This is a genomic window from Bacillus sp. AK128 (assembly GCF_053903075.1).
On the sequence record NZ_CP096379.1, the window covers coordinates 3,514,903 to 3,630,245 of the forward strand.

Genomic DNA, 115,343 nt, shown 5'->3' on the forward strand with positions numbered 1-115,343 from the left:
TGAAGCGACTGTCGAAAAGTCAGGATCAGGTAGTTCTTGTTCTTCGACAATGCTAATCTGCTGGTATCCCATTGCTTCTAGACCACTTCTTACTGGTTTATTCGCTGTACCATGCAGAGGGGTAAAAACGATTTTAACGTCATTTCCTACCTCACTAGCTAGTTCGGGATTAACTGAAATGGTTAAAAGCTTTTCCGTATAGGCTTTATCGATTTCTTCACCAACTATTTTAATTAGCCCTAGTTCCTTTAAGCTCTTTTCATCCTGTACTTCTATTACCAATTCATTTTCAATCTTATTAACTTCTGCAATGACAAGGTCTGCAGCCTCAGGCGGAAGTTGTCCACCATCGTCTCCATATACCTTATAGCCATTATATTCTGGAGGATTGTGGCTTGCCGTAATAACTATTCCTGAAACAGCCTGTAAATGCCTAACTGCAAAACTTAGCTCCGGAGTTGGTCTCAGCTCTTCAAAGACATAGGCTTGGATTCCTTGGCTAGCAAGTGTTTTCGCAGCCTCCATCGCAAATTCAGGAGATTTGTGACGGGAATCATACGCAATCACAACACCCTTTTGTTTTGCTTCTGCTCCAGAGGCCAAAATAAATCGAGCTAAACCCAAAGAAGCTTTTCTTACTGTATATGTATTCATACGGTTGGTGCCAACACCGATTTCTCCGCGCATTCCACCTGTTCCAAACTCTAAGCTTTTATAAAAACGATCTTCTAATTCTTTTTCCTTACCATTTAACCCTTCCAGTTCCTGCTTCAGTTCCTGTTCGAGTTGGTCTGCTTGTACCCATCTTTCATACTGTTCAAGCCAATTCATTCAGCTTTCCTCCTAAGTATGTCATTCTTCTATATTGTTTTAGGATTGAACTATAATTACCTTTATCTTAATTAGAATAACAAAGCTTTACAATGTTTTACAATTATATTTTTATGAAAAACTATAGAATTAGTTGATCGTCTACAACAGGAAAAGCATTGCACCATTTTTGTGTGCAATGCTTTTCCTAAGACATATTATTTTTTATAACGAATTTCATATAAATCACGGCGACGATCGCGTAGCTGTCTCACCGTTCCACTTTTACGTTGTCTTCTTAAGATTTCAAGATCTACATCGGCTACGACAACGGTCTCTAGATTTGGATTACATTCAGCGGCAACACCATCTCTTGCAAATTCAAAATCAGAAGGGGTAAAGATGCCAGATTGGGCATACTGAACATCCATATTTTCAACCTGTGGGAGATTCCCTACCGTACCGGCAATTACTGTGTAAATTTGATTTTCAATGGCACGCGCTTGTGCACAAAGTCGTACGCGTAAATATCCTTGGCGATCCTCCGTACAGAAAGGAGTGAAAATAATATTAGCTCCTCGATCGGTTGCAATACGAGCTAACTCAGGGAATTCAATATCGTAGCAAACCTGAATGGCAATTTTTCCACAATCTGTATCAAAGACCTTCACTTCATCTCCAGCACTTACACCCCACCAGCGCTTTTCATTTGGAGTAATGTGGATCTTATATTGCTTTTCAATCGTTCCATCTCTTCTAAATAAATAAGCTATATTATAAATTTTTTCATCTTCATCTACGAAATGGGAACCGCCAATAATGTTTACATTATATTTAACGGCAAGATTCGCAAACAACTCTAAATACTGCTCTGTAAATTCGGTTAGCTTTCGAATAGCCTGACTTGGTGTTTTTTCATGAACAAATGAGAGTAGCTGAGTCGTAAAAATTTCAGGGAAAACAGCGAAGTCTGACCCAAAATCTGCAGCTACATCTGTGTAGTATTCCACTTGCTTAGCAAACTCTTCAAACGAATCAATTTTCTTCATCGCATATTGAATGGCACAAATTCGGACCGGGAATGAAGTTTGGAAGTGACGCTTTGTTATACCTCGATAATCGATATTATTCCATTCCATGAGTGTTGCATATTTATAAGAGGCCTGATCATCCTCTAAATAGTTCGGGTTTATTCTCATTAAGGTGAATCCGTTCATCAACTGAAACGAAAGAACTGGATCATATACCTTATGCATAGATACTTCTTTAACATATTGGCGTGGTGACATTTCCTCTGCATATTTATGATAATTAGGAATTCGTCCCCCGATAATAATACTTTTTAAGTTAAGTTCTCTTGCAAGATCCTTCCTAGCATCATATAATCGCTGCCCAACCTTCATTCTTCTATATTCAGGATGAACCATTACTTCAATTCCGTATAGGTTGTAACCATCTGGATTATGATTCGTTATGTATCCTTCATCTGTTATATCATCCCATGTATGCTTGTCATCATATTCGTCAAAGTTAATAATTAAGCTCGAGCATGAACCGATGATGTTACCGTCATATTCCGCACACAATTGCCCCTCAGGAAAATGCTCTAAATGTGATTCAAGATGCTCCTTTTCCCAAGGAACCATCCCCGGAAAGCAAACCTGTTGCATTTCCATAATAGAATCAAAGTCTTTTTCTTCTATTCTTCTTATAATCATTTTTTTCTCAAATTTAGTTAAATCGATCTTAGACATTTCTTTTTCATCCCCTTATAATCTATCAGCTTACTTTACCCGCTTTTTTCACTCGTTAAACTAGTTTTTCTCTAGTTTTTTGGATTTATAACCCAATTGTCTCCATATGTATAAAAAAATTAAAGCTATTTTCATTAGATGAGTATGTCTAAGCTGCTCGTTACATGATTATTTAGTTAAACACGTTCACTTTTGATAGATTGAAAATGCTTTTTAAGTTTGTTATGCCATTCAGCAGGTGCTTTACCGCTTAAATTTAAGTTTATCAACGAATTCTCCAATTTAACTTCCAATTTAGTGCACTTATCAACGAACCCTCCAAGTTTATCAACGAAATCACACTTTTTATCAACGAAATTCCTTTTTCTCCCAAACTCAAGATAAGTTCACTAGTCACGATCAAACTAGCCAACAAAAAAACACCCGTGAACAATGTTCAACAGGTGCTCCTATTCCTACAATTCAGGCTGTGAAGGAATTGAAATATTGGTAAGTGCTGCTTCTGCTTCCTCATCAAACATTTCATTTGTGGCAATGTCTCCTAAGGCAATGACACCAATTAACTGGTTGTGCTCCACAACAGGTAATCGACGAATTTGTTTTTGAGCCATTAAGCTTGCCGCTTCTTCCACATTCATGTCTGGCGTCCCGCACACTACATCTGTTGACATAACCTCTGACACAACAGTAGAGCTCGTGAGTCCTTGGGCTGTAGAACGTAACGTAATATCACGATCCGTAATAATCCCCAATACTTTCCGATTATCTACGACTGGAATCGACCCTACGTTATATTCACTCATCAGCCTTGCTGCCTCTTGGACTGTTTGATTGGGAGAGACCGTTGCTACATTTTCAGTCATGATGTCTCTAAGTAAGTTCATTTCTACATCGCTCCTTTCGCATCTATAGTGTAATCCTTTTTTAAAAGGTCAATACTTGATAAGTTAAATGGAAGAATTCCTTAAAAGGAATAAGTTGGAACCCTTTTCCTCATATTAACGTTATTAGGTTTGAAGGGAGTATGTATTATGCTAATAGGATGGGACCAATGGATTTTACCAAGATTACTTACTTTTATATTTGGTATTTTCTATATCATGCTATGGCTTCAGATCACTGTATGGCATGCAAGAGGAAAATTCCATAAATGGCAGATGTGGATTCCAGTTATTGCACTCCCAATCTTAGGTTTGTCAGCCATACTACTGTCAATTTGGCCAACCCATGCACTAGGATGGCTTCAAACGATTCTTGCCTTGATTGGAATCGTTGCTGGATTATACGGGGGATATTTACATATCTCCGCTATTAAACATCGCACAGGCGGCTTTAGAATGGAAAACCTGATGACAGGACCTCCGTTTATTCTTCCGTTCTCCATTGCTGCGCTTGGAATCATTAACTTATTATTAATTTGGTTTTGATGGGAGGGGTCATAATGTCGCACCCAAAAGAAACGTATTACCCAGAATATAATGTGTTATCAGAATGGGATGAATGGGATCCAACTACTCAGTCTGTTCTTAAAAAAAGACTTTCGCATAGTGAAACCACTTTTTTTAATGAGGATGAAAAGGATGTTCTCCTTGCACTCATCCCCATTTTATTTCCTTCCCACCTAGGGGATATCTCCATGAATATACTTCCTCTCTTTGATGACCGCTGCCAAACCATGAATGGATTTGCAAAAGGCAGCTCGATGAAAAAGTTACATGTTATTAAGGCAGGGCTTGAGGGGCTTTTTAAACAAACGTTTGATCAACATAAACAGCCTTTCTCCGCACTAGCTGAAAATATACAAAAGCAGATGATTAAAGATTTAGAACTGAATATAGGCTACAAAAATATTTGGCAGGATGTATCACCACATCTATTTTTTACAACAGTCATGAAAGAGCTATTACCGATCATATACTCTGATCCGTCTACATGGTCTAAGATTGGCTATGGAGGCCCTGCGTACCCTCGAGGTTATTATGCTTTTGGACCCAAGCAATTCGATAAATGGGAGGCTCAAATGCATGAGTGATATTGATGTATGTATAGTTGGCATGGGTGCATCTGGAAGTGTAGTAGCGGCTGAGCTTTCAAAAGCTGGGTTAAAGGTGGTTGCCCTAGATGCTGGGCCATTACGTGAACCAAAACGTGATTTTGCAAGTGATGAACTAGAAGCAGAAAAGTTATTTTGGAATGACCCTAGAATTAGCATAGGGAATGATCCCTTGAACCTATCAAGAAGTAACTCTGGTAAAGGGGTCGGAGGTAGCGCTGTTCATTATACCGCCCAAATGCTTAGATTCCATCACTCTGATTTTAGAACGTATTCTGAAGAGGGGGTTGGCGAGGATTGGCCTATTCAATATGAAGATATTGAACCTTATTATGACCGAATGCAGAAAACCCTTCAATTATCAGGACCCAATAAATTTCCATGGGAGCCGTATGGAGGTCCATTCCCTCTCCCTCAGCATCATGATCTTAGTAATAATTCCTTAAAATTCAGAGAAGGTTGTGAAAGCCTCGGCCTTAATCACTCTGTATCACCTTTAGCCATTTTATCGGTACCACATCATGACCGAGAGCCTTGTATCAACCGTGGTTTCTGCGAAGAAGGATGTATGCCTGATTCAAAAACCACTCCTTTGAATACCTTTGTACCAGAAGCTGTTAGACATGGGACGACAGTCATAAGTAATGCAATGGTTACACAGCTAGTCATGAATAAGGACGGCTCAATCAGTGGTGTGATTTATGTGAAAGACGGCAGGGAGCATGAGCTCAAAGCCCGGTTGGTCATTCTTGCCTCATACACAATTGAAACGCCTCGCCTTCTTCTTAACTCTGCTAATACAATGTTTCCTGATGGGGTTGCCAACTCTAGCGGAGTGGTCGGCAAGTACATTATGGTTAATACCAATGACCAAATGATCATTAAATATAATGATGAAATCAGAATGTATCGCGGGAATCCTGTCCAGGCGATTACCCTTGACCCTTATGAACAAGGAAAGAAAGAAGGCTTTGCAAGAGGCTTTATCATGAATTCATATGGGCATCGTCCAGTCCGTTTAGCGAGCCTTTTCTTTGATAATGATTCAAGTCGTTATGGAGAAAAACTTCGTGAGATCATGTTAGATTATAATCATTATGGTTCCTTTGCCATGCTAGGCGAGGTGCTACCACAGGAGCAGAATCAGGTTACTTTAAGTAATGAGAAGGATGAATATGGCCTTCCAGTTCCTAAGGTTAACTTTTCCTTCCATCAAAATGACTTAAAGATCCGGAAAGCGGCAAAGGATTTACTTTCGAATGTAGGGATTGCCTCTGGTGGTGAGCCACTTTATCATCTGAAGATGACGGCTCATTTGATGGGTGGCTGCAGAATGGGGACTAACCCTGCCTCATCCGTTGTTAATAGTTTTGGGCAAACACATGATGTGAAGAATTTGTTTATTGTGGGGACACCAACCTATGTAACAGCTCCATCGGCAAACCCAACATTAACTACCTATTCTCTTGCCCTTCGTTCATCAGAGTATATACTAGAGCAAATGAAAAAACAGGCGATTTAAACACAATATGACTAATTCTCATATTGTGTTTTTTATTTTTAATTTAGCTGTGTTAAAGTAGAGTGTTGACTTTTAGCAGAGTTGATTGAAGTGGAAGGACGCGAGACTCCTGTGGGAGAAGCGTGGTGAAGGAGACCCCGCAGGCGGTAACGCCGAGGAGGCTCCCGAACCCGCCCACGGAAAGCGAGTGTCCTGGAACGGAAATCAACAACAGACTTTAATTTAGGAACTATAAAATTAGGACATCCTGTTTCGTTCTAATTAATGTCCCCTCCTCATAAACCTAACATCGTACCCAAACAAAGGAGGAGATTGTCATTACAAATGAACGAAACGAGAATAGGCAGAATAAAAACCTGTTAAAAAACACATCCAATCATGCAAACGACCTGGTTCATAAGACGGTTGATACTGCCAATAACATCGTGAAGAGCGTTTCTGGTGAAGGTGGCCTTGTTGGGAAGGTAACTGATTCAACAGCCGATATTGTCAAAAATGTTTCTAATACAGGGAATCAGGTAATCGGCAAAACCGTTGATACAACGACCAAGACCTTTAAAGATACAACCGGGAAAATTTTTAAAAGAAAATAGTACTTACATGTTGAGCTACGTCCCTCGCGCGTAGCTTTTTTATTTTTCACGAAATCGATACATAATTAGTACATAGCTAGCTTGTTTTATAGACCTTGTTTGCATTACAATTTTAATAGAAAAAATTAAAGTTGGTGGAAGATGAAGTCTAAAAGGAAACAAACACAGATCGAAAACCTGTTTTTTGCTTCATGGGCAATCTCGGTGATTGCTACAATGGGCAGTTTGTTTTTTTCTGAGGTGTTAAAATATATCCCTTGTGAGCTCTGCTGGTATCAACGGATATTTATGTACCCACTCGTGTTACTGATGGGAACTGCGTTAGTTAAGAAAGAGTACAAGTCTTTATCTATTTATGTTCTTCCATTTTCAATTATTGGTGGAGCAATTTCTCTTTATCACTACTCAATCCAGAAAATTGATTTAATGGCTGATGCCTCTATTTCATGTGGAGTAGTTCCCTGCACAGGTGAATATATAAACTGGCTTGGATTTATCACCATCCCATTTCTAGCATTAACCGCTTTTACTGCGATTACTATTTTACAGATTATGATCTTAAAAATAAGAAAGGAGCAATCATAACATGAAGAAAGTCATTATATTTCTAGCAGTGATCATTGCCTTGTTCGGGGCTTTAGCGTTTGTTACTAATTACTCTAACCAACAAGCATCAGAGGGAAATCCATATGGAAAGGAAAAGCTAAAGTCTGCAACCATTGCTCAATTGGATGATCCTAACTATGAAAATCAAATTCTACCGGACGAGCTAAAGGAAAGATTGGATAATAAAGAAAGCTTAACCGTTTATTTCTACAGCCCAGAATGTGCTTTTTGTAAGGAGACCTCTCCAGTAATTGTTCCGATGGCAGAAGAATTAGGGATGGAGCTCCCATTGTTTAACTTATTAGAATTTGAAGAAGGCTTCCCAACCTACCAAATAACGAGTACTCCAACCGTCGTTAGATATGAAGACGGTGTGGAAGTAAACCGTGTAGAAGGAAAAGTCAGTGATGAGCAATTCCAGGCTTGGTTCGAACAGTATGCAGAATAGTTTATAGATTAAAACACTTACCTGGAGCCTATAAAAAAGGAACTCACTACCTTGTTATTCAAGGGTGAGTTCCTTTTATTTTTTATCCAAACTCTACACACTTATTTTCCGTGTAGCTTCATTTGTCGTCCATTGCTTTAAATGGTTTTCAGATTCTTGCTGTTCCTTCTTTTTCTTCTGTTTGTCTAAAACTTCCTTTAATCCTACCCCGAACAAGTTTAGACCCATTATCAAAATAGCAATAAAGAGGGATGGGAAAAACGTAATCCATGGTGCTGTCTGAAGATCCCTGATCGCATCAGAAAGTAAGGATGCCCAGGTGTATGTTAGGTTTTCAACAGTTAAGCCAAAATTTGGATCCCAACTAAGTTCCTGGGCCAGAAATACATCTACAATTCCAAGTCCACCGAGTAGAACCATAATCCGAGCCATGTCACTTATAAAAATATACATGATTTTTTGGTAGATATTCGGAATATAATGTCTAATGATAATATTGTACCAGTTTGTTCCAGTTGCAACAGCTGCTAACATGAACTCTGTTCTATTAATTTTTGTGAATTCTTGTCTCATGATTTCACCAATCCGACCAATGTCTAAAAGAGCAATAAAGATTACTAGGACCATATATCGCCCAGCAGACTCTTGTATGGGAGGTATACTCCCGATTAACATGACTAAGATAATCGTTGGTAAAAAGGAGAGCATACTATTTGAGAAACCAAGTAGATTCCTTGCTCCTTTATGCACAGAGGCAAAATAGCCAAGCGGTATGCTAATGAAGAATCGAATAGCGGCAATCACCAATAGCTGTAGGAGCGTTTCTCTAGCTCCGTGTATAATAATACTGAATAAATCCCGGCCTTCCCGATTTGTCCCAAACCAATAATCTTCCCCTGGTGGCATAGGGGCTTTAAGTAATTTACCGTTTTCATCGTACCCAATCCGAAAACCTTTCAATTCGTTATCCACAAAAGGCATACTCGGTCCAATAATCGCCATCATTACAATTCCACCCAAAAGGAGCACCCCTAGATTAAAAGCAGGATATTCCTTAATAAAGGTAAAGATCGTTTTAATGATTTTTATAAATGAGAATGTTTTAACCAAATTAATGCTTCGCTTAATAAATATGTAAAGTATTAGTTTGATAAGTTTATATATCCCCTTTATAACCTTAAAAGGTAGTTTAATTAGTGTATATATTCCCATCAATAACTTTTGTGGGAATACCTTTAGAGAATTAAAAAGTTTATTTGGAAATGACTTGATGAAATGACGGACTCTCTTTAAACGATTAGCTCTGATTGTCACATCGGACAATTCTTGCTCAAGGCTAGATGGCGTAATAAATAGCTTTATAATGTCTGTAATCCATGAAGTGATTAATACTAGTAAAAGGAAAGGCATAAGAAGTCCTAAGACTACAGTTGCGTCGTTTGCTTTAAGCGACATAATCAACTGCTGACCGGCACCACCATAGAAAGTTAGTCTTTCAATAATAGGCAAACTGCTGATAATAAATAACATTAGGGTTTGCGTGTAACCTAGAATCGTTGGCCATGCATTCCATAGCAAATGCTTTAGTGTAATGATTGTTTGACCTGTACCTTTGGACATGGCAGTTCTTACATAATCCCTATCTTTTTCAATCATCAAAGAATGAAAAGTAATATTTGAGATGTAAAAGATAGGGGTAATACAGATAATCAAAGTAGGAAAAAAGAGATTAAACCATGTTTCATCTCCAAATAAATCTAACTCAATCAAATCTGCCCGTATTAGTAATATTAATCCATACTGAATGGCAATAAGAAGAAAAAAATCTGGAACCGTACCAAAAAAGAGATGGTTGATCTTGTGTAGTCTATTCTGTACTTTTTTCTCTCTGACCAGAAAATGAAGGATTCCTAACAGGATTCCAAACACAATACTGATGATAAAAGCAGGAATGATGATTTTTAAGCTTTTTCCATAACGATCAGCAACAATTTCGTTAACAGGAACTGCAGTCCACTGTATCGACATCCCGAACGATTGATTACCAATTAAATTCTTGTAATAGTCAAAAATTGCTTGAGACATAATACTTAAATTAAATTTATTCACAAAGAACTCATAAATAGTGGATATGTATACTAAATAAATGATTACGATAGAAGCAAGAAAAAGGAGAACAGAACTTCTTAACATTTTTTTCATCAGCATAACCATAAGTTTTTTTACCCCTCTATTAAAATATAAACTTAATATAATGGTAATAAATGTAAAAATCAACCTTTAAATAGTAAGCAACTCCCAGATTAATTCTAGTTTCATAGGATATTATTTTTACAATATAATTAGTTAGAGGAGATTTATATCTAGTAATGATCCATTTACCGCTTCATATATCGTTTTAGAAAAATAATTTTAAGTAGAAAAGAAATTAATCATTTAACAAAAAACACAAATAAGCAGTCACTTTTTTAGTGAACTGCTAAGCAGTACAACCAGCTTGTACCTAAGTATTCGTAAAATATTAAAACTACTTATTTAAAAAGAAATAAACGAGTCCATCTTGAAGCTCTTCTTCTTGAATAAAATGTAGCTTCTTCATTAAATGAATGGATCGCTCATTATTAGGGTCCACCGTTGCGTCCATTTTAGTTAATTCCATTTGTGAAAACCCAAATAGAATCACTGTTTTCATGGCTTCATGCATAAACCCCTGGCCCCAGTAAGCCCTTGCTAAATCAAAGCCAACTTCAGCAACCAATTCGTCATTCCCTTTCCTTAAGTAGTGAAAGCCTACCGTACCTATGAACTCCTCCGTACTTTTCGTAAAGATTCCCCATCTACAACCCGAGTCCTCCATATGGAAACGAATGATTTCTTCTGCTTCCTTAAGATCTTTACATGGCTCTATATCCATGAATCTTGTAACCTGCTCATCTGAAAAATGGTTATGTACTTCTTCTAAATGGGTTAGATTAAGAATTTGAAGGTTCATTCGTTCGGTTTCAAGGGATGGATACTTCTGTTTATGACTGACACTGTTCACTTGATTTCCTCCTTATCACTATTTTAAAAAAAACTATTTTTGCATACTTTGTTGCTATTTTAACTAAAAATGAATTTTTATTGGGTCCGTTGATTTCCGCTACAGGCACTCGCTTTCCGCGGGGCGGGCGGTGAGCCTCCTCGGCTTTGCCTGCGGGGTCTCACCTGCGACAAAGCGAATTCCTTTGTCGATGTCCCGCTGCTCCCGCAGGAGTCGAGTACCTTCCACTCCAATCAACTCTATGTTTTAACAAAGATAACCCCCAAAAAAATCTTTACGAAAAGAGCCTCCTAAACTACCCTAGTTTTAGTTCGACGTCATTTCTTCTTTATCCTTTTCTTCAATAATATAAAAAAGACGAATTCAGAAATGAATTCATCTTCTTGTTTTACATGATGTAATGACTTGTTGGTTTTGAGTATAAACTAATGCATTCTTCCTTCGCCTTTAGGAATTGCTCAATCTTGAGAGGAAATTTATAACCATAGTCCTCAAGAATACCAGTATTTTTTTCAAAAATTTCACGATGATGATTCTCTAATTCTTCATGTCTAATTGTTTCAATCACTGCAATCAATGATTGCATACCAGAAATTAATTGAAAGGCCTCTTTAAGAGTACCGTTATATAGATCAGTGTTCTCTGGTAATAGAACATGAAGACTCTTCAACTCATTAATAAACTGATCAGAGAAATAATGAGGGAAAACCTCGCAGTACATGTAATTAACTAGCTCTTTAATATAGTTCTCTTGTTCAGGAGTTGAAGCTGTTACAATTTTCATGATTAGCCCACCTTTTTAATGCCGATTCTAATGTATAGCTATACGTTACCATATTCTATTCTTAAATTGCTAAGGTAAGTCTTTCCGGCTTAACCATTTCCTATATAGCTCGGTAAATACTTGCATGAAAAGAAGGCATAATATCGACTAGATTAAACTTTTCACCCATAATATAGTAGCAATTACATAAACTAATACATGCTTCCTCTGGAAAAAAACGAGGAAAAACATTTATAAACACGGATGAAAAAGTTGTGTTAATTTTCTCCATTCTTCATAATGAAAAGGAATGTAGAGAGGGGTATTATTTTGGAATTATTACTGTTTATTTTACTAGGTGCATGTGTAGGGGTCTTATCAGGTTACTTTGGAATTGGTGGAGGATTTGTGCTCACCCCTATTTTATTATTAATGGGACTCTCTCCTATTATAGCGATCGCAACAAGTTTACTGTACACCATTGGTACATCTTTCTCAGGAATTATTGCTCATTTTAGAATGAAAAATATTGAATTTAAGATTGGTTTACTTGTCGCTATTTCAGGATTATTAGCTACTCAATTAGCACATCCATTTGTGATGCTACTGGAGGAGCTTCGTATTGAAGAAATAACCATTCCCATCTTTTATATCCTATTAGCTGGCTATTTTGCTTATACCTTACTATCTTATAAAAAGAAGGATCACAACCCGCAAACAAAAAAGAAAAACACTTGGCTAATTCCTATCCTGATAGGCTTAGCAGGAGGGTTTATATCGACCACCTTGGGAGTGGGTGGTGGATTTATTATTGTTCCATTACTACTTTCATTTGTAGGCTTGGCGCCGAGAAAAGCTGTAGGAACTAGTCTTTTTGCCGTACTTTTTATTGTTATAACTGGATTTATTACATATTCAACCAATACAACGATTGATTACTCATTTGCCTTTACACTTATTATTGGAGCCCTTATTGGTGGTCAAATTGGTGCTTATTTGACCAGATTATTTAAGGATGCTGAGATTAAAAGGTATTTGGGTATCCTTTATGTGTTTACGGTTATTAATATGATTCTTAAAATCATGGGCTTTTCTACTGTTGGTTTAACAATTTCGTTAGGCTACATCGGATTTTTACTAATTATGTTTACCTTGAGATTTATTCAGTTTTTAAAACAAAGAAAAATAGATAGTCAAAGAGGTGAAGCTTCTTGATTCAAGCTGAAAAGAAAGGGGAATGGTTAGTCCTAACTTCTCCCTCCTCTTGGGAAGGACAAGCAGTTGAAGAAGTAGTTAAAGGACAGATTGGCGTACCTAAAAAGCTTCTTCATGAGCTTCGAATGAATAAAGGCATTTTAATGAATGGACAATCGAGTTCTTGGCAGCAAACCATAAAAATGAGGGATCGACTTTATATTCAATGCTTTAAAGAAGAGGAATATGGCGTTTTACCACAGGACTTACAAATCAATGTTGTGTATGAGGATGATCACTTACTTATAGTAAATAAGCCGCCACATATGGATACACATCCAAACGAGAAAGACCAGCTAGATACATTAGCAAACGGGGTCGCTTATCATTGGCAGCTCCTTGGATTACAGACAAAGGTACGTCATGTGCACCGCTTAGATCGCGATACGAGTGGCGTAATCTTATTTGCCAAGCACTCTCTTGCCAGTGCATTACTGGATCAAGCTTTAGAAAAGAGAGAAATTACTAGAACCTATGTGGCCATTGTTGAGGGTGTCCTAAAAAAGAAAAAAGGAACAATCAATGAATCCATCGGAAAAGATCGTCATCATCCAACAAGAAGAAGAGTCTCACCAACAGGTCAGCAAGCTGTTACTCACTATGAAGTACAATCAACCAATAAAAAGTTAGACACCTCAATGGTGAAACTCCAGCTAGATACTGGGAGAACTCATCAAATTCGAGTTCATATGAGTCATATTGGTCACCCCTTAGTAGGAGACCAGTTCTATGGGGGACAAACTTCGCTACTTCAATATCAAGCTTTACATGCTATTTCACTTAGCCTAACTCATCCATTTACAAAGGAAGTATTGACTGTTGAAGCTCCTTTACCCTCTCATTTTGAGAGCTTAGTTAACATTACATGAGAATACAATCATTATAAAAGAACGATTAAAAAACCAGGTGAAGCTAATCATAAACCGTTCCGTTTTGGGGTGCATATCATGTAATTGATAATCAAAATGGCGTGTAAACTGACAACAGTTTTGACACGCCATTTTTTAATTTATGAATTTTTTGAGCCATGAAGACACAAAGCTCTTCTTCAACTAAGGATCATATAATTGATGAAGGAATATAAACTAATTTTATGCAATCGTCCTTTTTTATTTGCCTACTTAACTGTATTCTTGTACTCTGCAGCAATTATTTTTTTGTTAGTTGTTTTCCATCAAAATAAACTCCCTTTAAATTAATAAACTATTTGTTCTTCATTTAAATACTTTCTCCAATAAATAAATATTATTATTTCTTAAAACCACTTGCTTGAAACGGTCCCTCTACTGTGACAATTCCTATATACCGTGCAATCTCTTGTGGAGTTTCCTTTAACTCATTTTGTAGCCATTGTTGTATGACACCTAAGTGGGCTGAAACTATATAAGAGAGCAAATACTCTCTAGGCACTTTCATGCGATCTTCATTTACTTCTACTTCTTTTAAAAATACCTTCCCGATGTTTGTTTTAATATATTCCTTTAGCTTAATCTGAAAGGCCACATTTCCATTCGGTCCAAGGACTGCTTTCATAAAAGCCGCATTGTCCTTAATGTACTCCAGTAATTTTACTGAAAACGCAAGCGGTTTCTGATTTTCACTAAATTTCCTTAAATCATCCACTTTAATATCCTTTGCAATGTCTTCAATTTCATGGAAAATTTCGTTTTCACATTTTTCTAGCAAATCAAACTTATCCTGATAGTGCAAATAAAAAGTGCCACGATTTATATCTGCACTTGTTGTAATATCTCTGACTGTAATTGATTCAAACCCCTTTTCCTCTATTAATACTGCTAGTGCCTCCCGAATCAATCTTTTCGTGCGAGCAATTCGACGGTCAACCTTTTGTTCTGACATTTTACACACCCACTTTTGAATTTTTTTAGAGATTATGAACAGAAGACCTTTAAAGTGTTGATTTCACAACAATAACGTAATTACTGATTATTGAATTCATTAATATACAAATTATAATAGATACTGTGGTCATTAATCAACACAGTGTTCATTATAAGGAGGAAGAGATTGTTATGAAATTCTTTAAACAAAAATTAGTAGTATTGTCACCTTTACTTGTCCTTACAGTTGCTCTTATTTTTTCACTTACATTGGTTCCATCTATTAACCCTACTCCGAAGAATATGCCGATTGCCATCGTCAACGAAGATGAAGGCGTTGAAATTCCGAAGCAAGGGAAAATGAATATGGGGAATGCACTTGTTGAAAAAGTTCAATCTATGTCCAGAGAAAACTCTAATGAAGAAACGATTATTAATTGGATATCTATATCAGATAGAGACACGGTTATGGAAGGATTGAACAATAAAGAGTATTATGCAGCACTCATCATCCCTAACGATTTTAGCCAAGACCAAGCTTCACTTCAATCACCAAAACCTTCTTCACCTAACATTGAAATATTAATTAATGAGGGGATGAATGCTACAGCCGCAAGAATGGCTGGACAAATGCTTACCGGAATTACTGAAAACATCAGTCAAAATGTGTCAATGCAATTACTTGCTGGATTTGAAAAGAAAGGAGAGAATATACCAGCTAATCAGGTTGCTCTATTAATAGATCCACTTACTGTGACTGAAACAAATGTTAACGCAGTTGGAAAACATAGTGCAAACGGGAATGCACCTGTTTCATTCATTCAACCACTTTGGATGAGTAGCATCGTTGGGGCAGCTATTGTCTTCTTTTCAATGAGGAAAATGAAAATGGTAAACAGAAGAGAAAGTCTCTTATCAAAACTCACTCAGACTGTTGCTGGATCTCTTTTATCCTTTATTGTTGGATTGGGGTTAACCGGTATTTTGGACAGTTGGTTAGGCTTCCATATTCCAAACTTTTTAGACACAGCATTATTTGTGAGCTTATCCTATTTAACTTTCTTTTTGCTAATATCCGCCGTAACTAATTGGTTTGGTTTTAAAGGTATTGGAGTATTCGCTTTACTCTTTTTCTTTGGGATACCACTTTTATCAATGCCTCCTGAATTTATGTCTGCCTTTTACCGAGACTGGATTCACTCTTGGCTGCCAATGCGATTTAGTGTAGAAGGTCTCCGCAACTTATTGTATTTTGGAAAATCTTTAAGTTTTGATGGGCCAACCCTAGCTCTATTTAATATTTCATGGATCAGTTTTTTAATCATATTTGTTTCGGCTTTTAAACCAATACCACAAAATGAGCAAGGCAACATTAAAGAGAACATCCAAGAGGGGTGATTGGAAATGACAGAATTACTGGAGAAAAAGGTAAGAAATCTAGATGATCTCATAGAATTCATGGAAACGAAGCCTCGAAATTTTGGAGAACTAGTTCATTCAGCAGCTGATTCAAAGCCACGTCGTTCTTTTGCACCATTAATTCCTAAGAATGAGACATCGGTTAAAAACTTTACGTTTTCACAAAAATTAAAAATTGCGCCTAGAATGGCTAGATTAATGAAGGGAATGTGGAATGGTAAACGTTACTATAGTAAAAGAGTTGAATCGAAACAAACAGAAGCTCCAATGGAAGTTTTTGATGAAATAAAACAATTGGCTCAAAGATTAGGAGCAATTGATGTAAAGTTCGTAAAGGATTTACCTTTGAAGCAAGTATTTAAAGGTAAATCAATACCTCATCAAAACGCAATCGTGTTCACTGTTGAGATGGACAATGAAAAAATCCAAACTGCCCCGAGCTTTGAATGCTTTGCTGAAGTAGCAAAGGGATACGGTGATTTGGCTGTCATTTCAAATGAAGTGTGTGGGTTTATTCGAGAAAAAGGGTACTCTGCCTATCCAAGCACGGCAATGGGAGGACAAATGGATTACGTTGCAATTGGTGAATTAGCAGGTTTAGGAGCAATCGGATATCATGGACTTCTAATTACACCTGATGCCGGAGCTAGAGTTCGAATAAGTACCATTTATACAGATATTGATACGTTTTCTGTCGAGACAGAAAATCCACACCTATGGGTACGAGATTTTTGCTCATACTGTAGAAAATGTGTTCGAAGCTGTCCAGTTCAAGCAATTAACACTGAACCACAAATGAATGAAAATGGAGATATAACGTGTATCGATTATAAAACATGCATTAAATATTTCTCTGCAAATTTTGGTTGTGCAAACTGTATTAAAGTATGCCCTTTCAGTACAGCAGGTTATCATAAAATACACAAGGGGTACTTAAAGAAAAAGGGAGTAAATGAGAGAACTGACAATTAAGTAACTCTAATTTAGAATGAATAGATGAAAAGAGGCACTCGGTAAGCTCGAAAGGGTTTTGGACTGCCTCTTTCTATCATACTTAACGAGTGCCATTCCTTTAATCCAAATAACTGCTCCGTTAATAAATCCCACAAAAATAGCACTTCTCCTTCTTGAAGAAATGCCCCCGTTAACCATCCAAAGTGCCTTTCCTTTTATCTGAAGTAAATTATATCTTTCCAATCATACGCTTTATCTGCAACTCCAATTCTTTGAGCTGGCGTGAGTTTCTGATCCATTTTATAGGCTTTATAAGGTGAACAGAAATTGTAATATGTCCTAAAAATAGTAATCCGTATTGGGCATATTCAGGATTAAAATTAGAGTAGATATAACTTTTTCCATCTCCTCTTGCAGATACTAGCGGTCTTTCTAATATGGTAATACCTCTTCGAATTTGATTAATAAAAGTATCTTTTGCTTTGTTGTTTACCTTTTGAATGAGTCTAGCAAGCTCTCCTGGTTCCATTGAACTTACATCTGTTGTAACATCTACTGTGGCCCAACCGGTATCCTTAAAAGGAAGTGGATGTGTAATTGGGGTTTGAGCCCATTTACGAAATGTTTTCTCTTCTTTATTCACTATTTCAAAAAAGGGGTGGCTTTTTAGTTCATCTTCAAGCTTAAGTCGAGCTATTTGGAATATGCTTTTTTCATCCATACCTAATGACTTTGCCCGTTCCTTTAGTTCAGTCCGCGCATCTCTATAATCCTGTATATTTTCTGGTAGTGAATTACTTTTGTCTTCCAATTTATAAATGAAATGATGTAAATCGCTAAGTCTCACTTCTTTGAAAAGACACTCATTAACGCAGATATTATTGAGGAATCATCATAATCTGTTACAAATCGCCATTCTTTTACTTGTTTTGCTATCAGAATCTAATTTATATCTTTGGGGTTTACCCTTAGCGTCATGTTTCATTTGGGGTAACCCGACGCTTGAACAAAATGGATTTATACAGCAGTTCATTTGAATTACAAACTCTTTTCCTTTTAAAAAGACCTTAACCTGGTCGAAACAATGTATGTCTAAATTTCGTTGCAAAACGGTTAGGCTGTAATTTTTCATAAAACTCCTTGCGTTCGAGTAATTCAGCCTGAGACACCGGTATTTCAATTTCAACCAGATTGTCCGTTCTATCGACCAACCTCTTTAATTTAGCCACTTATCTTTTCCTCGTTAATCATTAATTGTTCAATCATTCTCTTATTTCTGCGTTTTCGAAGGATCCAATCAAGAAATTTCTCATCTTCTAAAATATTTTTCAAAAAACGGTCAACAATCTCGCTTTCATTTAAGTGGGTATATTCTGCATAGTATTTAACAATCGCTCTAGTGTGGTCTGTTACTTTCCAATCAACTTTCTTACCTAGATCCTCTTTTGGTTCAATGAACTTCATAAAATTGACCACCCAAATGACAATAGAGTTGACAGTCAAATTGACAATGATTTTTTCTTGTACAACAAGTATTTTCACAAGTAAACACTATTAAACATTTGGGTGTCAATTGAAGGGGATAAATTCAGAAAAGCTCGTCAGAATAACAAAAATGGCGTGGTCATTTCACACGCCATTTTCTATGTCATTTCGTTCATATGCACCTCAAATCTGAACGGTTTAAGCTAATCAGTCACCTGGTTTATTATTTCTTCTAGATAACTAGACGGTGTCGCAACTCCAACAATCTCTTTTGTATCAATATCTGGATTTTGCAGGGTGGCAAATATTACACCAATTACCTCGCCGTTCTTATTAATCACCGGACTCCCACTGTTTCCTTTATAAATAGGAGCCTCAATCATCATGACAGGAAGGTCCCATCCTGATAATTTTGTTTCCCCTATGATTTCTCCCTCATTCGCTATTTGAGTAAAGCTGAGTGGATTTCCAATAAAGGTTACATGGTCACTAACCTGCCAGTTCTTTGTGAAGTTAAAAGGTAAAACAGGTAGGTCATTTGCTTCAATATCAACAATCGCAATATCAAGCTCAGGATATGTAGCAATCACTTTGCCTGCATATGAATCACCTGCTTTAAAGTGAACATTCACATTCGATGTATGGTCAACCACATGTTCATTCGTTATAATAAGACCGTTTGCTTCAACATTAAAGCCGGTCCCCTTAACCCCAGCCCATTCAATCGTTACAACTGACTGCTTCATCTCTTTAATATTTTCTTGCTGTGACAACCTAGCAGATACAGCAAGGAATTCAACAGCTGGTAGGTTAATAATTTTAGGCCATATCGCAAGACCATTGACCAATAATACCAAGACAAGAATCCCACCAATTACTCTAGAGTATACTTTTTTGCGATTTTTCTTTTTCTTTTTTAACTCTTCATATTTCTCATCATATTCTTCGTTGAAGAAGGCGTCGTAGTCAAAGTCTTCCCTCTCATGCTCAAAAGGACCTTCGTTTTTTTCTTCTAAATCCTTATCCATTCTTCTCCTCCAAATTTGTAAGTTACTACTATTATTTACAATTCCCATCAATCTGTACAGTACTGAGCTTATCATTTAGTTTGCACCAAAAAAGTCGACAAAATATGACATCTTTCTGTTAAAATAAAACTGGGTAAAACAAAAAAGGGGATTATAGTGATGTCCGTTACACTTAGAACATATTTCGTTATTATTTTTTCATTATTTACTATAGTTTTAACTGCTTTTCTTAGTTTTACAATAAGTAAAGAATCTGGACAGGAAGTTAAAAAGCAAATTGGCGAAAACTTAGCAAGAGACTCCTTTCAAATGGCTGATAAATTAGATCAGTTTATGTGGTCCCGTTACGGGGAAATTACCGTCCTTACTAAGCTAGACGTTTTACGAGATGCTAACAATATACAGTCAATCACTGATTTATTAAATGAGTTAAAAACAAGCTTTCCTTCCTTCTCTTGGATCGGCTTTACCGACCATCAAGGAACAGTACTAGCATCAACCGATGATATATTAAAAGGAATGGATATATCTGAAAGACCTGTTTATTACGAAGCTCTTGAAGATACCTTTATCGGTGATGTTCATGAAGCGGTATTACTCGCTAAACTTCTTCCGAATCCAACTGGTGAACCTATTAAATTTGTTGACATAAGTGCTCCTGTACAAAACAAAGAAGGAGAACTTGTTGGCGTCCTAGCATCCCACTTAAGCTGGGAATGGGCTGAGGAGATAACCGAAACTGTGATTCAACCTCTTCAGAAAAAAGAAAAGGAACTAGAAGTCTTTATTGTCAGTAAAAATGATGACACGATCCTTTTGGGACCAAGAGATATGATTGGGCAGCCATTACACATTAATGCTGTGAACCAAGCACAAACCAATAAAAATAGTTGGTCTATAGAGCAGTGGCCTGATGGGAAACATTATGTGACAGGTTACGCGCTGGCTGATGGATTTCTTAATTATCCTGGACTAGATTGGGCTGTGATTACTCGCCAACCAGAGGCAGTTGCCTTTTACTCCGTTCAAGAACTAAAAGAAAACATCATAACATTGGGATTATTTTCTACAGTCCTTTTTGCTGTAATGGGCTGGTACTTAGCTGGAATTATATCTAATCCACTAAAGCAGATTGCAGTGACAGCAGACAGATTGAAAAATGGTGAAAAATTAGAAATTCCTATAAAAAAGGGAATCCGAGATATTGAAATCCTTTCTACCTCACTTCGCCATTTAATCGAAACTTTGGTTAAAACAGAGACCGATTTAGGAAAAATGGAAATGATTGCTCACCAGGATAAGTTGACAGGTCTTCCTAACCGATTAGCACTTGATGTGTATATAGAAGAGGCAATCCGAACTTTGCAAAACCCTAATCAACATCTATTATTTTTATATGTTGACCTTGACGGGTTCAAATCAGTAAATGATACTTTAGGCCATTATCACGGAGATTTATTATTAAAGGCCGTTGCCAACCGAATAAAGGGCTGTTTACGTAGTAATGAATTTGTATGTCGTTTGTCTGGTGATGAATTCCTCATTGTGGTAAAGTCGAATTCTGCTAATGGTCATTCAGAAGGTAAAGCGGTTGGAAATCGTATAATTGAAGTAATAAATAAGCCTTTTGAAGTGGAAACAGAAGTAATTAACATTAGCTGTAGTATCGGAATTTCATTATGGGATAATGAAAATGAAGACCCGTACACGGCAATCCGACATGCCGATAAAGCTCTCTATTTATCAAAAGACCATGGGAAAAATCAATTAACTTTTTATAAGTAAGTAACGAGCCTTATATTCCTAACTAGGGAAAAGCTCATCAGCATAATGTACTAGCGTGAATCGATATTGATTCACGCCTTTTTTATACCCGCAAAAAGCTAGTGTACTCTAACGAAAACAACTTACTATATTAAAAAGCATTTAAAAAATCTGACACTAGGTAAAACTAATGTTATGATGGATAGCGACTATGATTCGGAGTGGTGAAAATGACAAAAGTAATTTTGGAACGAAAAAGAAAAAAACGTATAGAGCAAGGACATCCTTGGGTTTATCAGAGTGAGGTTAATCGAATTGAGGGTGAATATGAACCTGGTGACATCGTGGATGTATACAACCATCAAATGCATTTTCTAGGAAAAGGGTATATTAATCCAAGATCGCAAATGATTGTTAGAATTCTTACATACAAAGAAGAAGAAATAAATGAAGCCTTTTTCATTAATAAAATTCAAAAGGCTTGGGAACTTAGAAAATTATTAATTCCAAATGTTGATTCATGTAGAGCTATTTATGGTGAAGCAGATTTTCTACCAGGTCTAGTTGTCGATAAGTATGAGGACACACTAGTTGTTCAAATTATGGCTCTAGGTATGGAAGTCAGAAAAGAATGGATCCTTAAAGGATTATTAGAGACATTCAAGCCTAAAGCAATTTACCTAAGGAATGATGTGTATGTTCGTGAGCTTGAAGGTCTTGAACAAGAAAAGGGATTTTGGTATGGTGATGGACCAACAGAGGTAGTCATTGAAGAAAACAATGTAAAGTACTTAGTCGATATAAAAGATGGTCAAAAAACTGGATTTTTCTTTGACCAACGTGAAAATAGATCGGCCATCAAGCCTTTTATTACATCTGATACCACCTTGTTAGACTGCTTTACACATACCGGTTCCTTTATGCTAAATGGTTGTTCTTACGGAGCGAAGCATGTTACAGCTGTTGATATTTCAGAACATGCCATTGAAACAGCAAAGAAAAATGCAGAATTAAACGGTTATAAAAACGTTGATTATGTGGTGGCTAATGCATTTGACTACCTAAGAGAAGCAGTTAATGAAGGAAAGCAATGGGATGTAGTGATTGTTGATCCACCTGCTTTTGCAAAATCTGCTCATGCAGTAAGAAAAGCATTAGGAGGATATAAGGATATTAATTTAAACGGGTTAAAGCTAGTTAAAGAAGGTGGATATTTCATTACTGCAAGCTGCTCTTTCCATGTCCGTTCTGATCAGTTTAAAGAGATGCTTCAGGATGCGGCTGCAGATGCAAGGAAAGTACTCCGAGAACTTCATTGGAGCGGTGCAGGCTATGACCATCCGAAGCTTTTAGCTGCAGAGGAAGGTAGCTATCTTAAATTTGGAATTTATGAGGTACATTCAAGATAAAAAAAGCGACAAGTTCACTTGAACTTGTCGCTTTACTATTATATTAAGCAGCCTGCTTTTCAGGTGTTTTTCGTTTTGACTTTACATAAGCGCCTAAGCCAATTACTGCAGCAACCACTAGTGCTTCAAAACCATACTTAATTACAGAATTTTCAAAGTAAGGCTTCATGAATGGTTCCCCTACAATCATCTTAGAGGCAGTCCATGCTAATACTGCAGCCCCAATCGTGATTATAATTGGGTAACGCTCTACAAATTTAAGGATAATTGTACTTCCCCAAACAACAATCGGAATTGAAATCAGTAATCCTAGAATAACTAATAGGAAGCTACCGTGAGCTGCACCAGCTACTGCTAACACATTGTCAAGACCCATTAGTGCGTCTGCAATGATGATTGTACGAATAGCAGCCCAAAAATTAGATCCTGCTTCAACGTTATGATCTTTTTCATCCGTAAGTAATTTATAAGCTACCCAAAGGAGTAGTACCCCACCAATTACTAATAATCCTGGGATTTTTAACAACCATACAACTAATACTGTTGCAAGTGCTCTAATTCCTATTGCCCCTACTGTTCCCCAAATGATAACCTTCTTTTGCATATGCTTTGGAAGGTTTCTAGCTGCAAGTCCGATTACAATCGCATTATCACCTGCTAATACTAAATCGATCATAATAATCGCCAGTAATGCAGAGAAAAATTCAGCTGAAAATAACTCCATTTTTTATTTCCCCCTTGTATATATCTCTTTTTAAATAGTAGCCAACTCTGCGCACTCTCTTTTTATCTCAGTAAGAAAGCTTACATACATGAAGAAAAGCCTCCACCATAACAGGTAAAGGCTCCTAAAAAAGGGAAGACCTTTACCATTCGCATGATAAAGGTCTTGCCAACAACGCTCCGTTGTCCAATAAAGCCGGTGATCTTGCGAAAATCACGGCATGACGACTTTATTGTTAAGCTACTCCCCTTTTGTTCCGAGGCTAATTAAATTATTACTTAATTATATTTCCATTTTTTACTTTTGTCTATAGTTTTTCAAAAATTGAGCAAAATTATCTAATTATTCTGATTTATTATATGTGATAAAATAATAATTATAATGTTATGCTAAGGATGATTTTGATGCCAGATTGGTCATATCACACGGTTTTTAAACCACTTTTAAACTCAATACACCCTGCTACCAGCAGAGAATTGATCCACCGCTCGATGAATATGATATCAGCTCTTCCATTTGGAGAAAAGTTCATTGAATTCCTTGGTCATATGAAGACACCCTCTACTAGTAAAAAGGAATTGTTCAATACCTCTTTTCCATCTTCAGTCGGGCTTAGCGGCAGGATTGACCCTCAGCTGACTGGAATTAATGCATTTCAACACCTTGGGTTTGGATTTATTGAGATTGGTCCGATTACAATAGAAGGAAACAAAGAGGGTCAAATAACGAAGAACGACAACCAGATTAATCAATCTAGCTCCATTTCAATAGGATTAGAAGAAGCTAAGAAGAAACTAAGTTTGATAAAAAAGAAAAGACTTCCGTTTCTCTGTAGACTAGATGGTTCATTCCATGATATACAGACGCTTATTAACACCTTTTTCACCCAAGCAGACGGTTTCATCATCAATTATCGTCCAGAATTAACCGATGTTACTTTATCGGAACTCCAAAAAAAACTTGGTGGAAAAGGAGTAATAGTCTCATTCAAACACGATGAATTAAGTGACTTGCTCAATCATGATCATTCTATATTATCCTCTATAGATGGGATTATGTTAGAGGACCCTCAACTTAAGCAAGGAGAGGAACTCAAATCAGCCCACCTAAAGCTTATTCATCACATGAACATGCTTGGCATACAGGTACCTATTCTCACCGTTGGTGGAGTTAAGGAGCCAAAAGATGCATTAGATTTATTGGACGAAGGAGCCTCGCTTATTCTTTTAGGCTTTGAGTATATTTTCACGGGCCCCGGCTTACCTAAACGGATTAACGAAGCGTTGCAACATCGAGATTCCAATCAGCAATTAGAAATTAAAGGTTGGATTTGGTACTGGCTGTTTGGGTTATGCATCCTATTAGCTGGTTTTCTTACTCTTTTGTTCAGTATGACTAAAGTGGTTTTACCCTATGATGAACTATTTCTACAAATGGTAAGAGGAGAAATTGTCGAATACAATCCACTCATTCTTAATTTTATGGCACATGACCGAATGACCCTTGCTGGGACGATGATCTCTGGTGGGTTTCTATATATGCAGCTTGCTAAACACGGAATAAGACGAGGACTTCATTGGACAAAAAAGGCTGTCAACATTGGAGGAATCATAGGCTTTTTAGGAATCTTATTATTCATTGGTTATGGTTATTTTGACTGGCTACATGCTTTGTTTTGGGTCATCCTATTGCCCTTATTTATACTAGGTCATTATAAAACCAAAGAAGCAACTCTCACACCAAGTGGAATCAATCTTAGGAACCATATCAGCTGGAAAGTCAGTTTGATTGGCCAGCTTTCTTTTGTTATATTGGGCTTCTCATTAACCATTGGTGGCATCGTTATTTCCATAATTGGAACTACATCAGTCTTCGTCTCGACGGACCTCACTTATCTATGTATGTCTGTTGAGCAATTAAATGAATTTAACAGCAGGCTTATTCCTGTGATTGCTCATGACCGGGCTGGCTTTGGAAGTGCACTATTAAGCGTAGGATTGTTGGTCTTGATGCTATCACTTTGGGGAATCCGTGAGGGAGAGCGTTGGGTATTGTGGACATTAACAGTCGGTGCTGTCCCTGCATTTTTAGCAGGTATTTTGACACATTTCTTTATTGGATACTTAGACTTTATTCATTTATTTCCTGCCTATTTGGCCTTAGCCTTTTACTTTATAGGTATTGTCTTTTTAGCCCCTTATTTACTAAAAACAAAAAAGTAACCCACGGCTGGGTTACTTTTTTCCTAATTGTCGTGATTTATTTGTAGCATTTTCCATTGCTGTTAAAACAGCTCCACGGAATTGCTGTTTTTCTAGGGTAGCAACCGCTTCAATCGTAACTCCGCCAGGCGTACAAACCTCATCCTTTAATTCACCAGGATGCTTATCTGTTTCTAGTACCATCTTGGCAGAACCTAGAACTGCCTGAGCAGCTAGCTTATAAGCCATTTTTCTTGGAATCCCGTTCATCACTCCGCCATCGGCTAGTGCTTCGATAAACATATATACATAGGCTGGAGAACATCCGCTTATAGCAGGAATCGCATCCATTAAGGATTCATCCACAATTTCGGATTTACCAAAGCTATTGAACAAGCTTGTTACTTGCTCCTTTTCTTCATCCGTTATTAAATGATTCACACATAGCACACTCATGCCCTCACCTACTAAGGATGGTGTGTTCGGCATTGATCGTACTACTTTCACTTCATGATCAAACTGACTTTCTATAAAATCAATATCGATTCCTGCAGCAATCGTGATAATGATCGTTTCTTTATTTACATTATTCTTCACTTCTTGTAGAACATCCTTATATAAATGAGGCTTTACTCCAATAAAAAGGAAATCACACGAACTCGCTACTTCTTGGTTTGAAAGAGTTACATTGATATTATACTTTTGTTCTACTAGCAGTAATGTTTCATCTGAACGAGCACTTCCAATGATTTGATTGGGTTTCACTAACGATGATTGCAGCATTCCTGTGATCATGGCCTGCCCCATCTTTCCACAGCCAATAAATCCGATCCGTTTATCCATTCTTATCAACCTCTTTCATTTGGAAACGATACTACTTAGAAGCATTAGTGCAGTTTTAACATCCATAGGTGGCAATATGTACCGTTTTAACTAATTACTCCATTCTAACAAAAACCTTTGAATAAATCGATAAACAATTGTATAACTATGTAAACTTTTTAAAAGCAATTTCACCACGACAAATTGTCATGACGACTTCTAGCTTCTCATTTAATATAACAAGGTCTGCATCCTTCCCCTTGGTAATACTTCCCTTTCGATGCTCCAGCTTTAATCGTTTAGCCGCATTAGTAGAAGTCATCTTTACTAAATCATCTATAGAGGCATTTGTGAATTCATGCATGTTTTGAAGAGCCTTTTCCATCGTTAATATACTTCCAGCAAGAGTTCCATCTAAAAGAGTAGCTCTATCTTTCCCTACTTTAATTTCTTGCCCTACAAAATCATAGGTTCCTGGCTCTAAATTTTTTGCCCGGATTGAATCAGTGATAACTAAAATGTTGTCACTTCCCTTTATCTGATAAACTAGCTCTAGCATTTTAGGATGAACATGAATTCCATCCGGAATGACCTCTACTATTAATTCCTTGTGCAAAAGAGCTCCAGCAGCAATCCCGGGTTCACGATGATGAACGCCAGACATCGCGTTAAAAAGGTGAGTGACCTGAGAGGCACCTGCTAACAAAGCCTCATGAAGCACCTCGTAACTTCCATTGGAATGTCCAATCGAGGCGATGATTTCTTGTTCAGCTAGATATTTTGTTAATGCCAAACCATTTTCTAGTTCTGGTGCTAGAGTGACAACTTTTATGAATTCTTCACTAATCTGATTCCACTTTTTGAATAGGCTAACATCTGGCTCTATCACATGTTCTAGCGGTTGTGCACCCACTTTTTCCTTTGATATAAATGGACCCTCTAAATGGATTCCGAGCATTTCTGCTTTACCACTCTGCTTAACTGAGCGGAGATAATGTGGAACATTTTGTAATACCTTCTGGATTTTCGCCTCACTATCAGTCGCCGTCGTAGCCAAAAAGCTTGTTGTTCCTTCACATGGAAGGCTTGTAGCGATTACGTCATAAGCCTCTATGGTTCCATCCATAACATCAGCTCCATTAAGTCCATGAATATGAAGGTCTATCATTCCCGGAATGATATAGTATCCAGAAGGAAATGTGATTAACTCATATTCATCCTTATCTTGATGGGTCAGTTCTGACATGGAGCCAAAATCTATAATCGTTCCTTTATTCACTTTTACAAATCCATTATTCAGCACCAACTCTTCAGTGACCACCTGACAATTCGAAACAATGAACGGACCTCTCATCTTTTTCACTTCCTTACATGACTACTATCTTTTCTACATTTTATCGTACTCACCAAACAAGTGCAGTCTAAACATTGGTTCAATTGGTCTTTACTACTAAGATTAAAGTAATTTATTGCTTTATTTGTAATGTTTTAATGATTGTTCAATTCAAAAGAGAACCTTCAAAACGGAAGGTTCTCTTTTTATTGAGTGATATTTTTACCGTAAAAAATCTCTTCCATTTCAGTTTTTAACAGCTTTGAAATTTGCTTCTGTTCTTCTTCAGATAGGGAGTCCTTACGATGTCCAAATAAATAATTATCTAAATCAAATTGTCTAAGTCTACATTTGGTATGGAAGATGTTTTCCTGATATACATTCACATCAATCATATGATATAAGCTCTGCACTTCTTCAGGGATGTAGTTTTGGATCGAATTGATTTCATGATCGATAAACAACTTATGACCTTGTACATCCCTCGTAAAGCCTCGAACACGGTAATCAATCACCATTACATCGGTCTCAAAAGAGTGAATTAAATAGTTTAAGGCTTTAAGAGGAGAAATCTCTCCACAAGTCGATACATCAATATCTGCTCGGAAGGTACTTATACCGTCAGCAGGGTGATATTCAGGGTAGGTATGAACCGTTATATGACTTTTATCTAAGTTTGCGACAACCGCATTCCCTAATGGACCCGGTGATTCTTCAAACGCTTCCTTAGGTGCCTCATCAACTGGACCTTCAGACACGAGAATTGTCACACTTGATCCCTGTGGAACATAGTCCTGCTTGGCAACATTTAAGATATGCGCCCCAATCATGTCGGTTACTGTTGATAATATATGTGTTAATCGCTCAGCATTGTATTGCTCATCTATATAGTTTATATAAGCTTCTCTTTCTTCCTTCGTCTTCGTATAGCAAATATCATACATATTAAAGCTTAGTGACTTCGTTAAATTATTAAAACCATGTAATTCAATTCTCTGCTCTGGAGTTAATGACATTTTTAGATCCCCTTTACATCATTCATTATTATATATTGTTAAGTTGGAGGTCTATTCTATTCACTAAACTAAAGAGAAGGATAAAATTACCTGTTGTGTAGTCACCTTCCTAATTTAAGGGTTACCAATCTTCACGAAAATTACCAGCCATAATCCAATAGAAAAAAATCAAAACTATAACGAATAAAAATTCCAGCCTTAGGAGGCTTCAAAGATGATTAATAAAAAAATACTGACCATACTTACCTCACTGCTTTTAGTGTTACTAGTTGCTTGTAATAATAATATGAATCAAGGCGCTGCAGGCAACACTGGACAACAAAACGATACTCTTTTAAAATCACGACACACAGCTGATGAATACGTAACAAATGTAAACCACGGATATACAAATACAACAGCAGATAGAAATTACGCTAATTATCAAGACGATACTACGAACAACACCGAAAGATTCAACAATCGAAATACAGCAAATACAAGAAACAATAACGGAAACAACATGGATACCAATATGGACACCAATGATGGAAGAGCTAACACTAGAAATGTTACAAATGGTGAAGGATTTGGACAAAATGATAACAATGATGATTTTCAATTTGGCCGTAATGTCAATGACCAACCGTTTATTGAGCACGAATTAGAAAATCCAGGTGCTAACATTTCGGCTGATGTAACGGATATTTCTAGCAATAAATATCCACACACAAAAGCAATCCTGATTCAGGAAGCAAAATACAAACATGTTAAGGTTGACGATATTAAGGCTAAAGCACAAGGCCTAATAGACCAAGCCCAAACAAGACTTAGAGGTAAAGCAAATCAACAAGCCCAACAAGGAATGAACCAAAACGCAGCAAACCAAGGAAACAAGCAAAACTTAACTGCCGCTCAACAAGGACAGCAACAAAATGCTGCCACACAGAATCAAATGAAACAAAATAACGCTACTGCTCAAAATCAACAGGGAACATCCCAAGCTCAACAAACGCAAGAGCAACAACAGGCAACACAACAGCAAGCGGCTGCGCCACAAGAAAAACCTGCTGAACAGCCAGCTCAAGAAACAGCTGAGCAGAAAACTGCACCAAATACAGCTATAAGTGAGTTTGAATCAAAAGTGATAGAGCTAACCAATGCAGAAAGACGTAAGAACGGTTTAAAGGATTTAGCAGCAGATACATCATTAAGTAATGTGGCAAGAGAGAAATCAACTGATATGCAAAAAAACAATTATTTCTCACATACAAGTCCAACTTATGGATCACCATTTGATATGATGAGGGATTTTGGAGTAACTTATAACACAGCTGGGGAAAACATTGCCCAAGGTCAACGGTCACCTGAAGAAGTCGTACAGGCTTGGATGAATAGTGAAGGACACCGTAAAAATATCTTAAGCGATAAGTTTACCCATATTGGAGTAGGCTATCAGCAAAACGGACATCACTGGACCCAAATGTTTGTTGGAAGATAGGCTGAATCGGCTATATGCTGATCTCTAGAAAAATGGCCGGAACTTGATTCCTCCGGCCATTTTCCCTTTTATGATTGGGTCGCAAATTCAATCATTTTATCCTTAATTCGTTCAAGATTCACATTCTTTCTTACATGACTAGCAAGTCGGTCAAATTCAGTCTCCCTCAGTTTATTAAATGAAGCACGTCCATATATTTCAGAAAGTCCCTTTTCTTTTCTAATCTTATTAAGCAATATTTCTCTAAAGGAGTCATTATGGAAAATACCGTGGAAATAGGTACCAATTATTTTTTCATTCTCACTTTTGCAACCATCTGTACCTTCTTCCATTTGAATTAATGGTGACAAAGTTAGGTCTGACTCTGTTTTTCCCATATGGATTTCATAGCCTGTTACCTCAATACTTTTACCTTCAAAAGACAATCTTCCTTTTGAAAGAACCGTTCTTTTTTCTTTAATCATGGTCGTATTAATAGGTAATAAGCCCAAACCAGTAATCGTTTGTGGATTAGTTTCAACACCAATCGGATCTGCTATCGTTTTCCCTAACATTTGATAGCCACCACAAATACCCGTTAGCATGGATCCTTTTTCCTTCACTAGCTCTAAAAGTTCGCCTTGAATGCCTGTATCCTTTAAATACTTCAAATCTTCAATCGTATTCTTACTTCCAGGAAGAATAATAAGGTCTGGATCATTTAATTCACTAGCAGTTGTTACAAACCGCACATGGCAATCTGGTTCAATGAAGAATGGATCAATATCAGTGAAATTTGAGATCATGGGATAACGAACAACAGCAATATCAATATCCTTTGTTAAATCTCTCTTTGTTTGGTATTGATTTAAAACAACTGAATCCTCTGCATCTATTCTTAAATTAGGCAGAAACGGAATGACTCCAAGTACGGGTTTCCCTGTATATTCTTCAAACCAAGTAAGTCCTGGCTCAAGTAGAGTTAAGTCTCCCCGAAATTTATTTATAATGACACCTATTATACGGTCACGTTCACTTTGGTCTAGTAGCTGTAAAGTCCCAACAAGGCTGGCAAAAACCCCACCTTTATCAATATCCCCTACCAAAATAACGGGTGCATTTGCTAATTTAGCGACTCTCATATTAACGAGCTCACGGTCATTTAGATTAATTTCAGCCGGACTCCCTGCTCCCTCAATTACGACTCGTTCAAAATTAGACAGTAGATTTGTTAATGATTCTTTTATAATCCCAAGCCCCGTGTCAAAATAATCCTGGCGATATTCCCCTGCCTTCATGTTTCGCAATGGTTTACCGTGGACAACAATTTGAGACTCGTACTCTTTAGTCGGCTTGATTAAGATTGGATTCATATCCGTTGTGGCAGCAATCCCTGCTGCCTCCGCTTGAACACCTTGCGCTCGGCCAATTTCTTTACCATCAACTGTAATATACGAATTAAGTGACATATTTTGTGATTTAAAAGGTGCTGTTACATATCCATCCTCTTTAAAAATTCGGCAAAAGGCTGTCGCAAGCACACTTTTACCTGCGTCAGAATGAGTACCTTGAATCATGATTGGCAGCCCTTTATTCATCTTGTCTTCTCTCCTCGCACAGTTTGATCCAATTCCTAACCATCTCTGGGCAGGATGCAAAATGAAAATGTGTGTAACCTGCAATTAAATGATTTCTCATATAACCCTCTTTCCCTGCCTTAAAATACCCCTTCGTCTGATAGGCAAAAGTTGATTGATCATCCATGTCATTCGCTTCATAGCTAGAATAATGGTACTCATGACCTTTTGCGGTGACTCCATCTGGCAATAAGTAGTTACCTGGCTCCCCCTTTACCTCTCGATAGCCAATTGACGTAAGAGTAGGATTCATGACAACTTTACCTGGAATAATTCCAGCCATCTCATACTCCTGCTTACTAGTTGTGACCATACTTTCTGCTAAATACATAAAACCACCACATTCAGCCAGTGTAGGTAATCCATTTAATATGGCTTGTTTAATAGATTCTCGGACTTCTCTATTCTGTGATAATTCATCAGCGAATTCCTCAGGAAACCCACCTCCTATGTAGAGCCCGTCGACATGCTCTGGTAAAGTCTCTCCTTTTAAAGGCGAGAAATAGACTAATGAAGCTCCATATGCTTCGAGTAGCTCTAGATTCTCTTGATAATAGAAATTAAAGGCTGCGTCTTTTGCTACAGCTATTCTTACTTGCATCTGTTTTTTCCTAGGTGTGAAAATTGAGTGGTGATGGGTGATTGCCAACGTTTTACTTGGTGGCGCGAGTCTTAGGAGCAAATCTAAATCAATCGTTTTTTCTACAGTTTCGGCTAGTTGATTAAAATAGGAATCTAGCTCTCCTCGTTCAATGGATGGAACTAAGCCGAGGTGACGTTCAGGCATTTCGATATATGTATCTTTAGATAAGTAGCCAATAACCGGAATCCCACATTCTTTTTCAATGGCTGCTTTTACTAGCTGAAAATGACCAAAACCGCCAACCTTATTTGCAATCACTCCGGCAATTCTTGAATCATTTTCAAAGCATTGAAACCCTTTTACGACTGCCGCAGCACTCCTTGCCATACTATAGCAATCTACAATCAGGATTACAGGTGTATCTGTTATACTGCTAATTTCAGCAGTACTACCCGCATTACTGGTTGGACTTTCTCCATCAAAAAAGCCCATCACCCCTTCAATAATTGATATATCAGCTCCAGCCTGTCCACGAATGAAGATATCTTTTAACACTTCTTCATCTAACATCCAACTATCTAGATTACGAGAGGGACGATTCGTAACAGCGGAGTGATAGGCAGGGTCGATATAATCCGGACCACACTTAAAACCCTGAACAATCAGCCCTCGCTTATGCAAGGCAGCCATGATTCCAATCGTTATGGTGGTCTTTCCAACACCGCTGGCAGTTCCAGCAATGATTATTCTTTTAGACGACATGTTTTTTCACCTCTACTTGTACATTCATATCTTTATTATAAAGGTTAAAGAGTAGTTGTTGGTATTTTTGAGTGTTTTGGATCTGCAATAGTCATAAACTGAGGTGAATCCTCTAGTCTCGCAACTATGATTGGGTGTAACACCGGTTATACCACCTGCTCTTGTTGTGATATCGGCTAAGTTGACACATATATCGGCGACTTGGTGGTTATATCAGCGACTTCCGCCTTATATCAGCGACTTTTGCGATTATATCGGCGACTTCACCCTTTATATCAGCGACTTCCGCCATATCAGCGACTTGGCGGTTATATCGGCGACTTTACCCTTTATCAGCGAGTTCCGCCTTATATCAGTGACTTGGCGATTATATCAGCGACTTCCGCCATATCAGCAACTTTGGCGATTATATCGGCGACTTCACCCTTTATATCAGCGACTTTCGCTATATATCAGCGACTTTCGCTATATATCAGCGACTTGGGTGATTATATCGGCAATTTCACCACTATATCGGCGACTTTAATAACTCTTTCCAAAACAAAAAAACTAGCAAAGGTTTTTTCAACCTCCACTAGTCTTATTGATTACCTATGCTCTTTTAAACGGCCACCAGTTTGCTTTACCGAATGTTTTCACCATTACTGGTACGAATAAAGGTAACACGACTAAAGCGTATAGGAATAATCCGACTAAAACAATCGATGCAATTTGAAGTAGAGATAGCATACCAGATGGCATCATCGCAGCAAATGTTCCACCTAGTATGACGGCTGCTGAAATAATAACTGTTCCCATCTTCTTCATAGATAAATGCATAGCCTCTTCAACGGATAAGTCCTTATACTCATTGAATCGATCCATTAAGAAAATACTATAGTCCACCCCTAGAGCAACTAAGATGACAAAGCCAAAGAATGGAACCGACCAGCTAAGCCCCGTATACCCTAGTAGATTAACAAATATCGCTTCATTAATAGCCATCGATGTATAATAGGTTAAAATTAAAGAACCTATTAAATAGAGTGGCATGATTAATGATCTAAATAAGAATACAAGTATAATAGAAATCCCAATTAACATATAAAGTACAGTTTTCGAGTAATCAGCACTCGACATACTTGATAAGTCAGCATTTGTACTCGTAATTCCACCAACTGCCACGACAGCATTTTCTAATTTCGTATCCTTTGTCACACGTGCAACTGCTTCCTCTAACTGATTGACTTGAGCGATTGCCTCATTTGAATAAGGGTTTTCTTCAAAAATCACATCGATGGTCATTACCTTACGATCACTTGACATATATGCATTTAATGCCTCTTCAAAGTCTTCACTTTCTAAAACGTCATCTGGGATATAAAAACCTACTCGCTCATCTGACTCAGAAAGGTCTGCTAGATAATCCTGTGCAGAATTTAACCCTTCATATACTTCATTTAATCCGTCCGCACTTTGAGTAAGTCCCCCAGTTAATTGGCCAAGCTGAGAGCCTATATCACTAAATCCTGTTAACAACTGCTCTTGACCAGCATTAATACTTGTAAGACCATTTGTAACACCTGGGAGCTCAGAAATAATGGTGCCTTGGCCGTTTGCCATAGCTTGTAATCCAGTCTGTTGTTCTTCAATACCTTTTATAAGCTGTTCCATTCCAGCAATTAGCGCTGTATGCCCTTCAATGATTGTAGAGAACGAGTCATTGGCTGTTACCACACCACTATGGATTAGACCAAGACCGGCATTTAGTTCTTCCATCGAACCAGCTAAACCAGCAATTTGGCCTTGAATATTTTGAACAGTACCTTTGATGGTCTTATAATCGTCATTTTCATTAATACCAGAGTAGGTTGGATTATTTTCTAGGTTTTCAAAGCTTTCCGTTAAGGAAGCAAGTGCTCCTGATAAACCCTGTAGTCCTTGACCAATTCCTGTATAACCTGTTTCTAATCCAGATAAATTTGTAGCAGCTTGCTGATAACCCGCTAACAGCTCTTTACTTCCAGCAACTAGCTTTTCAGCATTTGCCTTTATATCTTGTAATCCATTTTTAATTTGCTCAGAGCCTGCTGCTCCTTGTGATAAACCACCCTCAATTTCCTTCAAGCCTGCTTGAAGCTGGATAACTCCTGATTTAAGCTCATTCGTTCCGGAAATTAAACTGCTAATTCCTTCTGTAGCTTCCTCTAGTTGTGGTTCTGATTTGGATAATTGACTACCTGCCTCTTGTAAACCATCACTAATTTGTTTAATCCCATCATTACCTTCTCCAATTCCTTCTTGGAGAGTCTCTGCTTGTGATGCAACAAATAATTCCTGAATCGGTTCACCGGTTGGACGTGTAATCGAACGAACTGTTCCAACTAAATCTACTCGTTCAAGTTCTTGACTTATTTCTTCTGCAATGGCGATATATTCGGAAGAGTTCATTGCTTCATCATTCTTAATCACGATTTGCGTTGGCATGGATTCACCTGGTCCAAATCCATCTGCAATATAATTAAATGCTTTTATTGATTTCACATCATCGCCAATTTCCTCAAGGGAATTAAACGAAATATCTCCATCATACGTCACTAAAAATGGAACAGAAATTCCTGCAACAATTAATAATGAAATGACCGGTCTTCTCAGAGAGAAACGACCTACGACACCCCAAAGTGCATTATCTTTATGTTCAAGACTACCTTTAGCTGGCCAAAATAACTTTTTCCCTAGAACAGCCATGAAGAAAGGTACGACTGTGAATAAAGCTACTAATAGAAGCGCTACTCCAACTGCTACTGCTGAAGCTGATTGATAAAGCTTAAAGGTTGAAAAACCAATTGCTGCAAATCCAATCATTACGGCAAGTCCGCTAAAGAACACGGTTCTCCCTGCATGACGATAGGTCTCAATAATTGCATCTGTAATGCTTTCATTATGTGCCATTTCCTCTTTAAAACGACTAAGAAGCAGGATACAATAATCAGTTCCAATTCCAAATAAAACAGCCACTAGGAAGATTTGAGTGAAATTGGATATCGGGAAATTCATCGTGTCTACTAATATAGCAACAATAGATTGTGAGGCTAAGTACGTAAGCCCTACAGTAACTAGTGGAATAATTGGCGCAATGACAGAGCGGAAAACAAGTAATAAAACGACTAGAATAAAGACAAGCGTAATACCTTCTGTCTTCTTCAAGCCTTCCTGTGAGCTTGTCATTAGATCCTGATCAATCATCCAGCTACTTGTGTAGTAATGCTCAACACTTGTATCTTCAATTGCTTTATATAACGAATCTGTTACTTCTGTTGCTTCTTTTCCTTCTAAATCAATCGTGATAGAAGTAAGAATCGTTTTACCATCCTCAGAAACTAATTGTTCAGCTAAGCTCTCTTCTTTAAAATGGGAAAGAATAGTTGTAATTCCAAGCTCTTTACTTTGATCTTCTAAAGTTTGAATCGCTCCCTCTACCTCTGATAGCTCTTCACCTGTCATTTTGTTTTCACTATGAAATACAAGTGCGACTTGAGAGGTATCACCAGCATCTTCTTCACTCTGGATATTTCCCATAATTTCATTAGCTAATGTTGATGAATAGCCTTCTGGAACAGAAATCTGCCCCTTCTCACGGACAAGATCCGCCATATTTGGGGCAATCATGAACAGTCCAACAATTAAAGCAATCCAAATTCCCAAAACTAACCATTTACCTTTTATAATCGACTTCACTTTAATTCCTCCTGCTTTGAGTCTTTTAGTTCAATTAGAATTTGATTTAATTTTTCATATGTCTGTAAAAAACTATCTATCTCCTGTTTATCAAACTTCGTTATGATTTCTTCTACAATGCCATATATTTGTTGCTGTGTTTTTTTATATACCTCAATGCCTTTCGGAGTAAGGGATAAGTATATGACCCGACGATCACCTTCGTCTCGTTTTCGATCAATCAGCTCTCGTTCCACTAAGCGATTAATGGTTCCAGTAATTGCACTTTTCTTTACATCAAATTCATCAGCTAGCTCTGTTGAGGTGCATACCCCCACTCGATGTATGTATTTTAATGTATAGTGTTGCTCAGTTGTCAGATCATCACCGATTTCCTTCCTGATCAGATTCTCTGCCTTTTTTGTTACTGAGAAGGAATATTCGATATATTTATTAATCAATTCTTCAATACCGTTTTTTTCCAAAAAACTCACCTTCGTCCAAATTAGTTCACATCATTAACTATTAACACTGCTAACTATAATATGTGAATACTAAAACCGTCAATTATTTTACTTAGATATATCTTTTCAAACGTTATGATTGTGACAAAATTTTGAATGGGTAGTTTAGATAGCGAGATGCAAACAACCTATAACAACGAAAAATGGGCCAGTGTTTTTAAACTGACCCATTTTATTACTTATACCATTTTACTCTCACTATGCGCTCTGTCACTCTTTTGAAGCAGGTACATATAAAGAATATGAGTACCACCATTATCTAAAACGGAAGAGTGATTAATAAGTTTGCTAATTGTATGTGTATCTGTCATGCTACTTACTCCTTAATCTCTTGGCTGAAAAGAGCTATTATAAATAAAAACTACTAAAATTTTATAACAATTTTAGCAGTTTTTTTACTTGATTTGTTATATTTTTCGAGGAAAAGTTAAACCCGTACTATGTTAAAATCGTATAAATTTGAATCCCTCGTTTACATCTTCTTAAGTTTAATAGATGAAATATAGTGATTCGTGCTCTTTTTCAAGATAATGTCAGCACGGTTTTTGGTAGGCTTTATATTAAGCTCCAGATTCTTTTTATTAATTCGATTCCATATGTCGGTTGCTGTATCCTCGGCTTCTTGTTCCGTTAGATTGGCATATTTATTAAAATAGGATACCGGATTTTTAAATGCTGTTTTTCGCAGAAGTTTAAATCGCTCAACATACCATCTTGAGATATCATCCTCTTCCGCATCTACATAGATCGATAAATCAAAGAAATCAGATACGTAAACACTAGGGAAGTTCTCATCTTCGTTCCTTGGTGTCTGGAGTACATTAATCCCCTCGACAATAACAATATCAGGCTGATTAATTTCGATATAATGATTCGGAATAATATTATAGTATAAATGCGAATAGATCGGAGCTCTCACATGTGCTTCACCGGACTTGATTCTAGATAGGAAATTAATCAGTTCTTTAATATTATAACTCTCTGGGAATCCTTTTCTTCCTAAAAGTCCGCGTTCCTCTAGTACGGCGTTTGGATGAAGGAATCCATCAGTAGTTACTAAATCAACCTTAGGATGGTTTGGCCAGCGTGATAATAGCGCTTGTATAATACGAGCCGTTGTACTTTTTCCAACAGCGACACTCCCTGCAATCCCAATAATATAAGGAACCTTTCTTGTTTGTTCTCCAAAGAAGGTATCTGTTACGGTATGAAGCTGCTGTGAAGCGATTATATATAAATTTAATAGACGTGTCAGGGGTAAATATACCTCTGTTACCTCATCAATCGATAGTTGTTCATTTAACCCTCGTAATTCTTCTATTTCTTTTTCAGTTAAGGTTAAAGGCGTATTAAAGCGTAGATTTGCCCACTTTTCTCGATCAAATAATATATAGGGTGAATAGGTAGCGTTTGTCATGTTTATATCCTCAATCCTAAATTACGACATCAATAAGTATAGGTTATATTTTAACAAGGGTTACTAAATAAATCATCCTTTTTATGTAAGCGGTTAATATATTCCTTAATAAAGTCATAGAAAAGAGACCCTCCTTATTAGGGTCTCTTAGCTATTTCTATTATTTTAATGGGATTGTAATTTGGGAGCCAATCTGTAAATAAAGGGGATCTACATTTGGATTTGCTGTCATAATTTCTTCTGCTGAAACTCCATCATAGACACTAGCAATTTCATAGAAGGTATTTCCTGGTTGAACGGTGTGATAAACTACTTCTGCTTCATTATTTGATTGATTTTGGTGATGAACAACTATTACTTCAGAACCAACGGTTAAAGCATTTGGATCAACATCTGGATTTAAATCAAGCAATTCATCTACTGTTACACCGTCATAGACACTAGCAATCTCATAGAAAGTGTTTCCTGGTTGAACAACATGCGTAACAACACTTGTATCGTTTGTTGCTTCCTCATTCGTACTTACCATGACTTCCGTTCCTACCGGGATTGCCCGTGGATCTAAGTCACTATTCATTTCCTTCAATTCACCTACTGTCACATCATGTTCCTGGGCAATGCCCCATAACGTATCACCTGACTGAACCGTAACCGTTGCGGCACTTGCTGCTATTCCGAATCCTCCTAGTATCAGCCCTAATACAAAAGTGGGTACTAAAAATTTCGAAATTTTTCTCATTTTCTAATCTCCTCCTTGTTTTAGTAGCGTACAGTTATTATTTACCCGGACTCAGAAGCACTAAACATAATTTGATAGATTTCGACAAAAACCTTTCTACTAGGTTAATAAAACTATTATAAAAAAATGGTCAACCCAAGTAACAAGGGTTGACCATTTTTGTTTTTTCTTTATGGTTAAGCCGTTTTCTTTATATTCCATCTTGCTAGAATACGGTCCACAAAAAGTTTACATTTTTCTATATCCTCACGCTGAGGCCTTTGTTCAATCTTCAATGTAACGGCTAGATTAGTATGGAACGAGAGCATATCTCGCAACTCATCAACAGCTCCACAAAAATTCGGATAAAAACTATCACCTGTACCAAACACACCTGTAATCACATGTTCTACGTCCTGAGCTTCAAACGCTTGATATAAAGGAATCATCTCTCTAGGTAGATTGCCATTTCCCCAAGTATAGCTTCCGATTAGAACAGCATCATACTTCTCTAAATCGGTTAAAGGAAAATGATGGACATTATAAAGCTCTCCACCTATATAGGAGTGAATGATGGAGGCAACCTCCTCAGTGTTTCCTGTACCAGAAGTATAGATAATAGCCAATCTCAATGTTTACTCACCTACAATTCATCGAACCCGTTGGACTGGGTTACCTTTGTATACGTTCGTGATTTTTGTTCAAAGAAATCAGACTTGGTTTCATTAATCATTTCATCACTAAATACATGAATCCATGGCATTGGGTTGTCCCGGTCTTCATATAGGTTAGATAAGCCTAATTGGCGAAGACGCTTATTCGCAAGGTATTCAATATAGCCTTCAAATTCCGCTACATCAATCCCTTCAATATCAGCTAAAATATACTCAGCCCATTCCTTTTCAAGCTGAACCGCTTGATCAATCGTGTTATATAAATATTGAATATTTTCATCTGTATTTAAGGCTGGATTCTCTGTAAGTAAGATTCGCAAAAACATCGATGTAAAATAAGCGTGTTGCATTTCATCTCGCTGAATATAACTGATCATTGTACTTGTTTTCAGCATCTTTTGCTGGCGAGCAAGATTATAGAAAAAGGCAAAGCCTGCATAAAAGTAGATTCCTTCAAGATTAATAGAATTCACACAAAGCTCAAATAAGTGCTGAATAGTAGGCTCTTTTCTAAATTTCTCGTAAGACTCTAAAATGACATTGTTCCGCTTCATTACCATCGGGTCTTCTTTAGCCTGATTAAAGCGTTCATTTTGCTCACGTAGTGGTACGAGCGAGCTTAAAATATAGGAGTATGATTCATTATGAACAGCCTCTTGCTGAGAAATAACAGCAAATATGGCTTTACAGCTCGGGTCCGTTACATAATCCATGACCTGACTCATCGTCGGAGTCTGCAGGCTGTCTAAGGAAGCTAGCTGTGTATTAATACGTAAAAATACATCCTGCTCCTTGGCTGATAGTAGATCCCATTGCTTAATATCATCCTGCATATTAATCTCCTGTGCTTTCCAGAAGTTTGATAATAGTGTCTGATAAATCGTATACATTTGCGGATAAGCAATATCGTTCCAGTTTAAGAGTCCTGAAGATTCCCCATTTATTAATCCAGTTGCTTTATTTGGAAACTCTGGGTTCATTAGTTTAATTTTTCTCAAAGGTGTATCAGCTTTCATAATGACCTCTCCTTATCTAAACTTAGCTGTGGCAAGCTTCACATTCTTCAATTTCAGCCTGAGATGTACTGCGAACATAGTAGGTGGTTTTTAACCCTTGCTTCCATGATTCTAAGTGAAGTGTTAATAACTCCTTGGCTTTAATATCATGTCGGACATATAGGTTAAAACTAATGCCCTGATCGACATGGCGCTGTCTTGCTGCATTTTGTCTAATGCTCCATAGTTGGTCCAGTTCATGACGGGCACGACGATAGTAATTGTAAGTATTGTGATCTAAGTCTGGTGCGGTTACCTTAAATTTAAAGTTCTTCTTTTCTTCAGCATATTCAACTGAGTATAGTGGATCAATACCGTCCGTCGAACCTCCAATTTTGGCTGTTGAAGAGTTCGGTGCAATTGCCATCAGCCACCCATTCCTCATACCATTCTCGTTGATCTGAGTTTGTAACTCATTCCATCTTGGAGATTGATAGTTCCTTCTTGCAAAGTATTGACCTGTTTGCCATTCAGATCCATCAAACTTGCTATAAGCACCCTTTTCCTTCGCTAATTCCATAGAAGCCTGAATGGTATTAAATGCAATTTCTTCATATAGCTTATCTGCATACTCAACAGCTTGTTCCGATTCCCAGTGGATTCCTTCTAAGGCGAGAAGGTGATGCCACCCAAAAGTTCCTAGTCCTACTGCTCTAAATTTCTTATTTGTTTTCTCTGCCTGTCCAACTGAAATGGTATTAAGGTCAATCACATTGTCTAGCATACGTACCTGAATTTTGATTACGCGGTCTAGCACCTGTTGACGAACAGCTTTTGGCAAATTTATAGATGATAGATTACAAACGACAAAGTCACCTGGCTTACGGATAATGACAAGGTTTCCATCCGCATCCTCGTACTCATTAACAATCGTCGTTGCAGACATGTTTTGAGCAATTTCTGTACATAGGTTACTACAGAATATCGACGTTCGACCTGTTCCATTTAAATGTTTGTTAGGGTTTTGTCTATTTACCTCATCACGATAGAACATATATGGTGTTCCCGTCTCAAGTTGAGATACCATGATTCGCGCCATAATCTCCATGGCACGATACGTCTTCCTTGGAAGTAGAGGATGGTTCACTGCCTCTTCATATTTTTCTGTAAAGTATTTACGATCGGTTTCATCATAGAAATCCTCTAAACCTAGTAAATTTCCAAACTCATCCTTCCAGCCCATGATTTGCTTTACTTGATGTGGACAGAATGCATGCCATTCACCGACACTTCTACCACTCTCATCTACTTCACCAAGCTTTTCCATAAATAAATCGGGAATGGATACACCGGTAAAAATGTCATGAGCTTTTCTTCTTTCATCACCATTATTCGTCTTTAAGTCTAAAAAGCCATTCATAATATCCTTATGGAATACATCGAGGTAAATGGCAATGGCACCCTGACGCTGACCTAGCTGATCTACACTCACAGCTGTGTCATTAAGAAGCTTAATCCATGGAACTACTCCAGAGGAATTCCCTTTAAATTTCTTAATATCAGATCCTAACGCACGTACCTTGCCATAATAAATTCCAATTCCACCACCGTCCTTACTAAGACGGGCAATATCCCAGTTATTTAAATAGATTCCATCTAAGGAATCATCAACGGTATCAATAAAGCAAGAGGATAATTGTCCAAAGCTCTTCCCTGCATTTGATAGAGTTGGGGTTGCTACGGTCATGTATAGATTACTTAATGCCCAATAGGCTTCTTTAACCAGCTCTAGACGGTTTTCTTTGTTTTCCTTACTCATTAAAGTCATAGCGATGATCATAAATCTCTCCTGAGGAAGCTCATAGACATTGCGATCATGATCCCTAGCTAAATAACGGTCCGCTAATAGAAACAATCCAATATAGTTGAACAGATAGTCTTGATCAGGATTAATTTGTTTTTCTAAGTAGTTCATTTCTTCTTGTGTATATTCATTTAATAGTTTAGTAGAATAGATTCCCTTTTCTACTAATTCAGCGATTAAATGATATAAATTACCGTATTTAGAAGATTCCTCATACCCTCTATTGTGAGCGGCCTTCCGATACAATTCCTTTAAAAAAAGGTTTGCTGCTAGATATGTCCAGTTTGGTTCATCCATTTTAATATTATTTAATGCATAAAATAATGCAGTTTGATTAGCTTCGTCTACTGTATATTGGCTTTGTAAAATTCGATTTTTTAGATCAGTACTATCTAATTGGTACTGATTTGATGCATACTCGATTGCGTCTAGTACTACTGTTAATTCTGGTTTTATAGCTGTTGTCATCCTATTTCCTCCCTGTATGTACGAAAATAAAGGCTATGTTTATGTTAAACTTCAAGTCGATTTTCGTTACAGGACACTCGCTTTCCGCACTTGCACAGGATGTGCTGGCTTCTGGGTTGCTCACAGGACGTGAGCGACCTTAGCAGAAGATCCTTTGAGCCTCCTCGGCGATTCTCGCCTGTGGGGTCTCTCTCAACACGCTTCTCCCGCGCTTGCACAGGATGTGCTGACCTCTACGTTTGCCACAGGACGTGGCAGCCCTTAGTAGAGGATCCTTATATATTCGCGTCCTTCCACTACAATCAACTCTGCTAAAAATCAACACTCTACTTTAACAGAGCTAAAATAAAAAAAACCGCTCAATTGAATGAACGGATGAAACGATTCCACCAGAAGAAAATAGACTTCAACTGTGTCACCATCTCATCTTCTCCATCCCCGAAAAAGTGAAATTTATAAGCAAGACAGGTCTCCTGACTCATGCTTCCTCCTCCAATGAAGCCTTCCCATGATCCTGAAATCACAGTGGTATCTTCATTTCGTCAGCACTTACAGTTGCGGGGGCAGCTCTGGCATTTAACCAAATTCCCTTTTTAAGCCTAATGGCATCTACACTTACGACAAACACAATATTTAGTTGTTAGAACAAAACACAGAACAACATATGGTATCTTCTAATTGAACTTACTTCAGTTTAAATGAATCTTTGTCATAATTCAAGACAAAATATTACAAGTTTTTCAAATTATTTTTTAATGTAAAATTTCTTTTTTTTGACAGATATACCCTTAAGTAGTATTTTTAAAATGATTCCTATCTAGTATCATAGTACTTGAAGGTTCAATCTGTAATACTATGAAAACGTTTGACTCGGAGGCATCTGTCATGAGTGTTAACACGAACATCCCTTATACCAATCCGGATATTTTTACATCTAAAGATGAACTAGAGTTAATCTGGAACAATACCAACGATGCTATTTTTCTCATTGCTCCGAATGGCTCTGTTTTAAAAGCCAACCCTGCATTCGAACGGGTTCTTGGATACACAGCTGAAGAGCTAGTAAATGATCCAACGCCTCCTATCATTCCTGATTACCTAATCAAAGATCAAAAACCATTTTTAGATCAGATGCATAAGGGAGAAAAAATTCTCTATTACGAAGCACAGCGAGTCACAAAGAACGGTAAATTAATTGATATTGTTTCATCTTATTGTCCAGTTCTAGATGAACAAGGTGACCTTTTGTTAATTGTCGCTATGTATAAAGATGTAACCAAACAAGTCGAAGCCCAGCGTCTCTTAGTTGAAAATGAAAATAAATATAGATTTATAGCTGAAAATACGTCCGACCTAATTCAAGTGTTAGACAAGCAAGGGATTATTACCTATATATCACCTTCTATCCAGACAATCCTGGGTTACACAGCTTCAGAATATAGAAACAACAATATCGTTAAATGGATTTATGAAGGCGATGTGCCTCACTTCTTGGAAATGCTCAACCAGTTAAAAACAACTGAAGAACCGTTTAAGACAGAGGTGAGATACCTCCACGCAAATGGATCAATTGTCTGGATGGAAGTAAAAGCTTCTTATGTGTTTGATAACGATGAGCCTAAAACAATGATTGTATCCAGAGACATTAGTGATCGGAAGAAATATGAGGAAGAATTAAAGTATCTAGCCTTTCATGATACACTCACAGGCCTACCAAACCGCTATCAATTTACTGAGCTTTTAAAAGAAGAGATGGCTATTGCTAAAGCTACGCTTCAAACGATGTTGGTCATGTATATTGATATCGATCATTTTAAGCAAGTTAACGATTATTACGGCCATGCTGCAGGTGATACAGTTTTGGTAGAATTCTCAAAAAGACTTCAAGATTCATTTCGTACCTCTGATCAGGTTTGCCGTATTAGTGGTGATGAATTTGTTTCAATTCTTTCAGCTCCGGCTACTTCTGAAACGGCAAGTAGCATAGCTAAAGTCATTCACGAGAAACTTAAAAATCCAATTCTAATCAGTGGCAAGGAAGTCTTTATTACCACTTCCATCGGGATTGCCTCCTTTCATGGAGAGAATCTAAGCCCTGAAGACCTCATTAAGAGAGCTGATTCTGCTCTTTATCAATCAAAGGATAACGGCAAGAATACTTACACGTTCTGGAAAGCTTAACGAGAATACAAAAAGGCATATAAAAAAAGTAAAGGACATAGAGGTGCTTCTCCTCAATGTCCTTTACTTTTTCTTAGGATTAAAATTTCAGACCCTTAGCAATCCACGAAACCCTCTTGCCCCATAGTAAGAATCTGCTCCATTGTGGTACATGAAGACCGTTTCGTAGCGACAATCACAAAAGATGGCCCCGCCAAGTTTTCTGATGGTATCAGGTGTCTTTACCCAGCTCGACGTTTTCCTATCGAAACTTCCGAGCTTCTGCAACTCCCGGTATTCTTCTTCGGTTAAAATCTTAATGCCCATGAAATCAGCCATATCTATAGCACTAGTCTCCGGTTTATGTTTTTTCCTTGTCTCGAGTGCTTCACGGTCATAACATACACTTCTACGACCTTTAGGACTCTCCGCTGAACAATCATAAAATATGTATTCACCCGTCTGTTGATCATAACCAACAACATCCGGTTCACCACCCGTTTCTTCCATTGCATGAAGGGACCATAGTTTTTCATTATTCGCTTCAAGCTTTGCTTTAACTTCAGCCCATTCTATACCAACATGACGGTTCATGTTTTTCTCAAAACGAGCTTGTAGAGTACTGAGTAACACTTTACGGTGTTCTAGTCCTAACTCCTTATTACTTGTTGTCATAATCGTTCCCCTTTACCTCTTATCCATTAGTCTACCCGCAATTATACCCAAGAGAATGTTTGTTATAAATAGCTCACTGAGTTCACCTGCAAAAATAAATGTAAGTACTCCAGCCACTGCTCCAAATAAAAGACTAGTCATCTGAATCCTCCCAATAAATAAAATATCAATCTTATCATAACTTTAACATAAATTCCCATTTTATAAAGTTAGTATATACAATTAGGTAGAATCCTCATAAACTGTAATTATTATCAACATCACATACACTACAGAAATAAATAGTTTTATATTACAGTTAAAAATCGTTTATATAGTGAAAAGTGTGGTTCAATAGTTTAAAATGTAATTCTTTAAAACAGTGTTGATTTTAGCAGAGTTGATTGAAGTGGAAGGACACGAGACTCCTGCTAGGAAAAAGGAAAGAGCTTTTTCTCGGGAGAAGCGTGGTGAGGGAGACCCCGCAGGAGTGAGCGCCGAGGAGGCTCCCGAACCCACCCGCGGAAAGCGAGTGTCCTGGAACGGAAATCAACAACAAACTTTAATAGGACTATTAAGTAAAATATAAACAAGTTAGTAGGTGTAAAGCAGTTGACGAAATCAATTATAATTGGACTTGATATCGGAACAACAAGCGTAAAAGCAGTTGCGTTTAACATATTAGGACGAGTCATAGATGAAAAGGAAGTTGAATATCCTTTACATACTCCAAGCCCCGGATATGCCGAGCAGGACCCTCTTGAAATTGAACAGGCATCCTTTAATGTAATCCGGACATTATTTGAATCTGGGAAGTTTCAGGCTACTGAGGTACTGGCATTTGGTTTATCGGCAGCCATGCACTCGTTAATATGTATGGACAAAGAGGGACAACCCCTTTCTGCCTCTATTACATGGGCTGATGGCCGGGCTTCACTCCAGGCAGACCAATTAAAGGAAACTAATAGTTTCATCTATCAGTTTACAGGAACCCCAATTCACCCTATGTCACCACTCGTAAAATTAAGGTGGATGAAAGACAATAAGTTCCCTCCCTATCTGGCTGCTGATTACTATGTATCAATTAAGGAATTCCTTTTATACCGATGGTTCGGTACTATGGTTGTTGATTATGCAATCGCATCAGCTACAGGTTTACTAGATTTAGAAACCTTGACATGGCATCAGGATGCACTAGAACTTGCCGGAATTTCCGAGAGCAAATTGTTTAAGCCCGTATCTCCTGAAACCGTACTAACTGGAATCGATAAACAAACAGCTGGACTTATGGGTATACCAGTAGATATTCCGTTCGTCATTGGAGCAAGCGATGGTCCGCTTGCCAACTTAGGAGTTGGAGCCATTAATCCTGGTGAAGTTGCCATTACCATTGGTACAAGCGGTGCCATAAGACAACTTATTTCGAGTCCTAAGACAGACCCGTCACAGCAAACGTTTTGTTATGCCTTAACGGAGAAGCTCTCACTAATCGGTGGGCCGACTAACAACGGTGGAATTGTACTCAGATGGATAAAAGAAACACTTTCTAGTACCGAAAGCTATGAAGAACTTACAGCTTTAGCTGCAAAAGTAGAGCCAGGTGCAGACGGATTATTATTTTTACCTTATTTAAATGGAGAAAGAGCTCCCATGTGGAATGCCAAGATGAGAGGTAACTTATTTGGATTATCGATCCACCATAAAAAGGAACATATCATTCGGGCTGGGCTCGAAGGGGTTATCTATAGTGTCTACCATGTGGGAAAGGCCTTGGAACGGATTGCAGGTAAACCTACTAACCTTCTTGCTAGTGGTGGTTTTGCAAGATCTCCGTTGTGGCTTCAACTTACAGCTGATGTCTTTAATCAGGAAGTACAAGTTCCCATAAGTCATCAAAGCTCTGCATGGGGGGCTGCATGGATGGCTCTATATGGGATTGGTGAAGTAGATAGTCTGGCAGAAATTAAATCATTCATACCTATGCAAAAGCATTTTACACCTAATCCTCATAACCACAAAATATATAAAGAAATGTTTAATCAATATGAAGAGTTATCCAAAACAATTAATAAATTTTATCTATAAACTCTTCTTAAATAGTTAACAAGAAAGGGGGGCCTCCTACATAAATTGATGGTAGGAGCCCGTATTTGTTATAGTCTCTTATATATTTCTTTATCTTAAAGTGATTTTAGTAACCAATCACAAAAATGCTCAGAGTATTGTGTTCTCTAAGCATTTTATACTCTAAACTGAGTCATTCCTCATTATTGATATAGATATTACTAAGGTGGTACTAGATTCATTACTAGGTTTTTTACGCCAAAGAGTAACCTTACATTACAAACGACAGATTTCTTTCGGACATCCTTCACAATGACAAATACTTTTCAAGTAATCTAAATCATAAATAACGAGATAACCATTATCGACATCGATGATTTCTTCCTTTCGTAATTGAGATATCATTCGATTCACTGTTTCTCTTGTTGCGCCAATTAAACATCCGATATCAGTATTGGTGAACTTCTCGGTAATCTTAATAGTTTTACCTTCCATTTCCCCGAAGGTATTAGACATTCTGATTAGAGTAGACGCCAATGCCCCATTTTTCCCGAAGAATAAAATGTCACGAAGCTTTACATGAATTAGGCGCTGCATAAAGCCCATCCATCTTGTAAACTCGACTGGAAAGCTACCATCTCTCCATAGCAATACCTCTAAATCACTTTGTTGAATGACTCCGATTTCACAATCATTGACAGCCACTGCACTAAATGAACACGTACTCTTAATAAAGGTATCAAACTCCCCGAACATATCGCCTTGCCCAAAATAGTAGAACGATAAATCCTTACCATCGTCTGTCATCTTAGTTAACTTAACAATTCCCTTTTTCACATAGTACAATTTGTCAGAAGGATCGCCTTCCCAAAATAGATTAGAACCAGTTGAAACTTTATAATCATACATAATATCTTCTATTTTATTAAAATTTTCTACAGAAAAAATTTGTGTATTTTGAACATGGTCACCATGTGTCATATTTACATTCATCATTTATCATCACCTGTTTTCTTAGGTTTTTCTTCTTATCCTCATTATAAAATCAATCATCTTTCTTTTTAATCAGGGAATCCCCCCAAAAGGATAGGAATAAAACCTTATTTATTTTGAAAATCAACAGGGTGTGATGAATGTAACAGCAAGCTCTCTTTTTTCGGGATATAGTTTGAGAAAGGATAGCAATCCGATTTAATCAAAAAGGAAGTTGAAGGAAGTGGTCGTATGTTAACGGGAGTGATCTTAGCTGGCGGAAAGAAGGATACGATAAAGGGAACATTAAAATCCTTTTTACCCTTAAAAGGAGAAAGAATCATTGATTACCAGATTAACGAAATGAAGAAAATTTGTTCTGAAATCATGATTGTGACAGCTACCCCTATGCCATATCTTGCTGCAGTTCCTTCTGATATTAGAATTTTAACCGACTTTTATAAAGGAAAAGGTGTATTGGGTGGGATGTATTCAGCCCTATCCTTATCCAAAAATCCATACTTTTGGATTGTTGGATGTGGTATGCCTTATATCTCAAGTAAGGCTGCTATGTTTATGTTATCAAAGCTTGAAAAAACAAATGGTGTATCTGTTATGGTCAATAGCGAAGTAGGACCCGAGCCTTTACATGGAATTTATAGTCAAACACTCCTACCAAAGCTACAGGGATTTGACTGGAGCCATGATAGAGTAACTGATTTCTTATATCCTGATGTATATCTTGAACTAGCAAAAGGTGAATTTCATCAAAGGAATATTACTTCGCCTTTCCTGTTTTCGATTAAAGATGAGCAAGAGCTAGAGGCTTTATGTACTGGGAATCGAGGGTATCTTACTAGTTAGAGCTTGGCTAACACAAAGCATGGTAGCTAGGCGTTAGCTATGTTTTTTTTGAAGGGGTCATCAAAAGCAACAAAGTTTTAGAAAAAAGCCTTAGGTATAGAGGAATTATAAAAGGTTAGTCAACTTCTTTAAGAAATTAGCTAACCTTCCTTTTTACAGTCAATCTATTATGGTTTCTTCACATTAGGTGTTTTATTCGTTGCTATGATCAATAGGGATATGTAAGATGATCGAAGTACCTTTCCCTTTGTCAGAGTGAATATGTAACTGTGCTCCGATTGATTTTGCGCGTTCCTCCATACTAAATAAGCCAATACCTTTTCGATTGTTGGTATTGAAGCCATTACCCGAATCCTTAATACTAACCTCTAACCCATTTTCGTTTTCCATGATTTCTACATAGGCATTAGAAACACCTGCATATTTTCTGATGTTAGTTAAAGACTCCTGAATAATTCGATAGATGGTCGTCTCTATTTCATGACTTAACCTTCTTTTTAATGTACATTCAAATTGTACACTAATTCCAAAGTGGCTGGAAAAACGATTAATAAATGACCTACTTGCTGGAACCAACCCTAAATCGTCAAGTACGGAAGGTCTAAGCTCCCATGAAATATTTCTTATTTCTTCAATTAGTTGAGTTGTTTCATCATGCATTTGATCTAATAGTGGGTGCTCCAATTCATTCTTTAAGCGGCTGATTCCAATTAATAAGCTATATAAGTTCTGTCCAACCCCATCATGAAGTTCTCTAGATAGACGTTTCCTCTCCTCTTCCTGTAAACCGATCATTTTTGTCATCATATTCTTTAACTCTTCTTCCACCCTTTTTCTTTCCGTAACTTCATATCTGATTGACAAGAATTGATAAGGCTTTCCTGCTTCAGTTAAAAAAGGAACAATTGTCGTATCTACCCAGTAAAACAAGCCTTCTTTCGTTTTATTTTTAATTTCACCTTTCCACACATGACCACTTAAAATGGTCTCCCATAAGCTTCGAAAGAATTCCTTTGAGTGATAGCCTGAGTTGATTAACCGATGCGTTTTTCCAATTAATTCAGATCGCTGAAACTTAGAGACTTCACAGAACTTATCGTTTACATAGGTTATAACACCTTTTTCATCGGTGATCGCAACAATTGCCGACACATCTAGTGCAAATTTCAAATCGGATAATTCATCTATTGAGCCAGAAACACCCTTCTGTTCAGAAGAGCGATGATTATACAAATCAAGCCTTTTATCCATCCCAATCCCTCCTCAAGCTTTGGATGAGTTTACCGCTAGCTCTAAACTTCTAATTGAATCTTTTATTTTATCTTGTTGTAATGCTAATCCTTCCTGATGGGTTCGAAATCCGAATAAAAGGACTCCCCAGATTTCATGGTGAACAGTAATCGGGTAGGCTATGGCATACTCAAGCTTTTCTGCCAGAATAATGGGATACTCCATTGCATCTTCTTCACTAGAATGTGTGTAGGTAATCGGACTCCCTGTTTGAAAGACTCTACCTGCCATTCCTTTTCCAAATCGAATCGTCATCCTTTTCCATTTACTACTCTGATTGCCGAATACATATCTCCAACGAATCTCTTTTTGGTCCTTGCCATAGCAGGCTAATCCCATAAAATCACTATTTATAGTTTGATGAATCTCTTGGCATACATACATAATTTCTTCAATCTGACCTAAAGGAGCCATCATCATCACTCAATTCTATTCTTTATAGACCATAGCTTAAAAGGCCTTTTTTTACTGCATATTCAACCAATTCTGGTCTGGTTTTAAGCTTTAGCTTTTCCATCAAATTGGCTTTATGAGTTTCAACGGTCTTTACACTTATAATGAGCTGTTCTGCAATTTCTTTATTGGAAAACCCTTTGGCAATAAGCGTTAATACCTCTTTTTCTCGATCGGATAATAATGAATAGGTATCACTATTTCCGCCGTTTCTTAGGTTCTCAACATATTCCTCCATCAGCTTTTTGGTTGCATTCGGATATAAATAAGCTGATCCCTCATATACAACTTGGATTGCTTTTAATAATTCATCATGTGGAGCACTCTTTAATATACATCCGGACGCCCCGGTTTTAATGGCTCTAAATAAATACTCCTCATCATCATGCATCGTTAAGATTAAGATATTGATTTTTGGAAGAAGCTGTTTGATCTCTGCAGTTGCTAACAGCCCATCCTTCCCATGTGGCATGCTTAAGTCCATTAGAATAACATCGGGATTTAATTCCTGAGCCTTTTGAATAGCCTCGTTTCCTTCCGTCGCTTCTCCAACAACCTCCATATCAGTCACTGAGTTTAGCAGCATTTTTAATCCTGTCCTTACTACTGCATGGTCATCCACTAATAGAATCTTGATCACGCCTATTCACCTCAATTGGATATGGAACATCAATCGTTAAGACGATTTCCATTGGATTGATTACTCTTTGTTTCACTTCACCTTGTATTAGCTGTGCTTTTGCTTTTACCTTTACAGTCTCAACTTCTAAGTTCACTATTTCCTCATTTAATCCTTTAATATGGAAGGAAATAATTAGATTCTTGAGATCCCAGTCGAAAATAATCGTTATTTCTTCTGTTTCTGGATACTGACCTAGAATTTTTAGGATTTCCTGACAGTTTCTAAATAACAGCTTTTCTGTAAAATCAGTTAATCTGACTTCCTGTCCAACTGAATGAACAAGCACCTCGATCCCAAACGTTTTGATAAAGATGTTTACATACGCCTTTAAAGCTGAATAAACACCATACACATCCATAGAAGGAGGATGTAAATCAGTAGCCAGCCATCGTAGGTCATCGATCGACCTTTCAATCATTCGGGCCATCTGCTTCAATTGCTTTCCCACTTCTTCATCTTTACTTTTTGCTTCTATAAATTGTAACCCAGTATAAACACTATATAAAGTCTGGGCAATTCCTTCATGTAGTTCATTTGAAATTCGCTTACTATCGCTTTCAAAAGAGTTAATGACCTCTGATAAAGTTTGAACGTTTATGTTTGTCATGAGTTCTCTCTCCACATTTTAATTTCAATCATACTTCTTACTTTATAATATTTTTTGGAAATTAGTTATCAGGGAATACACCCATTTTACGAGGGAGAATCCCTTATCTCTATTTTCTAAGAAGAGTAACTTGGTAAGCTGTGATATTTATCACAGTTCGTCCTACATGTCTCAGTTATTCTTTATATATACATTTTATAGCGACAGTGTACGTCCTCATCCTCCTGTCCTATAAAAACGAAGAGGGGTATTTTAAATGAAGAGAACGTTAACGTGGCAGTTAGGTCGGATTATTATTGGTGTGATCTTTGCATCTCTTTTAATCACATCAATCGCTACTTACCATACAGCTTATGACAAGATTTACGAAGCTGCCGGAGTCGAAGCATATGGATGTGCTTACATAACAACCGGCCTCCTTAATCCCACTGAGATTGATAAAATGCTAGATGGCAACCTCGAAATTAGTGAAAAAATTGGTAGTTCCTTAAACTGGACGACTGCCCATAAAGATATTTTTGAAGCTCAGTATATCATTAATACGGAAGGAAAAATCTTAGCATTAGATGATAACCTAAAGGCCTCAGGTTTTAAGATTGGAGACTCTTTTAAGATTGATGAGAAAGCTATTTCTATGTTGATTGAAATGAAGCACCCTACCTACTCTAAAATATATGAATTCGGTGGGATCAATCGTTTATCTGGTTATGCACCTATTTATAAAGATCAAGATTCTTCAAAAGAGGTTATAGCCATCAGCGTAATTGATTTTAATGCAGATATCGTTCAAGAACGCACGTGGGATGTTGTAAGTGGTGGACTACTCCTTGGACTGATTCCTATGATCATTGCATCCATCTTCACGATTTTCTTATTAAGAAAGAAAACAAAACCTATTTCAAATCTAATCCAACACGCAAAGGAAGTGGCCTCAGGTAATTTAGCCGTTCCAAGACTTCAAGTAACAAGCAAGGATGAAGTGGGGGATTTGGCCGAGACCTTAAATACGATGACCGATAATCTGGTCGAGATTGTCACGGTTTTAAAAACAAGTACGGACCAACTAACTAGAAATGCAGAAACGTCATCCCTTTCTTTACAAGAGATGAATACAGCGATTCAACAAGTTTCACATAGTATGAGTGAAGTGGCTATTGATACCGCACGTGGAACAGAAGAGGCAGTTGATGCAGTTGGAACTCTACGTCAACTTGCGAACTCGATTATTGCAACGAATAAATTAGCGGATACAAATGTATCTGCTTCCACAATCACCCTAGATACAGCAAGAGACGGTAAAACAAAAGTGATTGAAATTACAACTAAGATGGAAGGTATTAAATCTGCAACATTAGAGACTGAACAATCCATCAACCTCTTAAATACGTATACTTCAGAGATTAAGAAAATAACAGAAACGATTTACGGAATTGCTAGTCAAACCAATCTTCTTGCCCTAAATGCCTCAATTGAAGCAGCACGAGCTGGTGAACATGGAAAAGGCTTTGCTGTGGTTGCTGATGAGGTTCGGAAACTCGCAGAACAATCAAATCGTGAGGTGGCAACGGTTGAAAAGCTAGTCTCACAGATTACAGTTGGCATTGAAGAAGCCGTCTTATCCATCAATGAAAGCAGAGCCACTGTCCAAGAAGGAGAGCTTGCAGTAACTGAAACTGGAGTTGCTCTAGAAAATATTTTAAAAGAAGTTTCTAACACCGTTAAAGATATTAATAAAATAGCAGAAGTTACAACAAAGGAAGCAGCCTACTCAGAACAAACAGTTTCTCGTATTGAAAGCCTTGTTCTTTCTATAGAGAACATCGCTGCAAATTCCGAAGAGGTAGCCGCATCTGCCGAAGAAACCACAGCTTCCCTAGAGGAAATCTCAAGTAGATCAGAAGAGACCGTTATATTATCTAATACCTTAAAAGAAATTGTGCAGAAATTTAAAATCTAACTGTTAAATAGCATGCTAGGGATTTACTCCCTAGCATGTTTTTTTGGGGGGTATTGTTTTTTCAAGATACAAGGATTCGAAAACATTCTATAAAGAAAGACACAACTAATTTTACAAGACTCAAAATGGACACAACTTCAAATAAAAATAGTAGGTTGTGACCGATGTCACAGAGAGCACATCGATCCTCCTTTACAATCAAGTTAATTAGTAACAAAGGAGGTCATTGACTGTGAGTAAACCACGTCCGAGCAACAACCAGCCTAATTTAAAAGGTACCCTGATTAGCGTATTTACGATTGGTATCTTTATTTTTATCTCATGGTTTTCAGCCTATATTTTTCACTTAACACGATAAAGAAAGAAGAAGGTGACCGTTCTTATGCATTTTCATAAATATGAAAAAATTTGGTTAACATTTGGGATTTGTTCCCTCATTATATTTTTAACTGTTGTTGGTGTTGGTGCTTTTGGACATAATCATCAACCATCAGGTGGAATGGACGCTATTGATCCTGAGAAGGTCGATCAAACTCCTCCTTTTGACCAGCCAGGAGTGAAGAAATTAGCAGATGGTACCTATGAGGCAGCTATTGTTGCAATGGCATTTACGTATGAGCCTAAAGAAATAACAGTTCCAGCTGGTAGTAAAGTAGTCTTTAAAGTAACTAGTAAAGATGTGGTTCACAGTTTTTCGATTGTGGGTACGAACGTTAATATGATGGTCGTTCCGGGTCGAATCACTACAAAAGAGTATACATTTGATGAACCAGGCAATTACTTAATCCTCTGTAACGAGTACTGTGGAACAGCCCATCATTTAATGTCGACATCGATTGAGGTGGTAGAAGAATGAACTCATTAATTAGTTTATCTGAACGAAAATTAGCTCTAACTCATATTCTTGTAGCTTACTTTGCATTTCTTATCGGTACTCTTTGTGGATTATTACAAGTATTTATTCGTAATGATGCCCTTCAACTTCCACCGTGGCTTGATTATTATCAAGTGTTAACCGCGCACGGTGTCTTACTTGCTCTTGTCTTTACCACCTATTTTATATTTGGATTTTTCCAAACTGGGATGAGTAAGACATTAGGGGCATTTGGACCGAAGACAAAGCTGTTTTCATGGATTGGCTTCTATGTCATGACAGCTGGTACAATCCTTGCGATCGCGTTAATCGTAGCAGGTGAAGCATCCGTACTTTATACCTTTTATGCTCCCCTAAATGCAAATGGTTGGTATTATGTCGGATTGGCATTATTCGTTGTGGGAACTTGGATTAGTAGCTTTGCACTTGTTGGTCATTATATGGCCTGGAAAAAGAATCATAAAGGTCAGCTTAGTCCATTATTTGCTTTCATGACCATTTCTACTATTATATTGTGGATTATTGCCTGCTTAGGAGTAGTCGCAACGGTATTATTCCAATTTATTCCTCTAGCGTTTGGTTGGGTAGACACTATTAACGTGGAACTAAGTCGTTCATTATTCTGGTACTTCGGCCATCCACTTGTATATTTCTGGCTGTTACCAGCTTATATTGCTTGGTATGTCATTGTTCCGAAAATTATTGGAGGAAGAGTGTTCAGTGATTCACTTGCGAGATTATCGTTTATCCTGTTTATTTTATTCTCGATTCCAGTTGGATTTCACCATCAGCTAGTGGAGCCAGGAATTTCATCATTCTGGAAATTCCTACAAACCTCATTAACGTTCATGGTTATTATTCCGTCGTTAATGACAGCCTTCTCCATGTTTGCAACATTTGAGATTACCGGAAGACAAAAAGGCGGAAAAGGATTATTCGGTTGGTTTACCAAACTTCCTTGGAATGATATCCGCTTTACATCTATTTTTATTGCCATGGCATTTTTCATCCCTGGTGGGGCTGGCGGAATTATAAATGCTAGCTTCCAGCTAAATGAAGTCGTTCATAATACGCTCTGGGTAGTGGGTCACTTTCACATTACAGTTGGTACACCAGTAGCAATGACATTCTTTGGTTTAACCTTCTGGCTTGTACCTTACTTAACAGGACGGAAGCTAACCAAATCAATGGAAAAGCTTGCTTTTATTCAAATCATATCCTGGGCGATTGGGATGTTCTTCATGTCCACCTCTCAACACATTTTGGGATTACTAGGTGCACCAAGACGTACTGCCCTTTCTACTTATCAGGATCACCCATCAACTCTTGATTGGTTTAATGGAATTTTATCATCCCATGTCACGATGGCTGTAGGAGGAACGATTTTATTCCTATCTGCCATGCTGCTTATCTTCTTTGTCCTTCAAGCGTTATTTATTTTACCTAAGGCAAAGAGTGACGAGGATGCAACAGAATTTCCAATTGCTGAAAGTGACGTTGAAAATACACCAAAGTTTTTAGAAAATTGGGGAATCTGGATTGTGGTGGCACTCGTATTGATTGCAATTGCCTACTATATCCCACTCTCTGAGATGATTCAGCATGCACCACCTGGTTCAAAAGGATTTCAAACTTGGTAGGAGATGATCAGAATGTTCACAGCGGTTTTTGCCATGATTATCGTTTGTACAATTGGAATTGTCATTGCTGTCGATCTTGATGGTTCAAATGAAGAAATATAACAACTTTTGGTTACACTAAAACAAGAGTCCTATAATAGGCTCTTGTTTTTTTATTTTATCTACAATGTAAATTTATTGTAAAGATTAAGTGAATTTTATTTACAATCACTACATATTTTATTTACAATCAAAAAGGTGCTCAAAATTTGTCGAAATCAGGAGTGGAACTTTTGGATATTAATACTCAGACCATGCTTTTTCAGTTTTTTGGTGGACTTGGAATTTTCCTATTTGGAATCAAGTACATGGGGGACGGACTTCAAAATGCTGCAGGTGACCGCTTACGTGAGATTTTAGAAAAGTCGACTTCCAATCCTTTTATGGGAGTACTATCTGGAATCCTTGTCACAATCCTTATTCAATCTAGCTCGGGAACTACAGCCTTAACTGTTGGACTTGTAAATGCCGGATTTATGACCTTCCGTCAAGCAATTGGGGTTATAATGGGAGCAAATATTGGAACTACTGTAACAGCTTTTATCATCGGGATTAAAGTTGGGGAATATGCCCTTCCTATTATGGCGGTTGGAGCAATACTATTGTTCTTCTTAAAAGGGAAAAAACTACAATCTTTGGGACAAGTACTCTTCGGATTTGGAGCTCTTTTCTTAGGTTTAGGTTTAATGAGTGACGGAATGAAGCCTCTACGATCACTTGAAGTATTCAGGGAATTAACGGTTACTATGAGTGATAACCCTCTTTTAGGTGTTGTTATTGGAACAGCATTTACCGTTTTAGTTCAAAGCTCTAGTGCCACTATTGGTATACTTCAGGAGTTATTTGGTGAAGGAGCGATGACCCTTCAAGCTGCATTACCAGTTTTGTTTGGAGATAATATTGGAACGACAATAACGGCTGTTTTAGCATCAATTGGTACCTCTGTAGCGGCTAGAAGAGCTGCAACGGTCCATGTCATGTTTAATATTATTGGTACTGTCATCTTTTTAATTATTTTGAAATTGTATACGGGCTTTATAGCTTACCTCCAAGGGGCCTTAGACCTTAATCCGGAAATGACCATTGCATTTGCACACGGTATCTTTAATGTTTCGAATACCGTTATTCAATTCCCGTTTATTGCAGCAATTGCCTGGATCGTAACCAAGTTGGTTCGCGGAGATGACACGACGATTGATTATAAGCCAAAAAACCTAGACCCAATGTTTATTGATAAATCACCTTCCATTGCTTTAGGACAAGCCGAAAAGGAAATTATCCGTATGGCTGAACTAGCAGGAAAGGGTTTAGAAGAAGCTTTTCAATTTCTTAACACGAACCAAAAGAAGCATGCTGACCTAGCCCTTCAAATTGAAGAGGCGCTAAACAGTTTAGACCGTAAGATTACCAGCTATTTAGTTGATATTTCTGCAAAGCCATTAACAACTGAAGAAACAGGTGATCATGCGAAACTTCTAGACTATGTTAGAGATTTAGAACGTGTTGGTGACCATGTTGAAAACATCGTCGAGTTAATTGATTATCGTATTTCTAACCGAGTTTCATTATCGGATAACGCGATTGCAGAGCTTAATGAAATGGCTACTCTTACCTTATCCACATTAAATGATGCAATCAAGGCAATCGAAACGCTAGATATCGAGCTTGCTAAGAGTGTGTTAACAAATGAAGATAAAATTGACAAGATGGAACGCGTATTACGTAAAGGGCATATCCTAAGACTTAATGAAGGTCGTTGTTCAGGGGATGCTGGAATCATATTCGTTGATATCGTTAGTAACTTAGAAAGAATTGGTGACCACGCAGTTAACCTTGCTGAAGGTGTAATTGGGGTTAGACATCAAAATTAATAAGTACCTGTTTCGTTTAATATATACGAAAGGTCAACCCTATTCCGGGTTGACCTTTTATTATCTATAAGGACGAATCCACTCGGCATACCCTTTTACAGAGTCTAATGTAAATCCATGCTTAGTGAGAAAATGTTCCACTCTTTCCTCTGATTCCGGCTCATTAATGCTGACCACTACTTTTTTTACTCTTAAGTTATGAGCGATTTCCTGTAAATAGTTGATACAAATGGAACCATAGCCTTGATTAATAGCATCTCCCTTAATCCCATCAATTCGAAGATTGTTATCCGCTTCATTGTAGGTCGCAAATGCTGCAAAATCGTATTCCTCATACCATTTTGTCTGACAATCCTTAATATACACATTTCTGGAAGTTTGATCTGCATCTGTATATATAATAATGGGCTCCCCTAACTTATCCTTTTCAAGCGAGAAGATGCGATAGTTTAATTCAATTAATTTATTTACATTATATTGTAGCGTATCTATTTTTTTTTCTAACTGGTCGTTTTGGCTTTCTATATCATCAGCTCTTCGTTTTAAGGACATTTCATATTGCTTTCTTTTTGTAAATAACATGATGAAAAACACCCCCATGAAAGTCATACAGTTTAAATACCCTTTTATTTATATAGAGGAATCGTTCAGAATATGATTGATAATTATTAATTTTTTTGTGAAAGTGTACTTAAAGAATTGCACGAATGACTGTTTCACCAGGCATAATGAGAAAAAACTGTTTGTGCCATTGACACAAACAGTCCTTTTTTACACGATTCCCAATTCACTCTCGGGTTGCTTATAGATCTCTTCCATTCTCTTGCCTTTAGATCTAGCTAGAATCTCCATTCTTACGGAGAGCTGCTTCATCGTAAAGTTCATCGTATCCTCAAAATCGACCTGGAACGGCGAATCTTCTGTCATACCTTCATGATTTAACTTAATCGCAAGTGGTGTTAAATCCTCCATTTTATTAGCAACTACCTCAAAGATATGTGGTTGTTCACTAATTAGTCGCTGTAATAAGAAGGTACCGTAAGCAATATGACGTCCCTCATCCTTCTTCAGAAGGCCTATTCCCTTTAATAAGCCCGGCATAGCCCCTGTCCTTTCTAAGGATTGATAAAAGGAATAATATCCAGTCTCAGCCAATACACCCTCGACAAACATATTATAAACCGTAGATGCCTCCGCTAAAGCTTCTGCAGAATGATCAGTCTCAAGTCTCTCCATCGCTGTTGGTAGGATTTCATTAAAAATTGTGTTATAGGTTTCAGAATGATAACAGGATAGGTCCTCATTTTCTCCAATCGCATTTAATACACGCCGGAAGAACTCGGTATGCTTTGCTTCCTCAAATAAAAAAGTAGTCAGATACATTTCTTCTTCTAGACGCCCTTCTTTAGCAATTACCATCATTAAAGGTAGTAAATCTCTCGTAACAGCTTCTTCTCCCGCTTGAAATTGCGAAATGAGCCTTAAAATTGCTTCCCTCTGTTCACTAGTAAATGAAGCCCAATCCTTTACATCCTGAGTCAAGTCAATATCTGCTGGGTCCCATACACCAAATCGCTTTGCTTTTTGAAACAATCGAAATGGTAAAGTATCCTCTAATAGTCCTCTACTACTTGTCGTTAAGATTGTTCTTTTCTCCATCATGTAACCTCCTAAACGGATATAGACCCTTTTTTAAAAAACACCAGGATGTATAAACTAGGTATGTAAGGGTTTACATTTAATTATAGGGAAAGTAGGTTAGAATAAATATACTGAAAATGTCGGGGAGAGGAATGTCGAATACTAGCGTAATAATGGCTATAAGTTACCTATTGCCTTTGCTGCATTATAGGCGATCTTGGTTTCAATCTAACAATATAATAACGAGGCTAGATCATAAGTATTAAAGTCAGTGATAAACCCGAACTAGTAGGCGAGATTTTGATCTAACTTTCACCTACTAGTTCGGTTCTCTATTTGTTACATTCAATTAAGTTGTTGGTTTTGAATACTATTTTATAACCTAGTGGAATGGAGCGGAAGGCACTCGACTCCTGCAAGGAAAAAGGAAAGAGCTTTTTCTCCGGGAGAAGCAGGACAGGTGAGACCCCGCAGGCGAAGCCGAGGAGGCTCACCGCCCGCCCCGCGGAAAGCGAGTGCCTGAAGCGCAATGGAACAACCCTGTTTTTCCAGCTTAACTAGTTAATAAGTATGAGAAAAAACGAAAACAGTTTTTATATTTGATAGGTAGACTAATTTTAAGATTATTCGTCTTTGAGAACGGTGTATTAGGTTTTGTCCCAGCCTCTTAAGGATTACCCATTCAAAACAGGCTTTTTAGCTAAAAAAGCGGCAACTGCTGCTAATGCAGGAAAGATCATCATAATCAATAAGATTTCTTCATATCCTCCAAAAAAGTCATAAGCAATCCCAAATGGTAAAGGACCAAAGGCTGAACCAATAACCATGACCGCCATGGCTAGTCCTTTTATGCTTCCGATATAAGTTCGACCGAAAAAGTTGGGCCAAATGACATTTAAGGCAATACGCTCCACTCCTCCAACCATCCCCCAAAACACACCAAAAGCAATAGCAAGTAAAGGTGATTGCGTTACCAGCAGTAAAATAAGAAATAAAATTTGACCTACGAAGGTGACCACTAGCATATAATTTGCTTGTATTTTATCGAGGATAAATCCTGACAAGACCGTAATTGGAAAACCGACAATTGCCATCAAGCTCAAGACAGTAGCAGCAAGCGCTGGTGATAATTGATTTTCACTAAAAATGGACATTAAATGAAACGTGATGCCGGTGTTTACCATCGCCGGAATACTTACACAATAAAGTAACAACCAAAACGTTTTGGTTTTCTTAGCCTGAGCTAATGTCCAGCTTACCTCTTCCATTACATCTTCCTTATCTTCCTTCAACTTCTGCTGTTTCATTACCTTGTTATCTGGTAATAACCCAATATCCTCTGGCTTATTTCTTACAAAAAATACAGCAAGTGGGACAAACACTATTAAAAGAAGGAATCCCCAAACCCTCCAAGTGTGCTGCCAGCCCCATTGTTCAATCATCCAAAGATTCATAATCGGGAAAAGAGCCGAACTAAGAAATCCCCCTATTGCCATCATACTAAAAGCTCTTCCTCTTTTTTCAATAAACCACTGTGGAATAAGCGTATTCGGAACTAATGTCATAGAACCTTGACCAAATAAACGGATTAGAAAGAAACCAATAAATAGCATAGCCGTATTCATGACGATACTGTTCCAAAAACATGCAAGTGCAAGTGCCGATGCTACAAACACCATTGCAACCCGCTGACCATATTTATCTATGTAGCGCCCAACGACCATCATTAATAAGCCTGCAATTAAAGTTGCAACTGAATAGATCGACGAGATCGTAGAACGATTCCAACCAAAGTCTGCTAAATAATAATCAATAAATACTGCATTTGAATAGGTCTGACCTGGACCTGAAAAGAACACCCCTAAGGCTCCCATCACTACGATCACCCAACCATAATAGAAAGGTGTCTCAACCGGTTTCTGTAACATTCTCTCTTTTTGTTGCGTCGCTCCCACTCAAATTCCTCCCTTTTCATTCCCCCATTATACCATGATAAATTACGGCCGCCGTAACATTTATTCTCTCTTAATAACAAATACATCTTCAAAATAAACTATCTTACTATAATAATTATTCCTTTCTATTAAAAGTTAATTTTGTTCCACATTCATTAAACCTTGCTACAATCATAAATCTCAACGTTATTAATTGAACGTTTGTTTAATTGCAAGCTTAATAATATTATTTAAAACTATTTATTGTTATTAATCTAGCTCCCATTCTTCTTATATCAATCCATAAAAAAAAGAGCCTTTGAGCTCTTCTTTTCCCTTTATTCACCTAGTCCTTCGTTCTTTAGTGCTTCTGCTAATGCAGATAATGCTGCTTCTTCGTCTGTTCCATTCGTGATTACTTTAATCGTACTTCCACCTGGAACTCCTAGAGACATTACACCCATAATGGATTTTAGGTTAACTGTTTTCCCTTTATACTCTAATTGTACATCACTTTCAAACCCACTTGCTGTGTGGACAAGGACAGTTGCAGGTCTTGCATGTAAACCAGCTTCACTCGTAATTGTAAATTCCTTCTCAGGCATGCATAACGCTCCTTTTAAAAGATTCAATTTACATATTTATATGCACTACTATACATTATATTTCCTTTAGAATTAATTGAAGTAGTGAATGATTAGAATCTAGACCACTTATTTCTTTTAAAGCTCCTTCAACTCCGCTTTCCTTGACCTTCGCTTGCAGAGTAACGGCCTCTTCATCTTCACTAACATCATATTTTAGAGCGGCTGCAATTCCCTTTGCCAAATGAACCGGTTCACCTTCTACATACTCATAATACTGGGAAGCTGGGCTAATTAATCGATCTTTAGGTCCAAGCTTTCGAATCGGTCCTCTTGCTACTCTTGGAATTTCATCATTGATGTACGGATTCATAAATCGGCTTATAATTTTTTCAACGTACTTTAGATGCTCATTTTTGTTAAAACCATATTTCTTTATTAACACTGAACCCGATTCACTGAGTGCTCCCTTTACTACTTCAAGCACACCCTCATTTTCCATTGCATCCTTAATTGTCGCTAGCCCAGCCTGATAACCCACATAGGCTGCAACAGCATGGCCCGTATTAACGGTAAATAGCTTTCTTTCAATATAAGGAGTTAGGTCATCTACAAGTGTAACACCCTCGATCGTAGGTACCTCTCCAATCATGCTAGAACGATCGACAACCCATTCATAAAATGGCTCTACCATGACCATCAGCTTATCCTCGTTTGTTTGTAGAGGTACAATCCGGTCAACAGCCGCATTCGGAAAAGCATACAGTTCATCAAAACGAGATCGGTCCCCGTCTTGTAATTGCTCATATACCTTTTCCTTTAAGAATGCACTTCCGCCAATCATATTTTCGCATGCGATAATATTCAATGGTTGTTTTGATTGTTCAGCCCTCTTTTGAAGACCACTTGAGATTGCTTTAGAAATAATCGGTAAAATATTAGGACCTACTGCAGTAGTAACGAGGTCAGCATTAGCGATTGCCTCCACAACTTGTTCCGGATTCTCGATGCTATTGATTGCTCTCACATTACGCACAAGTAATTCATGACGATCTTCCGCTGCTAACACAACTTTGTATTCCTTTTTTTCATTAAGCAGATTCACCATTTCTGCATTTACATCTACAAAACAAACCTCATAGCCTGCCTGAGACAGAAGGCTACCAATAAAACCTCTTCCAATATTTCCAGCTCCAAAATGGACAGCTAACATTTAATTCACCTCGGAAAATAAGCCAATTATTTCTTCTGCTGAGTCTGCACCAACAATCTTTTCAATATTTTCCTCTTCTGAGCATACAATCGCAATTTGCGATAGAATATCTAGGTGCTCACCGTCTTTACCAGCAATACCGATTAATACCTTCACAATATTCCCATCTCCAAAATCAACTCCAGAAGGGACCTGGATAATTGATAATCCAGATGTATTTACAGACTTTTTCGCATCCTCTGTACCATGTGGAATCGCCACATAATTCCCCATGTATGTAGAAGTAAGTTCTTCACGCTCTAACATTTTTTCAACATATGATGCCTCAACATAACCGCCATCAACTAAAATTTGCCCAGTTGCACGAATTGCTTCCTCTTTCGTTGTAAAACTTGCATCTAATTGTATATTTTCAGCTGCTAAAATTTGTTTTGTCATCTTAAAAACTCCTCACTTTTTTTTATCATAAATTTCTTTTAATTCTGTTGCCAAAAGATTAGCGATCGCTTTTTCACTACCTGTTTCAAATTGGTTGATTACCTCTTGATCACGAATGATGAGAGAGCTTATAGCGCTTAGTATTTCTAATCCTTCCTCACTAACTTTTTTAGGAGAAAGCATCAGTAAGACAGTGCCCATGCAGACGTTCGACCCATCCATAGCTTTTACTGAAACACGTTCCTTTAGCCTAATCATTGTAAAACTTGGATCGTTTACTTGATCACTTCGAGTATGATAGAGCGCCATTGTTGTACCAGGTATTCCAAGTCCACCTAACTCTTCACGCTCAAAAAGCTCTTGAACAAGGACTTTAGCATCATGAACCTTCATACCTTCTTCAAGACTTCTGCACTTCCTCATTAAAATCTCTTTTATTGTTAGCCCTTCTGTTACTTCTTCTATGAAAAAGCTACCTAACACTTGATTGATTACCAATGAATACTGACTTATTCTCTTCATCTGAAGAAGAAAAGTCTGGTGATCAACCATGTTTCTCCCACTCTCTTGTCGTGCTGTGCGCCCTCCACTACCTTCTTGTTGTTGACCTAGTAAAAAATGCTTTACTCTGCTAATTTCATCATTTGATAACAAAGGGCTTACAACTAGGTAGTCCTTCTTAAAATCCTTAAGAGGGACGGTTGAAATAATGGCATCATATTGACTAATATCTAAATGAGATAAATCAAATAATGAAGCATTTTTTGTTTTAATCCCTGAAATTTGTTGCTCAAGCTTTGAAGATAATATTTTGGATGTACCAATTCCACTCGAGCAAACTACCAAGGTTTTCAGCTCTTTTTCCTCTTCTTTATGTAATAGAGCTGAAGCAAAATGCATCACTAGGTACCCAATTTCCTCTTTAGGAATCCGCAAATCAGGTAGAATGACCTGTACAGCATTTGAAAGCAGTAAGAACATCTCAGGATAATCCTTTTCTATTTTTCCTAATAACGGATTAGAGATTCCCATATTTTGACGAATCCGATATAACGCAGGTCTTAAATGAGCAACCAGCCCTTGAAATAGTGACAAATTTCTCGTTAAATCATAATTAATTTCATCACTTACAAAACGAATGAATTGCTGTGCGATGATGCCTACTTGGAGACTAGAATCCTCCAAAAGATCATCATGCTCATTTCGAAGCTTCGCCCCCATTAGGTGCATCGTAATATATCCAATTTCTCCTGTTGAAATCGTAAGTCGAAAAATCTCTTCAAGTCCCTTGACGATTTTCTCCGCCGCTTTGTATTCCTTAGTTGGCTTCAGACTATTCAGATACTCTTCATCAAAATTAATATCTTCCCCATGTTGTATTCGCTCAATGGCAAGTGCCAAGTGAACCACCAATCCAATATAGGAGCTATCTGCTATAGAGTATGGTAATTCATTTTTTATATCATCAATTTGCTTTTCAATAATAAGTAGCTTTTTTTTATCAACTAACCCTAACAAACGGTCAGTAATGGTATCAATAGATTGAGATGATTTCTTTTGAATATTCTCTTTGATAAACGAAAGGAGCTCGAATTCATCAATATTCTCACTAATGAGATTGCTCATTGCTTTTCGCTTAGCTGATTCCGAACCAACTACTTCTACACCATACCCTCTTTTTCTAATGAGAGAGAGCTGAAATGGAGCTAAACGTTCCTCTACTTTATTTAGGTCATTACTGATAGTCGCGATCGTCACATTCAAATCATTAGCAATTGCCAATAGCTTAATCGGTTCATGCGAGTAAAGTAACTCAGATAGGATCATCGTTTGGCGCTCTTCGGGAGTATATTCATTATGGGAAAGATTATATAGATACAGCTGGAGTTTTTCCTTCAGTTCTTTTGTACCAATAACCTGAATACCTATACCTGATTTTTTATTTAACTCCAGTCCTTGGTCTTTTACTAATTTCTCTACCCCTTTTAAATCGCGGTGGACTGTTCGCGGACTAACATCCAGTTCATCTGCCAATTCCTTTACCGTGACTTCATCGTTATTGATTAGTAAAAGCTCAAGGATTTTCCGTTCTCTTGCCGATATATACATGGAACCACTCCATCAGTCAGGTTAACATACTTAAATGATAATCAACAAAAGTTACTGCCAAAACCAAAATTACAGATTCACCTTACACTTACAATTTTAGGGGTTACATCAATTGTCTTCAATAGATAGAAGGTATAATTTCGTCATTAGACTTGTTGCCATTATTTAAATATAATTACGGAATTCTTAATTTGAATATTCCCTTCTTTGTAAAAGTAATACACGATACAAAAAAGATTGACCCGGAAAGAGTCAATCTTTTTGTTGTTTATTTAAGCTGATCAATAAGCTCATCGTATTTAGGACTATTTAAGAAATTTTCTACTGAAATGTGATGCGCAGTTGGTAATTTATCTTTAGCACGTGGTGTTAGATCCTTATGCGTAATAATGACATCAGCATCGCTTGGAATATTGCTAATTGAAGTATTGGTAATATCTAAATCCAATCCAGCCTTCTTTGCTTTATTCTTTAAGATGGATGCACCCATTGCACTAGAGCCCATTCCTGCATCACAAGCAAAGATGATTTTGTTTACATTCTTAGGATCAAATCCTTCAGATTTAGCTTCAAAGCTTCCAGCTACAGCACTCTTTTTACCCTTCATTTCTTGCATTTTTGCTGCTGCACCTGAAATATCCTCTTCTTCATCCTTCTTGCTTGCTTTTAAGATTAACGCGGCTACAGCAAATGAAACAGCTGCTGCTACTAATACTCCTAGTAATACGCCAACATGACCTCCACCTTTAGGTGTCATAGCTAATAGAGCAAAAATACTACCTGGTGATGGTGGTGCTACTAATCCAACATTAAATAATGTGAAAGTAAATACTCCACTAACTCCCCCAGCAATCGCTGCTAAAATTAATAGTGGCTTCATAAGGATATACGGGAAGTAAATTTCATGAATCCCACCAAAGAAATGGATGATGGCTGCTCCACCAGATGTTTGACGGGCAGTTCCTTTTCCAAAGACTAAGAATGCTAATAAAATTCCAAGACCTGGTCCAGGGTTTGTTTCAAGCAAGAATAAAATTGATTTTCCAGCCTCAGCTGCTTCTTTAGCCCCTAATGGACTTAAAATTCCATGATTGATTGCGTTATTTAAGAATAATACCTTTGCTGGTTCTATAAAGATATTCGCTAATGGTAATAAGCCAGCATTAACAATTACTTCTACTCCAGCTGCTAGAACATTATTCAATCCTTCTACTACAGGTCCAATTGTGTAAAATGCAATGATTGTTAATAGACCAGCTAAGATACCTGCTGAAAAGTTATTAACAAGCATTTCAAAACCTTGTCTTACTCTAGGCTGAATGACTTTATCAAATTTCTTAATTAAGTATCCTCCAAGAGGACCCATAATCATTGCGCCTAAGAACATTGGGATCGATGAACCAACGATAACCCCCATTGTTGCGGTTGCACCGACAACTCCTCCTCGCACATCATATACCATCTTACCACCTGTATAAGCAATTAATAATGGTAATAGGTACGTAATCATTGGTCCTACTAACTCAGCCAGCTCTTCATTTGGAGTCCATCCAGTTGGGATAAATAATGCTGTAATGATCCCCCAAGCAATAAAAGCTCCAATGTTCGGCATAATCATGCCGCTTAAATGACTTCCAAAGCGCTGAATCTTGACTCGAAAATCTGGCTTTTGTCCTTCATTTTGATTTGACATTTTTCATTCTCCTTTCAACTATTAAGTAGTTGTTAGTATTTACTCCTTTATAAAAACGTATTAAACATGATTTCTATAATTATCATAAGTCTGATTTAAAGCGTTTTCAATTTAAAGAAAAACGTATTTTGTCATTCACAATGTTGTCATAATTAAAAAGAGTAGCATTTCCACCTTTCATTTAAAATTCTGTAGGCTATCAATTTACCTACTCATTCTGATAAAATGGCACTATTATCATGTATTTAATAAAAATTAGATTAGAAAGGTGTTAACGAATGTCAGCCTATAAAATCGTCTTCTTAGATATTGACGGAACAATTTTACAACCTGACCACACGATTCAGGATTCTACACGGAACGCAATTAAACAATTACAGGAACAGGGAATTGAAGTTTTTTTAGCAACAGGGCGCCCCTTACATGAAATAAAGGAGTTAGGCAGGGAGTTAAATATTAGTTCGTTTATTGCATATAACGGAGCTTACGCAATTTATGAAGGCCAAGAGGTATTTAAGGAAACCATGCCAGGTCGTGACATCGATCAACTTATCGAGATAGCAAAAGCGAATGAACATCATCTCGTTTTTTACACTCATGAAAAAAATGTATTCAGTTCATTAGAAGCCGATATTGTGAAGCAATTTATTGAAACATTCCATCTAAAGCTGAATGCAGAATATGACTCTTCCATTCATGAGGACGTGTTAGGCATTACCATCATTACAGAGAAAGAAGAAGCTGTCACCCATTATCAGGATGATTTTAAAGACATTCATTTTACGATAGTAAATGTTGCAGGACTTACGAACTGCTTGGACGTCATTAGGCAACGAGTTAATAAAGGAGTGGCTGTCCAGGCTGTCTTAAAACGATTGGACATACCTGTAGAGAGTACGATTGCATTTGGTGACGGGATGAATGATAAAGAGATGTTAATGACGGTTGGCCATGGATTTGCAATGGGCAACTGCCATTCTGATCTACTTCAATATGCAAAACATAAGACAACGGATGTTGAGAATGACGGGATATTTAATGGACTTAAATCATTAGGGTTAATAAAATAACAATAGTATTAAAATTATAAAGCGGTCTTGTTCATTCCTACTTAGGAACACAAGGCCGCTATTTTTTCACCCTATTTCTATGTTAGAAATAAAAAAACATCGTTTATATTAACACCATCCCCTTTCTGGCATATAATATCTATATGAGCATATGTTCATATAGATAGACCAAAGAAAGTGAGGAATTTAGATGGAACAAAAAGATCATTCCTTTTTATCTCAACCCACAGTTGACGAGGCATCTCGAATATTTAAAGCATTAGGTGATCCAACTCGTATTAAAATTTTATACCTCCTATCTCAGGAGGAATGTTCAGTTAATCATATTTGTGAAGTATTAGAAATGTCCCAGTCGGCTGTTTCGCACCAATTAAGTACATTAAGGAATCTCAGGCTTGTCAAATACAATCGTGTCGGAAATACCTTCTTTTATACATATGACGATGACCATGTAATCTCGATTTTGCAGCAAGTCATTCATCATATACAACATGACTAGGAGGCGAACTTAAAATGGGACACCATCATCATCATCATCATGGACATCACCATGATCACCACCACCATTTTGAAGAAACGAGAGAAGGAAATAAAAAGGGATTAACGATTGCTTTACTCATAACGGTTAGTATTATGCTTCTTGAATTCTTTGGAGGGTTATTCACCAACAGCCTGGCCTTATTATCTGATTCAGGCCATATGTTAAGTGATGCCAGCTCCCTATTATTAAGTTTAGTAGCAATGTGGTTTGCAGCTAAACCACCTTCTCCAAACAAAACATTTGGCTTTTATCGATTTGAAATTTTAGCTGCACTGCTTAATGGGGTTACTCTTTTTCTCATTGCCGGCTTTATTGTTTGGGAGGCCTATCAGAGGGTCCTCGATCCACCTGTTGTCGCTAGTGGCTCGATGATGTTAATTGCTTCTATTGGATTATTTGCAAACCTAATAAGTGCATGGGCCTTAATGAGAAAAGGCGATGTAAAAAACAACGTGAATCTACGAAGTGCTTATCTCCACATACTTGGTGATGCGTTAGGTTCTATTGGTGCCATCCTAGCCGGGTTGGTAATGCTATTGTTCGGATGGTTTATTGCAGATTCCATAATTTCCGTTATTGTTTCTTTGCTCATTCTAAAAAGTGCATGGGGTGTGATTAAACATTCGATTCACATTCTAATGGAGGGGACACCTAGTCGTATTAACCACAGTGAAATCAAAATAGCCTTAGAAAGTATTGAGGGAGTAATCGATGTACATGACCTGCATATCTGGACGATCACTTCTGGCCTAGATTCACTAAGCTGTCATATTGTTATCGAAGATTCAAACGATCATCAAGCAATTCTTCAGCAAGCCATTAATAAAATGAAACATTCCTTTAACCTAGAACACACTACCTTCCAAATCGAAACAGAACAAATTACACATGCTGAAATGAAGGTATAATAGGTCAACCCCTTACCTTACTTAACTTAATGGGCGTGAAATTAAAATAGTGCCTCTCTGATAAAAGTCTGTCCTTAATTAAGTAACAAGCGAAAGTAAATAAGCGGAGTTTTTCCGTCTAAGTTCAAAATGGAGACGTTTTCGGGTTAAATAAGGGGAGGATTTCCGGTTACACCAAGTAAACTCCCTCATTTTTATGTTTTTTGAGTCAATAGGCGGAATATCTCCGCCTATTTCAGCAAATTTCAAACCTATTTGCTAATTAAGGGAAGTTTTTCCGTCTATTGAATATGAGAGGCTGTTTTTTGAAGGATTATTTCTCTTAGAGTTAGGCCAAAACAGCCGTTATGATAAAATGAAAGAAGTCTAAATTTGCAAGGTGTGAATACACATTGAACATTATTGAGAAATTATATACGTTTATTATTTTCTTAGCCGTTATCATCGGAATAAGTTTAGGGCAAGTAAGTCTAATCAGTACTCATGCAGAAAGCTTAATTGTGCCTTTATTAATGGCTATGCTATTTATTACGTTTTTACAAATTCCTATTGAAGAAATAAAAAAGGCTTTTAAAAACATCAGGTTTACCTACTCGTCTGTCATCATTAACTTTGTTTGGACGCCGATCTTAGCTTGGTTGCTCGCATTGATATTTTTACATGATCAACCAGCATTAACAATTGGGTTTATCATGCTGATGGTCACACCATGCACGGATTGGTACTTAATCTTTACGGGAATCGCAAAAGGAAACCTTGCATTATCTACTGCCATCCTACCTCTCAATTTAATGTTACAGGTGTTGCTGTTACCTATTTATCTGCTTATATTTGGAGAAACAACAGGATTGATTGAGCTTTCATTTCTGCTAAATAGTATCTTAACGGTTCTATTCATTCCGTTAGTCTTAGCTTTCTTGACAAAAATGTGCTTGAGGAGTAAGCAAGCTTTAAAAGATCAACTTATATCCAAACTCGGCGTCTTACCGATTATTTTCCTAAGTCTCGCAATTGTAGCAATGTTTGCTTCACAAGGACAATTATTGATGACTCACATAGATTTGCTCTGGAAAATAACGATTCCTATCCTGTTTTTCTTTATCATCAATTTCTTCGTTGGTCAAAGAATTGGAAAACTAATGAGGTTCTCTAACTCAGAGCGAGTCAGTTTAAGCTTAACTACTTTAGCTAGAAATTCTCCAGTAGCATTGGCCATTGCAATGACGGCCTTCCCAGAACAACCTTTAATTGCCTTAACTTTAGTAATAGGACCTTTATTGGAGCTACCCATTCTAGTAATCATCTCTCAGCTTTTATTGATCATGTCTAAAGGTAAAAAAAGGACCCAACCATGATGATTTATGGTTAGGTCCTTTATAGATCAATATTGATTTTTGCTACTTCTTTTATGAAAGTAAAATGGCTTAGAAGTTCCTTTTCATTGATTGAGATCCGATTCGTTAGATCTGTCGTTCGTAAGACAAACTCCTTAATACCGATAAATTCTGATTCACTAATCAAGTAGAACTGTGTTCCTCTTTTATAGCCATTAAACTGCTTTTTAAGTTTATATAATTTCATATAGTAACCTCAGTTGTTAAATTTAGTGGACGATGCAACCCTTAGAATTACTATATCAGATAATAGGATTAGATTGTTAAATTGAAGGAAAACAAGAGGCCAAATCGACGTTCCGATTTGACCTCTTATCTTTTTTATTAATTGACTCTATACATCAACACCAACTAGATCTGGTTTTTTATCTTCAAATTGGTCCTGATCATCATCTTGAGAAACCATCACCTTTTTCTCCCATGCTCGACTCTTCCACCTAAAGTACATGATGATTCCTCTGAGCCATTCGTCCACCATAAAGGAAATCCATACACCTGCAAGGCCAAGTCCTAATTTAATACCAAGAAAGTAAGATAACGGGACACCTATTCCCCACATTGAAATAAAAGCCATCAACACTGGAAACTTGGCGTCTCCTGTTGCACGGAGAGAATTGATGACGACTAAATTAAAGGTTCTACCTGGTTCAAGGATTAAACTTAGGAGCAATAGAAATCCACCAACCTGGATGATTTCTTTATTATCGGTAAAGATCGACATAAGTGATTCTCTGAAGGTTGCCACTAAGATGGCAATTAGAATGGTAATGAGAATACTAGACTTTAAACTTTTTAATAGCTGTTTATAAGCGCCATCAAAATCGCGTGCACCCACCTTATGCCCAATTAAAATTTGCGTTCCCTGTCCCATCGCTAAGCCAAATAGCAAGATAAAAGACATAATATTAAAGGCATAGACACGAGTGGTTAGAGCCTCCGCACCAAGTAAGGCAATAATTGCCGTAATGGCAATTTGACTAGTATTATAGATTGCTTGTTCTCCTGCCGCTGGTACTCCAATATTTAAGATCTTCTTAATTTGTTTCATATCAAAATTCAAATAATCTTTAAATGTTATCGAAATAGGCAATAGTCTATACATCAAACGGAAAATCAATAGTAACGCAACGGCTCTACTTACTGCTGTTGCAATCGCAATCCCTTGAACGCCTAGTTCAGGTAAGCCAAAAAATCCATAAATCAAGAGAGCATTACCCACGACATTAATCACATTCATGGTAATCGATACAAACATCGCATCCTTAGTGAAGCCATTCGCTCGAAGAATGGAAGCAATCGTAATCAGTAATGCTTGGGTAAAAATGGTACCCCCAACAATTAATAGGTACTGACTAGCATAGTTCTGAATCTCTGCAGTTAAGTCAAATAGACTTAAAAATTCATTCCTAAAGGTAACGACTGCTATACTAATAAAAATACCAAAGATAAGATTAAGAGTTACCGAAATTGCTGAAGCATTTTTTGCCTCTAGAACTTTCTTCGCACCGAGGTATTGAGAAACTAATACTGCCGTACCCGTTGCAACAAAACCGAATAATAGTATGGTAAAGAAAATCAGCTGATTCGCTACACCTACAGCTGCTACAGCATCATCAGAAATATGGGAAAGCATAAATGTATCCGTACTTCCCATTAGCATGTGAAGAAATAACTCAATAAAAATCGGCCATGTTAAAGCAAATAATGTTAGTGGTTTAACCATATCTTTATTCTGTTTTATACCCATGTTGTTCACCCTTTTCCATTAGAAATCCGAGGGATATTACGTCCCTCGGAGTTTTATCTTTGTTGGACATGCTATTTAAGAAACCGGTTTCCGTTCAAAATAAGTAGACATGCACTCTATAAGTTCATTGATTGAATGTAAGTAAATATATTAGCACCCACCTTTCATATTATAAATTTTTATGCCCGTTAATGCTATATTTTTATTTCGAAACCTGAAAAAAATAATTCCAATAAAACAGAAGGTTAGTCCCAGAGTTTATATTATAATGAACAGTAATACTACATAGAAAAGTTGGAGGATTTCGTCATGACAAAAATTAGAGTAGGAATCATTGGTTGTGGATCGATTACGACTAGCTATCATGCCCCACTTTACGATCAAAACCCAAATGTCGAGCTTGTTGCATTTTATGACCGTAACCCTGAACGCGCGGAAAAATTAGCCGCTACATACGGTGGAAAAGCAGTTTCCTCCTACCAGGAGATTACTGAATCGGATGAAATTGATGCAATTAGTGACTGCTCCTCAAATGAAACTCATCACATTATTTCGACCTCAGCCCTAAAACACGGGAAACATGTATTATGTGAAAAGCCTTTAGCTATTGGTGTGGAGGAAGCCAAATCTATACTTGATACCCAGAGAGAATCTGGTAAAATCCTGATGGTGAATCATAACCAACGCTTTCTAGCGCCACATCAAAAGGCAAAGGAAATTCTAGAGAATGGTGACCTCGGAAAAGTGCTGACCTTTCAAACGACATTCAGTCATCATGGCCCAGAATTCTGGGCAGCAACTAAAGGAAATGGCACTTGGTTTTTTGATAAAAATCGTTCAGGACTTGGAGTAGGTGGAGACTTAGGAGTCCATAAAATCGATCTCATTCGTTTTCTTCTTGATGATGACATTGTAGATTTTCAAAGCTTTGAAGCGACATTAGAAAAAAAGAAGACAGATGGGACTCCCATTGACATTGCCGATAACATGGTATGTATCATAAGAACAGTAAAAGGGGCAATAGGGACAGGGTCATTTAGCTGGACATACAAAAATGGGGTAAACAATAAGACAGTTCTCTTTTGTCAATCGGGAACGATGGAAATTGACCCTGACATAGAAAACTGCCTGATTATTAAAAAAGGGAAAGAAACGGTCACCTTTAACCAACAAGAATTAGAAAGCTACGCCACCAATAGTATTGATGCATTTATTGCTTCAATTGCTCAACAAACCCTTCCTCCAGTTACCGGTTTGGACGGATTGAAAACACTCGAAGTGCTTGGCTAATAAATAGATTACGACATAATCAAATTAAACGTAAAAAAAACGAAGAGTGTAAATCACGTCTTCGTTTTTTATGGTTTATGTATAAAAGGGTAAATTGCAAACTACTTTCTTATTATTTAAGGCTGTTTTCTCATACTTTGTTGCTATTTTAACCAAAAGATAAATTAATATTGAGTCCGTTGATTTCCGCTACAGGCACTCGCTTTCCACGGGGAGGGACGTGAGCCTCCTCGCCTTCGCCTGCGGGGTCTCACGCTTCCCTCTATCTCCGAAGAAAAAGCTCTTTCCTTTTTCCTTGTAGGAGTCGAGTTCCTTCCGCTCCAATCAACTCAATGTTCTAACAAAAGCAATTCACATAGCAACAATCATTACGAAAACAGCCTTATTTAAAAACAGATAGAATACTAACGACTAGGTTAAAATAGTGTTGGATTAAATCTTTTAGCTAGCTGTAACGAAGCTTCTTCTGGATTTACATCGTATATGAGAAGCTCTTCCTCATTTGAAGTCGCACATAACAACCTTTCACCGGTAGGAGAAATTAACGAGGTGGTACTTTGTTGATTTGGCAAAGCATAATTGACACTAGCAAAAAAGATATTATTCTCCAAACTCCGGCATACCATAGCTTGGTTATAAAATTCCGGATTGTTAACTTCGCCAGTAAACTGCGGGTGAAATACAATAATTGCTTCTTTTCTTGCAGCCCATCTCACCGTTTCAGGATATCTCCAGCCTTCATGACAAATAACAATTCCAAATTTGACACCTTCGGCCTCGAATAGTAGTCTTCCTTTTCCAGGTACATAGCCATATTGATCTTCTTCAGGATCCATTTGGTTTTTTGTCTGATAACCTACAATGTCACCATCTTTATTTATAACAAACGCTACTATATGCATTTTCCCCTGTTCTTTCCACTCCATAGGTAGAATGACATGTAGATCTAGCTGATTGGCTAGTTTACATACTTTATCCAATGCTTGTTTTTGTACAGTGTGGTTGTAAACTTCAATTTCATACCCAACGCCTCTTAGACCTGGAATAATTGATTCTGGGAAACAAATTAACTCACATTGTTTCTTACTGGCTTCTACCATCATGCTCTCTACATTTTGTAATCCCTCTGATGCTTTCGCAGAAAATCTTGTTTGTGCTAGCCCAATTCTCATCTCGATTTCTCCCGTCAGTACCAACTTGTTAGTGATATTCTAAATTATTCCACTTAAAAAGGACTAATCCTGCCTGAGATTATTTTTTAACCTTGGTGTTTGATTTTCGTTACAGGACTCTCGCTTTCCGCGGGGCGTGCGGTGAGCCTCCTCGGCTTTGCCTGCGGGGTCTCTCCTGTCACGCTGCTCCCGCAGGAGTCTCGGTCCTTTCACTTCAATCAACTCTGCTAAAAATAAATATTGTACTTTAACAGAGCGTAAAATAACTACAGTTTGGTATGTTATTTCACTTGTTTTTTACGTTTTCACCACAGTATCGAAACCGCCTTAATTAACATTAGAAATAGAAAACAAAAACGCTTGGAGTTTTTTCCAAGCGACTATTTGCTCTTATTTCTTTTTCTAGAAAGGGGACGTTCGTTAAATAACTAATTCACTCCTCTTAAATTGTGTACTAAGATGAGCACTCCAACTATAATCCAAAATAATACACCTATTGTCCATAATGATAAAAAGCCAAATTTAGGTATTATCAATAGGAATGTGATAATAGCAAATAAGAGGAATATGATGTCAAAAACCCGTTTTCTTCTATGCATTTTTAAACAGTTCCCCTCCTTCTTTAACTCTACTTCCTAGTTAGATTAAGAAAAACCTTCACAAACTATATAGTTAATTTAACATAAGTTTACAAGTAACTGATGGATCTTTTAAATCAATATGGCAAATGACATACCAATTAGCATAGTAATTAGCAAGTTGACAACAGCTATTGTTTTTATGTTATTTAAGGTGCGATTTAGTAAACAAATTCAAGTGTTTATACCCAATAAACATTGATATACAAGGAAAAAGAAGCAGACCAAATCATATGCGATTTGGTCTGCTAATTAGTATGCTCTATTCGTATGTTTCTCTGCAGAAACGGAACCGTTTATTTTAATAAGTGGGGATCATTACAGAATAAAATTAGTTTTCCGCTAATTTAGGCTGAACCGTTGGAGTTAGACGAACTTCCTCTAACGTATCTTCAGCTTCAGTGGCTCTCTTAATAAAGAAAGCAAGAATTAGAGCAACTGCAGAAATAAACACTGTCACAAAGAATGCATCATTAATTCCTTCTAGCATTGCCTTCATTAGAATCTGCTGCTGCATCTCTGCAAGAGCTGCTTCTGTTGGCTGTCCAACAATACCTTTCATGGCCTCAGCCGTCATGTCAGTTGCATACGTAGCCGTACGATTCGACATGATGGTGACTAATAAAGCTGTTCCAATGGCCCCAGAGACCTGTTGTAGTGTATTATTCATCGCTGTTCCATGAGGATAATAGCGTTTAGGTAATTGATTTAATCCGTTCGTTGAAACAGGCATCATGACTAATGACATCCCAAACATCCGGACTGAATATAAAACAATTAAATACGTGTATGTTGTCTCCATCGATAATTGACTAAAATAATAGCTCGTAACCGTAGTAATGGTTAAGCCAATAATGGCAAGGACACGTCCGCCGTACTTATCAAACAATCTTCCTGTTATAGGAGACATGAGTGCCATTAAAATTGCTCCTGGAAGCATCATTAATCCTGCATCCAGTGGTGAAATACCTCTAATTGTTTGCACATACATAGGCGTTAATAGCATCGCTGAAAACATTGCCATTGTCACAACCATTGAAATTGTAATTGATAAAGCATACATCGGGTATTTAAAGATTTTAAAATTAAGCATTGGTTTATCTTGTTTAATTTGACGAACAATAAAGGTTACTAAAGAAATAACCCCAATTGTAATCGTTCCGTACACCTGTGGATCTGACCAGCCTTCTTTACCAGCTGTACTGAACCCATATAACATACCACCAAACCCTATACTTGATAAAAGAACCGATACAAAATCTAGGCGAAGGTCTACTTTGTCCTTCTTGTCTTTTAAGAAAATAAATCCAGCAATAAAAACGAAAACGGCAATAGGTGTCACAAAGTGAAACAGCATTCTCCAATCATAATGTTCAATTAACCACCCTGACAGAGTAGGCCCTATTGCAGGTGCTCCCATTAAAATGAGGCCAAATACCCCCATTGCTGTTCCTCTCTTTTCGATAGGAAAACTCACTAGCATGACATTCATTAAAAGAGGCATCATAATGGCAGAACCAGACGCTTGAATCATTCTACCAGCCAGTAGAATCGGAAAAATTTCAGCCATCCCTGCTAAAATCGTACCTAATGTAAATAACCCCATAGCCGTGAGGAATAAACGGCGAGTCGAGAATTTCTGAATTAAGAAAGCCGTAGTTGGGATTAGTATACCGTTCACTAGCATATAACCCGTTGTTAACCATTGTACAACGGGGGGATCTACTTTTAAATCAGCCATAATAGACGGTAAAGCAATATTTAGTAAGGTGTTATTTAAAAATGCAATAAACGCGCCAATCATTAATATAGCTATCATACCGTATGGTGGGCGTACAGTTTCTTTTATGGAATTTCCCATGTCATTCCCTCTCTTTATACCGTTAGTATATTTTTTTATACTGTTATTATAACGAATCTTATCTTATACTAAAGAAGGATTAATTTCAATCAGAAAAATTAGGAAGAGTATGTACAAAAATAAAATATACGATACGATTTGAATATAGAGAGTTAGGGAGAAGGTGAAGAATTGAATAATCGGAAGCAACATGTCATGAAAATGGCTCATCAGTTATTCGTAGAAAAAGGGTTTCAGAATACATCCATTCAAGACATTTTAGATTACAGCGGAATATCAAAGGGAACATTTTATAATTACTTTTCCTCCAAGAATGAGCTACTCATCGCCCTACTCAAAGCGATTTATCAAGAGATGGAAGTGGAGCGTAACGAATTGCTGATTGGGCAGAGCCCGTCTAATCAAGAAATCTTTATTCAACAGGTTGAGCTAATCATCAGAACGAACCGGACGAATCATTTAATTTCACTATTCGAAGAAATATTTGTTTCGAAAGACGAGGAGCTGAGCCTGTTCCTAAAGGAAGGACAACTTAAAAACTTAGAGTGGCTGCATAGCAGACTTGGAGATATCTTTGGAAAGGACAAGAAGGAATTCCTTCTCGACAGCGCCATTATGTTCATGGGTATTCTACAGTCCAACTTGAAATTTTTCACAAAAGCTTATGGTATAGAGTCTAATCCACAATCAGTGGTGCACTATAGTTTTGAAAGAATTTCTACGATTATTAAACAATACCAAAATACGGATCAAGCTTTATTTCCACCAAACTTATTAAATAAATGGTTGCCAAACAAGGTTCAAGAAACGGAGTTACCAACACAAAAGTTAAGAGCTGTTTTATTAGATTTAAAAAAGGAACTTATTCTTTCTGGTAAAGAATCAAAGTATACGGAGTTAATCGATTTCCTACATGAGGAACTCCTCCATTCCCAAAACCCTAGAATGGTCTTAATTGAAAGCAGTCTATTAACATTAACCACGAAGCTTTCCAAGGAGTATAATCATTTTCTTAGTGAGCTAGAAAGTCTGATTCAACAATATTCTTTAGTAACTAAATAAAATAAAAAGGAGGGCAAGCTGCATATGCAACTTGCCCTCGTCTTATATTTCTAATAGACACCACGGATAGAATCGTGAACTTCTTTCTTGTAGAAGTCCCTTATTTTTTCAAGCTCACTTGTTGAAAAAGAAGGAACATCAAGTGCACCAAGATTATCCTCTACCTGCTTCACATTTCTAAATCCAGGAATGACACAGCTAACCTCTGGCTGATCGATAATCCAACGAAGTGCGGCTCTCGTCATATTCCCTCTATCATTGGCAATCCATGAAAGATCTTGACTAAGCTTCACACCACGTTCAAATTCAAGCCCGGCAAAGGTCTCCCCTACATTGAATGCTTCTCCATTTCGATTAAATTTACGATGGTCATCCTCTTCAAAGGTTGATTGAGTTGTAAATTTCCCCGTTAATAAGCCACTAGCAAGTGGAAGTCGCACAAGAATACCTACATCCTTCTTTGCAGCTAATGGAAGAAGCTCCTCTAACGGCTTTTGTCTAAACAGATTGAAAATGACCTGAATGGCACTAGCATTCGTTTCATTGACAACATACAATCCCTCTTCAACTGTTTCAACACTTACACCGTAGTACCTAATCTTTCCTTCTTTTTTCAAATCCTCAAGGACCTCAAAAACCTCACCTTGTTTGATGATATCAAAAGGAGGACAATGTACTTGATATAAATCAATAGATTCACGATTTAAACGTTTTAAGCTAGCCTCACAATATTCTCTTACCTTTTCTTTTGAATACGTGTAAGGATCATGAATATCCCCAGCTCGACAGAACTTCGTAGCTATATGAATCTTATCTTCTTTACCCTTTGTCGCTGTAGCAAGGAGCTCTTCACTATGTCCATCCCCATAGACGTCAGCGGTATCAAAGAAGTTTACCCCCGCATCCATAGCAACCTGTAATCCTTTTAATGATTCCTCATCATTTACTTTCCCCCAAGCGCCACCAATGGCCCAGGTTCCAAAGCTTAACTCACTAACGGATAAATCCGTATTACCTAACTTTCTATATTTCATACCATTTGCCTCCTTTGAAATTTCATCTACTATTTAATTGTCTCAGGAATCGCATTTGCTTCAATTACTTTTTTGTACCATAATGCACTGTTTTTAGGTGTTCGCTTTAGTGTGTCATAATCCACACGGACCATTCCGAATCGCTTGGAATATCCGTAACGCCATTCAAAATTGTCCATTAGCGACCATAAATAATACCCTTTAAGGTTAACCCCTGCATCGATTGCTTCTTTACAAGCCTTTAAATGCATTTCAATATAGGATCTACGGTCTTCATCATTCACCGAACCGTCCTCTTCGACTTGATCATCATAAGCCGCACCATTTTCTGTGATATAGACAGGGATATCACCGTAATCCTCTTTAATACGCTTAAGAGTATCTACTAACCCCTGAGGTTCAATCTCCCAGTCCATATAGGTTACAGGTCTACCAGTCTTAACTGATTCCACACCAAGGAAGCCTAATTCACCCTCGTTACCTGGCTTATTTGTCGAGATAGAATAATAGTTCACACCTAAAAAGTCCATTGGACTAGACGTGACTTCAAGATCACCATTTTTAATATAATCAAATGTTTCAAACTTCGAATACATGTCTACCAGATCCTGTGGGTAGGAACCTTTTAAGACAGGATCTAAGAACCAACGATTTGAAAATCCATCCTTTATACGTGCAGCCTTTTTACATTCCTCATTATCCTCTAGTGGATAAGTTGGCTCTATGTTTAAAGTAATACCAATTTCTCCACCCTTTGGGCCTAGTTCACGAAAAGCTTGAACTGCTTTACCGTGGGACAAGAGAAGATGATGTGAAGCTTTTAAATGTGAGCGGAAGTCTAAATAACCAGGAGCTGCATTTCCTAATGAATAACCTTTATAAGATACGACCCACGGCTCGTTATGAGTTCCCCATTTTTTTACGGTATCACCTAGTTCTTGATATAAGTATGTCGCATAATCCGTAAAATAATCGGTCATGTCACGGTTCATCCAGCCACCTTTATCCTGAAGTAGCTGAGGCAAATCCCAATGATACATGGTAAGTAATGGTTCAATATCATGCTCTAGTAAACTGTTGATTAAACGCTTGTAAAAATCCAATCCTTTTGGATTCGGAGTACCGGTCCCCTCTGGGAAAATTCTCGACCAAGCAACGGAAAATCGGTAGGATTGAACACCTAGCGATTTGATTAGCTTTATATCATCCTCATATAAATGATAATGGTCACAAGCAATGTCACCATTCTCTTTATTTTGTACTTTGCCAGGAATCCGACAAAACCGATCCCAAATAGACTCCCCACGTCCATCCTCTTTTACAGCCCCTTCAATTTGATAAGAAGACGTAGCCGTCCCCCATATAAAATCCTTTGGAAATTGTATCATTTGCAAATCTCCCTTCGTATATGTATTGATTAAGCGTACCTAGTTGAATGGGTCCGTTGATTTCCGCTCCACTCTTTATTTTAAGATTCAGCGCTTACTATTTCTGACACTACTCCAATGATTTACGAATCTCTTGAGCACTTAACCATTGTCCTGTTGGTCCATCTTGATCGAATAAGGCTAATTGAAGTGCGCCTGGTTTAACGGTTTCAACCTCATCCCAAGCATCTGGGCCACCTAAGTCTGTTTTTAACCAGCCTGGATCTAAACTATTGACTAAAACCCCTGTGTCTTTTAGTTCAAAAGCTAAGTCTTGAGTAAATTTGTCTAACGCAGCCTTAGAAACTGCATATGGGCTAAGGTTCGGCTGATCTTTAATTCCAGATGTCATATTTATGATTCTTCCATAGCCTTGATCTCTCATTCCTGGTGCAAAGGCTTGGCATAACTGAATGACACTATATAAATTGATTTGTAATAAGCGATTGAAATCCTGTGAAGTAAAGTCCCAAATTTGTTTATTTTCGCTTTGAATGGCTGCATTATTATATAAAATATCAATTTTGCTGTACTTTGCTTTCACTTGATCAACTAACCGCTTAATTTCTTCTTCTGAAGAAAGTTCTCCTTCTACAACATCAACTTTTACACCATAGGGCTTTAATAGTTCTACTGTCTTGGCTGTGTTTTCTTTCTTTCGACCATGAATAATTAAGCTACAGCCCTCTTCAGCAAGCCCTAGTGCGATTTGCTGTCCAATTCCTCTACTTGAACCTGTGACTAATGCTACTTTTCCTGTTAATTTTCCCATTCTATTCACCTCTAAGTAAGTATTCACAACCAATATGTAATTTATAGCAAGGAAACCGGTTTACAATCTTTATAAATAGATACGATTTTATATAAAAAGGATAAAATTTGATTTATATTCAAATTTTATCCTTCTTAGAACAATTAAAACTACCATTTAATGATTTTATAAAACCGTTTTTTTACTTCTAACCCCACATGAGTCTCTGACAATTAATTCAGGATCGACTAAAACTGATTTCGGCTCTGTATTTCCATTGATTAAGTCCATTAGCATATACGCTGCAAGTTTTCCTAATTTCTCCTTATCTTGCTTTACCGTTGTAAGCTTTGGATCACTGTATCTACATGCTTCTATATCATCACAGCCAACTAAAGCTATATCCTCAGGGATCTTAAGACCATGCTCCCTAATCGAAGTCATTGCACCCAATGCCATCATATCAGAAGCAGCATACACTGCTTTTGGATAAGGCCTTTTAGCTAATATACGATTCATTGCTTGATACCCACTTTGTTCATGGAAATTCCCGTATTCAATCCAATCCTCATTGATGGAGATACCAAGTTGATTCATAGTCGTGAAGAATCCTTCTGAACGAACCTTTGATATAGGGGAATCCTTTCCTCCGCCAATGTAGGCAATCTCCCTAACGGAGTTTAGATACAAATGTTCTATGACGTTAGATGATACTTTACGGTTATCAGTTTGAACAAAGCTTGACATGGGACCTGTTAGTGGAATATCAACGCCGACACAAGGAATTTCACTTTGATCTAAATCATAGATTGCTGATTCAATTTCCTCACCGGCAATGATTAAACAGCCATCCACATGAAAATGTCTAGCACGCGGAAGATAATCATCCTCTCGCTGTTTGTTGAATCGTTCATTACTAAAGATTAATATATCATAACCCATGACGCCAACTGTCTTCTTAAAAGCATTAATGACTTCATTAAAAAATGGATGATTAAGCTCTACATTAATTTTCCCAGCATAGATTAGTCCAATTAGATTCGATTTTTTTGTGGCTAAAGACTTAGCAGAAAAAGTAGGTTGATAGCCTGTGGACTCAATTACATCCATTACCTTTTCTTTTGTTCGAATACTAATACCGTCATAATTATTTATTATTTTAGAAACGGTGGCCGGTGAAACCCCTGCCATTTTTGCAATATCTCGTATTGTTAATTTCATAGCCAATCCAACTCCTACGCATGGAAAACCAATTATGGAAATTACTGTTTCTTAGGTTTGTATCAATTTTAAAATCTACTTTTAGAATAATCCAATCCTATTAAAATATCTACAAAACCTAACAAAATAGTTGGAGATTCATAGCTTGCAATATATGGGAATACCCCTTTCTGTCTGAAAGGAGTAATACCCAACCATTTTAAATTGGTTCCTTACACCTCAAACCAATTATTACGGATGGTTTGCTTATACCAATGGAAACTATCCTTCTTAATACGTTCAAGTGTACGATAATTGACAAACACAATTCCAAAGCGCTTGCTATATCCTTCTGCCCACTCAAAGTTATCTAAAAGGGACCAAGTAATATAACCTTTAATATTAACTCCTGAATCCATGCTGCGCTTTAAGGCAGTTAAATGTTGCTTCAGATAGTTAGTACGACGGTCATCTCTAACTCGACCATCTAGTCCAGGCTCATCATTGTAGCATGAACCGTTTTCAGTAATATAAATTGGAACCTCTCCGTATTGCTCTGTAATGTAAGTTAATACATTATAGAAACCTTCAGGATAGATGTTCCAGCCAATATCCGTTTTTTCATACCCCATGTCTACTTCTTCAATATCAAGATTACCTGAGTTTTCTTTATATCTAGCCACACTACCTGTATAGTAGTTAATTCCAACAAAGTCAATTGGTTGGTGAATATCTTTCATATCTCCGTCTAAAATTGGAACCGTTACGCCTTTAGTCGCATACCAATCCACTAAGAACTGAGGGTAACTTCCTTTGAATACAGGATCAAAGAACCACTCAACAAATTCCCCTACTCCACGGTGACAAGCATCAATATCCTCTTGCTTATTGCTAAATGGCTCTAACCAAGTAGTATTTGGAGCGAAACCGATTTCGCCTTCAAACCCAAGTTCACGATACTTTTGAACAGAACGACCGTGTGCTACATGTAGATGATGCGCAATATTTACGGCTAATTGCAGGTCTCTATTTCCAGGTGCATGTACACCGATGAAATTAGATAAGAAAGATACACACCAAGGCTCATTAAAAGTAATCCATTTTTTAACCTTGCCATTAAATTCCTTAAACATAACCTCTGCATAATTAACAAAAGCATCAATCGTTTCGCGGTTATCCCAGCCGCCTTTATCTTGTAAAGCTTGGGGTAAGTCCCAGTGATATAGTGTGACCATTGGTTCAATACCATTTGCAAGTAATGCATCCACTAAACGGTGATAGTAATCTAACCCTTCTTGATTTACTTCACCAGTTCCTGTTGGAAAGATTCTTGGCCAAGCAACTGAAAAACGATAGAAATCAATTCCTAAATCCTTCATGATTGCTACATCTTCTTCATAACGATGATAACTATCACAAGCAATTTCACCGCTATCTCCATTTAATACTCGCCCGGGAGTTGCACTAAAAGTATCCCAGATAGAAGGACCACGTCCACCTTCATTAATTGCTCCTTCAATTTGGTAGGAAGCCGTAGCTGTACCCCATTTCATATTTTCAGGAAATTGAATAATTGCCATTTAGTAATACCTCCTCATGTAGTTCAAATCCATCATCTATTTCTTAATTCTTCCAATTTTTTTGTCAATCTATGAAAAATACCATACATAGTAAATGCTAGTAGGCTACCTCCTATTAGTAAAAAGAAAGGAAAATAGTAAACAATGACTAGAGTTAGTAGAATCATCCCAATAAACAAGATCGTAAAGTTCATATGACTAATTGAAAGGAACAATGAATTTTTTAGAGTATGAAAAATCGTTAATTCGTAATGGACTAGTACGAAAAATACGTAGACCGTTGTAAACGCAACAATGATGCCAAAAAAGAATAATAACGCGACAAGTAAGCTTCTTCCTGTGAACTCATTTTGGAACACGATGAATAAATCTAAATATAATATGACAACCGCGAACAACCAAAATAAACCGATGATAAAGCTTTTCTTAAAGTTCTCTTTAAATTGTTGAAAAAAAACATGGAAGATTCCAACATCGAATCCTTCTCTTATCCACTTTCTTACTGTCCCATACATGGCAGTGGTTGCTGGAAAAGCTGTTACAACAGGTAGACACAACAAAAACCACATCACATTTAGAAGAAAGAAGTAACTAAATACAGTTAGGATATGATTAAAGGTATTCTTATGCTGTTCCATGTTGACACCACTCTCTTTTGTTGAATTTAAATAGGAGCTTCTCATTTTCGCTCTCCTAAAATGAGAAGCTATTTAGGACTGCTTACTTAACTGCACCTTCTGTTAAGCTTGCAATAAACATTCTGTTTAGTAACAAGAAGATGATAACAAGTGGCACAGTTGCCCAGAATGTCCCTGATAGGATCATTCCATTATCACGTACATAGTTATCAATTAGTCCTCTTAATGCAACCTGAATAGTATGTGTTTCTTTATCACGTAAAACTACTAAAGGCCATAAGAAGTCGTTCCATACATACATGAACTTAATAATCGCAAGTGTTGCAAATGCCGGAATAATGACTGGTACAGCAATATTCCAGTACACGCGGAAAATCGAACAACCGTCAATCTTAGCAGCATCTACTAGTTCATCTGGAACATTACTACTAATGTATTGTCTCATCCAGAAGATCCCGAATGCATCAATTAAGCCTGGAACAATAATCGCCTTTAAATCATTTAGCCAATCTAGCTTAGTAATGATGATATATTGTGGTATTAAGCCAAGCTGTGGTGGAATCATCATCGTAACAAGAATGAAAACAAACAGAAAGTTTTTACCTTTGAAGTTTAACTTCGCAAATGCAAATCCAGCTAATGAACATAGGAATAAAACACCGATTGTAATAATTGATGAAACGATAAATGAATTCCACATTGCTCCAAAGAAGTCAATTGTATTCATTACATTTGTAAAGTTAGTAACTAACGCATCACCAGGTAAAATTGCTGGTGGAATCCGATTAATCACTTCATTTGAATTCGTTGCCATTACAAACATCCAGTAAAAAGGAAAGATCGATAGGACAGTAGCAATGCCAAGGATTAAATAAAGAAATACTTTAGAAAAAACAATTTGTTTTGAATAACTACCTTTACTCATGCCAAAGCCTCCCTTATCTTCCTAAACGATTCGCAACGAAAACGTTGATCGCAGAAAGTATGATGATAATGAAAAATAGAATAATCGCTGCAGCCGATGCAGTACCAAATGCCATATTTGTAAAGGCTTCACGATATAGATATAGCACCACTGTTAATCCTTCTTCACGGTACGTTCTTCCTACTAGAATTAACGGCTCTGTGAATAACTGCAGGGCACCAATAGTTGAAGTAAATACAGTTAGGATGATAATCGGACGAAGTAACGGAATGGTAATGTACTGAATTTTTTGTCTTGTAGATGCTCCATCAATCGTTGCTGCTTCATATAATTCGTTTGGAATTGCTTGAAGACCAGCCAGATAAATGATGGTGTTATATCCTATCCATCTCCAGAATACCATTGCGGAAATAGCAATCTTTACTCCCCACTCACTTGTTGTCCAAGCATGAGGCTCAAAACCAAACCACCCGATAATAATATTGATCAATCCATATGGTTGGTCATTAAACATGATTCCAAATACGATTGCTACTGCTACTGTTGAGGTAACATAAGGCATAAAGATGGAAACACGAAAAACACTTTTAAATTTAATGATCGCAGAGTTCAATGCATAAGCAAGGATAATCCCAATAATTAACTGAGGTAATGTACCCATAACCCACATAATCATCGTATTGGATAGCGATTTCCAGAAAAGTGGGTCTTCTAGGATCAACTTAAAGTTATTTAATCCTACAAACTCCATTTCTCCAAATCCATTCCACTTTTGAAACCCTAAATAAAAGCTAAATAATATTGGGAATAAACCAAAAATAGCAAATAATATAAAGAACGGTGATATATACAAGTAACCAGAAAGTGCTTCTTTTGCACTTTCACTTAAGGATGACTTCTTTTGGTTCATTGCTTGTGGTGCTGTTTTATTTTCAGCCATGGTTTTTCTCCTTCCATAGAGTACAAGCGGCCTATGAGAATTTCACCATAGACCGCTTGACCATTCATCCTTATTGTCTTCCTAATTGTTGCTCGATACGCTCTACTGCTGCATCCCACTCAGCTTGTGGATCTGCACCAGCAGTTGCAACGTTAGTAAGTGCAGTAACTAACTCAGTGTTAACGATCGCATAGTTTTTACCCATGTATACAGGCTTTACGCTCTTAGCAGCTTCTGCAAAGATTTTAGCAGTTGGTTGACCGCTGAAGTACTCGTCAGTTTGAGCTAAGAAATCTTCATTTTCATATACATCTGGTGTTGAAGGGAATAATCCCATTTCTAAGAACGATCCTAATTGACTTTCTGGTGAAGTTAACCAAGAGATAAAGTCAAATGCTGCTTGTGGATGCTCAGACTCAGCAGGAACTGTTAAGTATGAACCTCCCCAGTTTCCAGCACCTTCAGGAATTGCTGTTAATGACCACTTACCACCAGCATCTGGAGCATTACCTTTTACTACACCAAGCATCCAAGCAGGAGCACCTGGCATCGTAGCGTAAGAACCGTCAGCCATTGCACTACCCCACTCAGGAGTCCAAAGACCGTTTTGACCAATTAAACCTTCTTGAATCATTTTTGTTGTATAGTCGTAAGCTTCTTTTACAGTATCTTCAATAATTAACTCTTCTTGCTCATTGAAATATTGTTGTTCTTGTTGGTCACGAATTGCATTGAATACTAACTCAGGAGCATCAGCAATTGGCTTACCAGTTTTTTCTTTAATAGTTTTTGCTACAGCATAGTAATCTTCCCAAGTGCTAAGTTCAGCAGCAAGTGCTTCTGGGTCAGTTGGTAGACCAGCAGCTTCGATTACATCAGTACGGTAGAACATTGCAGTAGGACCAATATCAGTTGGAAGACCAATTTGGAAATCTCCATCTACGTTTTGAGCTGCTTGCCACTTCCAGTCAAGGTAGTTTCCACCGATTTCTTCTGCACCATATTCATTTAAGTTGTAGAAACGATCTTGTGCTTCTTTAAACTTTTCAATTTGGCTTACTTCGATCATTGCGATATCTGGAGCACCGCTACCAGCAGAGATTGAAGTGAAAAGGTTGTTGTGAACGTCGTTCATTTCACCTTCATTTAATTTGATTGTTACATTCGGGTTTTGCTTTTGATACTCATCAATTAATGCTTGGTAACCAGTTGAACCGAATACCCAAAAATCTAATGTTACTTTCTCATCAGAACCACCTTCAGGTGAAGCTCCTTCATCACCACCACTACAAGCGGCTAAAGTGAATGCCATGATTGCAGTAATGAAAATCGCAAAAAACTTTTTCATGTAAGTACCCCCTAATTTTTTCTTATTATTTACTTTGTTGCTATTTTTATTATGGTAATTGAAGTCAGCTCGCTGACCACATCACCTCCTAAAAATTTTTGTTACCGAAACCGATTTCTGTAATCGCTTTCTTATACCTCAAAAAGTAATTTCTATCTGTAATTCTTAAAGATTTACTACTCTTGAAAACTATCATTCTCTCGGAAAGCGTTTTCGTAACTTCATATTACTCCTTTCAAAATTAAAAATCAACCTATTTTTACATAAAAATTACAAAAAGAGAAATCGGTTTCTAAAAACATTATATTCATCTCGAATTATTATATGTACTGTATAGCTTTCTTTCTCGTAAACAAGCTCTTTCCAAAAGCTTTACTTAGCTATTCAGATTCCGAAAACTCTTTGAAGTCAACTGATTTTCAATTGACTTCAATTCATTTGTTTCCACTATGACTACCTCAAAGCTTATTATTGTAGTATTTCTTCAATCTTATTCACTATATCACTTGAAAGTTTAACACCTGTCGCTTTAGCATTTTCCTCAATTTGTTCTGGCTTACTAGCTCCGACTAATGCACTAGCTACACCTGGATGTCGTAAGATCCATGCCAACGCGAGTTGAGAAAGTGAAATACCTATTTCTTTAGCGAGTCCCTCAAGTTGTTCAACTTTTTCTAACACATCATCTTGTAAGTATGGATTCATAAACATATTTGAATTCGGATCTACCGCGCGACTTCCTTCAGGTAAAGCTTGGCCACGCCTATATTTACCTGTTAAGACACCTTGTGCTAGTGGAGAAAAGACAATTTGACTAATTCCATTCTTCTCACTAGTTGGAAGGACGTCAGTTTCTATGTAACGGTTAAACATATGGTATTGAGGCTGGTTAACCACAATACGGTCCAATAAATAGCGATCAGATGCTCCGAGCCCTTCCACAATTTGAGCAGCAGTCCACTCACTCACCCCTACATAAAGTACCTTTCCCTGACGAACCATATCATCAATAGTGCGTAATGTTTCATCAACAGGTGTTTCTGGATCATAACGATGACAATAATATATATCTACATAGTCCATTTTTAATCGCTTAAGACTTGCATGTAATTGTTCAAATACATGCTTTCTCGATAGGCCTCGATCATTTGGACCCTCTCCCATTGGCCAAAATACTTTTGTTGCAAGGACATAGGATTCACGCGGGTACTTAGCTAAAGCCTCACCTACGATTTTCTCTGCCTCACCTGTGACATAAACATTAGCTGTATCAAACGAATTAATCCCTAGGTCATAGGCACGATCGATTACTTTCGTTGCTGTATCCTTTTCAGTAGAATTGCCGTAAGTTAGCCAACTTCCTAAACTAATCTCACTTACCTTTAATCCTGTTCTACCAAGTTTTCTATACTGCATGGTCACGTCCACCTTTCTATAATTATTTCTTGGATATATTACCATCTTCTTTTAAAGATGTCTTGTTTTTATGACTCTTTTGAAATAGATAGTAGGGTCGCTTTGTAGTCATTTATCTGAATAGATATTAAGTATGTCCTCTTATATACACATAATACCTGCTATTATATAAATGAAAGGTGTCGTCATAATATGGAATAGTTTGTTGTAGGATTAAAACTGTGGTTAGAGATGAGGTATATATTAAATCTAGCTCTTCCATTATCACCCCGTTTTTATTTTTCATTATTAAAGCATGTCCAAAGTAAACTGGTATGGCATTAGGATATTGATATCCCATATCCCTTTTTAATATATATACCATTTTCTTTATCATTTCACGTTATAAACCTACATTAAACGGATAGATTGTATAGAGAAAGCATCGACTGCAACACATTTGAAACCTTTTTTCGATATCACACGTATAACAAGTAGAACGTAAAATATTTAGGAGTCGATAAAATTTGAAAACATTATTATATTTTTTACTTCGTTCTTCCGTTGCAACCTTATCTACTATAATCTTTTGGCTGATTAGCTTCTTCGGATTCGATCAACCTTATCTACTATCAAGTTTGTACGCAATAGGTGGTGGAGTAGCTGTCTACTTTGGAATCAAGTTTATAACTAACCAGAGTCACTTGCGAAAAAACAGGTTAACGAGGAAAGAATATGCTTACATAAAACAAAATTTAGACCAGGCAGCCAAAAAAATTAGCCGATTACGCAAGGCATTATTAAATATTCGTACGGTTTCAGCGATTAAACAAAACTTTGATATTATGCGGGTGGTTAATAGAATTTACTCAATAACCAAGAATGAACCAAGAAGATTTTATTTAATTGAGCAGTTCTATTACTCACATTTAGACTCAATGGTCGAAATTAGTGAAAAATATGCTTTTTTGGCTTCTCAACCAAAGAAAAATCACGAATTATCAACATCACTTCAAGAAACTCAAAGGACGATGGCGAACCTAGCTGAAATCATTGAACAAGATTTACATGATATCCTCGAAAAAGATATCAGCCATCTACAATTTGAGCTAGACGTAGCTAAGTTAAGAATTGATAAGAACAAAAAGTTATAGATAGCGGAGGTACTCATAATGAAATCGAATAATCAACTTGAAGAATTACTTGCCAACCCTTTTGGAGAAGAAGAGCTTGTAGGTGGAAATAATATGACTGAAAATAAAACTAAAAAGCTAATTGATGTTCTTCCAGAAGAAAACAGGCAAAAGGCGATTCAACTTGCCGAACAAATTGATCCAAAAAATCATCAATCCCTTGCATTATACGGCTCACAAGCCCAAACCAAATTGGTGAATTTTTCTCATCATATGCTCGATCATGTCCAAAAGAAGGACACTGGTGAGATTGGCGAAATTATTAGCGATCTCATGAAAAAGCTAGAAAAGGTGAAACCAGATGATTTAAAGCCAGTTAAGAAAAATATGCTTTCACGCATGTTTGGAAAAATTTCAACCTCGGTTCAGGAAGTACTTTCCCAGTATCAAAAAACAGGTGCTCAAATTGACCGAATTAGTGTGAAATTAGACCATTCCAAAAATGATTTACTCCAAGATATTACAGTACTTGAAAAGTTGTATGAAGAAAATAAGGACTATTTCCATGCGTTAAACGTGTATATTGCGGCAGGAGAGTTAAAACTTGAGGAATTAGAAACAAAGACCATTCCTGAATTAAGGAAAAAAGCAGAGGAAACTCAAGACCAAATGGCGTTCCAAGAAGTAAATGATGTGATCCAATTTGCTGAGCGATTACAAAAACGTACACATGATTTAATCCTAAGCAGGCAAATCACAATTCAAAGTGCCCCACAAATCCGATTAATCCAAAGTGCTAACCAAGCACTGGTGGAAAAGATTCAAGCTTCGATTACAACTGCGATCCCACTTTGGAAAAACCAAGTGGCTATTGCTCTCACTTTACTGCGACAAAAGAGTGCAGTGGAAGCACAAAAACTTGTTTCCAAAACAACGAATGACCTATTGTTAAAAAATGCAGAAATGTTGAAGGTTAATACAGTAGAGACAGCCAAGGAGAATGAACGAGGCCTAGTGGATGTTGAAACTTTAAAAAAGGTACAAGACCATTTGGTGTCTACATTAGAAGAAACACTTCGTATACAGGCTGAAGGTCGAGCAAAACGTCTTCAAGCTGAAAATGACTTGGCTATGATGGAAACGGATTTAAAGAAGAAACTTGCGAGAATTGAATCATAACAAACAAATTAGAAAAAGCTCGTTTATCCAAGCAATGGTTTTCGAGCTTTTTTTAATGAAATAAAATTGTAACTAATTACCCGGTCGCAAGGATAAAAAAGATTTCATCCTATCTTTTCAATCATCGTGACATAATCCTGACTTTCTAATTTACTATGACTAACAGAAAGCCGAAAGCTTTCATTTGAAGTTAAATTAGTGAAGTCGATGATTAACTTATTAAGTGATAATCCATTTATTTCACTCCAATTTGTTATTCCCTTCCCCAAGCTAGCTATTTCTTCATTAGTTACATCTTCTCCCGATAACGTAATCCAAATAGTATCTTTTCTGTAAAAATCATCAGTGGTAAAGTTTACGGTACCATTAACTTCATTTACTTGAATAGATAAGCTTGATTCATCCGGTAGATAATTTCTTACCTTTGTATTTAGTTCCTTACTTAGGTTTGTATCTTCAATTGTTTTAAGTCTATCTTGAATGACCAGTTCATTCACGACACCAGCAGACCCTTCTACTTTATAATAAAAGTTATCATAGTTTTTAGCGTATGTACCCTCACCTATTAATAAATTTTCATTTGGATATTCTTGCTTTATATATTCAACAGCTAATTCCTCAGCTTTTGACATATTTAAGGGATTACCGTTTAGCGTTCTAATAGTCGAATAACCAAAATATAAGACCACTAGCAATAGAGCTATTGAAATAAATCCCCATATAATCTTATTCATACGTTTCAACCTCCCTCAATAAAAATCCAATTTCCCCCTTTTATTAGACGTGTTCCTATCCAAAAAGTTTCAAATATTTAATTGGTATTCTATTGAGATCAGATGATATCTTTATCTATCAAAAATAAAGCCAAATATAAAACTGTTTCTATGTTTTAGATTCGGCCGACTGACACTAAACATTTTAACTTGTGTTACATTCGTATTTTCCAATTTAACTTAAACACTGCCTTTTCTATTTCACTAAGTGACGAACCAATTCCTTATTCCTCTTTTTAAAAACTTCATTATGCGAGGACACCATTCCAAATTTATTTGCGTCTGGTTGAATATATAACTTAGCATTATTCACAGCATTAGCCGCATCCTGAAAGGCACCGGCAATAAGATGTAGTTTTCCATCATGCTTTAAAATATCTCCCGCTGCATAGAGTCCAGGAACAGATGATTCACTGGAGGGGTCTCCAAGTATATAGTAATTATCTGCTAGCTCAACTTGTAAGTCGCTATTTTGTAATAGAGATGCATCCTGCTCAAATCCATGATTAATGACAACATCATCGACTGATAGATAGCTAACTTCACCTGTTTCATTATTTGTTAACTCGACCTTCTGAATAATCTCTTGGTTTTCTGACGCAACCAATTTTGTAATGGATGTATTGAACAAACAATCAGCAGTACTATTTAACAATTGAGATATTTGGGCTTCATGACCCGATAAAGTGCCTTTTCGATGTGTTAAATACACTTTTTTAGCGATTGGCTCCAACTCGTTAGCCCAATCAATGGCTGAATTACCTCCACCCGAGATGATTACCGTTCTATCCTTAAAATACTGTAATGATTTTACCGTGTAATGCAGGTTGGATACTTCGAACTTCTCTGCTCCCTCTATATGAAGCTTCTGAGGTTTCAAAATCCCACTACCTACTGCGACAATGACCGTTTTTGAATAATGAACAGCACCAGATGCTGCCTTTAATAGAAATAAACCATCCTCGTTTTTTGAAATAGACGTGATTCGTTCATTCAAAACAACCGTTGGATTAAATGTGAGACCTTGCTCTACTAGTTGCTCGATTAGTTTAGCACCAGGAGTTGGTGTCAACCCACCAACATCCCAAATCATCTTTTCAGGATAAATATGAACTTTCCCCCCTAAATATGGTTGAAATTCTATAATTTTTGTTTTCATTTCTCTTAGTCCACTATAGAAAGCAGAATATAATCCCGCAGGTCCGCCACCAATAATTGTCACATCAAAATTTTCGGCTATATTCAAAATAATCACTCCATTTTTGTGATATGCTAGTAACATGTAATATTTATTGACAATGAATCTCATTATTAATATATTGTTAATGTTATTGTAACTCATGATGATAATGATTATCAATATTAATTACACAATGATCAAATGGAGGCTTTAGTTATGGTTCGCCTTTTAACAAAGGACTTAAATATAGGTTACGATGACCGGTTAATTGTAAAAGATCTTTCTATTGATATTCCAGATAAGAAAGTAACGACAATAATTGGTTCAAATGGCTGTGGAAAATCGACTCTGCTAAAAGCCATGACCAGAATTATTCCTCACCAAGCAGGATCTATTATTCTTGATGGTGCAAGCATCTCAAAAGAAAATACGAAAGTCTTGGCTAAAAAAATGGCAATCCTACCACAGAATCCTGAAAGCTCTAGTGGACTAACGGTTGGAGAAGTCGTCTCATATGGAAGATTCCCCTATCAAAAGGGATTCGGCCGCTTAACCAAAAAGGATATTGAAGTAATCGACTGGGCACTTGAAGTAACAGGAACATCTTTTTTCAAATATCATCCTATAGATGCCCTTTCCGGTGGACAAAGACAACGTGTCTGGATTGCGATGGCACTAGCTCAAGAAACCGAGATGATCTTTCTAGATGAACCGACCACCTATCTCGATATGGCCCATCAACTAGAAATATTAGAGCTTTTACAAAAGTTGAATCGAGAGCAAGAACGGACCATCGTTATGGTTTTACATGATTTAAATCAGGCTGCACGCTTTGCTGATTTTATTATCGCCTTAAAATTCGGTCAAATCATTAAAGCAGGCTCTCCTGAAGAAGTGATTACTAATGATGTATTGAGAGAGGTCTTTCAAATTGATGCACAAATTGGGAAAGATCCAAGAACAAATAAACCAATGTGTATCACATATAACCTTATAAAAGGAGATTCATCGCATAAAAAGATGACTACTCCTGTTTCTTCTTCTATTGCTACTATATAGACTAGCAGTGCGAAGAAGAAACCTAGAGTTAGATGGAAGAGGCTTCTGAAGATAGGAAAAATAATGATCCAGACGATCCGTATGACAGCTTTAATAAGAGCACCAGAACCACCGATTCTACTATAGTAGACTAAGAAATTACATACAACTCCAAGCAGAGCTCATTCTTTTTGCTTGGAGTTGTTATTTTATTTCCATTGACTCTTTTGCAACGTATAATGATGATACATCTCATGTTCTATTTCAACATTGCCAACTCGTTCAAAACCCAGCTTCTGAATAACTTTATTTGAGCTAACATTTTGAAAGAGAGCAATTGCATTTACCGTCTCAACATTTGTACTTTCAAATAAATAACGGATTAAGCCTCTAGCTGCTTTAGTCGTGTACCCTTTATTTCGATGATCTTTTGAAATACCGTAAGTAATTTCCCGATTAGGAGCAGGCAATTCCTCTTTTATTCCAGTCGTACAAAATCCAATTAATTCATTTTTCTCTTTTAAAATAATCCCCAAACGAAGATACATTTGATCATTAATATTGGGTGCCGCTGCAAGAAATTTCTTATTAGAAGGGATTTCATAATTAGTAACCCAATCTAAACGTTGCTCCCTTGTTGATTTAAAATCAGGCAAGAATTCATACACTTCTGGTTGAGAAGTAATTTCATAGATTGCATCTACATCTTCAACCATATATTCTCTAAGAATGATATCTCCACAATCTATAGTAAATATTTTGTTCATAAATCAACCCCCGGTTCTTTTTGTGAATGACATTAGTTACACAACCTTTTGCCAGAAAGGAAGCTTGTGTTCAAAAAGGATAGAAGCTACCTCACGCGATATAAATGTACCTCCCATATCCTTTATCATCAATTTTTTATAACCTACTAGGTTATTACTTAGAACAACAATCGTCAGATCCTCATCCATATAGCGTTCCAAATGACTTGTATATCCACCTGGGTGACTTCCCCCATGTGAAGTACTTTGACGCCCCATTAAATTTTTTAGAAACCAACTATAACCAAACGTAATAAAACGCCCTTGATAAGATGGTTTCTCCATTAAGCGAATAGATTCATTGGTTAGTAATGTATTTGTTTTAAGCGCTCGATCAAACTTATGAACATCACTAACTGTTGTAACAACTTCACCACATGCAAACAAGAGAGATGGATCAACAACTGGACCTTTCTTATTGTTTACATAGTTTAAGGCATATCCCTCAATTTCCTCTCTAATAAAACTACTGTCTGTCATGTCGGCAGGTAGAAAAATATGCTTCTTAACATATTGTGCATATTCTAGACCCGTAACCTTTTCAATAATAAGCCCAAGCATAAGAAAACCGGTATTACAATAAGCAGCCTTTTTACCTGGTGAAAAGCTTAATTCCTCCTGTTCCACAATATGAAGAAGCTGCTCTGGTGTATAAGCTTGTTCCCATTTAAGCTTTTTTCTCAGCATCAAATAATTCACAATTCCTGATGTGTGATTTAGTAGATGATGAAGCGTAATTCCTTTGCCACGATAATAAGGGAAAAATTCTTCTAATGATTGTTCTAAGGTGAGCAATCCTTTTTCAACCAATTGCAAAATACAGATTGCTGTAATCGGTTTACTGATCATCGAACCTACAAAGAATTTAGTCTGTGGTGTGTTTTTTATACTCTTTTCTCGATCACTCCATCCAAATGCTTGTTCATACATCACTTTATTTTGTTGCGTTATGGAAACAACACCAGAAAATTTGTTTCCAAGTAAATATTCATCTATTTTTTTCAAATTCCTTCACTCTTCAATAATCCTTAATCATTACGTTCTCAAGGAAAAAATCAAGATGCTCTTTCATTTTGTTTTCTATTTCAGTTGTATCTTTATCATCGAATCTTAACATGTTATATTCGGCGATCATTGAGAACATTGGATATTGATACTCAGCAGCTAATAATGAAGGTTTTAATGGTTTAATCTTCCCTTGCTCAATCAACTTCTCAAAGACCCTCTCTAAAAATTCAAGTGTCTTTTTAATAATGTCCTGTAGAAAAATTTCTCTAGCAAAAGAATTTCGGTAATGTTCAATATAAATAATTCGCCACAGCTTTTCGTTAATGGGTTGATCGATATGCTCTTTAAATCGCTCGAATCCCCTTTCAAAAAACTGCTGGGTACTTGATACCTTAAGAATGGTCTCTAGCATTTCAATTGGTGGCAAAGTCTTTGCAAATTCTTCCTGAAATAAAGTGAAAATAGAGGTAATGATCTCTTCTTTATTTTTGAAATGATTGTATAAAGAGCTCTCCTTTATTCCGACACCTCTTGTAATTTCTCGAATGGACACACCGCTATACCCTTGCTGTGAAAATAAATCTATTGCTACATCTAAAATTTTATCTCTTGTTGGTCTAGTATCGCGTTTGTTATTCATTTGCTACTTTATAGCTCCCTTCTAGTTTTTTAATGTTTGAATAAGGTAACACCTTCTGTATCATAAAAACATTAAATCGTTTTGCTTAATTAATTTTGACCTCCAACCACATACGCAACTAACAACCGTTAGTGCAATTTGATTATAACTAACGACCGTTAGTATAGCAATACCTAATTTGTAATTTTATTCCATAAAAAATAAGACAGGTTTTCCTGTCTTACGTTCTTATAGCTAAGCCCTTTCGAACAAAACCACATTCAAAATGAAAACAGCCTCTATTTAAGTGATGGTGAAAATATCATCTTCGTACCATGTTCATTAGAATCAATTTTCCAGTTCATGTTCATCTCCTTTATCATCATCGAGATAATCGTTAATCCAATACCAGTCCCTTTGTTTTCTCCAGCTGTTGAGTGCATTCCTTGTCCACGATCTTCAAATATGAGCTGTCCCTCATGAATAACAACTTTTACATATTTACCAACACTCGCATACCTTATTACATTTTGAAGAATATTATCGACAATTCTTTTCATCCACTTTTCATCCACTTCCCAGTATATTGGTTCTTCAGGCAAATCAATATCCACCTCAAAGCCCTCTTCCTCAAAAACAGAATACCAAGTAGCAAGATGTGTTCGTAATAGCCGAGTGATATTCACCTGTTGTGGATGATATGGATATTTGCCAGAAGTCAAAAGAGTATAGGACAATAGGTTTTCAATTAAATCGGCAATGTAACTAATTTTGTCATCCATTATTTCAATTAATTCCGTTGACTTTGTAGTTTGGGTTTCCTTTTTTAAACTATAAAGATTTCCCCGAAGAACTGTCAAAGGTGTTCGTAAATCATGTGAAAGATTGGCAATGAGCTCCTGTCTTAGCTTCAGCTCTTTCTGTTCTTTTTCTCTACTCTCCTGTAATGCAACAACCATTTCATTAAATGATTGTTCTAATTCGCCAATTTCATCACTCTTCGAGATCTCAATCAGTTCAGGTATGGAAGAGTCACTCGGAATTTCCATTGCTTTCTGTAAACGAACAAGACGCTTCCTGATTCCTCTAAAATATAGCCATGAAATGAGAAGAAAAATGATGAGTAATGTTAGGGCCACAATATAATAGAGATACCCATATCGATCTTGAAACTTGACCATGGGTGGGTCTAAATATTCTCTTGGCATTTGTAACACCATAAATCCTTGTGACTCATCTTGACCGATAAAAGCTACAACTGTAAAAGGATCAGCATCATAGCTTCTTTTCATAAACGAAATACTATCTTGTGCTGTCCAGTTCTTAGAAATATCACCTATAGGGGAAAGTGCTTCCTGCAAGAGACCCTGTTCATTTACCCAAAACATCCCGGCTTCCTTATACTCGCTCTTCAATTGCTGCAGCACGTGATTAATTTCTTCTATTCCTGCTCCAGCCAATTCACTAGCCTCATGATGCCACATGTCTTCCAGCTCCTCAGAATTGTAAAAATGATTATACGTTTCTGGATTCGTATAAAAGAATGGAAGGAAAACAGCCATCGATACGACCGTAAGAAAGAAAGGGACCGCTAAAAGTGCACCGATAATTAAGAACAAATATTTAGTCTGAAGTGATAAGTTTAATTTCATCCTTTCACCCTGTATCCAATTCCGCGAATCGTTTCAATAATCGCTGGGTTACTTGGGTCCACTTCAATTTTCTCACGTAGATGCCGAATATGAACCATTAAGGACTTATCTCCATCTATATACGATTCGTTCCAAATATTTTCATAGATTTGTTCCTTTGTTAGAATCTGATTTAAATGTCTTAGAAAATAGAAGAATATGTAATGCTGTTTTCCAGTCAGTATGATTTCTGTATTCGTCCTACTATCTACTATTAAGTTTTGCTCAAGATTGACCTCTAAATGAAGAAGTCGAACTGTTTTCTCTTGCAATCGATTGTAACGTCTTAATAACACCTCTATCCGAGCGAGAATTTCCTTTGGATGAAATGGCTTTGTGACATAATCATCTGCAAATGTTAACCCATATACCTTATCTTCAACAGCTGTTCTAGCTGATAACATTAAGATCGGTACTTCTGGGTATTCACGTTTAAAGCGCTGTCCCAAGGTAAAGCCATCCAAACCCGGAAGCATCACATCAAGGATGATGACATCCGTTCTTTCCATATAACGCGAAACATTTTCTCCTGAAGTTAACCAGTTCACCTCATAGCCTTGGCTTTCTAATTCTTCCTTTACCCATTGACCTATTTCACGTTCATCCTCTATATATAAAATACTTTTCATCTACTTCACTCCATTTACGTTTCTACCATCCTATCGTAATCCATTCTTCCTTGTTTTGGAATGTTAATTACCATTATTAACCTAAAACACAGCTGAATTTAAACAAAACTTAAACTTGGTTATCCTTTGATTTAACCTTTACTGTCTAGAATGATTATTGAGGTGATAAACATGAATGGTTTCATTGAAACGAAAAATCTGACAAAAAAGTATGATAAACAGTTTGTCGTCAATACCATCAACTTAAAAATTGAAAAAGGCCAAATCTATGGATTCCTTGGTCCCAATGGTGCTGGAAAAACGACTACCATCCGGATGTTGTTAGGACTCATTCAACCAACCTATGGAGATATCAGTTATTACGGCAACAGCTTTAAGAAAAACAAGATTGATATTTTGAGAAAAGTAGGGTCTCTAGTTGAGTCTCCTTCCTATTACGGCCACTTAAATGCAACGGAAAATCTAGAAGTGTATCGAAAAATTCTTGGAGTTCACAAAGCTAGAATTGCTGAAATCCTTGAAGTCGTAGGACTAGCTCACGCGGCGAAAAAGAAAGTAAAAGAGTTCTCTCTTGGAATGAAGCAACGTCTAGGGATTGCAACAGCGTTGCTTGGAGACCCTGAAATTCTAATTCTAGATGAACCTACAAATGGATTAGATCCTTCTGGTATCCATGAGATACGAAACTTGATTAAACAGCTAGCTTCCGAGAAAGGATTAACCATTATTGTCTCTAGTCATTTATTAAGTGAAATAGATCAAATGGCTTCTCATGTAGGCATTATTTCAAAAGGTGAATTAATTTTTCAAGACTCTATTGAAGTACTTCGACAAAAGGCAAGAAGCTCTATTCGTTTAGAAGTTGGTCAACCACGAGTAGCATGGAACCTAATACTTGCAAAAGGTGTGGAATGTGAACAGAAGGATCACTCAATTTATTTACACAATATAGATGACGCGGACGTTGCTCTAGTCGTCGAGTCACTTGTCAAAAACCAAGTGCCTATTTACCGGGTAGAAGGTCACAAATCTTCTTTAGAAGATATCTTCCTAAAGCTGATTGAGGAGGATCAATATGTTAAGTCGTCTACTAGCAGCTGAATTTCTAAAAGTAAAACGTAAATGGGCTTGGTTTCTCATTTTCCTTGGTCCGTTTGGAGTAATAGCTCTTCAAGCCGTAAATTTTGGCGTTCGATACGACTATTTAACGAATCAATATAAAGATGACCTTTGGGGTGGCTTACTCAATAACGTCCAAGCTTTTACACCGGCCGTATTAATCATGGGCATGGCTATTATTACATCAATCGTTGCCCAAACCGATCACGAAAATCGTTCTTGGAAGCACCTTCTGTCCTTACCAATAAACAAATACACTTTACTTCTAGCAAAATTCTTCCTTAGTGTTTTAATGCTAGGTGTTTCAAGTATCCTATTAGCTATCGGTACGGTCATCCTTGGTATTGCCTTGAAATTCGGAGTAAATACCGTTCCATTTATAGAGATTGTGAAAATAGCATTCTATCCTTACCTAGCAGCCCTTCCGATTCTAGCTGTCCAGCTCTGGATTGCCGTCATTTATAGTCACCAAGGAGTAGCGATTACAGTTGGAATCCTTGGAGCGATGTTCTCAACCTACTCATTTAAGATGCCAGATTGGGTCATATGGAAATGGCCTTCATTAATGAATCAATGGGAGACACCTATTTATAGTGTATACTTTGGCATTATGACAGCAATCGTTATTTTCCTTGTCTCCTCGCTCCACTTTAATATAAGGGATGTGGAAGAATGACCATGTTTAGTAGACTTTTTCAGGCAGAATTCCTGAAAATCAGAAAAACCAAAATCTATCAATTATTATTATTAAGTCCCATCCTTTGCAGCTTCGTTGCTTTTGGTGGAGGTTTTCAGGGGGCATCTGAGAATGAATGGCTCGATTCTTATTATGGGATGGTTTTCACTCATGGTACTCTATTTCTGCCGATGATTACCGGAATTTTTGCGAGTTACTTATGTCGATATGAACATCTAGATGGAGGCTGGAAGCAGATGCTAACCTTGCCCATCCCTCGAACATATCTCTACTTTGCTAAATTTTCAATGATTATGGGACTGATTGCAATCATGCAATTACTTATGATTCCTGGACTCTTCCTTGCAGGAACCATAAAAGGTATGTCAGATCCATTCCCATTAACTGTGGTATTAATAAGTTTAACAGGTGGATGGATTGCAACCTTCCCACTTGTTGCCTTACAGCTATGGGTTTCAACTGCATGGAAAAGCTTTGCCGCACCTATGGCAATTAATGTGATCTTGACGTTTCCAAGTATCCTTGCTGCTAATTCTGAAAAATACGGACCTTTTTACCCATGGGCCCAGCCATTCTTAGGAATGATTCCGCTAGAGGGACCTGATAGTATGTTCTTTTTTAGTGTACAAACCTTAATCTTTGTCATTTGTGGAAGCTTTCTACTGTTTTTTTTAGGTGGGTTGAGGATGTTTATGAGAAGGATTTACTAAAGAAAAACCATCGTGTACATACTTCTCACAAGTTCACGATGGTTTCTTTTTTTGAAGGAAGCCTTTCCTAATCCTGGTGTAATTCTGTAGGATACCTTTAGATTCTATATGACTATTAAGCTTTTTTTGCTTCTTCTTTCTTCCTAGTAGGAAATAGAAAATAACTAATCGAAATCAGGAAATCAATTCCTAGGATCATAGACCATACTCGCAATGTATCCGTTAGGCTCTCGGTATCTGTAGAATTTCTTAAGAAATAACTCAATCCAACTATGATCGATGCACCAATCATATAGGCTAAAAGATGTTTGATAAATCCTTGAATCTCTTTTTTTCCACGTTCAATGCCATATAGCTTTGCTGGTCGGTTATCAATCTTTAAGAAATAGTATTGAAATCTTATATCTGCCCACTTAATCATTTGTTTACCAAAAGCAATCGATACCCCAATATAGATTGCTGCAAGTGCATGGACTGTCGTTGCCTTTACTCCGCTTTTCAAATCAAAGAAAGTAAATAGTAATAGCATTACATCGATGAGCGGTGTTGCCGCCAATAGCCAAATACTAATCTTCTCTTTTTTGAAGATGTACCTTGTAATAAGTCCAAGTAAAATAAAAATCCAAAAACATATTTCTGCTAAAACGATTAAGAAAGTAATCAATGTTCACGTTCTCCTTATATTCAATTCATTATTTATTTCTCATCTAAAGCTAATTGAAGCAAAATCTATAAGTATCTTATTCTTCTTTTTACAGTTAATTCCTTCTTTACTCACTTAAGTAGCCTTTTGAACAAATGTATTAGTGGCATTTCTTCTCCCTTAAAGAAAAGGCTCTATAAAAGTTTGTTGTTGATTTCCGTTCCAGGACACTCGCTTTCCGCACTTGCACAGGATGTGCTGGCTTCTGCGTTGCTCACAGGACGTGAGCGACCTTAGCAGAAGTTCCTCTAAGCCTCCTCGGCGCAAACGCCTGAGGGGTCTCCTTCACCACGCTTCTCCCGCAGGAGTCTCGCATCCTTCCACTTCAATCAACTCTGCTAAAAATCAACACTGTACTTTAACACAGCTAAAGAAAAAAAACAGTGCCAATTTCAACTCAATTGAAATTGGCACTATTTTTTATCGCGATGCTTTGGGTGGTTGGCAGACATCACATTTACGTTGGTTGTTATTTTTAAATTTCGTAAATGTCTTTTCAAAATTGCTCCCACACGCACATTTGAATAATAGCTTTTGTGAAAAACCGTGGTACTCAGTTGTCAGCAATTTGCTTTCCGAATTGTTCTCCACAAATTCTCTAATTTTACCGATTGTCCATTTTTTGTTCATTTTTATTTTACACCTCTATACGTTGATCTCTATAGGCGGAGGTTACTTGGCATCCATCCAATATGAGTATTAATCTTCACGACCTAATTTTCTCATAATAACATAAGCTTGCACACAATTACTATTTTGTTTTTGATATGAACAACTTTACAAATAATGGAATACAAAGTTCTTTTATAGAGCAAATTAAAAACGATTACGTAAGGAAACTCTATTTTTAGCATTGAATATCTATAGTAACGAACCCAAAAACAATAAAGGATGAATGTCAAATTGGAAACCCCTGAACTTTTACTTAGAATTTCAATTGGTTTTGTCGTCTTATTTATACTAGCAAGAACGATGGGAAGAAAAGAGGTTAGTCAAGTTACCTTTTTCAACTTTGTTTCAGCCATTGCCATTGGTTCGATTGCAGCAAATCTTGTTGTTAACAATAATTTAAGTGTCCAAAACGGGGTTATTGCCTTAGTGGGTTGGACCATCTTCACACTAGCCATGTCCATTATTAATATAAAGTCAAAAGAGGCCCGAAAATTCACAAATGGTGAACCTTTAGTAGTCATTAAAGAAGGAAAAATCATCGAAAACTCCCTTAAGAAAACCAGACTTGATTTGGATTCCTTAAATGCCTTACTTAGACAAAAGAATGTTTTTTCAATGGCTGATGTTGATTTTGCTATCTTAGAAACAAGCGGTAAACTTTCAGTCATGAAAAAAGAACCAAAACAATTCTTAACAAAAAGTGATATGAATATTGTAAGTAAGAAAACGAAAATTTTCCCCATAGCAACAGAGCTAGTATTGGACGGAAAAATCATTTCACAAAACCTGACAAAGCTAAGGTTAAATGAAGAGTGGTTAGATCAACAATTAAAGAATTCTGGTGTTAAGTCCGTTTCAGACGTTTTTTACGCAGAAGTCCAACAGGATGGATCACTTTATGTGGATAGTAAAACTAATTTTTTACATTAACTTTCTAAAAAGGTACTGCTAGATTAGACTAAAGTCTATCATGGCAGTACCCAGTAAAAACAAGCCAACTATTCCATATGATCAACTAGCTCCTCCATCATTTCAGTATTCATAGGACCGATTATCTTTTTTCTAATAATCCCCTCCCGGTCAATGAAATAGGTAGTCGGGATGGTGATTGCCTGATAGGTTTTATTGGTTGCACCTTTTTGATCTAGTAATATAGGAAAGGTTACACCATACTCATTCACAAACTCTTCTATTGATGCGATATTTTTCTCTGAATTGGTTAGATTAACTGCTAGAATTTCAACCTCATCATCTATATGCTTTTCATAAAAGTCTTGCATATGTGGCATCTCAGCCTTGCATGGTGGACACCAAGTGGCCCAAAAATTTAGGATGATCTTTTTTCCCTTTAAATCAGATAGATTTATGACTTCTCCAGTTAACGTCTCCAGTTGAAAATCAGGGGCTTTATTTCCTTCTTGAAGGCCTATTTTTGTTTCCTCATCATTCTGTACTACTTCATTAACTTGAAATAGCTCACTACTTGATTCAATTAGGTCTCCCCCAAAAAGTCCAACCATACCTAGTATAATACCAATAGCAATAGTTCCTTTAGGAGAAAATCTCCCTTTTTTATAAAAAAATAAGAGTAGAATACCAATTGAAAATAAAGCTAAAAAAAGATGGTAGACTACAGAATGATTTATTAAAAATACGGCCAACAGGTGATATCCACCTAGTACCACTATAAAAAATAGAAAACCAGTTTGCCATATGATGTGTTGTTGATCTTTCATTTGTTTTGATTTCCACAAGAAGTAAAGCACTGCAACGATAATCGCTAAAATCAAACCGTCTTGCCCACCTGTAAAGTATAGAAGTGAAAGAGGACTTCTGATGACAAGTGCTGGCTGTAACACCAATAAACTAAGTTTCCAACTAATAAATCCAAGAAACACTGTATTGGTCACCAAATCAAAAATAGTTTTAAAGATCTCTTTCTCTTGAGTAAATCTCAAATGTAGATTAATAAGAATTAATCCTAGTATTATGGACACGCCAAGTAAAAACCATTTTAATAATATACTCAATGAACCAATCTGGATAATTTCCATAGTACCTCCAAGGTTAAAGAAATAATAAGCTAAACTTTAGCTGTTTACTCATAGAATATCTATCCAGATTTTCACAGCCGTTATAGCTATTATAACGGCCAAAAGTACCTGAAGCACTTTAGTATTGATTTTCTTTCCCGCTATTGCTCCTAAAGGAGAGGCAATCAGACTTGAGATAATCATGATGGAAGCTGGGAAGTACTCAATCTGCCCAGTTGTAATTTTACCAACAGTTGCCCCGATGGAGGAAATAAAGGTAATCGCTAATGAAGAAGCGATGGTCATACGAGTCGGAATCTTTAGCACAACTAACATGATTGGCACTAATAGAAATGCCCCCGCTGCTCCTACAATCCCTGCTCCCGTACCAACAATAAGTGCAAGAACGGCAGCTAGGACTTTATTGAACTTCACCTGTTCTAACGGGATATCGTCAATTCCCTTTTTAGGGATAAACATCATTACGGCGGCAATCAATGCTAACACTCCATAAATAAGATTAATTCCACCCTCTGACATAAACTTAGAACCATACCCTCCGATAAAACTACCTATTAGTATACTAGCTCCCATATAAGTAATTAGTTCCTTATTTAAGTACCCACCTTTTCGATATGCCCACACCCCACCTATTGTCGCAAAAAACACTTGGATGGCACTAATACCCGATACTTCATGTGCACTAAATGCCACCAACCCAAACATTGGTGGTATATATAACAGCATCGGATACTTGATAATGGAGCCACCAATCCCTAGCATCCCTGATAGGTAAGAACCAATAAACCCAATTAAAAAGATGGTGATAATAAATGTAATATCCATGATTTTACCTCCATTTATGGAAAAGGGAACCTGGACCGGTTCCCTTTTTTTACGCTTTTTTAATCCAAAACTTTAATACATCGTTTTCCTCTTCATGCTTTAAGAACTCGTGTCCACCTGATTTAGCCCATGCCATCAAATCATTTTTTGCTCCATTATCCGTGGCATGGATTTCAAGAATCTGACCAGATTCTAGCTCGTTGATTGCTTTCTTTGTTTTTACAATGGGCATTGGGCACGCTAATCCTTTTGCGTCTAAGATCTTTGTTACTTCCATTCTAGTAACCTCCTAAATTTATTCTTTGCTGATGGTGATGGACTTTTCGTTATCTTACTGCACAACGATTTGGTCCAATTTCCATTTCACGTTGCTTTTCTTCATCCGGGTTAATTTTGCCCATATTCGTCTCACGAATTTCTTGGTATGCATTGGGTTGTGGTGGCAAGTTTTCTGTCACGAGCTTTCTAAATTCTTCATCATCTTCAATATTTAAACCATGATTATTTGTGAATAATACGCCTAGTTGTTCAGAAACACTTCCATCTTCATTTAACTCATCAATCATCATAAAGTGAGCAGGAAGAACGATTAGATCCCGAGACAGTTCTCTATAACGTGAATATAAACTCTCTCTTAAGTCGGTTACCCAATCCTCTGCCATTCCAGCAAGATCTGGTCTTCCAATGGAATCAATAAAAAGGATATCTCCTGAAAGCAAGAACTTTTCATCAACAACAAATGAAGTTGAACCAATTGTATGCCCCGGAGAATACAAAGCATGAATATCAATTGCGGTATTTCCGATAGTCACCACGTTACCCCCCTCTAATGCTTTATACTCAAATGTCACTTCTACAGCATCCTTTGGTGGTAACCAGTAAGCGGCATTCGTTTTCTCAGCAATCTTCCTTCCACCTGAAATATGATCAGCATGAAGATGAGTATCAAACACATGCGTAATGTTGACCCCTAGTGAATCAGCGAAATCCAGGTATACATCAGTCATTCTTGTTGCATCAATCAGCGCAGCTTCTCCATTTGAAACGACCATATAAGATAAACAGCCCTTCCCAATACGGACAAATTGATAAAGCTCTCCTCCATCCTTCAGTTCCCCAACCTTAACAGGCTCCAAATACTCACTCCAGGTTCTCATTCCGCCTTCTAAATATGACGCCGATAACCCCTGTTCTGATAACATTTCAGCTACCATGAGGGAAGAACCTTCTTTTGCACAAACAACTAAAATCTCTTTGTCTGTTGGGATTTCATCTAAGATCTCTTCTACTCCGTCTAATAGCTCAAAATAAGGAATGTTATAGTGTTTGAACTTTTCACCTTCAATTTTCCAATCTTGAAAATCACCTTCGTTTCGAACATCTAAAATAAATAACTCCTCTTTATTAACTACTTTTTTAGCTACTTCTTTTGCATTCATTAGTTTGACAGTCATTACATTTACCCCCCTAGGTATAAAAATGATTAAAAAAATTTGCTTTGGTTTAAACGTTATTTAGCTATACAATCTGTTTCACCAGTCCAAGCACCCATACCTGGAACCACATTCACTACTTGGCCGAAGCCTTTTTCAGATAATTGCTGTGCAGCTAGATCACTTCTATTTCCAGTACGACAAACAATAAAAAGTGGCACGTCTTTATTTAATTCCCCGATTCGTTCCTCTAGCTCCCCCAAAGGAATAGAAATCGCACCTGGAATATGATTAAACGCATATTCAGCTGCTTCCCTTACATCTAACACGACAATGTTTTCAGCATCAGCAAGCTTTTTTTCTAGTTCTTCATTGTTAATAACATTTGAATGCTTTCGTTCAATAGCTTCATCAGTCGAAGATTTTCTTAGATAATGCTTTAAAACTTCCCCATCAAGAAGAGTTCCTAAATACTGATGACCAGCACTCTTAGCCCAAGCTTGAATATCTGCCTTCGAACCCTTATCTGTAGCCTGCACCTCCAGAACCTGACCTGCCAATAAATTATTCATTGCCTTTTTGGTTTTTACGATTGGCATTGGGCAAGCTAGACCTTTTGCATCCAAAATTTGATTGGTTTTCACTGTTTCCATTAATCCTACCTCCATTTTTACCCCTCTGGGTATCATTATTATTAAAAAAATTTATTCGATTTCACCCTCCCAGGCAAGCATTCCACCTGTCATATTCGTAACATTATATCCATAGCTTTCGAGAAACTGAGTAGCTCGACCACTTCTTGCACCTGATCGACACACCATAATATACTCCTTGGATTTTTCTAATTCATTCATCCTAAACTCTAGCAGCCCTAGAGGGATATGAATGGCTCCAGGTATTTTACCAGTAGAAACTTCATCCACTTCTCTAACGTCAATGATATTTAGGCTTTTACCTTCTGTCATAAACTCGTCAATTTCTTTTGCAGTAAACTGCTTCAAGATAACCCCTCCTATTTCCAGGCACTCATTCCGCCTTTTACATTAGTTACGTTTGTAAAGCCAAGTTTTTTTAGTACCTTACTTGCTTTTTGGCTTCTCATTCCACTTTGACAGATCACAATGACTTCTTTTTCTTTTGAGAGCAATTGAATGGCCTGCTTGGAAAGTTCATGTAAAGGCATATTCTTAAATCCTGTTAAATGATTTCCTTTAAACTCCGTAGTGGTTCTGACATCAATAAATTGTTTATTCTTATCTTGTAATTCATTTTTCAACTCGGTTGTAGAAATCTGTCTAACTCCCTTCGCTGGTAATAAACGAGTAATCATGAAGAATCCAAATAGAGCTATGATCGCATATTGAATGATTTCCATATAAACCTTCCTCTCATGAACTAAATAAATAGATTTACATTCCCATCCTCAGCATCTGCTAAATAGGCTGCAACTCCCGCATAGTCAATTTCATCAAGCAGTTCTTCCTGCTGTAACCCTAACAAGTCCATTGTCATGGTACATGCAACTAGCTTTACATCCTGCTCTTGAGCCATATTAATCAACTCTGATAGTGGCAAGGCATTATGCTTCTTCATAACATCCTTAATCATTTTCGGACCAAATCCTGCAAAATTCATTTTTGAAAGTCCCATCTTTTCTGCGCCTCTAGGCATCATCTTACCGAACATTTTTTCCATAAATCCTTTTTTAACTTCAATATTTTCTTCTTTACGCAATGCGTTTAATCCCCAAAAAGTATGGAAAATTGTCACTTCATGATCATAGGCAGCTGCTCCATTTGCAATAATATAAGCTGCCATTGCCTTATCATAATCACCACTGAATAATACAATCGTTGTTTTTTTCTTTTCTAACATGATGTTCCCTCCACTCATTTGATTACCCACAGGGGTATAAAGAATTCCAAAAAAAATTAAGCTTTTTTTAACCAAAATTTAATAACTTCATTTTCTTCCTCAATCTTAAGTACTTCATGTCCACCTGATGCTGCCCAAGCTGTAAAATCTTTCTTTGCCCCTTTATCTGTCGTATGGATTTCAATGACCTGACCAGACTCTAGTTCAGTTATTGCCTTCTTTGTTTTTACGATTGGCATCGGACAAGCCAACCCTTTCACATCAACAAGTTTATTAACATTCATTTTACCTTCCTCCTTTAAATTAATTACCCTTACCCCTAAGGGTATATTATATGATATAAAAAAAGGTGTCAACCCTTTTTTATCTACTTTTGACAAGCAGGTTTACTGCTTCCTTAATTAGTTCATCAGCTTTTTGTCCCTTGCTTTCTGCTTCTAATACACACTCGACTAAATTGGAACTAACAATAACTCCAACTGTTCGATCTACTGCCGAACGTACAGCGGATAATTGGGTAATGACTTCTTTGCAATCTTTTCCTTCTTCCATCATTTTCAAAATCCCTCTAAGCTGTCCTTCCATCCGCTTCACTCTATTTTTCATTTGATCGTTGTATTCCACAGCTCTCAACTCCTTTCATTCGTTTTTATATAGTGTAAACAATAGATTTATTAATAGTTGACTCATATACTATTATACTCAATTTGAATAATGTATAAAGGTTTAGCTGTCCTACGAGATTAATAATATACCCCTATAGGTATAATGTCAAGTAGATAAAAAAATCAAGTTTCTACTATATGGAACTTCTAGTTAGCGTTTAGATATCAGCGTAAAAATCAAATATGTGCATATGTTTTTAAAACTGTGCAAATAAATTAAATTTCTGTGCAACTATGATTAAAATTGAGCATATATTTGGAATTTCGTGCATACGCCCCAATTCAGGACTAAACCTAGCTCCCTACCAAGTCAAATTTATGGAATTCCCCCCTGTAATCACAATATCAAAAAAAAAGAACAAGGGATTAATAATTCCCATGTTCTCTTTTGCAAGATTAATTACCAAGCATATTAACTTCCAGACACTTGTTGTTCGACTTTTACTCTTTTAATAAAGAAGCTAATAATCAACGCAACAACAGCAAAGCCAATTGCAAATAAGAAGGCATCTTGTACTCCAGCTGTAAATGCAAGCACTGGGTTGAGTGGATTTGTTACATCCGTAACATTATTCATGTAATCTGCTACTCCTGACGATAAAATCGAAATGGCTAGCGCTGTTCCAATTGCACCTGCTACTTGCTGCAGGGTATTCATAATGGCTGTGCCATCTGGGTAGAGCTCGGGTGGTAATTGATTCAAACCATTCGTCTGTGCTGGCATCATGATCATAGAAACCCCTATCATAATGATAATATGCATCGCAATTAAAAAGCCTGAGGATGTTTCAATGCTTACGGTCGAAAATCCTACTAATGACGCAATCACCAGAACAAGTCCAGGAATAACTAACCATTTAGGACCATAACGATCGAATAATCCTCCCATAATAGGTGAAAGGAGTCCGTTTATTATGCCTCCTGGCAGAAGCAGAAGTCCAGCTGTAAACGTACTTAAAGCTAGCGATGTTTGCAGGTACAACGGTAATAAAATCATCGTTGAAAGCAAGACCATCATACATACTAGAATTAATAACAGTCCTACTGTAAACATAGGATATTTAAATGCTCGTAAATTTAACATCGGTTGAGTCATTTTCGTTTGACGGATGCTAAATACTAGTAATGAAAGGATTCCGATGGTTATAGAGAATACCACAACTGGTTCTCCCCAGCCACCGCCTCCTTCACCAGCACTACTAAAGCCGTATACAATTCCACCAAACCCAATTGTAGATAAAAGAATCGATAAAATATCAATCCTTGGTTTTGTCGGAACCGTCACATTTTCCATAAAGCGTATGCCGAAGCCAAGCGCAAAAACTAATAACGGAAGTGAAATCCAGAAAATCCAATGCCATGAAAGCGTCTGAAGAATTAGTCCTGACAGTGTAGGTCCAACAGCAGGCGCAAACATGATGACTAACCCTAACATACCCATAATTTTTCCACGTTTATATGGCGGAACAATGATGAGAATCGTGTTGAACATTAATGGGAGCATGAGTGCCGTACCCATTGCCTGAATAACACGAGCTACCATTAAGACAGCAAAGGTTGGGGCAATGGCAGCTATAAAAGTACCAATAATCGAAAAGACAAGTGATAGAATAAATAATTGCCTTGTCGTAAACCACTGTAAAATAAGACCTGATACTGGAACAAGAATACCTAAGGTTAATAGATAACCTGTAGTCAGCCATTGTGCAGTCGTCTCTTCGATTCCGAAGTCCTTGATTAAACTACTTAATGCCATGTTTAAAGCCGTTTCACTAAATAAACCAATAAATCCAGCAATCAAGAAAGAGACTAGGATCGGAAGAACTTTATAAGAACCGACTTCCGTTCCTTTCGTGTTGGTACTTTGAGAGTCAATATTCATCTTTTTTCTCCTTTTTTGCTTTTAATTTAGAATCTACATTTCCCTAAAATCGGAAAAAGCATTACTGGTAACTATTCAGCAATGCACATTTTATTCCACAAATGTTTCTCTTGTTGCGAAAATCTGCCCTAAGACATTCTTTTTAAATACTCTCTTCGAAAAACAATTATAGTCCTATAATTTGTTCTTTGGAAGTTTTTTGACTTAAAGATTGATTATTTTTAACCCTGTAATAGAAAAACCTCCGACACCGGAGGAAATTCTCAATCAACCTTTCGAAATAGGAATAAAGAAACCAAACCAGATAATAGTGCTCCTCCAAGAGCAATATAGAAATGAGTTTCACTTGGGAT

The 115,343-nt window shown here is 37.1% G+C and carries 109 protein-coding genes and 1 riboswitch (2 of these 110 only partly in view); of the genes, 34 read left to right on the forward strand and 75 right to left on the reverse strand.

The features are described 5' to 3' along the window. From M1D60_RS17640 to M1D60_RS17650, 3 genes are all read right to left on the reverse strand, one after another. Window positions 1–831, reverse strand: partial view of a phospho-sugar mutase gene (locus M1D60_RS17640; protein WP_456276141.1) — the 5' end (the start) only. 924 nt of this gene lie to the left of the window's left edge; only the first 831 of its 1,755 coding nucleotides appear in the window; the start codon lies at window positions 829–831; its stop codon lies beyond the left edge, outside the window. Window positions 832–1,028: 197 nt separating this feature from the next. Then, complete coding sequence (locus M1D60_RS17645) at window positions 1,029–2,564, reverse strand: GNAT family N-acetyltransferase (RefSeq protein WP_456276142.1); 1,536 nt, start codon at window positions 2,562–2,564, stop codon at window positions 1,029–1,031. 455 nt (window positions 2,565–3,019) lie between these two features. After that, a complete protein-coding gene (locus M1D60_RS17650; protein WP_456276143.1) occupies window positions 3,020–3,448 on the reverse strand; it encodes a CBS domain-containing protein in 429 nt (142 codons plus the stop codon). Window positions 3,449–3,595: 147 nt separating this feature from the next. On the opposite strand from M1D60_RS17650, the gene M1D60_RS17655 reads away from it, so the two are divergent. From M1D60_RS17655 to M1D60_RS17675, 5 genes are all read left to right on the forward strand, one after another. Continuing rightward, window positions 3,596–3,991 (forward strand): hypothetical protein, encoded by a 396-nt coding sequence (locus M1D60_RS17655; RefSeq protein ID WP_456276144.1) that lies wholly within the window; start codon window positions 3,596–3,598, stop codon window positions 3,989–3,991. A 14-nt stretch (window positions 3,992–4,005) separates the two neighbouring features. Beyond that, on the forward strand, window positions 4,006–4,596 hold the full coding sequence (locus M1D60_RS17660; RefSeq protein ID WP_456276145.1) for a gluconate 2-dehydrogenase subunit 3 family protein: 591 nt from the start codon (window positions 4,006–4,008) through the stop codon (window positions 4,594–4,596). Beyond that, the gene (locus M1D60_RS17665) at window positions 4,589–6,139 is read left to right on the forward strand and encodes a GMC family oxidoreductase (protein WP_456276146.1); all 1,551 of its coding nucleotides are present in this window, start codon (window positions 4,589–4,591) and stop codon (window positions 6,137–6,139) included. Before M1D60_RS17660 ends, M1D60_RS17665 begins: the two co-directional genes overlap by 8 nt. A gap of 734 nt (window positions 6,140–6,873) precedes the next feature. Next, complete coding sequence (locus M1D60_RS17670) at window positions 6,874–7,317, forward strand: disulfide oxidoreductase (RefSeq protein WP_456276147.1); 444 nt, start codon at window positions 6,874–6,876, stop codon at window positions 7,315–7,317. 1 nt (window position 7,318) lies between these two features. Beyond that, the gene (locus tag M1D60_RS17675) at window positions 7,319–7,786 is read left to right on the forward strand and encodes a thioredoxin family protein (RefSeq protein WP_456276148.1); all 468 of its coding nucleotides are present in this window, start codon (window positions 7,319–7,321) and stop codon (window positions 7,784–7,786) included. 93 nt (window positions 7,787–7,879) lie between these two features. Here M1D60_RS17675 and M1D60_RS17680 read toward each other — a convergent pair whose 3' ends face one another. The 3 genes from M1D60_RS17680 to M1D60_RS17690 all read right to left on the reverse strand — a co-directional run bounded on the left by M1D60_RS17680 (window position 7,880) and on the right by M1D60_RS17690 (window position 11,613). Next, the gene (locus M1D60_RS17680; protein WP_456276149.1) at window positions 7,880–10,000 is read right to left on the reverse strand and encodes an ABC transporter permease subunit; all 2,121 of its coding nucleotides are present in this window, start codon (window positions 9,998–10,000) and stop codon (window positions 7,880–7,882) included. A gap of 313 nt (window positions 10,001–10,313) precedes the next feature. Then, a complete protein-coding gene (locus M1D60_RS17685) occupies window positions 10,314–10,829 on the reverse strand; it encodes a GNAT family N-acetyltransferase (RefSeq protein WP_456276150.1) in 516 nt (171 codons plus the stop codon). A 388-nt stretch (window positions 10,830–11,217) separates the two neighbouring features. Further along, window positions 11,218–11,613: a DUF5365 family protein gene (locus tag M1D60_RS17690; protein ID WP_456276151.1), complete on the reverse strand. Its 396-nt coding sequence runs from the start codon at window positions 11,611–11,613 to the stop codon at window positions 11,218–11,220. A gap of 309 nt (window positions 11,614–11,922) precedes the next feature. On the opposite strand from M1D60_RS17690, the gene M1D60_RS17695 reads away from it, so the two are divergent. Continuing rightward, window positions 11,923–12,807: a sulfite exporter TauE/SafE family protein gene (locus tag M1D60_RS17695; RefSeq protein WP_456276152.1), complete on the forward strand. Its 885-nt coding sequence runs from the start codon at window positions 11,923–11,925 to the stop codon at window positions 12,805–12,807. After that, the gene (locus M1D60_RS17700) at window positions 12,807–13,715 is read left to right on the forward strand and encodes an RluA family pseudouridine synthase (protein ID WP_456279481.1); all 909 of its coding nucleotides are present in this window, start codon (window positions 12,807–12,809) and stop codon (window positions 13,713–13,715) included. The genes M1D60_RS17695 and M1D60_RS17700 overlap by 1 nt, the downstream gene beginning before the upstream one ends. Window positions 13,716–14,094: 379 nt before the next feature. Here the strand turns inward: M1D60_RS17700 and M1D60_RS17705 are convergent, their stop codons facing one another. Beyond that, window positions 14,095–14,706: a TetR/AcrR family transcriptional regulator gene (locus tag M1D60_RS17705; protein WP_456276153.1), complete on the reverse strand. Its 612-nt coding sequence runs from the start codon at window positions 14,704–14,706 to the stop codon at window positions 14,095–14,097. 173 nt (window positions 14,707–14,879) lie between these two features. Between M1D60_RS17705 and M1D60_RS17710 the strand changes: the two genes are divergently transcribed. Together M1D60_RS17710 and M1D60_RS17715 are read left to right on the forward strand one after the other, a co-directional pair. Then, entirely contained in the window at window positions 14,880–16,085 is a 1,206-nt protein-coding gene (locus tag M1D60_RS17710; protein ID WP_456276154.1) for a YhgE/Pip domain-containing protein, read from the forward strand. Window positions 16,086–16,091: 6 nt separating this feature from the next. Then, on the forward strand, window positions 16,092–17,078 hold the full coding sequence (locus M1D60_RS17715) for a 4Fe-4S dicluster domain-containing protein (protein ID WP_456276155.1): 987 nt from the start codon (window positions 16,092–16,094) through the stop codon (window positions 17,076–17,078). Between the two features lie 211 nt (window positions 17,079–17,289). Here M1D60_RS17715 and M1D60_RS17720 read toward each other — a convergent pair whose 3' ends face one another. The 3 genes from M1D60_RS17720 to M1D60_RS17730 all read right to left on the reverse strand — a co-directional run bounded on the left by M1D60_RS17720 (window position 17,290) and on the right by M1D60_RS17730 (window position 19,573). Next, window positions 17,290–17,907 carry a hypothetical protein gene (locus tag M1D60_RS17720; protein WP_456276156.1) on the reverse strand — a complete coding sequence of 206 codons (618 nt, stop codon included), beginning with the start codon at window positions 17,905–17,907 and terminating at the stop codon, window positions 17,290–17,292. Window positions 17,908–18,281: 374 nt separating this feature from the next. Next, window positions 18,282–18,524 (reverse strand): hypothetical protein, encoded by a 243-nt coding sequence (locus M1D60_RS17725; RefSeq protein WP_456276157.1) that lies wholly within the window; start codon window positions 18,522–18,524, stop codon window positions 18,282–18,284. Window positions 18,525–18,748: 224 nt separating this feature from the next. Beyond that, window positions 18,749–19,573, reverse strand: coding sequence for a S1C family serine protease (locus M1D60_RS17730; protein WP_456276158.1), 825 nt, complete (start codon window positions 19,571–19,573; stop codon window positions 18,749–18,751). Window positions 19,574–19,732: 159 nt separating this feature from the next. Here M1D60_RS17730 and M1D60_RS17735 point away from each other — a divergent pair, with 159 nt between their 5' ends. Together M1D60_RS17735 and M1D60_RS17740 are read left to right on the forward strand one after the other, a co-directional pair. Beyond that, window positions 19,733–21,358 (forward strand): diguanylate cyclase domain-containing protein, encoded by a 1,626-nt coding sequence (locus M1D60_RS17735; RefSeq protein WP_456276159.1) that lies wholly within the window; start codon window positions 19,733–19,735, stop codon window positions 21,356–21,358. A gap of 209 nt (window positions 21,359–21,567) precedes the next feature. After that, window positions 21,568–22,746, forward strand: a complete 1,179-nt coding sequence (locus tag M1D60_RS17740; protein ID WP_456276160.1) for a class I SAM-dependent rRNA methyltransferase — start codon at window positions 21,568–21,570, stop codon at window positions 22,744–22,746. Between the two features lie 43 nt (window positions 22,747–22,789). Here M1D60_RS17740 and M1D60_RS17745 read toward each other — a convergent pair whose 3' ends face one another. Next, complete coding sequence (locus M1D60_RS17745; protein ID WP_456276161.1) at window positions 22,790–23,470, reverse strand: TerC family protein; 681 nt, start codon at window positions 23,468–23,470, stop codon at window positions 22,790–22,792. A gap of 404 nt (window positions 23,471–23,874) precedes the next feature. Between M1D60_RS17745 and M1D60_RS17750 the strand changes: the two genes are divergently transcribed. Beyond that, window positions 23,875–25,692: a dihydroorotate dehydrogenase gene (locus M1D60_RS17750; RefSeq protein ID WP_456276162.1), complete on the forward strand. Its 1,818-nt coding sequence runs from the start codon at window positions 23,875–23,877 to the stop codon at window positions 25,690–25,692. A gap of 12 nt (window positions 25,693–25,704) precedes the next feature. On the opposite strand, the gene proC is transcribed toward M1D60_RS17750, so the two are convergent. The 3 genes from proC to speD all read right to left on the reverse strand — a co-directional run bounded on the left by proC (window position 25,705) and on the right by speD (window position 28,842). After that, window positions 25,705–26,514 carry a pyrroline-5-carboxylate reductase gene (proC, locus tag M1D60_RS17755; protein WP_456276163.1) on the reverse strand — a complete coding sequence of 270 codons (810 nt, stop codon included), beginning with the start codon at window positions 26,512–26,514 and terminating at the stop codon, window positions 25,705–25,707. Window positions 26,515–26,659: 145 nt separating this feature from the next. Further along, complete coding sequence (gene nagA / locus M1D60_RS17760; protein WP_456276164.1) at window positions 26,660–27,847, reverse strand: N-acetylglucosamine-6-phosphate deacetylase; 1,188 nt, start codon at window positions 27,845–27,847, stop codon at window positions 26,660–26,662. Window positions 27,848–28,032: 185 nt separating this feature from the next. Continuing rightward, window positions 28,033–28,842, reverse strand: coding sequence for an adenosylmethionine decarboxylase (gene speD, locus M1D60_RS17765; protein WP_456276165.1), 810 nt, complete (start codon window positions 28,840–28,842; stop codon window positions 28,033–28,035). A gap of 214 nt (window positions 28,843–29,056) precedes the next feature. Between speD and M1D60_RS17770 the strand changes: the two genes are divergently transcribed. Next, entirely contained in the window at window positions 29,057–30,322 is a 1,266-nt protein-coding gene (locus M1D60_RS17770) for a CAP domain-containing protein (RefSeq protein WP_456276166.1), read from the forward strand. A gap of 68 nt (window positions 30,323–30,390) precedes the next feature. Here the strand turns inward: M1D60_RS17770 and M1D60_RS17775 are convergent, their stop codons facing one another. The 11 genes from M1D60_RS17775 to M1D60_RS17825 form a co-directional block, all read right to left on the reverse strand. Continuing rightward, window positions 30,391–31,899 carry a cobyric acid synthase gene (locus M1D60_RS17775; protein ID WP_456276167.1) on the reverse strand — a complete coding sequence of 503 codons (1,509 nt, stop codon included), beginning with the start codon at window positions 31,897–31,899 and terminating at the stop codon, window positions 30,391–30,393. Continuing rightward, window positions 31,892–33,283: a cobyrinate a,c-diamide synthase gene (locus M1D60_RS17780; RefSeq protein ID WP_456276168.1), complete on the reverse strand. Its 1,392-nt coding sequence runs from the start codon at window positions 33,281–33,283 to the stop codon at window positions 31,892–31,894. Before M1D60_RS17780 ends, M1D60_RS17775 begins: the two co-directional genes overlap by 8 nt. Window positions 33,284–33,874: 591 nt before the next feature. Continuing rightward, complete coding sequence (locus M1D60_RS17785) at window positions 33,875–37,000, reverse strand: MMPL family transporter (RefSeq protein ID WP_456276169.1); 3,126 nt, start codon at window positions 36,998–37,000, stop codon at window positions 33,875–33,877. Then, window positions 36,997–37,464, reverse strand: a complete 468-nt coding sequence (locus M1D60_RS17790; RefSeq protein ID WP_456276170.1) for a MarR family winged helix-turn-helix transcriptional regulator — start codon at window positions 37,462–37,464, stop codon at window positions 36,997–36,999. The genes M1D60_RS17785 and M1D60_RS17790 overlap by 4 nt, the downstream gene beginning before the upstream one ends. Before the next feature lie 218 nt (window positions 37,465–37,682). After that, on the reverse strand, window positions 37,683–37,814 hold the full coding sequence (locus tag M1D60_RS17795) for a hypothetical protein (RefSeq protein WP_456276171.1): 132 nt from the start codon (window positions 37,812–37,814) through the stop codon (window positions 37,683–37,685). Between the two features lie 161 nt (window positions 37,815–37,975). Further along, a complete protein-coding gene (gene coaA, locus M1D60_RS17800; protein WP_456276172.1) occupies window positions 37,976–38,920 on the reverse strand; it encodes a type I pantothenate kinase in 945 nt (314 codons plus the stop codon). A gap of 160 nt (window positions 38,921–39,080) precedes the next feature. After that, entirely contained in the window at window positions 39,081–39,659 is a 579-nt protein-coding gene (locus M1D60_RS17805) for a LysM peptidoglycan-binding domain-containing protein (RefSeq protein ID WP_456276173.1), read from the reverse strand. Window positions 39,660–39,835: 176 nt separating this feature from the next. Then, window positions 39,836–40,270: a flavodoxin domain-containing protein gene (locus M1D60_RS17810; protein WP_456276174.1), complete on the reverse strand. Its 435-nt coding sequence runs from the start codon at window positions 40,268–40,270 to the stop codon at window positions 39,836–39,838. Between the two features lie 11 nt (window positions 40,271–40,281). Next, window positions 40,282–41,328, reverse strand: coding sequence for a ribonucleotide-diphosphate reductase subunit beta (locus M1D60_RS17815; RefSeq protein ID WP_456276175.1), 1,047 nt, complete (start codon window positions 41,326–41,328; stop codon window positions 40,282–40,284). Window positions 41,329–41,350: 22 nt separating this feature from the next. Beyond that, complete coding sequence (locus tag M1D60_RS17820) at window positions 41,351–43,639, reverse strand: ribonucleoside-diphosphate reductase subunit alpha (protein ID WP_456276176.1); 2,289 nt, start codon at window positions 43,637–43,639, stop codon at window positions 41,351–41,353. Between the two features lie 359 nt (window positions 43,640–43,998). Further along, window positions 43,999–44,121 carry a hypothetical protein gene (locus M1D60_RS17825; protein ID WP_456276177.1) on the reverse strand — a complete coding sequence of 41 codons (123 nt, stop codon included), beginning with the start codon at window positions 44,119–44,121 and terminating at the stop codon, window positions 43,999–44,001. Further along, window positions 44,086–44,268: riboswitch (cobalamin riboswitch) on the reverse strand. It overlaps the preceding gene by 36 nt. Window positions 44,269–44,524: 256 nt before the next feature. Between M1D60_RS17825 and M1D60_RS17830 the strand changes: the two genes are divergently transcribed. Then, entirely contained in the window at window positions 44,525–45,820 is a 1,296-nt protein-coding gene (locus M1D60_RS17830) for a diguanylate cyclase domain-containing protein (RefSeq protein WP_456276178.1), read from the forward strand. Window positions 45,821–45,907: 87 nt separating this feature from the next. Here the strand turns inward: M1D60_RS17830 and M1D60_RS17835 are convergent, their stop codons facing one another. Together M1D60_RS17835 and M1D60_RS17840 are read right to left on the reverse strand one after the other, a co-directional pair. Further along, window positions 45,908–46,474: a DUF4256 domain-containing protein gene (locus M1D60_RS17835; protein WP_456276179.1), complete on the reverse strand. Its 567-nt coding sequence runs from the start codon at window positions 46,472–46,474 to the stop codon at window positions 45,908–45,910. Between the two features lie 12 nt (window positions 46,475–46,486). Next, window positions 46,487–46,615 carry a hypothetical protein gene (locus tag M1D60_RS17840; RefSeq protein ID WP_456276180.1) on the reverse strand — a complete coding sequence of 43 codons (129 nt, stop codon included), beginning with the start codon at window positions 46,613–46,615 and terminating at the stop codon, window positions 46,487–46,489. A gap of 450 nt (window positions 46,616–47,065) precedes the next feature. Here M1D60_RS17840 and M1D60_RS17845 point away from each other — a divergent pair, with 450 nt between their 5' ends. Beyond that, entirely contained in the window at window positions 47,066–48,538 is a 1,473-nt protein-coding gene (locus M1D60_RS17845; RefSeq protein WP_456276181.1) for a gluconokinase, read from the forward strand. 255 nt (window positions 48,539–48,793) lie between these two features. On the opposite strand, the gene M1D60_RS17850 is transcribed toward M1D60_RS17845, so the two are convergent. Then, complete coding sequence (locus tag M1D60_RS17850) at window positions 48,794–49,513, reverse strand: Crp/Fnr family transcriptional regulator (protein WP_456276182.1); 720 nt, start codon at window positions 49,511–49,513, stop codon at window positions 48,794–48,796. Between the two features lie 228 nt (window positions 49,514–49,741). Between M1D60_RS17850 and mobA the strand changes: the two genes are divergently transcribed. Continuing rightward, window positions 49,742–50,353, forward strand: coding sequence for a molybdenum cofactor guanylyltransferase (mobA, locus tag M1D60_RS17855; RefSeq protein ID WP_456276183.1), 612 nt, complete (start codon window positions 49,742–49,744; stop codon window positions 50,351–50,353). A gap of 192 nt (window positions 50,354–50,545) precedes the next feature. Here the strand turns inward: mobA and M1D60_RS17860 are convergent, their stop codons facing one another. The 4 genes from M1D60_RS17860 to M1D60_RS17875 are packed head-to-tail and all read right to left on the reverse strand — an operon-like array spanning window position 50,546 to window position 53,385. Further along, the gene (locus M1D60_RS17860; RefSeq protein ID WP_456276184.1) at window positions 50,546–51,604 is read right to left on the reverse strand and encodes a PAS domain-containing sensor histidine kinase; all 1,059 of its coding nucleotides are present in this window, start codon (window positions 51,602–51,604) and stop codon (window positions 50,546–50,548) included. 12 nt (window positions 51,605–51,616) lie between these two features. After that, complete coding sequence (locus M1D60_RS17865; protein WP_456276185.1) at window positions 51,617–52,066, reverse strand: GAF domain-containing protein; 450 nt, start codon at window positions 52,064–52,066, stop codon at window positions 51,617–51,619. A gap of 13 nt (window positions 52,067–52,079) precedes the next feature. Then, window positions 52,080–52,736 (reverse strand): response regulator, encoded by a 657-nt coding sequence (locus tag M1D60_RS17870; protein WP_456276186.1) that lies wholly within the window; start codon window positions 52,734–52,736, stop codon window positions 52,080–52,082. Then, a complete protein-coding gene (locus M1D60_RS17875; protein WP_456276187.1) occupies window positions 52,711–53,385 on the reverse strand; it encodes a sensor histidine kinase in 675 nt (224 codons plus the stop codon). The genes M1D60_RS17870 and M1D60_RS17875 overlap by 26 nt, the downstream gene beginning before the upstream one ends. 256 nt (window positions 53,386–53,641) lie before the next feature. On the opposite strand from M1D60_RS17875, the gene M1D60_RS17880 reads away from it, so the two are divergent. From M1D60_RS17880 to M1D60_RS17900, 5 genes are all read left to right on the forward strand, one after another. Further along, window positions 53,642–55,342, forward strand: a complete 1,701-nt coding sequence (locus M1D60_RS17880) for a methyl-accepting chemotaxis protein (RefSeq protein ID WP_456276188.1) — start codon at window positions 53,642–53,644, stop codon at window positions 55,340–55,342. A gap of 232 nt (window positions 55,343–55,574) precedes the next feature. Then, on the forward strand, window positions 55,575–55,700 hold the full coding sequence (locus M1D60_RS17885) for a cytochrome C oxidase subunit II (protein WP_456276189.1): 126 nt from the start codon (window positions 55,575–55,577) through the stop codon (window positions 55,698–55,700). Window positions 55,701–55,724: 24 nt separating this feature from the next. Further along, window positions 55,725–56,198, forward strand: a complete 474-nt coding sequence (locus tag M1D60_RS17890) for a cytochrome c oxidase subunit II (RefSeq protein ID WP_456276190.1) — start codon at window positions 55,725–55,727, stop codon at window positions 56,196–56,198. Further along, on the forward strand, window positions 56,195–57,856 hold the full coding sequence (locus tag M1D60_RS17895; protein WP_456276191.1) for a b(o/a)3-type cytochrome-c oxidase subunit 1: 1,662 nt from the start codon (window positions 56,195–56,197) through the stop codon (window positions 57,854–57,856). The genes M1D60_RS17890 and M1D60_RS17895 overlap by 4 nt, the downstream gene beginning before the upstream one ends. Window positions 57,857–58,149: 293 nt before the next feature. Further along, complete coding sequence (locus M1D60_RS17900) at window positions 58,150–59,766, forward strand: Na/Pi cotransporter family protein (protein WP_456279483.1); 1,617 nt, start codon at window positions 58,150–58,152, stop codon at window positions 59,764–59,766. 60 nt (window positions 59,767–59,826) lie between these two features. On the opposite strand, the gene M1D60_RS17905 is transcribed toward M1D60_RS17900, so the two are convergent. The 8 genes from M1D60_RS17905 to M1D60_RS17940 all read right to left on the reverse strand — a co-directional run bounded on the left by M1D60_RS17905 (window position 59,827) and on the right by M1D60_RS17940 (window position 69,378). Then, complete coding sequence (locus tag M1D60_RS17905; RefSeq protein WP_456276192.1) at window positions 59,827–60,348, reverse strand: hypothetical protein; 522 nt, start codon at window positions 60,346–60,348, stop codon at window positions 59,827–59,829. 189 nt (window positions 60,349–60,537) lie between these two features. Further along, window positions 60,538–61,425, reverse strand: coding sequence for a R2-like ligand-binding oxidase (locus M1D60_RS17910; protein WP_456279484.1), 888 nt, complete (start codon window positions 61,423–61,425; stop codon window positions 60,538–60,540). A 656-nt stretch (window positions 61,426–62,081) separates the two neighbouring features. Continuing rightward, window positions 62,082–63,362: an MFS transporter gene (locus tag M1D60_RS17915; protein ID WP_456276193.1), complete on the reverse strand. Its 1,281-nt coding sequence runs from the start codon at window positions 63,360–63,362 to the stop codon at window positions 62,082–62,084. A gap of 317 nt (window positions 63,363–63,679) precedes the next feature. Next, entirely contained in the window at window positions 63,680–63,946 is a 267-nt protein-coding gene (locus tag M1D60_RS17920; protein WP_456276194.1) for a phosphocarrier protein HPr, read from the reverse strand. A gap of 55 nt (window positions 63,947–64,001) precedes the next feature. Continuing rightward, entirely contained in the window at window positions 64,002–65,138 is a 1,137-nt protein-coding gene (locus tag M1D60_RS17925) for a mannitol-1-phosphate 5-dehydrogenase (protein WP_456276195.1), read from the reverse strand. Beyond that, window positions 65,139–65,576: a PTS sugar transporter subunit IIA gene (locus tag M1D60_RS17930; RefSeq protein WP_456276196.1), complete on the reverse strand. Its 438-nt coding sequence runs from the start codon at window positions 65,574–65,576 to the stop codon at window positions 65,139–65,141. 12 nt (window positions 65,577–65,588) lie between these two features. Next, entirely contained in the window at window positions 65,589–67,685 is a 2,097-nt protein-coding gene (locus M1D60_RS17935) for a BglG family transcription antiterminator (protein WP_456276197.1), read from the reverse strand. 268 nt (window positions 67,686–67,953) lie between these two features. After that, window positions 67,954–69,378, reverse strand: a complete 1,425-nt coding sequence (locus M1D60_RS17940) for a PTS mannitol transporter subunit IICB (protein WP_456276198.1) — start codon at window positions 69,376–69,378, stop codon at window positions 67,954–67,956. 278 nt (window positions 69,379–69,656) lie between these two features. On the opposite strand from M1D60_RS17940, the gene M1D60_RS17945 reads away from it, so the two are divergent. The 4 genes from M1D60_RS17945 (at window position 69,657) to M1D60_RS17960 (ending at window position 73,252) form a co-directional block, all read left to right on the forward strand. Then, entirely contained in the window at window positions 69,657–70,448 is a 792-nt protein-coding gene (locus tag M1D60_RS17945; RefSeq protein WP_456276199.1) for an HAD family hydrolase, read from the forward strand. Window positions 70,449–70,638: 190 nt separating this feature from the next. Then, a complete protein-coding gene (locus M1D60_RS17950; RefSeq protein ID WP_456276200.1) occupies window positions 70,639–70,947 on the forward strand; it encodes an ArsR/SmtB family transcription factor in 309 nt (102 codons plus the stop codon). 14 nt (window positions 70,948–70,961) lie between these two features. Continuing rightward, a complete protein-coding gene (locus tag M1D60_RS17955; protein ID WP_456276201.1) occupies window positions 70,962–71,897 on the forward strand; it encodes a cation diffusion facilitator family transporter in 936 nt (311 codons plus the stop codon). 392 nt (window positions 71,898–72,289) lie between these two features. Then, window positions 72,290–73,252, forward strand: a complete 963-nt coding sequence (locus M1D60_RS17960; protein WP_456276202.1) for an arsenic resistance protein — start codon at window positions 72,290–72,292, stop codon at window positions 73,250–73,252. Between the two features lie 19 nt (window positions 73,253–73,271). On the opposite strand, the gene M1D60_RS17965 is transcribed toward M1D60_RS17960, so the two are convergent. Then, complete coding sequence (locus tag M1D60_RS17965; protein ID WP_456276203.1) at window positions 73,272–73,478, reverse strand: hypothetical protein; 207 nt, start codon at window positions 73,476–73,478, stop codon at window positions 73,272–73,274. A gap of 147 nt (window positions 73,479–73,625) precedes the next feature. Next, window positions 73,626–75,038: an MATE family efflux transporter gene (locus M1D60_RS17970; protein ID WP_456276204.1), complete on the reverse strand. Its 1,413-nt coding sequence runs from the start codon at window positions 75,036–75,038 to the stop codon at window positions 73,626–73,628. Window positions 75,039–75,347: 309 nt separating this feature from the next. Between M1D60_RS17970 and M1D60_RS17975 the strand changes: the two genes are divergently transcribed. Beyond that, window positions 75,348–76,328 (forward strand): Gfo/Idh/MocA family protein, encoded by a 981-nt coding sequence (locus M1D60_RS17975; RefSeq protein ID WP_456276205.1) that lies wholly within the window; start codon window positions 75,348–75,350, stop codon window positions 76,326–76,328. A gap of 416 nt (window positions 76,329–76,744) precedes the next feature. On the opposite strand, the gene M1D60_RS17980 is transcribed toward M1D60_RS17975, so the two are convergent. Both M1D60_RS17980 and M1D60_RS17985 read right to left on the reverse strand, forming a co-directional pair. Further along, window positions 76,745–77,500, reverse strand: a complete 756-nt coding sequence (locus tag M1D60_RS17980; protein WP_456276206.1) for a carbon-nitrogen hydrolase family protein — start codon at window positions 77,498–77,500, stop codon at window positions 76,745–76,747. 969 nt (window positions 77,501–78,469) lie between these two features. Beyond that, window positions 78,470–79,999 (reverse strand): DHA2 family efflux MFS transporter permease subunit, encoded by a 1,530-nt coding sequence (locus tag M1D60_RS17985; RefSeq protein ID WP_456276207.1) that lies wholly within the window; start codon window positions 79,997–79,999, stop codon window positions 78,470–78,472. A gap of 171 nt (window positions 80,000–80,170) precedes the next feature. On the opposite strand from M1D60_RS17985, the gene M1D60_RS17990 reads away from it, so the two are divergent. After that, window positions 80,171–81,061, forward strand: a complete 891-nt coding sequence (locus tag M1D60_RS17990; RefSeq protein ID WP_456276208.1) for a TetR/AcrR family transcriptional regulator — start codon at window positions 80,171–80,173, stop codon at window positions 81,059–81,061. A 50-nt stretch (window positions 81,062–81,111) separates the two neighbouring features. Here the strand turns inward: M1D60_RS17990 and M1D60_RS17995 are convergent, their stop codons facing one another. The 10 genes from M1D60_RS17995 to M1D60_RS18040 form a co-directional block, all read right to left on the reverse strand. Next, complete coding sequence (locus M1D60_RS17995) at window positions 81,112–82,095, reverse strand: aldo/keto reductase (RefSeq protein WP_456276209.1); 984 nt, start codon at window positions 82,093–82,095, stop codon at window positions 81,112–81,114. Window positions 82,096–82,124: 29 nt separating this feature from the next. Beyond that, the gene (locus M1D60_RS18000) at window positions 82,125–83,483 is read right to left on the reverse strand and encodes a GH1 family beta-glucosidase (protein ID WP_456276210.1); all 1,359 of its coding nucleotides are present in this window, start codon (window positions 83,481–83,483) and stop codon (window positions 82,125–82,127) included. Between the two features lie 109 nt (window positions 83,484–83,592). Beyond that, window positions 83,593–84,294, reverse strand: a complete 702-nt coding sequence (locus M1D60_RS18005) for an SDR family NAD(P)-dependent oxidoreductase (RefSeq protein ID WP_456276211.1) — start codon at window positions 84,292–84,294, stop codon at window positions 83,593–83,595. A gap of 165 nt (window positions 84,295–84,459) precedes the next feature. Continuing rightward, entirely contained in the window at window positions 84,460–85,494 is a 1,035-nt protein-coding gene (locus tag M1D60_RS18010) for a LacI family DNA-binding transcriptional regulator (protein WP_456276212.1), read from the reverse strand. Between the two features lie 212 nt (window positions 85,495–85,706). Then, window positions 85,707–87,053 carry a GH1 family beta-glucosidase gene (locus M1D60_RS18015; RefSeq protein ID WP_456276213.1) on the reverse strand — a complete coding sequence of 449 codons (1,347 nt, stop codon included), beginning with the start codon at window positions 87,051–87,053 and terminating at the stop codon, window positions 85,707–85,709. A 32-nt stretch (window positions 87,054–87,085) separates the two neighbouring features. Beyond that, window positions 87,086–87,736, reverse strand: coding sequence for a YesL family protein (locus M1D60_RS18020; RefSeq protein ID WP_456276214.1), 651 nt, complete (start codon window positions 87,734–87,736; stop codon window positions 87,086–87,088). A gap of 37 nt (window positions 87,737–87,773) precedes the next feature. Continuing rightward, window positions 87,774–88,616, reverse strand: coding sequence for a carbohydrate ABC transporter permease (locus tag M1D60_RS18025; protein ID WP_456276215.1), 843 nt, complete (start codon window positions 88,614–88,616; stop codon window positions 87,774–87,776). A 13-nt stretch (window positions 88,617–88,629) separates the two neighbouring features. Beyond that, window positions 88,630–89,556: a carbohydrate ABC transporter permease gene (locus M1D60_RS18030; protein WP_456276216.1), complete on the reverse strand. Its 927-nt coding sequence runs from the start codon at window positions 89,554–89,556 to the stop codon at window positions 88,630–88,632. Window positions 89,557–89,626: 70 nt separating this feature from the next. Then, a complete protein-coding gene (locus M1D60_RS18035; RefSeq protein ID WP_456276217.1) occupies window positions 89,627–90,904 on the reverse strand; it encodes an ABC transporter substrate-binding protein in 1,278 nt (425 codons plus the stop codon). Window positions 90,905–91,372: 468 nt separating this feature from the next. Further along, window positions 91,373–92,320 carry an aldo/keto reductase family protein gene (locus tag M1D60_RS18040; RefSeq protein WP_456276218.1) on the reverse strand — a complete coding sequence of 316 codons (948 nt, stop codon included), beginning with the start codon at window positions 92,318–92,320 and terminating at the stop codon, window positions 91,373–91,375. A 506-nt stretch (window positions 92,321–92,826) separates the two neighbouring features. Here M1D60_RS18040 and M1D60_RS18045 point away from each other — a divergent pair. Beyond that, window positions 92,827–93,453: a 5-bromo-4-chloroindolyl phosphate hydrolysis family protein gene (locus M1D60_RS18045; protein ID WP_456276219.1), complete on the forward strand. Its 627-nt coding sequence runs from the start codon at window positions 92,827–92,829 to the stop codon at window positions 93,451–93,453. Window positions 93,454–93,471: 18 nt separating this feature from the next. Then, on the forward strand, window positions 93,472–94,611 hold the full coding sequence (locus M1D60_RS18050; protein ID WP_456276220.1) for a toxic anion resistance protein: 1,140 nt from the start codon (window positions 93,472–93,474) through the stop codon (window positions 94,609–94,611). 104 nt (window positions 94,612–94,715) lie between these two features. On the opposite strand, the gene M1D60_RS18055 is transcribed toward M1D60_RS18050, so the two are convergent. Further along, window positions 94,716–95,345, reverse strand: coding sequence for a YfjL-like protein (locus M1D60_RS18055; RefSeq protein ID WP_456276221.1), 630 nt, complete (start codon window positions 95,343–95,345; stop codon window positions 94,716–94,718). 235 nt (window positions 95,346–95,580) lie between these two features. Beyond that, the gene (locus M1D60_RS18060) at window positions 95,581–96,630 is read right to left on the reverse strand and encodes an NAD(P)/FAD-dependent oxidoreductase (protein WP_456276222.1); all 1,050 of its coding nucleotides are present in this window, start codon (window positions 96,628–96,630) and stop codon (window positions 95,581–95,583) included. A gap of 150 nt (window positions 96,631–96,780) precedes the next feature. Between M1D60_RS18060 and M1D60_RS18065 the strand changes: the two genes are divergently transcribed. After that, entirely contained in the window at window positions 96,781–97,623 is an 843-nt protein-coding gene (locus M1D60_RS18065; RefSeq protein WP_456276223.1) for an ABC transporter ATP-binding protein, read from the forward strand. A 188-nt stretch (window positions 97,624–97,811) separates the two neighbouring features. Here the strand turns inward: M1D60_RS18065 and M1D60_RS18070 are convergent, their stop codons facing one another. The 5 genes from M1D60_RS18070 to M1D60_RS18090 form a co-directional block, all read right to left on the reverse strand. Continuing rightward, window positions 97,812–98,369, reverse strand: a complete 558-nt coding sequence (locus M1D60_RS18070) for a GNAT family N-acetyltransferase (protein ID WP_456276224.1) — start codon at window positions 98,367–98,369, stop codon at window positions 97,812–97,814. A 36-nt stretch (window positions 98,370–98,405) separates the two neighbouring features. Beyond that, window positions 98,406–99,413, reverse strand: coding sequence for a serine hydrolase domain-containing protein (locus tag M1D60_RS18075; RefSeq protein ID WP_456276225.1), 1,008 nt, complete (start codon window positions 99,411–99,413; stop codon window positions 98,406–98,408). Window positions 99,414–99,426: 13 nt separating this feature from the next. Continuing rightward, window positions 99,427–100,056 carry a TetR/AcrR family transcriptional regulator gene (locus M1D60_RS18080; RefSeq protein WP_456276226.1) on the reverse strand — a complete coding sequence of 210 codons (630 nt, stop codon included), beginning with the start codon at window positions 100,054–100,056 and terminating at the stop codon, window positions 99,427–99,429. A gap of 278 nt (window positions 100,057–100,334) precedes the next feature. Further along, on the reverse strand, window positions 100,335–101,687 hold the full coding sequence (locus M1D60_RS18085) for a HAMP domain-containing sensor histidine kinase (protein ID WP_456276227.1): 1,353 nt from the start codon (window positions 101,685–101,687) through the stop codon (window positions 100,335–100,337). After that, window positions 101,684–102,355: a response regulator transcription factor gene (locus tag M1D60_RS18090; RefSeq protein ID WP_456276228.1), complete on the reverse strand. Its 672-nt coding sequence runs from the start codon at window positions 102,353–102,355 to the stop codon at window positions 101,684–101,686. The genes M1D60_RS18085 and M1D60_RS18090 overlap by 4 nt, the downstream gene beginning before the upstream one ends. A gap of 171 nt (window positions 102,356–102,526) precedes the next feature. On the opposite strand from M1D60_RS18090, the gene M1D60_RS18095 reads away from it, so the two are divergent. The 3 genes from M1D60_RS18095 to M1D60_RS18105 are packed head-to-tail and all read left to right on the forward strand — an operon-like array spanning window position 102,527 to window position 104,881. Further along, window positions 102,527–103,456 (forward strand): ABC transporter ATP-binding protein, encoded by a 930-nt coding sequence (locus M1D60_RS18095; RefSeq protein WP_456276229.1) that lies wholly within the window; start codon window positions 102,527–102,529, stop codon window positions 103,454–103,456. After that, window positions 103,431–104,150: an ABC transporter permease gene (locus M1D60_RS18100; RefSeq protein ID WP_456276230.1), complete on the forward strand. Its 720-nt coding sequence runs from the start codon at window positions 103,431–103,433 to the stop codon at window positions 104,148–104,150. The genes M1D60_RS18095 and M1D60_RS18100 overlap by 26 nt, the downstream gene beginning before the upstream one ends. Beyond that, window positions 104,147–104,881: an ABC transporter permease gene (locus M1D60_RS18105; protein ID WP_456276231.1), complete on the forward strand. Its 735-nt coding sequence runs from the start codon at window positions 104,147–104,149 to the stop codon at window positions 104,879–104,881. The genes M1D60_RS18100 and M1D60_RS18105 overlap by 4 nt, the downstream gene beginning before the upstream one ends. A gap of 115 nt (window positions 104,882–104,996) precedes the next feature. Here M1D60_RS18105 and M1D60_RS18110 read toward each other — a convergent pair whose 3' ends face one another. Both M1D60_RS18110 and M1D60_RS18115 read right to left on the reverse strand, forming a co-directional pair. Beyond that, window positions 104,997–105,545 carry a hypothetical protein gene (locus M1D60_RS18110; RefSeq protein ID WP_456276232.1) on the reverse strand — a complete coding sequence of 183 codons (549 nt, stop codon included), beginning with the start codon at window positions 105,543–105,545 and terminating at the stop codon, window positions 104,997–104,999. Between the two features lie 459 nt (window positions 105,546–106,004). Beyond that, on the reverse strand, window positions 106,005–106,214 hold the full coding sequence (locus tag M1D60_RS18115; protein WP_456276233.1) for a hypothetical protein: 210 nt from the start codon (window positions 106,212–106,214) through the stop codon (window positions 106,005–106,007). A gap of 273 nt (window positions 106,215–106,487) precedes the next feature. On the opposite strand from M1D60_RS18115, the gene M1D60_RS18120 reads away from it, so the two are divergent. Next, complete coding sequence (locus M1D60_RS18120; RefSeq protein WP_456276234.1) at window positions 106,488–107,186, forward strand: YetF domain-containing protein; 699 nt, start codon at window positions 106,488–106,490, stop codon at window positions 107,184–107,186. 68 nt (window positions 107,187–107,254) lie between these two features. Here the strand turns inward: M1D60_RS18120 and M1D60_RS18125 are convergent, their stop codons facing one another. The 12 genes from M1D60_RS18125 to M1D60_RS18180 all read right to left on the reverse strand — a co-directional run. Further along, entirely contained in the window at window positions 107,255–108,310 is a 1,056-nt protein-coding gene (locus M1D60_RS18125) for a redoxin domain-containing protein (RefSeq protein WP_456276235.1), read from the reverse strand. A gap of 48 nt (window positions 108,311–108,358) precedes the next feature. Beyond that, window positions 108,359–109,135, reverse strand: coding sequence for a sulfite exporter TauE/SafE family protein (locus tag M1D60_RS18130; protein WP_456276236.1), 777 nt, complete (start codon window positions 109,133–109,135; stop codon window positions 108,359–108,361). Between the two features lie 49 nt (window positions 109,136–109,184). Then, complete coding sequence (locus tag M1D60_RS18135; RefSeq protein ID WP_456276237.1) at window positions 109,185–109,412, reverse strand: sulfurtransferase TusA family protein; 228 nt, start codon at window positions 109,410–109,412, stop codon at window positions 109,185–109,187. Window positions 109,413–109,461: 49 nt separating this feature from the next. Beyond that, window positions 109,462–110,589, reverse strand: a complete 1,128-nt coding sequence (locus M1D60_RS18140) for an MBL fold metallo-hydrolase (RefSeq protein WP_456276238.1) — start codon at window positions 110,587–110,589, stop codon at window positions 109,462–109,464. A 56-nt stretch (window positions 110,590–110,645) separates the two neighbouring features. Further along, window positions 110,646–111,221: a sulfurtransferase TusA family protein gene (locus M1D60_RS18145; protein WP_456276239.1), complete on the reverse strand. Its 576-nt coding sequence runs from the start codon at window positions 111,219–111,221 to the stop codon at window positions 110,646–110,648. 51 nt (window positions 111,222–111,272) lie between these two features. After that, window positions 111,273–111,569, reverse strand: coding sequence for a rhodanese-like domain-containing protein (locus M1D60_RS18150; protein WP_456276240.1), 297 nt, complete (start codon window positions 111,567–111,569; stop codon window positions 111,273–111,275). 11 nt (window positions 111,570–111,580) lie between these two features. After that, window positions 111,581–111,943 carry a rhodanese-like domain-containing protein gene (locus tag M1D60_RS18155; protein WP_456276241.1) on the reverse strand — a complete coding sequence of 121 codons (363 nt, stop codon included), beginning with the start codon at window positions 111,941–111,943 and terminating at the stop codon, window positions 111,581–111,583. Window positions 111,944–111,963: 20 nt separating this feature from the next. Then, window positions 111,964–112,443: a DsrE/DsrF/DrsH-like family protein gene (locus M1D60_RS18160; protein WP_456276242.1), complete on the reverse strand. Its 480-nt coding sequence runs from the start codon at window positions 112,441–112,443 to the stop codon at window positions 111,964–111,966. A gap of 56 nt (window positions 112,444–112,499) precedes the next feature. Further along, window positions 112,500–112,727, reverse strand: a complete 228-nt coding sequence (locus M1D60_RS18165; RefSeq protein WP_456276243.1) for a sulfurtransferase TusA family protein — start codon at window positions 112,725–112,727, stop codon at window positions 112,500–112,502. 79 nt (window positions 112,728–112,806) lie between these two features. Beyond that, a complete protein-coding gene (locus M1D60_RS18170) occupies window positions 112,807–113,067 on the reverse strand; it encodes a metal-sensitive transcriptional regulator (RefSeq protein WP_456276244.1) in 261 nt (86 codons plus the stop codon). A 453-nt stretch (window positions 113,068–113,520) separates the two neighbouring features. Beyond that, complete coding sequence (locus M1D60_RS18175) at window positions 113,521–114,990, reverse strand: DHA2 family efflux MFS transporter permease subunit (RefSeq protein WP_456276245.1); 1,470 nt, start codon at window positions 114,988–114,990, stop codon at window positions 113,521–113,523. Window positions 114,991–115,253: 263 nt separating this feature from the next. Then, on the reverse strand, window positions 115,254–115,343 hold the 3' portion of the coding sequence (locus M1D60_RS18180) for a hypothetical protein (RefSeq protein ID WP_456276246.1). Its footprint extends 84 nt past the window's final position; 90 of the gene's 174 nt are visible here — the last part of the coding sequence; its start codon lies off the right edge, out of view; the stop codon is at window positions 115,254–115,256.

Bases quoted from the DNA above. Each gene is read 5' to 3' on its own strand.
- M1D60_RS17645 (WP_456276142.1), bottom strand. From the start codon at position 2,564: ATGTCTAAGATCGATTTAACTAAATTTGAGAAAAAAATGATTATAAGA.
- M1D60_RS17650 (WP_456276143.1), bottom strand. From the start codon at position 3,448: ATGAACTTACTTAGAGACATCATGACTGAAAATGTAGCAACGGTCTCT.
- M1D60_RS17655 (WP_456276144.1), top strand. From the start codon at position 3,596: ATGCTAATAGGATGGGACCAATGGATTTTACCAAGATTACTTACTTTT.
- M1D60_RS17660 (WP_456276145.1), top strand. From the start codon at position 4,006: ATGTCGCACCCAAAAGAAACGTATTACCCAGAATATAATGTGTTATCA.
- M1D60_RS17665 (WP_456276146.1), top strand. From the start codon at position 4,589: ATGAGTGATATTGATGTATGTATAGTTGGCATGGGTGCATCTGGAAGT.
- M1D60_RS17670 (WP_456276147.1), top strand. From the start codon at position 6,874: ATGAAGTCTAAAAGGAAACAAACACAGATCGAAAACCTGTTTTTTGCT.
- M1D60_RS17675 (WP_456276148.1), top strand. From the start codon at position 7,319: ATGAAGAAAGTCATTATATTTCTAGCAGTGATCATTGCCTTGTTCGGG.
- M1D60_RS17680 (WP_456276149.1), bottom strand. From the start codon at position 10,000: ATGGTTATGCTGATGAAAAAAATGTTAAGAAGTTCTGTTCTCCTTTTT.
- M1D60_RS17690 (WP_456276151.1), bottom strand. From the start codon at position 11,613: ATGAAAATTGTAACAGCTTCAACTCCTGAACAAGAGAACTATATTAAA.
- M1D60_RS17705 (WP_456276153.1), bottom strand. From the start codon at position 14,706: ATGTCAGAACAAAAGGTTGACCGTCGAATTGCTCGCACGAAAAGATTG.
- M1D60_RS17710 (WP_456276154.1), top strand. From the start codon at position 14,880: ATGAAATTCTTTAAACAAAAATTAGTAGTATTGTCACCTTTACTTGTC.
- M1D60_RS17715 (WP_456276155.1), top strand. From the start codon at position 16,092: ATGACAGAATTACTGGAGAAAAAGGTAAGAAATCTAGATGATCTCATA.
- M1D60_RS17725 (WP_456276157.1), bottom strand. From the start codon at position 18,524: ATGAAGTTCATTGAACCAAAAGAGGATCTAGGTAAGAAAGTTGATTGG.
- M1D60_RS17730 (WP_456276158.1), bottom strand. From the start codon at position 19,573: ATGGATAAGGATTTAGAAGAAAAAAACGAAGGTCCTTTTGAGCATGAG.
- M1D60_RS17735 (WP_456276159.1), top strand. From the start codon at position 19,733: ATGTCCGTTACACTTAGAACATATTTCGTTATTATTTTTTCATTATTT.
- M1D60_RS17740 (WP_456276160.1), top strand. From the start codon at position 21,568: ATGACAAAAGTAATTTTGGAACGAAAAAGAAAAAAACGTATAGAGCAA.
- M1D60_RS17745 (WP_456276161.1), bottom strand. From the start codon at position 23,470: ATGGAGTTATTTTCAGCTGAATTTTTCTCTGCATTACTGGCGATTATT.
- M1D60_RS17750 (WP_456276162.1), top strand. From the start codon at position 23,875: ATGCCAGATTGGTCATATCACACGGTTTTTAAACCACTTTTAAACTCA.
- proC (WP_456276163.1), bottom strand. From the start codon at position 26,514: ATGGATAAACGGATCGGATTTATTGGCTGTGGAAAGATGGGGCAGGCC.
- nagA (WP_456276164.1), bottom strand. From the start codon at position 27,847: ATGAGAGGTCCGTTCATTGTTTCGAATTGTCAGGTGGTCACTGAAGAG.
- speD (WP_456276165.1), bottom strand. From the start codon at position 28,842: ATGTCATTAACTCCAGAGCAGAGAATTGAATTACATGGTTTTAATAAT.
- M1D60_RS17770 (WP_456276166.1), top strand. From the start codon at position 29,057: ATGATTAATAAAAAAATACTGACCATACTTACCTCACTGCTTTTAGTG.
- M1D60_RS17775 (WP_456276167.1), bottom strand. From the start codon at position 31,899: ATGAATAAAGGGCTGCCAATCATGATTCAAGGTACTCATTCTGACGCA.
- M1D60_RS17780 (WP_456276168.1), bottom strand. From the start codon at position 33,283: ATGTCGTCTAAAAGAATAATCATTGCTGGAACTGCCAGCGGTGTTGGA.
- M1D60_RS17795 (WP_456276171.1), bottom strand. From the start codon at position 37,814: ATGACAGATACACATACAATTAGCAAACTTATTAATCACTCTTCCGTT.
- coaA (WP_456276172.1), bottom strand. From the start codon at position 38,920: ATGACAAACGCTACCTATTCACCCTATATATTATTTGATCGAGAAAAG.
- M1D60_RS17805 (WP_456276173.1), bottom strand. From the start codon at position 39,659: ATGAGAAAAATTTCGAAATTTTTAGTACCCACTTTTGTATTAGGGCTG.
- M1D60_RS17815 (WP_456276175.1), bottom strand. From the start codon at position 41,328: ATGAAAGCTGATACACCTTTGAGAAAAATTAAACTAATGAACCCAGAG.
- M1D60_RS17820 (WP_456276176.1), bottom strand. From the start codon at position 43,639: ATGACAACAGCTATAAAACCAGAATTAACAGTAGTACTAGACGCAATC.
- M1D60_RS17825 (WP_456276177.1), bottom strand. From the start codon at position 44,121: ATGAGTCAGGAGACCTGTCTTGCTTATAAATTTCACTTTTTCGGGGAT.
- M1D60_RS17830 (WP_456276178.1), top strand. From the start codon at position 44,525: ATGAGTGTTAACACGAACATCCCTTATACCAATCCGGATATTTTTACA.
- M1D60_RS17835 (WP_456276179.1), bottom strand. From the start codon at position 46,474: ATGACAACAAGTAATAAGGAGTTAGGACTAGAACACCGTAAAGTGTTA.
- M1D60_RS17840 (WP_456276180.1), bottom strand. From the start codon at position 46,615: ATGACTAGTCTTTTATTTGGAGCAGTGGCTGGAGTACTTACATTTATT.
- M1D60_RS17850 (WP_456276182.1), bottom strand. From the start codon at position 49,513: ATGATGAATGTAAATATGACACATGGTGACCATGTTCAAAATACACAA.
- mobA (WP_456276183.1), top strand. From the start codon at position 49,742: ATGTTAACGGGAGTGATCTTAGCTGGCGGAAAGAAGGATACGATAAAG.
- M1D60_RS17860 (WP_456276184.1), bottom strand. From the start codon at position 51,604: ATGGATAAAAGGCTTGATTTGTATAATCATCGCTCTTCTGAACAGAAG.
- M1D60_RS17875 (WP_456276187.1), bottom strand. From the start codon at position 53,385: ATGACAAACATAAACGTTCAAACTTTATCAGAGGTCATTAACTCTTTT.
- M1D60_RS17880 (WP_456276188.1), top strand. From the start codon at position 53,642: ATGAAGAGAACGTTAACGTGGCAGTTAGGTCGGATTATTATTGGTGTG.
- M1D60_RS17890 (WP_456276190.1), top strand. From the start codon at position 55,725: ATGCATTTTCATAAATATGAAAAAATTTGGTTAACATTTGGGATTTGT.
- M1D60_RS17895 (WP_456276191.1), top strand. From the start codon at position 56,195: ATGAACTCATTAATTAGTTTATCTGAACGAAAATTAGCTCTAACTCAT.
- M1D60_RS17900 (WP_456279483.1), top strand. From the start codon at position 58,150: ATGCTTTTTCAGTTTTTTGGTGGACTTGGAATTTTCCTATTTGGAATC.
- M1D60_RS17905 (WP_456276192.1), bottom strand. From the start codon at position 60,348: ATGTTATTTACAAAAAGAAAGCAATATGAAATGTCCTTAAAACGAAGA.
- M1D60_RS17910 (WP_456279484.1), bottom strand. From the start codon at position 61,425: ATGGAGAAAAGAACAATCTTAACGACAAGTAGTAGAGGACTATTAGAG.
- M1D60_RS17920 (WP_456276194.1), bottom strand. From the start codon at position 63,946: ATGCCTGAGAAGGAATTTACAATTACGAGTGAAGCTGGTTTACATGCA.
- M1D60_RS17925 (WP_456276195.1), bottom strand. From the start codon at position 65,138: ATGTTAGCTGTCCATTTTGGAGCTGGAAATATTGGAAGAGGTTTTATT.
- M1D60_RS17930 (WP_456276196.1), bottom strand. From the start codon at position 65,576: ATGACAAAACAAATTTTAGCAGCTGAAAATATACAATTAGATGCAAGT.
- M1D60_RS17935 (WP_456276197.1), bottom strand. From the start codon at position 67,685: ATGTATATATCGGCAAGAGAACGGAAAATCCTTGAGCTTTTACTAATC.
- M1D60_RS17940 (WP_456276198.1), bottom strand. From the start codon at position 69,378: ATGTCAAATCAAAATGAAGGACAAAAGCCAGATTTTCGAGTCAAGATT.
- M1D60_RS17945 (WP_456276199.1), top strand. From the start codon at position 69,657: ATGTCAGCCTATAAAATCGTCTTCTTAGATATTGACGGAACAATTTTA.
- M1D60_RS17950 (WP_456276200.1), top strand. From the start codon at position 70,639: ATGGAACAAAAAGATCATTCCTTTTTATCTCAACCCACAGTTGACGAG.
- M1D60_RS17955 (WP_456276201.1), top strand. From the start codon at position 70,962: ATGGGACACCATCATCATCATCATCATGGACATCACCATGATCACCAC.
- M1D60_RS17965 (WP_456276203.1), bottom strand. From the start codon at position 73,478: ATGAAATTATATAAACTTAAAAAGCAGTTTAATGGCTATAAAAGAGGA.
- M1D60_RS17970 (WP_456276204.1), bottom strand. From the start codon at position 75,038: ATGGGTATAAAACAGAATAAAGATATGGTTAAACCACTAACATTATTT.
- M1D60_RS17975 (WP_456276205.1), top strand. From the start codon at position 75,348: ATGACAAAAATTAGAGTAGGAATCATTGGTTGTGGATCGATTACGACT.
- M1D60_RS17980 (WP_456276206.1), bottom strand. From the start codon at position 77,500: ATGAGAATTGGGCTAGCACAAACAAGATTTTCTGCGAAAGCATCAGAG.
- M1D60_RS17985 (WP_456276207.1), bottom strand. From the start codon at position 79,999: ATGGGAAATTCCATAAAAGAAACTGTACGCCCACCATACGGTATGATA.
- M1D60_RS17995 (WP_456276209.1), bottom strand. From the start codon at position 82,095: ATGAAATATAGAAAGTTAGGTAATACGGATTTATCCGTTAGTGAGTTA.
- M1D60_RS18000 (WP_456276210.1), bottom strand. From the start codon at position 83,483: ATGATACAATTTCCAAAGGATTTTATATGGGGGACGGCTACGTCTTCT.
- M1D60_RS18005 (WP_456276211.1), bottom strand. From the start codon at position 84,294: ATGGGAAAATTAACAGGAAAAGTAGCATTAGTCACAGGTTCAAGTAGA.
- M1D60_RS18010 (WP_456276212.1), bottom strand. From the start codon at position 85,494: ATGAAATTAACAATACGAGATATTGCAAAAATGGCAGGGGTTTCACCG.
- M1D60_RS18015 (WP_456276213.1), bottom strand. From the start codon at position 87,053: ATGGCAATTATTCAATTTCCTGAAAATATGAAATGGGGTACAGCTACG.
- M1D60_RS18020 (WP_456276214.1), bottom strand. From the start codon at position 87,736: ATGAGAAGCTCCTATTTAAATTCAACAAAAGAGAGTGGTGTCAACATG.
- M1D60_RS18025 (WP_456276215.1), bottom strand. From the start codon at position 88,616: ATGAGTAAAGGTAGTTATTCAAAACAAATTGTTTTTTCTAAAGTATTT.
- M1D60_RS18030 (WP_456276216.1), bottom strand. From the start codon at position 89,556: ATGGCTGAAAATAAAACAGCACCACAAGCAATGAACCAAAAGAAGTCA.
- M1D60_RS18035 (WP_456276217.1), bottom strand. From the start codon at position 90,904: ATGAAAAAGTTTTTTGCGATTTTCATTACTGCAATCATGGCATTCACT.
- M1D60_RS18040 (WP_456276218.1), bottom strand. From the start codon at position 92,320: ATGCAGTATAGAAAACTTGGTAGAACAGGATTAAAGGTAAGTGAGATT.
- M1D60_RS18050 (WP_456276220.1), top strand. From the start codon at position 93,472: ATGAAATCGAATAATCAACTTGAAGAATTACTTGCCAACCCTTTTGGA.
- M1D60_RS18055 (WP_456276221.1), bottom strand. From the start codon at position 95,345: ATGAATAAGATTATATGGGGATTTATTTCAATAGCTCTATTGCTAGTG.
- M1D60_RS18065 (WP_456276223.1), top strand. From the start codon at position 96,781: ATGGTTCGCCTTTTAACAAAGGACTTAAATATAGGTTACGATGACCGG.
- M1D60_RS18070 (WP_456276224.1), bottom strand. From the start codon at position 98,369: ATGAACAAAATATTTACTATAGATTGTGGAGATATCATTCTTAGAGAA.
- M1D60_RS18080 (WP_456276226.1), bottom strand. From the start codon at position 100,056: ATGAATAACAAACGCGATACTAGACCAACAAGAGATAAAATTTTAGAT.
- M1D60_RS18085 (WP_456276227.1), bottom strand. From the start codon at position 101,687: ATGAAATTAAACTTATCACTTCAGACTAAATATTTGTTCTTAATTATC.
- M1D60_RS18090 (WP_456276228.1), bottom strand. From the start codon at position 102,355: ATGAAAAGTATTTTATATATAGAGGATGAACGTGAAATAGGTCAATGG.
- M1D60_RS18095 (WP_456276229.1), top strand. From the start codon at position 102,527: ATGAATGGTTTCATTGAAACGAAAAATCTGACAAAAAAGTATGATAAA.
- M1D60_RS18100 (WP_456276230.1), top strand. From the start codon at position 103,431: ATGTTAAGTCGTCTACTAGCAGCTGAATTTCTAAAAGTAAAACGTAAA.
- M1D60_RS18105 (WP_456276231.1), top strand. From the start codon at position 104,147: ATGACCATGTTTAGTAGACTTTTTCAGGCAGAATTCCTGAAAATCAGA.
- M1D60_RS18115 (WP_456276233.1), bottom strand. From the start codon at position 106,214: ATGAACAAAAAATGGACAATCGGTAAAATTAGAGAATTTGTGGAGAAC.
- M1D60_RS18125 (WP_456276235.1), bottom strand. From the start codon at position 108,310: ATGGAAATTATCCAGATTGGTTCATTGAGTATATTATTAAAATGGTTT.
- M1D60_RS18130 (WP_456276236.1), bottom strand. From the start codon at position 109,135: ATGGATATTACATTTATTATCACCATCTTTTTAATTGGGTTTATTGGT.
- M1D60_RS18135 (WP_456276237.1), bottom strand. From the start codon at position 109,412: ATGGAAGTAACAAAGATCTTAGACGCAAAAGGATTAGCGTGCCCAATG.
- M1D60_RS18140 (WP_456276238.1), bottom strand. From the start codon at position 110,589: ATGACTGTCAAACTAATGAATGCAAAAGAAGTAGCTAAAAAAGTAGTT.
- M1D60_RS18145 (WP_456276239.1), bottom strand. From the start codon at position 111,221: ATGGAAACAGTGAAAACCAATCAAATTTTGGATGCAAAAGGTCTAGCT.
- M1D60_RS18155 (WP_456276241.1), bottom strand. From the start codon at position 111,943: ATGGAAATCATTCAATATGCGATCATAGCTCTATTTGGATTCTTCATG.
- M1D60_RS18160 (WP_456276242.1), bottom strand. From the start codon at position 112,443: ATGTTAGAAAAGAAAAAAACAACGATTGTATTATTCAGTGGTGATTAT.
- M1D60_RS18165 (WP_456276243.1), bottom strand. From the start codon at position 112,727: ATGAATGTTAATAAACTTGTTGATGTGAAAGGGTTGGCTTGTCCGATG.
- M1D60_RS18175 (WP_456276245.1), bottom strand. From the start codon at position 114,990: ATGAATATTGACTCTCAAAGTACCAACACGAAAGGAACGGAAGTCGGT.